This is a genomic window from Muriicola sp. SD30 (genome assembly GCF_041205185.1).
In the GTDB taxonomy this organism is placed as follows: Bacteria; Bacteroidota; Bacteroidia; order Flavobacteriales; family Flavobacteriaceae; genus Muriicola.
Genome location: NZ_JBGEWB010000001.1, coordinates 621,782 through 737,124 on the forward strand (window position 1 = coordinate 621,782; position 115,343 = coordinate 737,124).

At 42.3% G+C, this 115,343-nt stretch carries 110 protein-coding genes and 1 tRNA gene; 53 read left to right on the top strand and 58 right to left on the bottom strand.

What is annotated here, in order from left to right; genetic code table 11:
* Positions 1-45 precede the first annotated feature (45 nt).
* From AB8P51_RS02775 to AB8P51_RS02810, 8 genes are all read left to right on the top strand, one after another.
* Positions 46-10,695, top strand: coding sequence for a hypothetical protein (locus AB8P51_RS02775; RefSeq protein WP_369747237.1), 10,650 nt, complete (start codon positions 46-48; stop codon positions 10,693-10,695).
* 21 nt (positions 10,696-10,716) lie between these two features.
* A complete protein-coding gene (locus tag AB8P51_RS02780) occupies positions 10,717-12,732 on the top strand; it encodes a gliding motility-associated C-terminal domain-containing protein (protein ID WP_369747688.1) in 2,016 nt (671 codons plus the stop codon).
* A 3-nt stretch (positions 12,733-12,735) separates the two neighbouring features.
* Positions 12,736-13,704, top strand: a complete 969-nt coding sequence (locus AB8P51_RS02785) for a type IX secretion system membrane protein PorP/SprF (RefSeq protein ID WP_369747238.1) — start codon at positions 12,736-12,738, stop codon at positions 13,702-13,704.
* 80 nt (positions 13,705-13,784) lie between these two features.
* Positions 13,785-14,318 carry an isopentenyl-diphosphate Delta-isomerase gene (gene idi, locus AB8P51_RS02790; protein WP_369747239.1) on the top strand — a complete coding sequence of 178 codons (534 nt, stop codon included), beginning with the start codon at positions 13,785-13,787 and terminating at the stop codon, positions 14,316-14,318.
* Positions 14,315-14,725, top strand: a complete 411-nt coding sequence (locus AB8P51_RS02795; RefSeq protein WP_369747240.1) for a 6-pyruvoyl tetrahydropterin synthase family protein — start codon at positions 14,315-14,317, stop codon at positions 14,723-14,725. Before idi ends, AB8P51_RS02795 begins: the two co-directional genes overlap by 4 nt.
* The gene (locus tag AB8P51_RS02800; RefSeq protein ID WP_369747241.1) at positions 14,726-15,181 is read left to right on the top strand and encodes a peroxiredoxin; all 456 of its coding nucleotides are present in this window, start codon (positions 14,726-14,728) and stop codon (positions 15,179-15,181) included.
* Positions 15,178-16,149, top strand: coding sequence for a type I phosphomannose isomerase catalytic subunit (locus AB8P51_RS02805; protein WP_369747242.1), 972 nt, complete (start codon positions 15,178-15,180; stop codon positions 16,147-16,149). The genes AB8P51_RS02800 and AB8P51_RS02805 overlap by 4 nt, the downstream gene beginning before the upstream one ends.
* Before the next feature lie 65 nt (positions 16,150-16,214).
* Positions 16,215-16,484 (top strand): hypothetical protein, encoded by a 270-nt coding sequence (locus AB8P51_RS02810; RefSeq protein ID WP_369747243.1) that lies wholly within the window; start codon positions 16,215-16,217, stop codon positions 16,482-16,484.
* Positions 16,485-16,491: 7 nt separating this feature from the next.
* Here the strand turns inward: AB8P51_RS02810 and AB8P51_RS02815 are convergent, their stop codons facing one another.
* From AB8P51_RS02815 to AB8P51_RS02825, 3 genes are read right to left on the bottom strand one after another with little or no spacing between them, the layout of a single operon-like run.
* Positions 16,492-17,196, bottom strand: coding sequence for a DUF4369 domain-containing protein (locus tag AB8P51_RS02815; RefSeq protein WP_369747244.1), 705 nt, complete (start codon positions 17,194-17,196; stop codon positions 16,492-16,494).
* A gap of 43 nt (positions 17,197-17,239) precedes the next feature.
* The gene (locus AB8P51_RS02820; protein ID WP_369747245.1) at positions 17,240-18,502 is read right to left on the bottom strand and encodes a DUF819 domain-containing protein; all 1,263 of its coding nucleotides are present in this window, start codon (positions 18,500-18,502) and stop codon (positions 17,240-17,242) included.
* 58 nt (positions 18,503-18,560) lie between these two features.
* Positions 18,561-20,795 carry a DUF5916 domain-containing protein gene (locus AB8P51_RS02825; RefSeq protein WP_369747246.1) on the bottom strand — a complete coding sequence of 745 codons (2,235 nt, stop codon included), beginning with the start codon at positions 20,793-20,795 and terminating at the stop codon, positions 18,561-18,563.
* A 200-nt stretch (positions 20,796-20,995) separates the two neighbouring features.
* Between AB8P51_RS02825 and AB8P51_RS02830 the strand changes: the two genes are divergently transcribed.
* Positions 20,996-21,769 (top strand): S1/P1 nuclease, encoded by a 774-nt coding sequence (locus AB8P51_RS02830; protein ID WP_369747247.1) that lies wholly within the window; start codon positions 20,996-20,998, stop codon positions 21,767-21,769.
* Here the strand turns inward: AB8P51_RS02830 and AB8P51_RS02835 are convergent.
* From AB8P51_RS02835 to AB8P51_RS02845, 3 genes are read right to left on the bottom strand one after another with little or no spacing between them, the layout of a single operon-like run.
* On the bottom strand, positions 21,766-22,044 hold the full coding sequence (locus AB8P51_RS02835) for a TIGR03643 family protein (RefSeq protein ID WP_369747248.1): 279 nt from the start codon (positions 22,042-22,044) through the stop codon (positions 21,766-21,768). The two genes, AB8P51_RS02830 and AB8P51_RS02835, sit on opposite strands and share 4 nt — an antisense overlap.
* Before the next feature lie 31 nt (positions 22,045-22,075).
* The gene (locus AB8P51_RS02840) at positions 22,076-22,672 is read right to left on the bottom strand and encodes an alpha-ketoglutarate-dependent dioxygenase AlkB (RefSeq protein ID WP_369747249.1); all 597 of its coding nucleotides are present in this window, start codon (positions 22,670-22,672) and stop codon (positions 22,076-22,078) included.
* Positions 22,673-22,675: 3 nt separating this feature from the next.
* Entirely contained in the window at positions 22,676-23,548 is an 873-nt protein-coding gene (locus tag AB8P51_RS02845; protein WP_369747250.1) for an AraC family transcriptional regulator, read from the bottom strand.
* A gap of 211 nt (positions 23,549-23,759) precedes the next feature.
* On the opposite strand from AB8P51_RS02845, the gene AB8P51_RS02850 reads away from it, so the two are divergent.
* Positions 23,760-24,125 carry a hypothetical protein gene (locus AB8P51_RS02850; RefSeq protein ID WP_369747251.1) on the top strand — a complete coding sequence of 122 codons (366 nt, stop codon included), beginning with the start codon at positions 23,760-23,762 and terminating at the stop codon, positions 24,123-24,125.
* 28 nt (positions 24,126-24,153) lie between these two features.
* Here the strand turns inward: AB8P51_RS02850 and AB8P51_RS02855 are convergent, their stop codons facing one another.
* The 6 genes from AB8P51_RS02855 to AB8P51_RS02880 form a co-directional block, all read right to left on the bottom strand.
* A complete protein-coding gene (locus AB8P51_RS02855; protein ID WP_369747252.1) occupies positions 24,154-24,801 on the bottom strand; it encodes an MOSC domain-containing protein in 648 nt (215 codons plus the stop codon).
* Between the two features lie 83 nt (positions 24,802-24,884).
* Positions 24,885-25,358 (bottom strand): hypothetical protein, encoded by a 474-nt coding sequence (locus tag AB8P51_RS02860; protein WP_369747253.1) that lies wholly within the window; start codon positions 25,356-25,358, stop codon positions 24,885-24,887.
* Between the two features lie 259 nt (positions 25,359-25,617).
* Positions 25,618-26,751: a helix-turn-helix domain-containing protein gene (locus AB8P51_RS02865; protein ID WP_369747254.1), complete on the bottom strand. Its 1,134-nt coding sequence runs from the start codon at positions 26,749-26,751 to the stop codon at positions 25,618-25,620.
* A 193-nt stretch (positions 26,752-26,944) separates the two neighbouring features.
* Positions 26,945-27,178, bottom strand: a complete 234-nt coding sequence (locus AB8P51_RS02870) for a hypothetical protein (protein ID WP_369747255.1) — start codon at positions 27,176-27,178, stop codon at positions 26,945-26,947.
* Positions 27,179-27,345: 167 nt separating this feature from the next.
* A complete protein-coding gene (locus tag AB8P51_RS02875) occupies positions 27,346-28,470 on the bottom strand; it encodes a helix-turn-helix domain-containing protein (RefSeq protein ID WP_369747256.1) in 1,125 nt (374 codons plus the stop codon).
* Between the two features lie 119 nt (positions 28,471-28,589).
* The gene (locus tag AB8P51_RS02880) at positions 28,590-28,940 is read right to left on the bottom strand and encodes a DUF6249 domain-containing protein (RefSeq protein ID WP_369747257.1); all 351 of its coding nucleotides are present in this window, start codon (positions 28,938-28,940) and stop codon (positions 28,590-28,592) included.
* Between the two features lie 118 nt (positions 28,941-29,058).
* Between AB8P51_RS02880 and AB8P51_RS02885 the strand changes: the two genes are divergently transcribed.
* Both AB8P51_RS02885 and AB8P51_RS02890 read left to right on the top strand, forming a co-directional pair.
* Positions 29,059-29,637: an RNA polymerase sigma factor gene (locus AB8P51_RS02885; protein WP_369747258.1), complete on the top strand. Its 579-nt coding sequence runs from the start codon at positions 29,059-29,061 to the stop codon at positions 29,635-29,637.
* A 1-nt stretch (position 29,638) separates the two neighbouring features.
* Complete coding sequence (locus AB8P51_RS02890; protein WP_369747259.1) at positions 29,639-30,052, top strand: hypothetical protein; 414 nt, start codon at positions 29,639-29,641, stop codon at positions 30,050-30,052.
* Positions 30,053-30,080: 28 nt separating this feature from the next.
* On the opposite strand, the gene AB8P51_RS02895 is transcribed toward AB8P51_RS02890, so the two are convergent.
* Positions 30,081-30,434 (bottom strand): DoxX family protein, encoded by a 354-nt coding sequence (locus tag AB8P51_RS02895; protein ID WP_369747260.1) that lies wholly within the window; start codon positions 30,432-30,434, stop codon positions 30,081-30,083.
* Positions 30,435-30,492: 58 nt separating this feature from the next.
* On the bottom strand, positions 30,493-32,379 hold the full coding sequence (htpG, locus tag AB8P51_RS02900) for a molecular chaperone HtpG (RefSeq protein WP_369747261.1): 1,887 nt from the start codon (positions 32,377-32,379) through the stop codon (positions 30,493-30,495).
* Positions 32,380-32,740: 361 nt separating this feature from the next.
* Between htpG and AB8P51_RS02905 the strand changes: the two genes are divergently transcribed.
* Both AB8P51_RS02905 and AB8P51_RS02910 read left to right on the top strand, forming a co-directional pair.
* Entirely contained in the window at positions 32,741-33,403 is a 663-nt protein-coding gene (locus tag AB8P51_RS02905) for a TetR/AcrR family transcriptional regulator (protein ID WP_369747262.1), read from the top strand.
* A gap of 24 nt (positions 33,404-33,427) precedes the next feature.
* Positions 33,428-34,735 carry an ABC1 kinase family protein gene (locus AB8P51_RS02910; RefSeq protein WP_369747263.1) on the top strand — a complete coding sequence of 436 codons (1,308 nt, stop codon included), beginning with the start codon at positions 33,428-33,430 and terminating at the stop codon, positions 34,733-34,735.
* A gap of 7 nt (positions 34,736-34,742) precedes the next feature.
* On the opposite strand, the gene AB8P51_RS02915 is transcribed toward AB8P51_RS02910, so the two are convergent.
* On the bottom strand, positions 34,743-37,202 hold the full coding sequence (locus tag AB8P51_RS02915) for an alpha/beta hydrolase family protein (protein WP_369747264.1): 2,460 nt from the start codon (positions 37,200-37,202) through the stop codon (positions 34,743-34,745).
* A gap of 205 nt (positions 37,203-37,407) precedes the next feature.
* Here AB8P51_RS02915 and AB8P51_RS02920 point away from each other — a divergent pair, with 205 nt between their 5' ends.
* Positions 37,408-38,415 (top strand): 3-oxoacyl-ACP synthase III family protein, encoded by a 1,008-nt coding sequence (locus tag AB8P51_RS02920; protein ID WP_369747265.1) that lies wholly within the window; start codon positions 37,408-37,410, stop codon positions 38,413-38,415.
* A gap of 19 nt (positions 38,416-38,434) precedes the next feature.
* The gene (locus AB8P51_RS02925) at positions 38,435-38,983 is read left to right on the top strand and encodes a pyridoxamine 5'-phosphate oxidase family protein (RefSeq protein WP_369747266.1); all 549 of its coding nucleotides are present in this window, start codon (positions 38,435-38,437) and stop codon (positions 38,981-38,983) included.
* A gap of 90 nt (positions 38,984-39,073) precedes the next feature.
* On the opposite strand, the gene AB8P51_RS02930 is transcribed toward AB8P51_RS02925, so the two are convergent.
* Positions 39,074-41,521: an outer membrane beta-barrel protein gene (locus AB8P51_RS02930; RefSeq protein ID WP_369747267.1), complete on the bottom strand. Its 2,448-nt coding sequence runs from the start codon at positions 41,519-41,521 to the stop codon at positions 39,074-39,076.
* A gap of 317 nt (positions 41,522-41,838) precedes the next feature.
* Between AB8P51_RS02930 and AB8P51_RS02935 the strand changes: the two genes are divergently transcribed.
* Positions 41,839-42,201: a CoA-binding protein gene (locus tag AB8P51_RS02935; protein WP_369747268.1), complete on the top strand. Its 363-nt coding sequence runs from the start codon at positions 41,839-41,841 to the stop codon at positions 42,199-42,201.
* Between the two features lie 2 nt (positions 42,202-42,203).
* Here AB8P51_RS02935 and AB8P51_RS02940 read toward each other — a convergent pair whose 3' ends face one another.
* The gene (locus AB8P51_RS02940) at positions 42,204-43,664 is read right to left on the bottom strand and encodes a sodium:solute symporter (protein WP_369747269.1); all 1,461 of its coding nucleotides are present in this window, start codon (positions 43,662-43,664) and stop codon (positions 42,204-42,206) included.
* A 58-nt stretch (positions 43,665-43,722) separates the two neighbouring features.
* Here AB8P51_RS02940 and recR point away from each other — a divergent pair, with 58 nt between their 5' ends.
* The 13 genes from recR to rimO all read left to right on the top strand — a co-directional run bounded on the left by recR (position 43,723) and on the right by rimO (position 54,427).
* Positions 43,723-44,346: a recombination mediator RecR gene (gene recR, locus AB8P51_RS02945; protein WP_369747270.1), complete on the top strand. Its 624-nt coding sequence runs from the start codon at positions 43,723-43,725 to the stop codon at positions 44,344-44,346.
* Positions 44,347-44,429: 83 nt separating this feature from the next.
* Positions 44,430-45,788 carry a dihydrolipoamide acetyltransferase family protein gene (locus AB8P51_RS02950; protein ID WP_369747271.1) on the top strand — a complete coding sequence of 453 codons (1,359 nt, stop codon included), beginning with the start codon at positions 44,430-44,432 and terminating at the stop codon, positions 45,786-45,788.
* 48 nt (positions 45,789-45,836) lie between these two features.
* Positions 45,837-46,610 carry an exonuclease domain-containing protein gene (locus AB8P51_RS02955; RefSeq protein WP_369747272.1) on the top strand — a complete coding sequence of 258 codons (774 nt, stop codon included), beginning with the start codon at positions 45,837-45,839 and terminating at the stop codon, positions 46,608-46,610.
* Positions 46,611-46,621: 11 nt separating this feature from the next.
* Positions 46,622-47,233 carry a fumarylacetoacetate hydrolase family protein gene (locus AB8P51_RS02960; protein ID WP_369747273.1) on the top strand — a complete coding sequence of 204 codons (612 nt, stop codon included), beginning with the start codon at positions 46,622-46,624 and terminating at the stop codon, positions 47,231-47,233.
* The gene (locus AB8P51_RS02965) at positions 47,234-47,572 is read left to right on the top strand and encodes an Hpt domain-containing protein (protein WP_369747274.1); all 339 of its coding nucleotides are present in this window, start codon (positions 47,234-47,236) and stop codon (positions 47,570-47,572) included.
* A complete protein-coding gene (locus AB8P51_RS02970) occupies positions 47,572-48,819 on the top strand; it encodes a competence/damage-inducible protein A (RefSeq protein WP_369747275.1) in 1,248 nt (415 codons plus the stop codon). Before AB8P51_RS02965 ends, AB8P51_RS02970 begins: the two co-directional genes overlap by 1 nt.
* A gap of 72 nt (positions 48,820-48,891) precedes the next feature.
* The gene (gene rpmB, locus AB8P51_RS02975; RefSeq protein WP_129602756.1) at positions 48,892-49,128 is read left to right on the top strand and encodes a 50S ribosomal protein L28; all 237 of its coding nucleotides are present in this window, start codon (positions 48,892-48,894) and stop codon (positions 49,126-49,128) included.
* Positions 49,129-49,147: 19 nt separating this feature from the next.
* Positions 49,148-49,330 (top strand): 50S ribosomal protein L33, encoded by a 183-nt coding sequence (gene rpmG / locus AB8P51_RS02980; RefSeq protein WP_129602758.1) that lies wholly within the window; start codon positions 49,148-49,150, stop codon positions 49,328-49,330.
* A gap of 6 nt (positions 49,331-49,336) precedes the next feature.
* Positions 49,337-49,486: a DUF4295 domain-containing protein gene (locus AB8P51_RS02985; RefSeq protein WP_369747276.1), complete on the top strand. Its 150-nt coding sequence runs from the start codon at positions 49,337-49,339 to the stop codon at positions 49,484-49,486.
* A gap of 91 nt (positions 49,487-49,577) precedes the next feature.
* Positions 49,578-50,531 (top strand): signal recognition particle-docking protein FtsY, encoded by a 954-nt coding sequence (gene ftsY / locus AB8P51_RS02990; RefSeq protein WP_369747277.1) that lies wholly within the window; start codon positions 49,578-49,580, stop codon positions 50,529-50,531.
* The gene (locus AB8P51_RS02995) at positions 50,528-51,391 is read left to right on the top strand and encodes a DUF2911 domain-containing protein (protein WP_369747278.1); all 864 of its coding nucleotides are present in this window, start codon (positions 50,528-50,530) and stop codon (positions 51,389-51,391) included. Before ftsY ends, AB8P51_RS02995 begins: the two co-directional genes overlap by 4 nt.
* On the top strand, positions 51,367-53,058 hold the full coding sequence (locus AB8P51_RS03000) for an amidase family protein (RefSeq protein ID WP_369747279.1): 1,692 nt from the start codon (positions 51,367-51,369) through the stop codon (positions 53,056-53,058). The genes AB8P51_RS02995 and AB8P51_RS03000 overlap by 25 nt, the downstream gene beginning before the upstream one ends.
* A 61-nt stretch (positions 53,059-53,119) precedes the next feature.
* A complete protein-coding gene (gene rimO, locus AB8P51_RS03005; RefSeq protein WP_369747280.1) occupies positions 53,120-54,427 on the top strand; it encodes a 30S ribosomal protein S12 methylthiotransferase RimO in 1,308 nt (435 codons plus the stop codon).
* A gap of 25 nt (positions 54,428-54,452) precedes the next feature.
* Here rimO and AB8P51_RS03010 read toward each other — a convergent pair whose 3' ends face one another.
* Together AB8P51_RS03010 and AB8P51_RS03015 are read right to left on the bottom strand one after the other, a co-directional pair.
* Positions 54,453-55,241, bottom strand: coding sequence for an anti-sigma factor domain-containing protein (locus AB8P51_RS03010; RefSeq protein WP_369747281.1), 789 nt, complete (start codon positions 55,239-55,241; stop codon positions 54,453-54,455).
* Positions 55,234-55,791, bottom strand: a complete 558-nt coding sequence (locus AB8P51_RS03015; protein WP_369747282.1) for an RNA polymerase sigma factor — start codon at positions 55,789-55,791, stop codon at positions 55,234-55,236. Before AB8P51_RS03015 ends, AB8P51_RS03010 begins: the two co-directional genes overlap by 8 nt.
* Before the next feature lie 119 nt (positions 55,792-55,910).
* Between AB8P51_RS03015 and AB8P51_RS03020 the strand changes: the two genes are divergently transcribed.
* The gene (locus AB8P51_RS03020) at positions 55,911-56,432 is read left to right on the top strand and encodes a fasciclin domain-containing protein (RefSeq protein WP_369747283.1); all 522 of its coding nucleotides are present in this window, start codon (positions 55,911-55,913) and stop codon (positions 56,430-56,432) included.
* 63 nt (positions 56,433-56,495) lie between these two features.
* Here AB8P51_RS03020 and AB8P51_RS03025 read toward each other — a convergent pair whose 3' ends face one another.
* The 10 genes from AB8P51_RS03025 to AB8P51_RS03070 form a co-directional block, all read right to left on the bottom strand.
* Entirely contained in the window at positions 56,496-57,893 is a 1,398-nt protein-coding gene (locus AB8P51_RS03025) for a short-chain fatty acid transporter (protein ID WP_369747284.1), read from the bottom strand.
* A gap of 7 nt (positions 57,894-57,900) precedes the next feature.
* Positions 57,901-58,470, bottom strand: a complete 570-nt coding sequence (locus AB8P51_RS03030) for a cysteine hydrolase family protein (protein ID WP_369747285.1) — start codon at positions 58,468-58,470, stop codon at positions 57,901-57,903.
* Positions 58,471-58,488: 18 nt separating this feature from the next.
* On the bottom strand, positions 58,489-59,370 hold the full coding sequence (locus AB8P51_RS03035; protein WP_369747286.1) for an ABC transporter ATP-binding protein: 882 nt from the start codon (positions 59,368-59,370) through the stop codon (positions 58,489-58,491).
* Positions 59,364-60,038, bottom strand: coding sequence for a molybdate ABC transporter permease subunit (gene modB / locus AB8P51_RS03040; RefSeq protein WP_369747287.1), 675 nt, complete (start codon positions 60,036-60,038; stop codon positions 59,364-59,366). Before modB ends, AB8P51_RS03035 begins: the two co-directional genes overlap by 7 nt.
* Complete coding sequence (locus tag AB8P51_RS03045; protein WP_369747288.1) at positions 60,035-60,439, bottom strand: molybdopterin-binding protein; 405 nt, start codon at positions 60,437-60,439, stop codon at positions 60,035-60,037. Before AB8P51_RS03045 ends, modB begins: the two co-directional genes overlap by 4 nt.
* Positions 60,432-61,151: a molybdate ABC transporter substrate-binding protein gene (gene modA, locus AB8P51_RS03050; RefSeq protein WP_369747289.1), complete on the bottom strand. Its 720-nt coding sequence runs from the start codon at positions 61,149-61,151 to the stop codon at positions 60,432-60,434. Before modA ends, AB8P51_RS03045 begins: the two co-directional genes overlap by 8 nt.
* A 115-nt stretch (positions 61,152-61,266) precedes the next feature.
* Positions 61,267-61,782 carry an SRPBCC domain-containing protein gene (locus AB8P51_RS03055; RefSeq protein ID WP_369747290.1) on the bottom strand — a complete coding sequence of 172 codons (516 nt, stop codon included), beginning with the start codon at positions 61,780-61,782 and terminating at the stop codon, positions 61,267-61,269.
* Between the two features lie 6 nt (positions 61,783-61,788).
* Entirely contained in the window at positions 61,789-62,943 is a 1,155-nt protein-coding gene (locus AB8P51_RS03060) for a serine hydrolase (protein WP_369747291.1), read from the bottom strand.
* Between the two features lie 26 nt (positions 62,944-62,969).
* Positions 62,970-63,218 (bottom strand): hypothetical protein, encoded by a 249-nt coding sequence (locus AB8P51_RS03065; RefSeq protein ID WP_369747292.1) that lies wholly within the window; start codon positions 63,216-63,218, stop codon positions 62,970-62,972.
* A 17-nt stretch (positions 63,219-63,235) separates the two neighbouring features.
* The gene (locus AB8P51_RS03070) at positions 63,236-63,679 is read right to left on the bottom strand and encodes an SRPBCC family protein (RefSeq protein ID WP_369747293.1); all 444 of its coding nucleotides are present in this window, start codon (positions 63,677-63,679) and stop codon (positions 63,236-63,238) included.
* 113 nt (positions 63,680-63,792) lie between these two features.
* Here AB8P51_RS03070 and AB8P51_RS03075 point away from each other — a divergent pair, with 113 nt between their 5' ends.
* From AB8P51_RS03075 to AB8P51_RS03100, 6 genes are all read left to right on the top strand, one after another.
* Entirely contained in the window at positions 63,793-64,689 is an 897-nt protein-coding gene (locus AB8P51_RS03075) for a peptidyl-prolyl cis-trans isomerase (RefSeq protein ID WP_369747294.1), read from the top strand.
* Positions 64,670-66,115: a peptidylprolyl isomerase gene (locus AB8P51_RS03080; RefSeq protein WP_369747295.1), complete on the top strand. Its 1,446-nt coding sequence runs from the start codon at positions 64,670-64,672 to the stop codon at positions 66,113-66,115. The genes AB8P51_RS03075 and AB8P51_RS03080 overlap by 20 nt, the downstream gene beginning before the upstream one ends.
* Positions 66,116-66,118: 3 nt before the next feature.
* Positions 66,119-67,072 carry an AAA family ATPase gene (locus tag AB8P51_RS03085; RefSeq protein ID WP_369747296.1) on the top strand — a complete coding sequence of 318 codons (954 nt, stop codon included), beginning with the start codon at positions 66,119-66,121 and terminating at the stop codon, positions 67,070-67,072.
* Between the two features lie 224 nt (positions 67,073-67,296).
* Positions 67,297-69,570, top strand: coding sequence for an aconitate hydratase (locus AB8P51_RS03090; protein WP_369747297.1), 2,274 nt, complete (start codon positions 67,297-67,299; stop codon positions 69,568-69,570).
* Between the two features lie 64 nt (positions 69,571-69,634).
* Positions 69,635-70,201 carry a TlpA family protein disulfide reductase gene (locus tag AB8P51_RS03095; protein WP_369747298.1) on the top strand — a complete coding sequence of 189 codons (567 nt, stop codon included), beginning with the start codon at positions 69,635-69,637 and terminating at the stop codon, positions 70,199-70,201.
* Positions 70,198-70,917, top strand: coding sequence for a DUF3291 domain-containing protein (locus AB8P51_RS03100; protein ID WP_369747299.1), 720 nt, complete (start codon positions 70,198-70,200; stop codon positions 70,915-70,917). Before AB8P51_RS03095 ends, AB8P51_RS03100 begins: the two co-directional genes overlap by 4 nt.
* Here the strand turns inward: AB8P51_RS03100 and AB8P51_RS03105 are convergent.
* The 13 genes from AB8P51_RS03105 to AB8P51_RS03165 all read right to left on the bottom strand — a co-directional run bounded on the left by AB8P51_RS03105 (position 70,914) and on the right by AB8P51_RS03165 (position 83,096).
* On the bottom strand, positions 70,914-71,546 hold the full coding sequence (locus AB8P51_RS03105) for a carotenoid biosynthesis protein (protein WP_369747300.1): 633 nt from the start codon (positions 71,544-71,546) through the stop codon (positions 70,914-70,916). The two genes, AB8P51_RS03100 and AB8P51_RS03105, sit on opposite strands and share 4 nt — an antisense overlap.
* The gene (crtD, locus tag AB8P51_RS03110) at positions 71,539-73,026 is read right to left on the bottom strand and encodes a 1-hydroxycarotenoid 3,4-desaturase CrtD (protein WP_369747301.1); all 1,488 of its coding nucleotides are present in this window, start codon (positions 73,024-73,026) and stop codon (positions 71,539-71,541) included. The genes AB8P51_RS03105 and crtD overlap by 8 nt, the downstream gene beginning before the upstream one ends.
* 5 nt (positions 73,027-73,031) lie before the next feature.
* Positions 73,032-73,481 (bottom strand): sterol desaturase family protein, encoded by a 450-nt coding sequence (locus tag AB8P51_RS03115; RefSeq protein ID WP_369747689.1) that lies wholly within the window; start codon positions 73,479-73,481, stop codon positions 73,032-73,034.
* Between the two features lie 9 nt (positions 73,482-73,490).
* A complete protein-coding gene (locus AB8P51_RS03120; RefSeq protein ID WP_369747302.1) occupies positions 73,491-74,330 on the bottom strand; it encodes a phytoene/squalene synthase family protein in 840 nt (279 codons plus the stop codon).
* 10 nt (positions 74,331-74,340) lie between these two features.
* Positions 74,341-75,798 (bottom strand): phytoene desaturase family protein, encoded by a 1,458-nt coding sequence (locus tag AB8P51_RS03125; RefSeq protein ID WP_369747303.1) that lies wholly within the window; start codon positions 75,796-75,798, stop codon positions 74,341-74,343.
* Positions 75,799-75,830: 32 nt separating this feature from the next.
* Positions 75,831-76,730: a MerR family transcriptional regulator gene (locus AB8P51_RS03130; protein WP_369747304.1), complete on the bottom strand. Its 900-nt coding sequence runs from the start codon at positions 76,728-76,730 to the stop codon at positions 75,831-75,833.
* 124 nt (positions 76,731-76,854) lie between these two features.
* Positions 76,855-78,105 (bottom strand): NAD(P)/FAD-dependent oxidoreductase, encoded by a 1,251-nt coding sequence (locus AB8P51_RS03135; protein ID WP_369747305.1) that lies wholly within the window; start codon positions 78,103-78,105, stop codon positions 76,855-76,857.
* Positions 78,106-78,218: 113 nt separating this feature from the next.
* A tRNA-Leu gene (locus tag AB8P51_RS03140) sits at positions 78,219-78,302 on the bottom strand.
* A 92-nt stretch (positions 78,303-78,394) separates the two neighbouring features.
* Positions 78,395-79,480 (bottom strand): DUF6544 family protein, encoded by a 1,086-nt coding sequence (locus AB8P51_RS03145; RefSeq protein ID WP_369747306.1) that lies wholly within the window; start codon positions 79,478-79,480, stop codon positions 78,395-78,397.
* Between the two features lie 30 nt (positions 79,481-79,510).
* Entirely contained in the window at positions 79,511-79,960 is a 450-nt protein-coding gene (locus tag AB8P51_RS03150) for a hypothetical protein (RefSeq protein WP_369747307.1), read from the bottom strand.
* A gap of 80 nt (positions 79,961-80,040) precedes the next feature.
* The gene (locus AB8P51_RS03155; protein WP_369747308.1) at positions 80,041-80,718 is read right to left on the bottom strand and encodes an ABC transporter ATP-binding protein; all 678 of its coding nucleotides are present in this window, start codon (positions 80,716-80,718) and stop codon (positions 80,041-80,043) included.
* Positions 80,719-80,727: 9 nt separating this feature from the next.
* Positions 80,728-81,990 carry an ABC transporter permease gene (locus AB8P51_RS03160; protein ID WP_369747309.1) on the bottom strand — a complete coding sequence of 421 codons (1,263 nt, stop codon included), beginning with the start codon at positions 81,988-81,990 and terminating at the stop codon, positions 80,728-80,730.
* Entirely contained in the window at positions 81,987-83,096 is a 1,110-nt protein-coding gene (locus AB8P51_RS03165; RefSeq protein WP_369747310.1) for an efflux RND transporter periplasmic adaptor subunit, read from the bottom strand. Before AB8P51_RS03165 ends, AB8P51_RS03160 begins: the two co-directional genes overlap by 4 nt.
* Positions 83,097-83,355: 259 nt before the next feature.
* On the opposite strand from AB8P51_RS03165, the gene AB8P51_RS03170 reads away from it, so the two are divergent.
* Positions 83,356-83,655, top strand: coding sequence for an HPF/RaiA family ribosome-associated protein (locus AB8P51_RS03170; protein ID WP_369747311.1), 300 nt, complete (start codon positions 83,356-83,358; stop codon positions 83,653-83,655).
* Positions 83,656-83,759: 104 nt separating this feature from the next.
* On the opposite strand, the gene trxA is transcribed toward AB8P51_RS03170, so the two are convergent.
* Positions 83,760-84,059: a thioredoxin gene (gene trxA, locus AB8P51_RS03175; protein ID WP_369747312.1), complete on the bottom strand. Its 300-nt coding sequence runs from the start codon at positions 84,057-84,059 to the stop codon at positions 83,760-83,762.
* Between the two features lie 116 nt (positions 84,060-84,175).
* Here trxA and AB8P51_RS03180 point away from each other — a divergent pair, with 116 nt between their 5' ends.
* The 6 genes from AB8P51_RS03180 to AB8P51_RS03205 all read left to right on the top strand — a co-directional run bounded on the left by AB8P51_RS03180 (position 84,176) and on the right by AB8P51_RS03205 (position 89,416).
* Positions 84,176-85,021 carry a universal stress protein gene (locus AB8P51_RS03180; RefSeq protein WP_369747313.1) on the top strand — a complete coding sequence of 282 codons (846 nt, stop codon included), beginning with the start codon at positions 84,176-84,178 and terminating at the stop codon, positions 85,019-85,021.
* Positions 85,022-85,037: 16 nt separating this feature from the next.
* Complete coding sequence (locus tag AB8P51_RS03185; RefSeq protein WP_369747314.1) at positions 85,038-85,883, top strand: universal stress protein; 846 nt, start codon at positions 85,038-85,040, stop codon at positions 85,881-85,883.
* 35 nt (positions 85,884-85,918) lie between these two features.
* The gene (locus AB8P51_RS03190; RefSeq protein WP_369747315.1) at positions 85,919-86,761 is read left to right on the top strand and encodes an ATP cone domain-containing protein; all 843 of its coding nucleotides are present in this window, start codon (positions 85,919-85,921) and stop codon (positions 86,759-86,761) included.
* A gap of 15 nt (positions 86,762-86,776) precedes the next feature.
* Positions 86,777-88,138, top strand: coding sequence for an MBL fold metallo-hydrolase RNA specificity domain-containing protein (locus AB8P51_RS03195; RefSeq protein ID WP_369747316.1), 1,362 nt, complete (start codon positions 86,777-86,779; stop codon positions 88,136-88,138).
* 62 nt (positions 88,139-88,200) lie between these two features.
* The gene (locus tag AB8P51_RS03200; protein WP_369747317.1) at positions 88,201-88,626 is read left to right on the top strand and encodes a hypothetical protein; all 426 of its coding nucleotides are present in this window, start codon (positions 88,201-88,203) and stop codon (positions 88,624-88,626) included.
* A 154-nt stretch (positions 88,627-88,780) separates the two neighbouring features.
* Positions 88,781-89,416 (top strand): hypothetical protein, encoded by a 636-nt coding sequence (locus AB8P51_RS03205; RefSeq protein ID WP_369747318.1) that lies wholly within the window; start codon positions 88,781-88,783, stop codon positions 89,414-89,416.
* Positions 89,417-89,451: 35 nt separating this feature from the next.
* Here AB8P51_RS03205 and cls read toward each other — a convergent pair whose 3' ends face one another.
* Positions 89,452-90,858 carry a cardiolipin synthase gene (gene cls, locus AB8P51_RS03210; protein ID WP_369747319.1) on the bottom strand — a complete coding sequence of 469 codons (1,407 nt, stop codon included), beginning with the start codon at positions 90,856-90,858 and terminating at the stop codon, positions 89,452-89,454.
* Between the two features lie 230 nt (positions 90,859-91,088).
* Between cls and AB8P51_RS03215 the strand changes: the two genes are divergently transcribed.
* The 6 genes from AB8P51_RS03215 to AB8P51_RS03240 are packed head-to-tail and all read left to right on the top strand — an operon-like array spanning position 91,089 to position 98,251.
* Positions 91,089-92,150 carry a pyridoxal-phosphate dependent enzyme gene (locus AB8P51_RS03215; protein WP_369747320.1) on the top strand — a complete coding sequence of 354 codons (1,062 nt, stop codon included), beginning with the start codon at positions 91,089-91,091 and terminating at the stop codon, positions 92,148-92,150.
* Positions 92,151-92,160: 10 nt separating this feature from the next.
* Positions 92,161-93,231: a DUF1611 domain-containing protein gene (locus tag AB8P51_RS03220; RefSeq protein ID WP_369747321.1), complete on the top strand. Its 1,071-nt coding sequence runs from the start codon at positions 92,161-92,163 to the stop codon at positions 93,229-93,231.
* A gap of 55 nt (positions 93,232-93,286) precedes the next feature.
* Positions 93,287-94,825, top strand: coding sequence for a hypothetical protein (locus tag AB8P51_RS03225; protein ID WP_369747322.1), 1,539 nt, complete (start codon positions 93,287-93,289; stop codon positions 94,823-94,825).
* Complete coding sequence (locus AB8P51_RS03230) at positions 94,806-95,606, top strand: creatininase family protein (protein WP_369747323.1); 801 nt, start codon at positions 94,806-94,808, stop codon at positions 95,604-95,606. Before AB8P51_RS03225 ends, AB8P51_RS03230 begins: the two co-directional genes overlap by 20 nt.
* Positions 95,606-96,664, top strand: coding sequence for a mandelate racemase/muconate lactonizing enzyme family protein (locus AB8P51_RS03235; protein WP_369747324.1), 1,059 nt, complete (start codon positions 95,606-95,608; stop codon positions 96,662-96,664). The genes AB8P51_RS03230 and AB8P51_RS03235 overlap by 1 nt, the downstream gene beginning before the upstream one ends.
* 54 nt (positions 96,665-96,718) lie before the next feature.
* Complete coding sequence (locus AB8P51_RS03240) at positions 96,719-98,251, top strand: bifunctional GNAT family N-acetyltransferase/carbon-nitrogen hydrolase family protein (RefSeq protein WP_369747690.1); 1,533 nt, start codon at positions 96,719-96,721, stop codon at positions 98,249-98,251.
* A gap of 10 nt (positions 98,252-98,261) precedes the next feature.
* Here the strand turns inward: AB8P51_RS03240 and AB8P51_RS03245 are convergent, their stop codons facing one another.
* The 3 genes from AB8P51_RS03245 to AB8P51_RS03255 are packed head-to-tail and all read right to left on the bottom strand — an operon-like array spanning position 98,262 to position 101,079.
* A complete protein-coding gene (locus AB8P51_RS03245; RefSeq protein ID WP_369747325.1) occupies positions 98,262-99,668 on the bottom strand; it encodes an NAD(P)(+) transhydrogenase (Re/Si-specific) subunit beta in 1,407 nt (468 codons plus the stop codon).
* Entirely contained in the window at positions 99,669-99,980 is a 312-nt protein-coding gene (locus AB8P51_RS03250) for an NAD(P) transhydrogenase subunit alpha (RefSeq protein ID WP_369747326.1), read from the bottom strand.
* A gap of 22 nt (positions 99,981-100,002) precedes the next feature.
* A complete protein-coding gene (locus tag AB8P51_RS03255; protein WP_369747327.1) occupies positions 100,003-101,079 on the bottom strand; it encodes an NAD(P) transhydrogenase subunit alpha in 1,077 nt (358 codons plus the stop codon).
* 174 nt (positions 101,080-101,253) lie between these two features.
* Here AB8P51_RS03255 and AB8P51_RS03260 point away from each other — a divergent pair, with 174 nt between their 5' ends.
* Positions 101,254-102,519, top strand: coding sequence for an NAD(P)/FAD-dependent oxidoreductase (locus AB8P51_RS03260; protein ID WP_369747328.1), 1,266 nt, complete (start codon positions 101,254-101,256; stop codon positions 102,517-102,519).
* 55 nt (positions 102,520-102,574) lie between these two features.
* Here the strand turns inward: AB8P51_RS03260 and galK are convergent, their stop codons facing one another.
* From galK to AB8P51_RS03295, 7 genes are all read right to left on the bottom strand, one after another.
* Positions 102,575-103,723, bottom strand: coding sequence for a galactokinase (gene galK, locus AB8P51_RS03265; RefSeq protein WP_369747329.1), 1,149 nt, complete (start codon positions 103,721-103,723; stop codon positions 102,575-102,577).
* A 108-nt stretch (positions 103,724-103,831) separates the two neighbouring features.
* Positions 103,832-104,017 carry a DUF2892 domain-containing protein gene (locus AB8P51_RS03270; protein WP_369747330.1) on the bottom strand — a complete coding sequence of 62 codons (186 nt, stop codon included), beginning with the start codon at positions 104,015-104,017 and terminating at the stop codon, positions 103,832-103,834.
* 11 nt (positions 104,018-104,028) lie between these two features.
* Positions 104,029-104,334, bottom strand: coding sequence for a hypothetical protein (locus tag AB8P51_RS03275; protein ID WP_369747331.1), 306 nt, complete (start codon positions 104,332-104,334; stop codon positions 104,029-104,031).
* 56 nt (positions 104,335-104,390) lie between these two features.
* Positions 104,391-107,639: an efflux RND transporter permease subunit gene (locus AB8P51_RS03280; protein WP_369747332.1), complete on the bottom strand. Its 3,249-nt coding sequence runs from the start codon at positions 107,637-107,639 to the stop codon at positions 104,391-104,393.
* Between the two features lie 86 nt (positions 107,640-107,725).
* Positions 107,726-108,802, bottom strand: a complete 1,077-nt coding sequence (locus tag AB8P51_RS03285; RefSeq protein WP_369747333.1) for an efflux RND transporter periplasmic adaptor subunit — start codon at positions 108,800-108,802, stop codon at positions 107,726-107,728.
* Between the two features lie 47 nt (positions 108,803-108,849).
* Complete coding sequence (locus AB8P51_RS03290; RefSeq protein WP_369747334.1) at positions 108,850-110,151, bottom strand: TolC family protein; 1,302 nt, start codon at positions 110,149-110,151, stop codon at positions 108,850-108,852.
* A gap of 186 nt (positions 110,152-110,337) precedes the next feature.
* On the bottom strand, positions 110,338-110,562 hold the full coding sequence (locus tag AB8P51_RS03295; RefSeq protein WP_369747335.1) for a hypothetical protein: 225 nt from the start codon (positions 110,560-110,562) through the stop codon (positions 110,338-110,340).
* A 402-nt stretch (positions 110,563-110,964) separates the two neighbouring features.
* Here AB8P51_RS03295 and AB8P51_RS03300 point away from each other — a divergent pair, with 402 nt between their 5' ends.
* Complete coding sequence (locus AB8P51_RS03300; protein ID WP_369747336.1) at positions 110,965-111,528, top strand: hypothetical protein; 564 nt, start codon at positions 110,965-110,967, stop codon at positions 111,526-111,528.
* A gap of 278 nt (positions 111,529-111,806) precedes the next feature.
* Positions 111,807-112,304 carry an outer membrane beta-barrel protein gene (locus AB8P51_RS03305; protein WP_369747337.1) on the top strand — a complete coding sequence of 166 codons (498 nt, stop codon included), beginning with the start codon at positions 111,807-111,809 and terminating at the stop codon, positions 112,302-112,304.
* 102 nt (positions 112,305-112,406) lie between these two features.
* Here AB8P51_RS03305 and AB8P51_RS03310 read toward each other — a convergent pair whose 3' ends face one another.
* The 4 genes from AB8P51_RS03310 to AB8P51_RS03325 all read right to left on the bottom strand — a co-directional run bounded on the left by AB8P51_RS03310 (position 112,407) and on the right by AB8P51_RS03325 (position 115,056).
* Complete coding sequence (locus AB8P51_RS03310; RefSeq protein WP_369747338.1) at positions 112,407-112,781, bottom strand: GerW family sporulation protein; 375 nt, start codon at positions 112,779-112,781, stop codon at positions 112,407-112,409.
* An 11-nt stretch (positions 112,782-112,792) separates the two neighbouring features.
* Positions 112,793-113,299, bottom strand: a complete 507-nt coding sequence (locus AB8P51_RS03315; protein WP_369747339.1) for a hypothetical protein — start codon at positions 113,297-113,299, stop codon at positions 112,793-112,795.
* Positions 113,300-113,411: 112 nt separating this feature from the next.
* Complete coding sequence (locus AB8P51_RS03320; protein ID WP_369747340.1) at positions 113,412-114,317, bottom strand: hypothetical protein; 906 nt, start codon at positions 114,315-114,317, stop codon at positions 113,412-113,414.
* A 79-nt stretch (positions 114,318-114,396) separates the two neighbouring features.
* Positions 114,397-115,056, bottom strand: coding sequence for a DUF6799 domain-containing protein (locus tag AB8P51_RS03325; protein ID WP_369747341.1), 660 nt, complete (start codon positions 115,054-115,056; stop codon positions 114,397-114,399).
* Positions 115,057-115,343 lie beyond the last annotated feature (287 nt).

Here is a 115,343-nt window from a genome sequence, read left to right on the forward strand (position 1 = left end):
GATGTTCAGGCGGCTATTGATGAGATCAATGCAGCAGCAGGGACAGTGGCCTTGGTTGACAATGGAGACGGGACATACGATTTTACAGACGCTGCCGGAAATGTAACTACAATTACCGATACCAGCATCTCTACCCTCACAGATAATGGGGATGGGAGCTTTACATATACCGATGAAACAGGGGCAGTAACCATATTTACAGAAACACTGACAACTCTTGTCGACAATTTTGATGGTACGATTACATATACAAATGAGGATGGCGTTGCACAAATCGTTAGCAAGTCGGATATCATAGATAATTTTGATGGTACCTACGTCTTTAACAATAATGACGGAACTCCGGTTACTATTGATTCAAGGGCAGTTTCCAACCCATACGATAATACTACATCTGGATTAATTGCCACAGATGTTCAGGCAGCAATTGATGAGATCAATGCAGCAGCAGGGACAGTGGCCCTGGTAGACAATGCCGATGGGACCTATACGTTTACCGATGCGGGAGGTAATGTAACTACTATCAGTGATACTTCCATCTCCACCATGGTAGATAACCTTGATGGCACCTATACCTATACAGACGAAACAGGCGCTACTCAGCTGATTGACACCAATGCGAGCAGCAACCCATATGATAATACAGTATCCGGACTTGTGGCTACCGATGTTCAGGCGGCTATTGATGAGATCAATGCAGCAGCAGGGACTGTGGCTTTAGTAGATAACGCAGACGGTACGTATACCTTTACCGATGCCGGAGGAAATGTAACTACAATCAGTGATACTTCCATCTCTACGATGGTAGACAACCTTGATGGTACGTATACCTATACAGATGAGACAGGCGCTATTCAGCTGATTGACACCAATGCGAGCAGCAACCCATATGATAATACAGTATCCGGACTTGTAGCTACCGATGTTCAGGCAGCAATTGACGAGATCAATGCAGCAGCAGGGACTGTGGCCCTGGTAGATAACGCCGATGGCACCTATACTTTTACCGATGCCGGAGGAAATGTAACTACTATCAGTGATACTTCCATCTCTACTATGGTAGATAACCTCGATGGCACCTATACTTATACAGATGAGACAGGCGCTACTCAGGTAATCAACACCACTGCAAGTAGCAACCCTTACGATAATACAGTATCCGGACTTGTGGCTACCGATGTTCAGGCGGCTATTGATGAGATCAATGCAGCAGCAGGGACAGTGGCCTTGGTTGACAATGGAGACGGGACATACGATTTTACAGACGCTGCCGGAAATGTAACTACAATTACCGATACCAGCATCTCTACCCTCACAGATAATGGGGATGGGAGCTTTACATATACCGATGAAACAGGGGCAGTAACCATATTTACAGAAACACTGACAACTCTTGTCGACAATTTTGATGGTACGATTACATATACAAATGAGGATGGCGTTGCACAAATCGTTAGCAAGTCGGATATCATAGATAATTTTGATGGTACCTACGTCTTTAACAATAATGACGGAACTCCGGTTACTATTGATTCAAGGGCAGTTTCCAACCCATACGATAATACTACATCTGGATTAATTGCCACAGATGTTCAGGCAGCAATTGATGAGATCAATGCAGCAGCAGGGACAGTGGCCCTGGTAGACAATGCCGATGGGACCTATACGTTTACCGATGCGGGAGGTAATGTAACTACTATCAGTGATACTTCCATCTCCACCATGGTAGATAACCTTGATGGCACCTATACCTATACAGACGAAACAGGCGCTACTCAGCTGATTGACACCAATGCGAGCAGCAACCCATATGATAATACAGTATCCGGACTTGTGGCTACCGATGTTCAGGCAGCCATTGATGAGATCAATGCAGCAGCAGGGACGGTAGCTCTAGTAGATAATGCAGACGGTACTTACACCTTTACTGATGCAGGAGGAAATGTAACCACTATCAGTGATACTTCCATCTCTACGATGGTAGACAACCTTGATGGTACGTATACCTATACAGATGAGACAGGTGCTACTCAGGTAATCAACACCACTGCAAGCAGCAACCCATACGATAATACTACATCAGGATTAGTTGCTACTGATGTGCAGGCAGCTATTGACGAGATCAATGCAGCAGCTGGTACTGTGGCTTTAGTAGATAATGCGGATGGTACTTATACTTTTACCGATGCCGGAGGAAATGTAACTACTATTAGTGATACTTCGATATCCACGATGGTAGATAACCTTGATGGCACCTATACCTATACAGATGAGACAGGAGCTACTCAGGTAATCAACACCAATGCGAGCAGCAACCCATACGATAATACTACATCAGGATTAGTTGCTACTGATGTGCAGGCAGCTATTGACGAGATCAATGCAGCAGCTGGTACTGTGGCTTTAGTAGATAATGCGGATGGTACTTATACTTTTACCGATGCCGGAGGAAATGTAACTACTATTAGTGATACTTCGATATCCACGATGGTAGATAACTTTGATGGCACCTATACCTATACAGATGAGACAGGCGCTACTCAGCTAATCAACACCAATGCGAGCAGTAACCCGTATGATAATACGGTATCCGGACTTGTAGCTACCGATGTTCAGGCAGCAATTGACGAGATCAATGCATTGGCGGGAACTGTAGCCCTTGTTGATAATGCAGACGGTACCTACACCTTTACCGATGCAGCCGGGAATATTACAACGATTAGCGATACAAGTATTTCCACCCTGGTGGACAATGGTAATGCCACTTTTACCTATACAGACGAAACAGGAACCACAGTGACCATCAACATGATCAGTGCTGATGCCAATAATGACATCATCGCAGGATCCGACGGTGGCCTCTACTTAAATGTGGCTTCAGTTGCCGTTGGTGAGACGATTACAAATATCGTGGACAATGGAGATGGTACCTTTACCTATACCAATGAAAATGGTACCCCTCAAATTATAAGCAAAGCTGATGTTACTGATAATGCCGATGGGACGTACACCTTTGACAATAACGACGGTACGCCTGTAACCATAAACACAAATGCAGGGAGTAACCCTTACGACAATACGACATCGGGCTTAACTGCCACAGACGTACAGGCAGCTATTGACGAAGTTTCTGCCGGGAGCACAGACGATCAGAACATCTCTGGATCTGGATTAGCAGGAACCAACCTGACCATCGGTATTGAAAACGGTGCATCAGAAATAGTGGACTTGTCTTCTTTAGTAGGTACGGACGACCAGAATATATCCGGTTCAGGACTGGCTGGAACCAACCTGACTATAGGTATCGAAAATGGCGCCTCTGAAATAGTGGATCTCTCTTCCCTTGTTGGAACAGATGACCAGACCGCAGCCGAAGTGAATTATGACAATACAACATCCGGCCTGACTGCCGTTGATGTACAGGCAGCTATCGATGAAGTAGCCGCCGGAAGTACGGATGATCAGAATATCTCCGGATCAGGCCTGGCAGGAACTAACCTGACCATCGCGATTGAAAATGGCGCTTCTGAAGTGGTCGACCTTTCCTCTTTGGTAGGAACCGACGATCAGATTGCCAATGAAGTAAATATCACCGATGCAGGAGGAAACTTTACCGCTACGGAAGTAGAAGGAGCCCTTGCTGAACTGGCTGCAGGTAGTACAGATGATCAGAATATTTCTGGCTCAGGATTAGCAGGAACCAATCTTACTATTGGAATTGAGAACGGAGCCTCTGAAGTAGTAGATCTCTCTTCTCTTGTGGGTACTGATGATCAGACCGCAGCCGAAGTGACTTATGACAATACAACATCCGGCCTGACTGCCGTTGATGTACAGGCAGCTATCGATGAAGTAGCCGCCGGAAGTACGGATGATCAGAATATCTCCGGATCTGGCCTGGCAGGAACTAACCTGACAATTGGAATTGAGAATGGAGCCGCAGAAGTGGTTGATCTTTCTTCTTTGGTTGGGACTGACGATCAGAACCTTTCTACCGACAGTACTCCAGGAAACATCTCTATTGAAGATGGCAATACATTAACCCTAAATGTGGACGATGCGGATGCAGATGCCACCAATGAATACAATACAGGGGTTGGGATGAATGCCGGCGCTCTGGAAGTTACTGATGCCGGTGGAACATTATCTACCAGTTTGATAAGTACAGATGCTAATAACGATATCAGTTCAGGAACTGATGGGGCATTATATCTCAATGTGGCCTCTGTTACTATATCCGAAACAATTACCAATATCGTTGATAATGCCGATGGTACGTTTACCTATACCAATGAAAATGGTACTCCTCAAACTATCAGCAAAGCTGATGTTACTGATAACGCTGATGGGACTTATACCTTTGACAATAATGATGGAACTCCGGTTACCATAAACACAAATGCCGGAAGCAACCCTTATGACAACACAACGTCGGGCTTAACAGCAACAGACGTGCAGGCAGCCCTGGATGAAGTAGCTGCAGGAAGCACAGACGATCAGAATATCTCCGGATCAGGTCTGGCAGGAACTAACCTGACCATTGGAATTGAAAATGGCGCTTCTGAAGTGGTCGACCTATCCTCATTGGTAGGAACCGACGATCAGATAGCCAGTGAAGTAAACATCACCGATGCAGGCGGAAACTTTACCGCTACGGAAGTAGAAGGTGCCCTGGCTGAATTGGCCGCAGGAAGTACAGACGATCAGAATATCTCCGGATCAGGCCTTGCAGGCACTAACCTTACTATAGGAATTGAAAACGGAGCTTCAGAGGTAGTTGATCTATCTTCTTTAGTGGGAACTGATGATCAGACCGCAGCGGAAGTGACTTATGACAATACAACCTCCGGCCTTACCGCTGTAGATGTACAGGCAGCTATCGATGAGGTAGCCGCCGGAAGTTCGGATGATCAGAATATCTCCGGATCAGGCCTTGCAGGAAACATCCTGACCATAGGTATAGAAAATGGAACGAATGAAACTGTTGATCTCTCTGCCCTTGTAGGCACAGACGATCAGATTGCCAATGAAGTAAATATCACCGATGCAGGCGGAAACTTTACCGCTACGGAAGTGGAAGGCGCCCTTGCTGAACTGGCTGCAGGAAGTACGGATGATCAGAACTTAACGGGTGCCACTCTCAGTGGAGCAAACATCCTTCAGATCGATATTGAAAATGGAACATCAACCACTGTTGACCTTTCGGCTCTGGATAATTCAGGAACAGATGATCAGACCGCTGCTGAAGTGACTTATGACAATACAACATCCGGCCTTACAGCTGTTGATGTACAGGCAGCAATCGATGAGGTAGCTGCTGGAAGTACTGATGATCAGAACATCTCTGGATCAGGACTTGCAGGAACAAACCTTACAATTGGAATCGAAAATGGTGCTTCTGAGGTGGTAGACCTTTCAACCCTTGTAGGTACTGACGATCAGACCCTGTCGACAGATAGTACACCAGGAAATATTTCCATTGAAGATGGAAACACCCTTACGCTTAATGTAGATGATGCTGATGCCGATCCAACAAACGAATACAATACCGGTGTAGCAATGAATGCCGGAGCATTGGAAGTTACCGATGCCGGAGGTACATTTTCAGATAGTTTAATCAGTACGGATGCCAATAACGATATTAGTGCAGGTTCTGATGGAGCTTTGTATCTCAACGTAGCCTCTGTGACTATTTCTGAAACGATTACCAATATCGTTGATAATGCCGACGGAACTTTTACTTATACCAATGAAAATGGGGTGCCACAAACCATCAGTAAAGCTGATGTAACGGATAATGCTGATGGAACTTATACTTTCGATAATAATGACGGAAGCCCTGTAACCATAAGTACTACAGCAGGAAGCAACCCTTATGACAATACTACATCGGGCTTAACAGCAACAGACGTGCAGGCAGCCCTGGATGAAGTAGCCGCAGGAAGCACAGACGATCAGAATATCAGTGGATCAGGATTAGCAGGAACGAACCTGACCATCGGAATTGAAAATGGTACTTCTGAAGTAGTAGATCTCTCTGCCCTTGTAGGTACTGACGATCAGATCGCGAGCGAGGTGAACATAACCGATGCAAGCGGAAACTTTACTTCAACTGAAGTAGAAGGTGCCCTTGCTGAACTGGCTGCTGGAAGTACAGATGATCAAAATATCTCCGGATCTGGACTGGCTGGTACTAACTTGACTATCGGAATCGAAAACGGTACCTCTGAAGTTGTAGATCTTTCATCCCTTGTGGGAACAGACGATCAGAATATTAGTGGATCTGGCCTTGCAGGTAACATCCTGACCATAGGTATTGAGAACGGAACCAACGAAACAGTCGATCTCACTGCCCTTGTAGGTACAGATGATCAGATCGCTAATGAAGTAAACATCACTGACGCAGGCGGTAACTTTACCTCTACAGAAGTAGAAGGCGCCCTTGCTGAACTGGCCGCTGGAAGCACAGACGATCAGAATATCTCCGGATCTGGCCTGGCAGGAAACATCCTGACCATAGGTATTGAAAACGGAACTAACGAAACAGTTGATCTCTCAGCCCTTGTAGGTACAGATGATCAGATTGCCAATGAAGTAAACATCACCGATGCAGGTGGAAACTTTACCTCTACGGAAGTAGAAGGTGCTCTTGCTGAACTGGCTGCAGGAAGTACAGACGATCAGAACTTAACGGGAGCTTCCCTTAGTGGAGCAAACATCCTTCAGATCGATATCGAGAATGGAACATCAACTACTGTTGACCTTTCATCTCTGGATGATTCAGGTACAGACGATCAGACCGCTGCTGAAGTGACTTATGACAATACAACATCCGGACTTACCGCAGTAGATGTTCAGGCAGCAATTGACGAAGTAGCCGCAGGTAGTACTGACGATCAGAATATCAGTGGATCTGGCCTTGCAGGAAACATCCTGACTATAGGTATTGAAAACGGTACCGACGAAACAGTAGACTTATCTGCTCTTGTAGGTACAGATGATCAGAACTTAACGGGTGCTACTCTCAGTGGAGCAAACGTCCTTCAGATCGATATCGAGAATGGTACATCAACTACTGTTGACCTTTCGGCTCTGGATAATTCAGGAACAGATGATCAAACCGCTGCTGAGGTGACTTATGACAATACAACCTCCGGCCTTAGCGCTGTAGATGTGCAGGCAGCTATCGATGAGGTGGCCGCCGGTAGCACCGATGATCAGAATATCTCCGGATCTGGCCTTGCTGGGAACATCCTTACAATCGGAATTGAGAATGGAACCAATGAAACAGTTGATCTCTCTGCCCTTGTAGGTACTGACGATCAGATTGCTAATGAAGTAAATATCACCGATGCAGGAGGAAACTTTACCTCTACAGAAGTGGAAGGTGCCCTTGCTGAACTCGCCGCTGGAAGTACGGATGATCAGAACTTAACGGGTGCCACCCTCAGTGGAGCAAACGTCCTTCAGATCGATATTGAGAATGGAACATCAACTACTGTTGACCTTTCATCCCTGGATAATTCAGGAACTGATGATCAGACCGCTGCTGAGGTAACCTATGACAATACAACCTCCGGACTTACCGCAGTAGACGTTCAGGCAGCCCTGGATGAAGTTGCAGCAGGAAGCACAGACGATCAGAATATCAGTGGATCTGGCCTTGCTGGGAACATCCTTACAATCGGAATTGAAAACGGAACCAACGAAACAGTTGATCTATCTGCCCTTGTAGGTACTGACGATCAGATCGCCAATGAAGTAAACATCACTGATGCAGGAGGAAACTTTACCTCTACGGAAGTGGAAGGTGCCCTGGCTGAACTGGCCGCTGGAAGTACAGATGATCAGAATATCTCCGGATCAGGTCTTGCAGGAAACATCCTGACTATTGGTATTGAGAACGGAACCAATGAAACAGTTGACTTGTCTGCCCTTGTAGGTACTGACGATCAGATCGCGAGCGAGGTGAACATCACCGATGCAGGTGGAAACTTTACTTCTACGGAAGTAGAAGGAGCCCTTGCTGAACTGGCTGCTGGAAGTACGGATGATCAGAATATCAGTGGATCCGGCCTTGCTGGAAACATCCTTACAATCGGTATTGAAAACGGAACCAATGAAACAGTAGACTTATCTGCCCTTGTAGGTACGGATGATCAGAACTTAACAGGAGCATCCCTTAGTGGAGCAAATATCCTTCAGATCGATATTGAGAATGGAACATCAACAACTGTTGACCTTTCATCCCTGGATAATTCAGGAACAGATGATCAGACCGCTGCTGAGGTAACCTATGACAATACAACCTCCGGACTTACCGCAGTAGACGTGCAGGCAGCCCTGGATGAAGTAGCCGCAGGCAGCACAGACGATCAGAATATCAGTGGATCTGGCCTTGCTGGGAACATCCTTACAATCGGAATTGAGAATGGGACCAATGAAACAGTTGATCTATCTGCCCTTGTAGGAACAGACGATCAGATCGCCAATGAAGTAAATATCACCGATGCAGGTGGAAACTTTACGTCCACGGAAGTGGAAGGAGCCCTGGCTGAACTGGCCGCTGGAAGTACAGATGATCAAAATATCTCCGGATCTGGACTGGCTGGTACTAACTTGACTATCGGTATCGAAAACGGTACCTCTGAAGTTGTAGATCTTTCATCCCTTGTGGGAACAGATGATCAAAATATCTCCGGATCTGGCCTTGCAGGCAACATCCTGACCATTGGAATTGAAAACGGAACCAACGAAACAGTGGATCTCTCTGCCCTTGTTGGAACAGACGATCAGATTGCTAATGAAGTAAATATTACCGATGCAGGAGGAAATTTCGTTTCCACAGAAGTGGAAGGCGCCCTTGCTGAACTGGCTGCTGGAAGCACGGACGATCAGAACATCAGTGGATCCGGCCTTGCAGGAAACATCCTGACTATCGGAATTGAAAACGGAACCAACGAAACGGTTGATCTTTCTGCCTTAGTAGGTACGGATGATCAGAACATAGAAAGTTTAGGTGTTGATGCAGTTACCAACATCCTTACGGTAGGTATCGAAGACGGTACAAGTCAGACAGTAGACTTATCACATCTTGATGATAGTGGTACAGACGATCAGAATATCTCTGGATCTGGCCTAGCAGGAAACATCCTGACCATCGGAATTGAGAACGGAACCAATGAAACAGTGGATCTCTCTGCCCTTGTAGGTACTGACGATCAGATTGCGAATGAAGTAAATATCACCGATGCAGGTGGAAACTTTACTTCTACAGAAGTGGAAGGTGCCCTTGCTGAACTCGCCGCAGGCAGCACAGACGATCAGAATATCAGTGGATCTGGCCTTGCAGGTAACATCCTGACCATAGGTATTGAAAATGGAACTAATGAAACAGTAGACTTGTCTGCCCTTGTAGGTACTGACGATCAGATTGCGAATGAAGTAAATATCACCGATGCAGGAGGAAACTTTACTTCTACGGAAGTGGAAGGAGCCCTGGCTGAACTTGCCGCTGGAAGTACGGACGATCAGAATATCAGTGGATCCGGTCTTGCAGGAAACATCCTGACCATTGGAATTGAGAATGGAACCAACGAAACAGTTGATCTCTCTGCCCTTGTAGGTACAGATGATCAGATTGCCAGTGAAGTAAACATTACCGATGCAGGCGGAAACTTTACTTCAACTGAAGTAGAAGGAGCCCTGGCTGAACTGGCCGCAGGAAGTACTGATGATCAGAACATCAGTGGATCTGGCCTTGCAGGGAACATCCTGACCATTGGTATTGAAAACGGTACAAATGAAACTGTCGATCTCTCTGCCCTTGTAGGTACAGATGATCAGATTGCCAGTGAAGTAAACATCACCGATGCAGGTGGAAACTTTACTTCAACTGAAGTAGAAGGTGCCCTTGCTGAACTGGCTGCGGGAAGTACGGATGATCAGAATATCAGTGGATCCGGTCTTGCAGGAAACATCCTGACCATTGGAATTGAGAATGGAACCAACGAAACAGTTGATCTCTCTGCCCTTGTAGGTACAGATGATCAGAACTTAACGGGTGCCACTCTCAGTGGAGCAAACATCCTTCAGATCGATATTGAGAATGGAGCATCAACAACTGTTGACCTTTCGGCTCTGGATAATTCAGGAACAGATGATCAGACTGCTGCTGAGGTAACCTATGACAATACAACCTCCGGACTTACCGCTGTAGACGTTCAAGCTGCTATCGATGAGGTGGCTGCAGCAAGCACAGATGATCAGTATGACGATGAAGTTCCTTTGAGAACTCCGATTGACGTGGATGAAGGTGGCGTAGGTTCTCCTACAAATGAAACCAATGTACAGGAGGTAATCAATGCAATTGCACCTATTACCTCAAAAGCTGCGAGGATCTTTTATCCTCCTTCTATTGCAGTAGATGCGTCTACAAATGGCAGCTTCTCAATCGACCTTTATGCTCAGTATACTGCGCAATTTGGCACCCCAACTGTGGCCAGTGCAGGAGCTCCTGCAGCAGTACCGACATACGGAGCTACTGAATTGTATTATTACGTTACTTATGCAGATCCAACAGTATTCAACACAGCTACTATGTCTATTGACGCCAATGGTGTCCTTAGTTACGATATCATAGGTCAGCCCACAGACTACAATTCACTAATTAATGTCGTATTCGTAGTAAAATAACATAACCATTACAAAAGGGTGTTGAAGACCATAACCAAAAATAGAGTATTCATCCTCAGCAGTATTTTTATATTGCTGGGGATTCTCGCATCTAACGCCCAGTTTTTATTGCAGGCGCCAAATAGCGGGGATGAAACTAATTTTCGATGGTATGAGGCTTCAGACCCGTCTACTGTCTTATCCACAGATTTTTTCTATGAAACCTCAATCCCCGGAATTTATTACGCTACCTACGACGGGACTTTATGCGGGTCTAATGCTACCGGATATTTTATTTTAACTGATTGTGAAACCCCTGATAATCAGGTTACTCTCGACATATCAGCCAATGTTTCAGGGAGTGCTACTATTAGCTGGACTCCTGCGGTCAGCGGGGACCAGCTCAGGCCGGTTGTGACTTCGACTCCCACAGTTACAAGGTATACAGCAACCCTGACCAAAGTGGGAAATTCGATGGATTTACCATCATTTACCGTAGTTTGTCTGCAACAGGCAGCTACTTTGGTTGACGATTTTATTTCACTTGTGGAGGATACTTCAACCCTGATCCCAATCTACGACAACGACAGTGGTTTACCCTCTACCGGAACACTTACAACTACCGATCCAACCAATGGTACTCTGGTAATAGATGATAATGGCACTCCTAACGATCCATCTGATGACATTGTACAATACACGCCGTTTATAGACTACAACGGTCCGGATTCGTTTACCTATACGGTTTGTAATTCCTTTGGGGACTGTAGTACGGCAACTGTAACTATAGACGTTACACCATATATTGATACTGAGGACGACGCAGTGGCAACCATTCTTGATACACCAGTGGATATCGACATCTGGACCATGAATGACAATGACCTTCCTGCTACCGGAACGATCTCATCAACCAATCCATCCAATGGTACCCTTACCAGGGATGATAATGGTACTCCGAATGACCCAACGGATGACATATTTACCTATGTTCCGAATCCCGGCTTTCTGGGAGCTGATGATTTTATCTACACCGTTTGTGATATGTCGGGGAACTGTGATTCGGCTACTATATATGTTTATATCAACGAACCTGACGTGGATCTCGATTCTGATGATGATGGAATTGTAGATGCCTTTGAAGATCTCAATCTCGACGGAGATAATGATCCTTTTACAAATCCGACAGACACTGACGGAGACGGTATCCCGGACTATCTGGATATCGATAGTGATGACGATGGAATTCCGGATAATGTGGAAGCACAAACCACAGATGGATACATTCCTCCAAGCGGACAGGACGATAACGACAATGGCCTTGATGATGCCTATGAAAATGGGGGTGGTCTTGGATTAATTCCGATCGATACTGACGGTGACGGCCTACCGGATTATGTGGATGATGATAGTGATGATGATGGCGTACCTGATAATATTGAAGGACATGACCACGACCACGACGGAATTCCGGATGTTACTTTTATTGGTTCAGATAAGGATAACGACGGACTTGATGATGGGTATGAAGGTAGCTCTTCTATCGATACAGATGTAAACGATGAAATAGATATTCCATTCCGCGATCTGCCTAATAATGATGGTGATGATGAATCTGATTACAGGGATACTGATGATGACAATGACAGTATACCCACTGTTGACGAAGATTATAATGGAGATGGCAATTATGCCAATGATGACGAAAATAACAATGGTACACCGGATTATCTGGAACCTAACGCTATTGAAGCCGATATAGAAGTCTTTAATGTAGTCACCCCTAACGGTGATGGCATTCATGATGTACTGGCGATCAGAGGACTGGAAGATTATCCTAATAACACAATCAGAATATACAACAGATGGGGAGTTCAGGTCTACGTAACCAAAGCATATGACACTCAGGGGAACGTCTTTGACGGCACCTCCGAAGGCAGGGTAACCATCGACAAGGAGAATAAACTCCCTGTGGGAACCTATTTCTACATCCTCGATTTTGAGGACAATACCGGGGCAATGAAATCATTGACCGGCTACATTTACCTTAACCGATAAACCATGAGACCTTCACTTACCTACACCAAATTCATTAGGACCTTGTACAAGGGGGTATTCCTTTTTCTGCTTTGTTCACTAACCAACCTCAGTGCCCAACAGGATGCGCAATACACCCAGTACATGTACAATACCGTTAGTGTTAACCCAGGATATGCTGGTTCCAGAGGTCAATTGAGTGTTGCAGCACTATATCGGGCACAATGGGTAGGACTCGAAGGTGCTCCCAAAACACAAACCTTTAATTTTCATACTCCTGTTGGTTATCGTGGCGTAGGTATGGGATTGTCAATTGTCAATGACCAGATTGGCCCCACTTCGGAAACCTACTTTGATCTTGACTTCTCATATACCATACAACTTGCCGCAGAAAAAAGGCTGAGCTTCGGACTTAAAGGGAGTGTGCATTTGCTCGATATCCGATTTTCCGAATTGAATCAGGATTATACCAATCCGGGCGGACCAGATCCCACCCTGCAGCAGGATATCCAGAACAAACTATCTCCCAATATAGGGGCCGGGGTCTACTACCATACAGATAAATACTATCTGGGATTATCGGCTCCACGCTTTCTGGAAACCTCTCATTTTGACGAATCTTCCCTTTCTACTGCTGCAGAACAGATAAATTTTTACCTTATTACAGGCTATGTTTTCCAAATGAATCCGCTCTGGAAATTTAAACCAACAATCCTGGCCAAGGTTGTACAAGGTGCCCCACTGCAAGTAGACGGTTCTGTAAATTTCATGTACAATGATAAATTCATTATGGGAGCAGCATATCGATGGGATGCCGCCGTAAGTGCCATGGCCGGTTTTCAATTGTCCCCGGAATTCCTCATTGGCCTTGCATATGACAGGGAGATAACAGAATTGGGAACAGCCCGATTCAATGACGGTTCCTTTGAAGTGATCCTCAGGTACGACTTTATCAAAGTAAAAGATAATTTGAAATCTCCCCGATTCTTCTAACGCATTTTGGTCTCAGACCTGGTATAAGATTTAAGATACACTTAACCAATTAACCAGGGGAAAGGTGTTATTTTTACGCAGTGGAAGAAGAAAGAGTTATCCTGGTTAACCAGAAAGATGAAGAAATTGGGACCATGCCTAAGATGGAAGCCCATGAAAAAGCCGTCCTGCACAGGGCGTTTTCTGTTTTTGTGATGAATTCAAAAGGGGAGACCATGCTACAGCAAAGAGCAGCAAAAAAGTATCACTCTCCTTTACTCTGGACCAATACCTGCTGTAGTCACCAGCGATTGGGCGAAACCAATCTGCAGGCAGGCAAAAGACGACTTCAGGAAGAAATGGGCTTCCAGACCGAACTCAAAGAACTATTTAGTTTTATCTATAAGGCCCCATTCGACAACGGACTTACCGAACACGAGCTCGACCACGTTATGGTGGGTTACTACGAAGAGGATCCGGAGATCAATCCTCAAGAAGTTGAAGCCTGGAAATGGATGAAACCCGATGATATCCGCAACGACATACAAACCTCCCCGGAATCCTACACCGCATGGTTTAAAATTATCTTTGAGAGATTCTATGATCATCTTATTAAAAATACCCTTCAGAAATGAAAGTAAAAGTAAGTCGGAGAGCACATTTTAATGCCGCTCACAGATTATACAGACCCCAGTGGAGTGATGACAGAAATAATGAAGTTTTTGGGAAGTGCAACAACCCTAATTTTCATGGTCACAACTACGAACTCATCGTGAGTGTAACTGGGGAGATCGATCCTGTAACGGGATTTGTGATTGATGTAAAGATCCTTAAAGACCTGATCAAGGCCAAAGTAGAAGATGCCTTCGACCACAAAAACCTCAATCTGGAGGTACCCGAGTTTAAAGAACTCAATCCCACGGCAGAGAATATAGCTGTTGTCATATGGAACAAACTCAGGCCGCATATCAAAGCTTCAGATACTCTTGAAGTAGTTCTTTACGAAACCCCGAGGAATTTTGTAACCTATACAGGCGAGTAAATGGGCCTTGAAGTTGGTGATATTATCCCTGAGTTTTCCCTGAAAGATCAGCATGGAAAGACCTTTAGCAGTAACGACTATGTAGGAAAGAAACCTCTGGTGATATTTTTCTATCCCAAGGATTACACCCCCGGATGTACTAAAGAAGCCTGTTCATTCAGAGACAGTTATGAGGAATTCACCGACAGAGGAGCGGAAGTGATCGGGATCAGTGCCGATTCTGAATCTTCACATCGTAAATTTGCCTCAACGTATAAACTGCCTTTTATACTTCTCGCAGATACTAAGAACAAAGTTCGCCGACTCTTTAAGGTAGAAAAGGCAATGTTCAATCTGCTGCCAGGTAGGGAAACCTACGTTGTTGACAAAGAAGGACGTGTGATAATGTCCTTCAATAATATAGGTGCCTCCGGACATATGAAGAAGGCGTTAAAGGCATTAAAATCGATCTCATGACAAAGGTATATCCTCTAAAATTTCAACCCATCTTAAAAGAAAGATTATGGGGTGGAACTAAACTCGCAGAGCAGCTCAACAAACCCAGTATAAGTGATATTACAGGTGAAAGCTGGGAACTTTCCGGAGTACAGGGCGATGTCTCTGAAGTGGCTAATGGAGAATACAAAGGAAGCTCCCTCAATGCCCTGATTGAGCGCTGGGGTCCCGACTTATTGGGGAATTCAGTTATTGACCGTTTTGGAAAGGAATTCCCTATTCTGATAAAGTTTATAGATGCAAAACAGGATCTGTCTATCCAACTACACCCACACGATGAACTGGCCAAATCAAGACACAATTCATTTGGCAAGACCGAGATGTGGTATGTTATGGACGCCGATAAGGATGCCAATTTGATCGTTGGCTTTAATCAGCCCATGACCAGGGAAAAATACGTTGAAAGTCTTGAGAACAAGAACCTCCTGGAGTATATGAATTATGAAAAGGTTACAGCAGGCGATACTTTTTTTATCAATACGGGGAAGATCCATGCTATCGGAGCCGGGGTGCTTCTGGCTGAAATTCAGCAAACTTCTGATATTACTTACAGGGTGTACGACTTCGACCGCCGGGATAAAGAGGGAAATCTGAGGGAATTACATACTGATCTCGCCCTGGATGCCATAGATTTTGAGCAAAAGGACGATTTTAAGGTGAGTTACGACAGAACTATCGATAAGGTAAATCCCATGGTTTCCTGTCCTTACTTCAAAACCAATTTCCTTCAGCTTACAGCTGATATGAAACAGGAGGCAGGCAGCAGGGATTCCTTTACTATATATATGTGTGTTGAAGGGAAAGCAGAGATTTCTAATGAGGCAGGATCAGCTTCTATCCGAAAAGGGGAGACAATTCTTCTACCTGCGAACTCTGAAACCATCCAAATTGAGACCTCAGGGTGTAAACTTCTGGAGGTGACCCTTTAAAAGAAAAGGAGCTTTTTTGTTGAAGGACGCGCTCTAAAGGTTATTTTTGCATAAAATAATTTCAAATGGCAAATATTCGCGATTTAAAGAAAGACATCAACTACGTCCTTGGAGATATCATAGAAGCAGTTTACATTCTGGAGGAATCGAACAATACTACGGGTTCCAAAGAAGGGAGCGAGATCATCGACAAGGCAATAGCTACGTTTGATGACCTGATCGCCAAAGTAAACCAGAAAGATGTGGAGAATAGGAAAACGCATCTGAAAGCGGTACGTCAGGAACTGGAAAAGGAAGCAACCGATCTTGTCAAGAAACTAAACAAACTGGGATAAGGGAAACTTATTCTGCTTTCCTGCTTTCCAGATGAGATTTTAATGCCTTACCGTATTTGCCCTGAGCCACTTCCGGACTAAGGGAGATATACAATGAATCCAAATACTTTACATTGGCATCTGCAACTTCAGTTAGCGCAATAAAAGGAGCAATGTGAGAATTCGAATTGCTCATGGCATAATTAAGAGCGTACAGATAACTTCGCCTTAAATTCCTCTCATTAGCCTTTTGAAGTGAATCCAGGGCCACAGGATCATTAAAAAGAGTGGAATCACTGGCAGCCTGCATCTGTCCCAGGCTTTCAGCGTTAAACCGACTCATAACTTCCTGGTATTTCTCTAATTTCTTCTGGGTTTCAGATCCTTCTATGACCGCTTTGGAATCAAAAGCGTTCCAAATGGTATTAATTGTGATTTTTCCTGGTTCCCCAAAAAAAGTGATTCTGTCATTGATATCGTTGTTATCGGCTTTTTTTAGGTAGAGATAATAAATCTCCGGACTCTCCAGTGTAGTTTCAAAAGTAAAGTCACCATTCCCTCTCATTTCCAGGGAATCAAGGGTTGCCAACACGGAATCTTCCACTTTTTGCAGGTAGAGAGTACCTTTCTTAAGCCCTTTTACCGTACCAGAAACTTCCATCTTATTCTCATCATGACTATCGCAGGAGATTATTAGAAGTCCGGTAATCAGGAAAAAGTAGAGGTATTTCATGCCTTGTTATTTTGGTGCTAATATCCGCAATCTTTATGGAATTCTAAACTTTGGAAGCAACTTCCATCAATAGGCCGCAAATATAAGCACCGGCGGTACCTACTACATATCCAAGTACGGCCAGAAGAATGCCTACAGAGGTAAGGGAAGGATGAAATTCTGCTGCAACTACCGGGGCAGAAGCGGCTCCCCCAACATTAGCCTGACTCCCAACGGCCAGGAAAAAAAATGGCGCTTTAATGAGTTTTGCAACCAGGATCAGCAAGCCGGCATGTATGGAGATCCAAATAAGACCAATTAGTATTAGACCAGGGTTCTCAAGTACTTTACCAAGGTCCATTTTCATTCCAATGGTAGCCACCAGAATATATATAAACAGGCCACCTATTTTACTGGCGCCGGCTCCTTCGTAAAGTTTAGCCTTGGTAAAAGACAACAGAATACCCACGGTGGTAGCGAATACAACCATCCAAAGAAACTCGGATCCCAGTGATGACAGGGCTTTTTCCTTATTGCGGATAATCTCAAAATTTGATTGAAGAAAATCTGTAAAATGAAACCCCAGAAAATGGGCAATTCCCACACCCGTAAAGGCCAGACTAGTGAGAATTATGTAGTCTTTTAATGTTGGAATTCTTGCAATTTTAGCGGTATATGCCGTCACCTTGGCCCGAAGATTATCTATAGAGCTCGTATCGGCTTTTAACCATCGGTCTATGCGTTCTGTTTTACCTACTCCCAGCAGTATAATAGCCATCCAGATATTTGCTACCACGATATCGATAAGGATCATTCCACCGAAATTAGCCGGGTTGTACTGAAAGACTTCCAGCATGGCAGCCTGGTTGGCACCACCGCCAATCCAGCTTCCCGCAATCGTTGCCAGCCCCCGCCATACGGCATCAAATCCAGCTCCGCCTACAGTTTCTGGGGAGAAAATGGAGACGATAAGAATAGCAATCGGCCCGCCTATCACAATTCCAATTGTGCCGGTAAAAAACATGATCAATGCTTTAGAACCCAGATTCATTATGGCCTTGAGATCTATACTGAGAGTCATTAGGATAAGAGCAGCCGGAAGCAGGTAACGACTTGCGATATAATACAGGTTGGACGACTCTTCCGAAATCAGTCCGAAACTCGTTAAAACTGCCGGCAGCATATAGCACATCAGCAGAGTAGGCACTACTTTATAAAATTTACTCCAAAAACCGGATTTGAAAGATGAGGTATAAAAAACAAATCCCAGGCAAAGGCAGAGCAGGCCCAGGATAACCGTATCATCTGTTAGAGGTAGGTGATCCATAAAAGTCAGATTTCTCGGCTAAATATAGAAATAATTATACGGGTGATTGTCTAATCCATCAGATATTGAGCCAGTAGGTGATTTTAAGGTTGATGGATCTGAGCTTGGGAGCAAATTCGTTGACGAAGTAATTGTCATTATATACCAAAAACAGGTCGGATAAGGGGGCAAAGCGCCATTGTAATCTCGAATTGATCCCCAGATTATCACGCTGATTGCTGTACTGAATAAGTGTAGACCAGAAAATGGATTTACTGAAGGTAACGTCAATTTTCGGACTGATGAGCCAGATATTGGCCGAAGGATAGGGATCTGGAAGGCTGATCTGGTCATAATTGACCAGTATAGATAAAAGGGCTTTGGGTTGAAATCTCAGGGACATTCTTCCCTGAACACTGAACTGGTTTCCATTGTAAAAACGTCCTATTGTAGGTTCAATTGAATAGGAAAAGATCTTTCTACGGTCTGAACGATATTCAAACTTCAGACTGTTGTAATGATAACCGAGATTTCCCGGAATAGGGATTCCCCCATCCGTATTTGTGGGGTCAAAATCGTCAAAAAGATAGGTGTACTGATTTGAAAGTTCCAATTGTACCTGAGACTGATCCTGAAAACGGGCGTTCCATCGGCTCATTAGATTGTAATCGGTATTCTGAAAATCATTTTCGGGACTCCAGATCACAATGGGGAAAAATTCAAAACTATGGCTATTGATAAAACTGTCGCTGGGCCAGTAGACCCGTTCTATACTTGCGGCACCTTTAACAATGTCATTACGCCTAACAAAACCCAGATCAGACCGGAAATCATCCCCCACATAAACCCAGTCGGTAAAAAATTTAAATTTGCGAGAGTTAAACCCGATATTGGCGCCTGAGGAATAATCTTTGTCACCTTCTTCAGGGGCAAATGATTTATGAGCATAAAATTTACCACTCCAAATATTGTCTTCAGAAATGAGATTGTAATCAAACCCTAATACCCGGTTATACTGGTCTTCTTCGGCTACGAAATCATAATCCTTTAAAGATTCCCTGTTGATAAAAAAGAAGCCGATGTTGGATCTTGAAAAGACTTTCTGCTGTAGCGCCAGCATTGTATTGTTGTTAGACGGGATCTCGTTGACTACATCTTCTTCGGTCTGAATAGAGAAAAACCCCAGCCTGAGATCCTTGGTCAGTTTTCCACTCAGTCGTGCTCCGGCAATAATTTTGTTTTCTATGGTATTTCCGGCGGTATCTTCTGCAATTCCGATCCTACGTGAAAAAAATGGATTGGCGTCCCGGCCGCCGCCAAAGGAAGAAAATAGATCACTGTTGTCAATAAAGAACTGTCTTTTTTCGGGTAAGGAAACTTCAAAACGGGTTAAATTGGTGACCTGGTCATCAACTTCAACCTGTGAGAAATCAGGATTTACAGTGATGTCCAGATTCATACTATTTCCAATAGATACTTTGGCATCCCCGCCTACTTTCACCAGAGAACCGTTTTCATCATTTTCATAGTCTCTGAAGGCATTGGTGGTAAAGTAGGGAATAAGGGCAAGGGGTGTTCTCGACTTTCCAAGTGGTTTTTCAAAAACCATATTTCCCATAAAGGTAAGTCCGTATATATTCTGATTCTGGGGAATTTGCATCCAGGTACTTGTCTCGTTGGATTGGGTATCAAAGCGATAACTGTTAAATCGCCATTTGGTTTCCCCTTCCTTAAACTTAAAGGAGGTAAGGGGAATGATGAGTTCAGAAGTATAATAGTTCTCGTAGATTTTGGATTCTCCTCTCCATTTTACATCCCAGGAAATACTGAAACCCCGGAGATCGAGTCCGCCTCCTGAAACGAGCCCTTCGCGCCTAACCCCATAAGGGTTTGTTCCAAACAGGAAGGCATTGTTTCCGTCATTGAAGGTGTCAAATAGTAAAGTGATATTATCGCTGTTTCCGGCCCTGAAATCGCGTTTCAGGGACTCTATGGCATATTCTTTACCTTTGGTGTAGACCTTAATCCCGATGTAAAGATTTTTATCATCGTAGAGCATTTTTATATCGGTTTGCTCTCTGGCCAGGATGGAATCTACAGGAAAGTACTCCCAAAAATCATTAGCGCTTTCGGCTTCCTCCCATATCGGTTCATCGAGGATACCATCTAGTTTGATAAAATCCTGAATATATTTTACTTTGAATTCCCGTTGTTTGCTGCTGAAATCATTCTGAGCATGAGTCGTCAGTATAGCTAACAACAAAAAGGAGGCCATCAAGACCATCCTATATTTTATGCCGGTAGTGTTTAACATTCTGGCAAATTTAACAGTTTTAAGCGTTAAAGAAATCCCAAAATTAAATGTACAATATCTGGTGGGTTATCGCAGGTTCATTGTAAAAAGATTAAGGAGATTTTTTAAATTCTGAGCAAGTCTTTTATTTTGAAGTTACAGAAAGTAAGATTTAACACTGCCTTTAATTCCCATTCTCTATTTTTACAAAAAATGTATACATGAAGAAATTATTACTTGTCTTAATTGTATTCGCACATTTTTCATACGCTAACCCTCCTGTATGGGGAAAGACAGGTCACAGAGTAGTGGGGGAGGTAGCCGAAAAACACCTTAGCAGGAAAGCGAGGAAGCAGGTCCAAATGATTCTTAATGGTCATTCTCTGGCGGCAGTGTCCAATTATGCGGACGATATCAAATCAGACACCTTGTACCGAAAATACTATCCCTGGCACTATGTAAATTATGCCGCTGGAAAATCCTATGGCGATGATGCTGTAAGTGGGGAAGGAGATATAGTCATGGCTATACAGACCTGTATTGAAAAGCTAAAGAATAAACTAACCCCAAAAGACGAAAGGACATTTTTCCTTAAGATGCTGGTCCATTTCGTAGGGGATCTTCACCAACCCCTACATGCTGGATGGGCTGAAAACCGGGGAGGGAATGATATTAAAGTCGAGTGGTTTGGACAAGAGAGTAATCTGCATCGGGTGTGGGACTCGGATTTGATCGACAATTTTGGTATGAGTTATACCGAACTTGCAGACAACCTGCCGGATATTTCAAAAAAACAGCGAAAAACGATGCAGGAAGGTGATGTATTTACCTGGGTAGAGGAATCACATTTGCTGGCCAATGCTATATATGCTACCGTTGAAACAGGCGATAGACTGGGCTACAGGTATAACTATTTGTATTGGGCTACCGTGGAAGAACAACTGTTAAAAGGAGGAGTAAGACTTGCAGCTGTCTTAAACGAACTCTTTGATTAGCGTTTTGCTATTTTATTTCCGGAAATGTTACGCTGACGACTACTCTTAAATCTTTTAGTATCATCTGAGCGGAGCTTGGCATGTTTCGTGGATCGTCCCTGAACCCTTTTCCTCCACATCCTGAAACTACTCGGCTTCATTTCCCGTCTCATGATCTCAATGGTGTCCTGTTCGGATATCCCGAATTGAAATTCTATCGCTTCAAATGGCGTGCGGTCTTCCCAGGCCATTTCTATTATCCGGTCTAGCTCTCTTTCTGTAAATTCTTTTTTCATAGCACGGCAAAGATAAGGGGAAATTCTGAGCTTATTTTATTACCCTGAAGGTGAGGTTGATACGTTCTCCGATATTCCTGCTGGTTTTTGGAAGCTGATGAAGCCAGTGATGTTGAGTGCTTCCTTTCATAATAAGGAGGCTGCCGTTTTCGAGTATCATTTTATGCTTCCATTCAGGATTTTCCTTGTGTTTTAAGTGAAACACGCGTTCTTCTCCAAGCGAGACAGAAGCAATCACAGGGTTTCTTCCCAGGGAGGGTTCGTTATCGGCATGCCAGCCATTACTGTCTTTCCCGTTACGGTATAGATTGAGCAGGCAGCTGGTGAACTGAGTAGGGGGGATTAGTTGTTCAATCTGTGCTTTTAATTCCTTTAGTTCCTGTGTAAACGCCAAAGGGTACATGGTGATGTTGGAGTAAGAATAAGACCGACCGTTATTGCCGTAAAGTGCAGTTAACCTGGGTTGAGGATAGGTTTTTCCAAAAACCCGGATGTCATCCTGCTGCCAGGCTACAGAAGCACGTAGGCTCTCCATAAGTTCACAAGCCTGGTCTCCAGAGAGGAAATTTCGGAAGTAGACAATATCACTCTGGGGCAGGTCTATATTAAGAGGACTTCCCTTCTCCACCTTTTAGGTCATGATATTTTTCAACTGATTCCTGTATTCTGAGGGATTTTGTCCTGTGAATGCCTTAAAAGACTTATTAAAGTGGGAAAAGTTATTAAAGCCACTCTCAAAACACACTTCAGTGATACTCATAGGTTGTTCTGCCAGCAATTTGGAGGCATGTACGAGTCGGCATTCATTGACAAATTGCACGAAGGTCTTGTTGGTGATTTTCTTGAAATACCGGCAAAAAGACGGAACCGTCATGCTTACCATGTCGGCAATTTCATCCAGGGAAATATCTTCCTTGAAATTTTGCTTTACATGGTTAAAGACCACATTGATCCTGTCATTGTCTTTTACCTCAGTTTTCAGGGAAAATCCGGCTGCATTCAGCACTTTGTAATCCTGTGACCCTGCAAGTTCATTGAGGATATTAAGTATGGATAGCAGCCTTTGGAAATCGGTTTGATATTCCAGTACTTCCATTTTCTCTCCAATTTTTCGCTTGGTCTTACCTGAAAATGCTATTCCCCCGGCCGCAAGGTCGAAAAGCGACTGGATCTTTTTCATTTCCGGGATATTAAAAAAGTCGTTCCCCAGAAAATCTTGTTTCATTTGAATTACCGTTTCTTTTTTGTTACCGGTAAGTTTATCGGTTAGTCCACAATGTGGGAGATTGCTGCCAATCAGTATGAGATCTCCATTAGTATAATATGAGACATGACTTCCAATCTGCCGCTTTCCTGCACCTCCGTTCACGTAGACTAGTTCTATCTCGGGGTGGTAGTGCCAGACGTTGTTCTTGTTCAGCCTGTCTTCGTCAAATTTTTGGTAAGTAAAGGAATTACCAAAATTGGGTTCTATGGCTTCAAAATTGGGTTTCTGCTTTATCATAATCATCCTATATACGAACAAAGTTAGGTCCGTGGTTTTGCAAAAGACTATGCAAAATTAACTTAAATATGTGCAATATTACCATTTAACGATTTATTAACGCTCATAGGAGTTAAAATAGAACACATAATGGAAAATTGTGCTGTAGTGAGAGGGAAATACCCGGGGTATGTTTGCAGTGAGATTAATTAATAAACTAAAAAAAGAAATTATGAAAACATTAAAAAGTATTTCCGCAATTGCCTTGTTATTTGCAACGGCCAGTACCTATGCCAACAATTTCACTCCTGCAACATCAGTTGAGGGAAGTGGAGTGGTTATATCCTCTTTAGAGAAGAATGAACCTTATTTCAGAAAAGCAGGAGACAAATTGTACCTGAACTTTTTCAACAAGGAAATGAGTGATATCCAAATAAGGGTAGTAGATAGTGAAAACAGAATTGTTTACAGCGAGACCTTAAAATCCAGGTTGGTTGTTGAAAAAGCATTCAATTTTGAAAATGCCGAAAAAGACAGCTATAAAGTGGTTCTTAAAGACGGAAAAGATACGTATGCTGAGTATTACGTAGTGAAGTAAGTTTAGTTTAATTCAGCGAAGAAGGGGCCTATACAGGCCTCTTTTTTTGTTTTCTAGATAACTTTTTACGTGTTCGTTCAGGAAGGTATTCGCAACTGAGTCCTATGTTGAGAATGTCCTGCCTGGGTTCTTTGGCATAGAGCAGGGTATACAAATCGGCAATACTGATTGAGTTACTTACCTCTTCAATTATGGAGAATCTGTCGCCTTTTTTCACCTCTCCTTCTTTTAAGACCCTGACATAGGTGCCCGGATGGCCATGAGCGATAAACAGGTCTATTATTTTTTGATCGTTAAAACGTATTCCAAGTTTATAACAGGGTTCCCTGGGAATGGTGATCTGTACCACCGCATTTCCCAATTGGTATTTAGAGCCTATGTTGAGTTCTGATTCTGACATCCCCTCAAGGGTGATATTTTCTCCAAACATCCCCCAGTTCCAGGATAAGTGTGGATACAATTCTTGCCAATACTTGTAGTTATCTGAAGAAAATAGGTAGCAGGCTTTATAAATCCCTCCGTGATGTTTCCGATCTGAAACCGTATCGTTACTAACCTGAGAAGCTTCCAGCCAAATGGGACCCTCTACGGGATGTTTATAGATCCCGGTTTGTTCGTCCTTTTGTTGCCAGTGTATAGTTGTAGGAGTACCAATATTGGTCGCGATGACTTTCATACCTTAAAGATAGGAAACCATGATGCAGCATCAGAATCAACCAAGCAAATAATATTGATTATAAAACAGTGAAAAAGAAAAAATCAGTTGTCTCCTGGGGAGTTCCTGTTGATAGTTTCCTGAATTCTTTCTTTAACGAAGATTTCTTCCCCTTTGAATTCGGTAAGCTGGAAAAAGAGAATGTCATCACCAATATTTTCCATATCGTAAATGCCGTAGTTATTCTCGTGCAGTAAAAATTCAGAATCTCCTTTTTCCAAATGCATCAATACTATTTTTCCATCAGAAAATCTCGAGATCACCATGCCTTCAGAACCGGCTACCCAGTAGTAGTCGAATTCAATTTTTCGAAATGGAAGACGTTCCTTGGGCAATAAGACTACCTCCCAAATCCGGAGATATTCATTTTCAAAGAGAACCCGTTGCCCGAGATCAGTGCTAAATTCTTTTCGTTTTAATTCCTCGATATGTGCAGGATTCCACGTATTGAAGTTACCGGCATCATTGATCGCAACATACTTGAGGATTTTAGCCTTTTGATTTTCTTTTGTAGTCATAGCACTTTTAATTGAAACTGTTTTTAAGATATGGGATATCTGTTATTCCCTTTCTCAATACTTTGCTAACTCTAAGTTTTGTTAAATATTTCTCGGGAGCAAGTCAAAACCACAGGGAAGGTGTATGGATTTCAGAAATCCGTACAAATAAGGCATTTTATCGTATTAATTAGTCTGAAATCAGGAATCAGTACACCCGGATTTCGCTTTTTCCCAGCTTGATATCCAACGGTTTAATAGAATGCATTGAAGAGCTTTATTAACCTGAGATACTCTCTTTGTAGTTTTTTGGGGTTGTTCCGGTGACACGCTTAAAGGCTGCGTAAAAAGCACTTTTACTATGAAATCCAACTTCTTTTCCTACCCCTTCAATACTGAGATAATCCGTAGATCTTTTTGAAAGAAGGTATTCTGCTTTCTTTATGCGAAGGTAATTTACGTACGTATTAAAATTTTGTTTGAAGATAGTATTGATACTTGCTGAAATTTTTTTTGGATGTATTTTCAACTGATCTGCGAGGTCAATAATAGTGAGTTCACTCATTAAAAAAACTTCGGTATCCTTCATGTATGTGTCGATCTTCGCCATGACGGATTTTAAATTGTCATCATCCTCCTTTTCCATCACCCTATTTTTATTTTCTAAGAAAATAGTTGCTGGGAAATTTTTTTTATCATTTATAAGAGATAGGACATTTTGTTGAATGATCCCATTGACACTTAGCCAGTATATAGCAATCAGGTCGAAAATGGAAAACATAATTTTGAAATAGTAATTTTCCGGCGATACATAAAATAGAATATGCACCAAAACAGAAGTAATAAGTAGGTAAATCAGAAAAATTCGTGCCCACCCCAACACCTTGTTTTCCAGATCTGAAAACGTATTTTCAACTTCCTTTCGGTGCTGATTGATCAACCTTAAATTCCAGATTCCAATCACCCATGAATAAAAAATACCCAGGATTGTAAACAAGAATTCATGCCAGAAACTCTGGGCTATTTCCAATTTGGTATCATACGGGAGAAAATAGATAATAGCCTGTAAAACAAAGGAGATAATTCCCGGATACAACACCCAGTATTTTATTTTCTGATCCGAGAATATGGATATCTTCTGGGTGTAGACAAAAAAGATGGGAAAAAGAAGCCAGGAAAAATCGAAGGGTAAAAGAAATAATTCAGGATGCTCTTGATCAATATTTAATCCAGCAGGGATAAACACCAATAATTTTAATGAAAACAGCACTAAAAAAATACCGAGTAAATACGTATTTCTGAAATGTCTGTAATTCAATAGCAGGAGCAGAATTCCGAATGAGATTCCTTGTATAAGACCCAGGACATCCATCAGTGATTGAAGGTTGTAGCTAATATCAATAATTGCTTTCAATAGGTCTGCCTGGAATTTAAGGAGTCAATTTAGAAAGGAATACTTTAAATAAAAAGTTTCTTTGAAATAATATTAAAGAAATAAGTAAGAATATTCAGAAAATGTAGGGAAGTAGCCGGCTACAGCAGGCATTTTTATAAGATGTTCGTCGTAGGGGAGCTGTCTTTATGAAGACGATAAGATAAAACTCGATCTAAATTTCCTGATTGGGATCGGTATCCCCGGAATCATCAAAATTGTGATTTCGAATTAAAAAGTAGACGGCATATCCTGTGAGGATGATTAAAAAAGGAAGCAGGAGAAGATCCAGGCGAATGTAAGTATTGGGCAACGTTTGTTCTGCGGCTTGTGCATCCATTTCCCAGGCGGCAAATACAAACCATAGGAATAAAATAAATAGAATTAAACTCTTGCTTTTTGGGTACATCCTTCCCTTTTTTTCTAAAAGTGCATATAAATTATGTGGTTTCTAAATTTACGGACCAGATTTTAGTTCTGATTTCTGAATTTAGAACTGTTATTTTAAGGTTTAAAGGAATTTGAGTGTGTCAGTGAATTATGTACCTGGATTTTAAGGAAAGTTTACAGTCCTTTTCAGGTTCCTGTATTTTTAAATTGAGTTGGAGTGGAACCGGTGAATTTTTTAAATGCGGAATAAAAGGCACTCTTGCTTTTAAAACCCACCTCTATACCAATACCTTCCATGCTCCAGTTGAGTTTATCCCCCTTATCAAGTAAGACTAACGCTTTCTCAATGCGATATTGATTAATAAATGAATTAAAATTAAGTTTTTCTATAGTATTAATCGCCTCTGAAACACGTTTGGGATGTTCGCCTATTCCATCAGCAAGGTCCATAATTGTCATATCGGGATTCATATATATTTCCGAATCATTCATGTATCTGGCTATAGCCAGCATGACTTCCTCCAGTCTTTCAGGGATTAAATCAGGGGTATATTTCTTTTCAGCAGACGAATCTTCTGAATTCTTCCCGGGCTGAATATTTGTGATCAGGGAGCGTACATTTCGCTGAGTGATTCCGAAGTATGAGACCCAGTAGATAGCGATCAGATCCATAACAGAAAAAATGGTGTTGTCTTCTACAATTGTTGGGAATCCGTAGGCGATAATATGCCCGAATACGGAAGTGATCAATAGGTAAATCAGGAAGTAACGAGCCCATATCAACTCCTTGAAAGAGATATATGAATATGTATTAAGGACTTCAACCCGATGCTTGTAAAGTAGGCGTAAATTCCAGATCCCTACAATCCACGAATAGTAGTTGCCCAACACCCAGAAAATAACCGTATGCCATAAACTGTCCCTAATTTCACCCTTGGTTTCGAAAGGGAGCCAGAAAATAACTATTTGAGCTAGAACTGTAATAATACCCGGAAAGAGCAGCCAGTATTTGATCTTTTTATTTGAAAAGACAGAAACCTGCTGCGTATAGATATAAAATAATGGAAATAGAATCCATGAAAAATTAAAAGGCAGGAGAAATAAATCGGGATATATGTCTGAGATTTTGCTATTTACTGAAATCCAGGTAGCTAATTCTAAAGCATACAAAAGCAGGAAAAGTCCCAGAAAAAAGGTATTTCTGAATTTACGCAGGCCCATGACCATGAGTAAAATCCCTATACTTACCCCCTGAACCAGCCCTATAGCATCTAAAAGGACTTGAAAATTAATATTTAGATTGTCTATCATAAAGAAAGGATAGGCATTTGATCTGTTATTCACAGAATGCCGTAAAGGGAAGGAAAAAAACAAAAAAAACCAAGGATAGAACCCTGGTTTTTCAATATAAAATTAGTGCTGTATTCTGGTTACTCTTCTTTGTCGAGTTTCTTGGTAAGGGTAAAGCCGATATACAAGCCTAAGCCCGCCATTAAGAAGATCGTGCCCGGATAAGCAACATCCTCGTCTAATCCCATTTCCACCATCAATGAGGCGATAAAGATGGCCAGTCCGATACCCATCAACAACAGTGAAATATTTAATAAAAGTATTTTCCAGAAAGGGGCGGTCGCTTCCCTCTTTCCTTTGACAAAAATACTCGCTTCTGCGCCTTTTTCGATCAGGGCTAGTCTTTCCTTGTTTCGGGTTGTTAAATAAAGATAGCTGATGCCAAAGACCATCAGGAAAATGCTGATAAAAATTATTACTTCTCCTCCCATGTTAATTGTGATTTGTTAAACATTGTTTTTAGGTAAGACGGACTATTTCTTGGCCGGGTTACGAAAAAGACGTATTTTTTTTAGTCTGATGTAACCACCAACCCTTGCAGGCCGTCTAATGGAACATAGGCTATTACCGGAGGATAAGGAATTAATAAGCCGATCGCTCGCTGGCGACCATGTGGCCTACGGTGTGCTGGTAGACAGGTATAAGTATCTGATTTTTACCCTGGCTTGCAGACTCCTTAAAAACAAAGAAGATGCAGAGGAAATAGCTCAGGATACTTTTGTTAAGGCCTTTGAGGCCCTGGAAACCTATAAGGGAGATGCAAAATTCTCCAGTTGGTTGTATAGAATAGCATATCGCAAAAGCCTCGACAGGATTAAACAAAACAAGCGACAGCCTTTATTAAACTCTATTGACGATGATGGGGTGAGGGAATTAAAGGCTTCAGGGAGTATCCTGGAGGCAATAGACAGGAAAGAACGCAAGGAGTTGTTAAAAGCGACCATAAACCGACTGCCTGAAATTGACGCTGCTTTGGTCACACTGTATTATTACGAGCAGCTGACGATTCGTGAAATTTCCGAGATCATGGATATGAGTCAAAATGCCATAAAAGTGAGATTATTTCGAAGTCGGAAACAATTGGAAGACCTTCTGGTAGGTGATATTAAAACAATTAATAGCAACTGAAATGCACAACAAGGAAAAACAGATTGACGAACGGCTGAGGGAATTATTCTCAGAGTTACCCTTGGAGCAACCCTCAGATGGATTTACCGGGGGAGTATTGAAACAACTTGAGACTTCACCTTCTCAGGTCGGTCCGAATTACGCGCCTTTGTTTTCGAGGACGGGTTGGATTTTGGTTATATCCCTTGTTGTTACATTGCTTGTTTCAGGATACCTTTCAGAAGGATCGGGTTCATATATGCCCGAATCAGTTGTTTCAGAATTCATGGAGGTATTCACCTTAGCAGAGTCATATCTGCCACAAATTGGCAATTCGGAGATCCTGGTGTACTCTTTCTTAGCCCTGATCTTATGTTTTACGTTTCAGGTACTATGGTTTAAAAACAGCTGGTTTAAAAGAAGGATGGCAATCTAAAAAGTCCTTACATAAAGAGATTCCGGAACTAGAGGTACCAAAATGCCCAATACATGAGTCCAAACTGTAGTGGAATCCTAAGGAGGAGTATCCACCTGGGAATACCTGCACCTTCTTTTTCCCCTCTCAGCATATAAAAATGTACAAGTAGGAAGACAATCAGCATGAGGATAATTCCTGCAATGGCGAGTGCTTTTGTCTCCGGGATGCAAAGAGTAATGGCCAGGGCGATTTCCGCTGCACCGCTGAGGTAAACCAATTCCCTGTGGTAGGGCAGGTAAGACGGCATGATCCGCATATAAGCCTTTGGTTTTACAAAATGCATAAGTCCGGCCACAAAATACATAGCGGCCATTGCGTAGAGGTGCCAGGGTTCGTCCATACTGTAAAAATAAAAAGACCGCTGATTAAAGCGGTCTTTTTTATTTAATAGCTGTCAATTATTTTACCATTTCATAGCTGCGTTTGATGAAATTGGTGAGGGCTTCCCCTTTCAGCAATCCTTTGGATAGTCTCGCCAGATCAAGGGACTGATTGATAAGTCGGGCCCTTTTCTTGGCTGTTTTCGTATTTAAAATCTCTGAAACCAGTTCGTGATTGGTATTTACGACCAGATTGAACATATCGGGCATATTTCCCATTCCGAACATTCCGCCTCCTCCTGTTTGCTGCATTTCCTTCATACGGCGCATAAATTCGGGTTCCGTGATGATGAAAGGCGCGGCCTTACTGTCCATGGTCTCGAGTTGAACGGTATATCCTTTTTCCCCGAGTACTTCTTCTATCTGCGTTTTTAGTTTTTCCTTTTCCTCCTCTGAGAGTTTACTGATTTTGGTATCTTCTTTTTTGATCAGATTATCGAGGTGGTCTGCATCCACTCTGGCAAAGGAGAGGTTTTCTTTAGAGGTCTCCAGTTTTTGAAGCAGATGTCCAACGATTGGGGAATCGAGCAGGAGAACTTCGTATCCCTGTTCCCTGGCAGCTTCTATATAGCTGTGCTGAGCTTCTTTGTCGGAAGCGTAAAGCACTACTAGTTTACCATCCTTGTCGGTATGTGCCGGAGAAAGTTTCTCTTTTAGTTCTTCAAAAGTGTAATATGAGCCGTCAACAGTTGGGTATAAGGCAAAAGCATCGGCTTTTTCAAAGAATTTCTCTTCTGAAAGCATTCCGTATTCAATGACAATCTTGATATCATTCCATTTGGCCTCAAAGTCCTCCCGGCTATCTTTAAACAGGGAATTGAGCTTGTCTGCTACTTTCCTTGAGATATAGGAAGCTATCTTTTTAACGGCGCCATCGGCTTGCAGATAGGAACGCGAGACGTTCAGAGGAATATCAGGGGAATCGATTACCCCTCGTAGCATAGTGAGAAATTCAGGGACTATTCCTTCAACATTATCCGTTACAAAGACCTGATTCTGATATAATTGAATACGATCTTTCTGAATATTAAGATCATTGGTCAGTTTTGGGAAGTAAAGGATTCCTGTCAGGTTAAAAGGATAATCCACATTGAGGTGAATGTTGAACAAGGGTTCCTCAAACTGCATGGGATAAAGTTCCCGGTAGAATGATTTGTAGTCTTCATCTTTCAGGTCTGCCGGTTTTTTAGTCCAGGCAGGGTTGGGATTATTTATTATATCATCTACTTCCCGGGTAGGTGCTTCATCTTCTTCTTTTGCCCCTTCGGGTTTTGGCAATGTCTCGGTACGAGTGCCAAATTTGATAGGGATTGGCATGAATTTGTTGTACTTGGTCAACAATTCCCTGATACGTGCCTCTTCCAGAAATTCTTCGGAGTCATCAGCAAGATGAAGGATAATTTCGGTTCCTCTAGAATCCTTTTTCCCTTTTTTAAGGGTAAATTCAGGGGTTCCATCACAGCTCCAATGTGCAGCGGGTTCGTCCTTATAACTCTTTGTCAGGATTTCCACCTTTTTGGCGACCATAAAGGAGGAGTAAAATCCAAGTCCGAAATGCCCTATAATGCCTGCATCTTTATCGGCATCTTTGTATTTATCTAAAAACTCCTCGGCGCCGGAGAAGGCAACCTCATTGATATACTTTTTTACTTCTTCCTGGGTCATTCCTATCCCCTGATCAATAATGTGAAGCTTTTTTGCTTTTTTATCGATTTTCACTTCGATCATCGGATTACCGTACTCCACCTTGGCTTCTCCTATGGATGTGAGATGTTTAAGTTTTAGGGTTGCATCCGTTGCATTTGATATCAGTTCTCTAAGGAAGATCTCATGATCACTGTAAAGGAACTTTTTAATAAGTGGAAAAATATTCTCTACAGAAACATTGATTTTACCTGTTGCCATCTTTATTGATTTTTAATTCCCGTTGCAAAGAACAAAAAAAGTACCATTGCCGCCAGAGGTGACAAACTGACATTTAATTCTTTCTTTTCCATCGTTGCTAAAACTTTAACAAATATTTTTGTTTAAAAAATATGAATATAAGATAAACATTATTTATATTTGACTATGATTACATGGAAATCGTTGCTATGAAAAAGTAAAATTGATTTTAGTAATCAGTTTGTTTATTAATTGGTTAGGTTGTTAGAAAGCGTGTCTTTTCAAAAAGGCACGCTTTCTTAGTTATTTACAATATTCTTAAATTCTTAACAATATTAATGTTTAAAAAAGAGTAAATTTGCTTTAACAAAATAATCGATATATGCCTTCAAAAAAATCGAATAAATCCGACACTCGTAAAAAGGTCGTTTCAGCCTATATGACATATGTGCTGGAACAAGAGAAAAGGCCGGCCTCCGTCTATAAGTTTTGTAAGTCGATCGAAGTAAGTGAAGAATCGTTCTACGAGCACTTCGGCTCTTTAAAAAACCTTCAGATGGGCATCTGGAATACTTTTTATGACAACACTATGGAGGTGTTGAATAAGAATAAAGAATTTGAACAGTACAGCAACAAGGACAAAATGCTGTCTTTTTTCTTTACCATTTTTGAAGTATTCACCCTCAACAGGAGTTATATACTGTTTTCTTTGAATGAGAATGGATTTATGCTCAGGAATATGGAACAATTGAAAGGCTTGAGAACCAGAATAAAGGAATTTGCAAAAGACCTGATCGAAGACGGAAATGCAGAAAAATCCTCTAAATTTTCCAGGCATAATCCTGCCTTGTTCTCCGAAGGTGCATGGCTGCAGTTTTTATTCCTTCTGAAATTCTGGAGTGAGGATTCCTCCCCGGGCTTTGAGAAAACCGATGTTGCCATTGAAAAGTCGGTTCAAACAGTATTTGATGTTTTTGACAACACCCCTTTGGATAGTATAGTCGACTTTGGAAAATTCCTCTACAAAGAAAATATGACCCACTAGGCTTCTAGCCTTTAAAACCCCATTATGAAAACACTTGACAAAATTCCTACGGGAAAAATAGAAAGAGCCGGCAAACTGGTTAAAACCGGGGTAAAAGTAGGGGGCAACTACGTAAAATACTACAGTAAAAAATTAGTTCATGGGGATGTATCAAAGGAGGAACTCAATGAGGATAATGCCTCTGATATATACGATGGTTTAAAAAGCCTGAAGGGGAGCGCATTAAAAGTTGCGCAAATGCTCAGTATGGAGAAAAATCTCCTTCCCAGAGCTTATGTGGAGCGATTTTCATTGTCACAGTTTTCCGTGCCCCCCTTATCTGCCCCCCTGGTAAGAAAAACATTTAAGAAGTATCTGGGGAATTACCCCGAAGAAATATTTGATTCCTTTGAGCCTGAATCTATCAATGCCGCCAGCATAGGGCAGGTTCACAGGGCAGTAAAGGATGGAACACAATTGGCTGTAAAGATTCAATACCCCGGAGTTGCCCAAAGTATCTCATCAGACCTTGCCCTGGTAAAGCCCATAGCAACACGTATGTTCAACCTGCAGGGTAAAGATTCCGAAAAATACTTCAGGGAAGTTGAAGATAAATTACTGGAAGAGACCAATTATGTACTTGAACTAAGTCAGAGTAAGGAAATATCAAAGGCCTGCCATCACCTTCCTAACCTGGATTTCCCCCAGTATTACGAAAGTTTATCAAGTGAAAGAATCCTTACCATGGATTGGATGGAGGGAACTCATATCAGTGATTTTGCTAAAACCTCTTTCTCTGAGAAAACCGGAAATGAATTAGGGCAAACTTTATGGGATTTTTACATGTACCAGATGCACGGACTGAGGAAAGTCCATGCCGATCCCCATCCCGGGAATTTTCTGGTCAGTGAGGATCATCGCCTGATAGCTATTGATTTTGGCTGTATCAAAGAGGTTCCGGACGAGTTTTATATTCCCTATTTTGAACTTGCACAACGGGAAGTCATTGAAGATGACCAACTTTTTGAGCAAAAACTCGAAGCCCTGGAAATCCTCACCCCTGCTGATAGCCCGGAAGAAAGAAAATTTTTTAAGGCCCTTTTTAAAGAATTACTGACCCTTTTCACAATGCCCTTCCACGAAGACTATTTCGATTTTGGATCAGATGAATTCTGGGAACGCATTGCAGACCTTAGTCAGCGCTACTCCAAAGACGAACACCTCCGTAAGATGAACGGCAACAGGGGGTCGAGACATTTTCTCTATATAAACAGGACCTTTTTTGGCCTTTACAACCTCTTACATGACCTCAGGGCCAGGGTAGAGGTAAATAACTACAAGAGATATATCTAATCAGAAATCACTTGGTCCCAGTCTCACTATCGGTTTTACGATTCTTTACGTATTTTTCTAACCACTGATCCTGTTCCCACAAAAGATGCATAATACTTTCCTTCGCCCTGTAGCCGTGACTTTCCTTAGGCAACATCACAAGACGTACAGTAGCACCAAGCCCCTTTAGTGCATTAAAATAGCGCTCACTCTGCATGGGATAGGTTCCCGAATTGTTGTCTGCCACTCCGTGAACCATCAGCAGGGGAGTTTTCATTTTATCGGCATGCATAAACGGGGACATCGTATAATATACTTCGGGTGCTTCCCAATAATTGCGTTCTTCACTTTGAAAGCCAAAGGGAGTAAGTGTTCTGTTGTATGCCCCGCTTCGCGCTATCCCGGCAGCAAACAGATCTGAATGCGAAAGCAGGTTGGCCACCATAAATGCGCCATAACTATGGCCGCCAACAGCTACCCTGTTCGGGTCTATATACCCCATGGCGTCAACCGCATCTATAGCTGCTTTGGCGTTTGCTACTAATTGCGTTCTGAAAGAATCGTTAGGCTGCTCATCTCCTTCTCCAATAATGGGGAAGGCTGCATCATCGAGGACAACATAGCCTTTGGTGACCCAATAGACCGGAGAACCCCAATAGGGATAGGTAAATTCATTTGGGTTCTGGGTATTTTGAGAAGCACTGTTTCTGTCTTTGTATTCCCGTGGGTAAGCCCAGAGAATCATGGGCATCTTCTCACCCGAATCCTTTTTGTATCCAACCGGCAAATACAGTGTTCCGCTGAGTTCCAGCCCATCTTCCCGCGTATACGTGATCACTTCCTTATGCACGTCCTGTATGCTCTTGAAGGGGTTTTCAAAGAAAGTAAGCTGAGTAGGTGCCTTTTTTTTCTTCAGGTGTTTGTAATAGTAGTTTGGATATATGTTTTTTGATTCAATCCTGACAAGCAATTCATCTTCCGCTACATTGTAATCTAGAATATCTTCTTTCTTATCTTCAAGCCTTGATTCATAGCGCCTCTCCTTCTTCAGGGTGTTCAAATTGATCTGATCTACGAAAGGAAACTGCCCTTTGTCGGTATAACCATCTCCCAGCAGAAAAGCATTGTTTTCAGAGTCGAGGCTCAATACCATATTCCCGTTTTTGTTTCGTTTCATAACAAATGAGCCGGGATCACTGTAGACGTCCTGATAATTCCTGTCGACCATGATGGTTGGTTCCTCTTTCGGATCGGAAGGGTTAAAGACATACAATTTGGTATTTCTGGTATTCCACCAATAATCTCTTGCTACGGCAATTTCATCATTACCCCAGCTTATGTAATTAAACCTGTTAATAGTCTTTAAAACAAGAGAACCTTTTCCATTAAACGGGGCTTCCAACATATATACCGCATCCCTGAAAGGAACTTCAATTTCAGGGTCCCCTTCGTCCAGGGCTTCCACATAAATCAGGGTGGCATCCCTGTCTGCCCGCCAGCTAAGGTCGCGCATCCCTTTGCGTTCCGCCATAAATCCCTTTGGCAGATCTTCAATCAAGGGTACCTCAAGTAATGTATTTACGAGGTCCCCATCATTAGTATAGATAGTCGTTGTAGATGGAAAGCGATAATACGGAACGAGATAGGAAAAAGGTTGTTCCACAGTGACCACCATTACATATTCTCCATTGGGGGAAAAGCTGATATTGCGATACATAGCTGCAGGTTTCCAGAGCGACTTGCTGCCGTCCAGGGAAACTTTGTAAAGCTCAGATTGTGCCAGTTGCTGGAAGTTGAACTCGTCATTGGGATTTGTAAGCAAGTCCTGGTAGGTGCGATTCTGAGCCTTTTTTCCATCATTGGTTGAGATCGTCGGGCCTTCAGGGACCGCCTGGACCTGATCGATCAATTCCTTTCTTGAATCGGGCAGCATTTTAATTAAAAGCGATGAACTGTCTTTAAACCAATTGATTACATCACCGAGATTGGCATTCACTCTGGCCTCTGTTATCTTCTTAACCTCAGCTTTTGCGAGATCGAGCACCCAGACCTCCACACCCTGGGGGGTTGTATTAGTTACCGCAACCATCGACTCATCGGGGGAGAAACTGAAGTTGGCAAGCCTTGGATTTTCCGGTAAGCCCTCTACCTGCCTGGCATCTCTTTCGGAAGGCGATTTGACCATAATATTGTTGTAGTAATTGGTCCTGCTGCCAATATTGGTCACCGGGTTGATCCTCAATCCGGCCAGTCGCATTTCCGGCTCAGAAAGCTCTGCAATACTCTTGTAGGCATCCCTGTAAAGTAGCAGCATATGCTTGCCGTTATCTGTCATGCTCACCCTGGGCGCCAGGGGGGCATCCACCAGTTCCAGTATTTCCTGTGGGGGCTGCTGATAGGTCAATTTTTCCTGTAAGTGACCCACACTAGGTATTAAAAGTGTGAGAAAGAAAACAATAAAGCCTGAAGAAATTATCCTGAGTTTCATAATGTATGTTTTGTGGAAGGGTAAGTTAGCACAAAGAGAGGGATAATTGCAAGTTAAAAACATATCAAATGCTGTTAGTGGCAACCTACATTCATAATCTTTTTCACATTCTTTAGGCCAGATTTAGGAGAATCGGTATTTTAGGACATCTAAACTAAACTAAGGACAGGACTGCTGATCCTTGTCACTGCTAAACGCTTCCTATATGTACAATTCTAGAATATCGGGTCTGGGCTTCTATGTACCCGATCACGTAGTAACCAATGACGATCTTTCCAAGCTTATGGATACCAATGATGCCTGGATCCAGGAACGTACCGGAATAAAAGAAAGAAGGCATGTGATCAGGGGAAAGGATACCACTACTTCCATGGGCGTTAAAGCAGCCAAAATTGCTATTGAAAGAGCGGGAATCGATAAGGATGAAATCGATTTTATAGTTTTTGCAACTCTAAGTCCCGACTACTATTTTCCAGGACCTGGTGTGCTGGTGCAGCGCGACCTTGATATAAAAACAGTAGGGGCTTTGGATGTGAGAAATCAATGCTCCGGGTTTGTCTATGCTATTTCCGTTGCAGACCAATACATCAAAAGCGGGATGTATAAAAATATCCTGGTGATCGGTTCAGAATTGCATTCGGGTGGACTCGATTTTACTACCAGAGGCCGTGGTGTTTCTGTCATTTTTGGTGATGGTGCCGGTGCGGCAATTCTAACGAGGGAAGAGGACCCAAAAAAGGGTATTCTTTCTACTCACCTTCACTCTGAAGGACAACACGCCGAAGAGCTCTCATTACTAGCACCGGGAATTGGACATCGGTGGGTAACTGATATCCTGGAAGACAATGATCCTGATGATGTTTCTTATTATCCCTATATGAACGGACAGTTTGTCTTTAAAAATGCTGTTGTTCGCTTTTCAGAGGTGATCAAGGAAGGTTTAAAAAAGAATAATCTGAAGGTAGATGAAATAGATATGCTTATCCCTCACCAGGCCAATCTTCGTATCTCACAGTTTATCCAGAAGAAGTTCGGTCTCTCAGATGATCAGGTGTATAATAACATCATGAAATACGGTAATACAACAGCTGCATCTATTCCTATTGCGCTTACGGAGGCCTGGGAAAAAGGGAAGATCAAAGAAGGTGATCTTGTAGTTCTCGCAGCCTTTGGCAGTGGCTTTACATGGGGAAGTGTTATCATCAGATGGTAGTCTGAAATTCCATTAAGCCATGGGGAGACAATTTAAATCTATAAGCTCCGCTCAACGTGAATTTATCGCGTCACAGGCAGTATTCTTCGTGTCTACTGCACCCAGGGATGGTCATATCAATCTGTCCCCAAAGGGGATTGATACTTTCAGGATACTCAGTGAAAATAAAGTCGTATGGCTGAATCTCACGGGGAGTGGCAATGAAACTGCTGCGCATGTGATGGAATCAAATAGGATGACCATTATGTTTTGCGCTTTCCAGGGCGCGCCTAAAATTCTCCGCTTATACGGCAAAGCTTCAGTCTTTCATCCCGGGGATTCTCAGTTTGATAAGATGAAAGAATTATTTCCCGACATCCCCGGATCAAGACAAATCTTTGAAATGGACGTAGAACTTGTTCAGTCCTCCTGCGGGATGGGAGTGCCTTTAATGGAATGCAAAGGTCAGCGGGAGGAGTTGCTCGACTGGGCAAAAGATCTCGGAGAGCAGGGATTACAGGAATACAAAAAAAAGAAAAATACTTTTAGTTTAGACGGTAGACCAACTGGTTTGCCAGATCATAATTAAATAAGCCCGACAATAATGTCGGGCTTATCCTCAGATTCTGAAGTTGGGACGAATCAACCCGGCGCCCAACATACAGAATGTCAGGTTTCCTTAAAGAATTCCCCCACTGCCTTGTTTTGTATTGTTGTCTCTCTGCTTTCTTTTTGATGCGCTGTTTTTACCACTTCCAAAGCGGTAGGAAATTCCGGCATAAACATTCTGACTCTCCCAATTAAAAGCACCATTTTGTAGAAAAGGTCTTTCCCCGTCGAATGCAAAGCGCATAGTATTAAATATGTCATTGAAATTAAGGCTCAGCGTACCTTTCCCCTGGGCAAATCCGTATCGCGCTCCAAAATTCACAAAGTACATAGGTTTAACCGTGAACTGTATATTTTGGTTCTGGCCTCGATAAAATCCAAAAAGCTGGAGTGTGAGTTGTTTTGTAAGCGTAAAACTATTATTAAATCTCAGGTTCCAGGCCACATTTTCAACTTCCACATTTTCGGTGATAATATCATTGAGAGTGGCTTCGGAATTCGACTCCAGAAGACTTTCTGTTATACCGCGCTGTGTCTGTGAATACAAGTCAAAACTACCATTTATATTCCACCATTTTACCGGTTTATAATTTGAAGAAACTTCCAGGCCGTAGGCTGAAGTATTATCGAAATTATCGAAAGTGAGAATTAATTTGTTCAGATCGAGCCGGTCTACATAAACCGCCCTGTTTATTTCGTCTTTGATAGTCCTGTAAAAAATGCCTGAGGTAATACTGCCATTTTTTAATCTTCTGGTATAATTTAGTTCCAGGGAGGAAGTGAATTGTGGTACAAGACTTGGATTACCAAAAGAAGAAATTAAGGGAGTTGCCCATTCCCGGATGGGATTGACCTGTGTTAGTCCGGGTCGGTCTACCCGCCTGCTGCTGCTCAATTGAAGCTGATCTTTTTCATTAGGCGTATAAGTAAGGAATACTGAAGGGTAGAGCTGTGTATATTTATCCTCGAAGGCTCTTAAATTATTGGTGTCAGCCTTTACGGTTACATCCTCAACTCTGAGCCCTGCCTGATAAGACCATTTATTGTAATTCTGCCCAAAGGTGGCATAAGCTGAATAAATATCCATCCCGTATACAAAATCTGTTGAAGGGGTTGGTCTTAAATCCCCACTGGCATTGAAAGTAAGGCCTGTGGAGCTGTAATCTACCTGGGTTTCAAAATTACGGGATTCAAGGCCTGCTTCAATTTTAGTAATGGAATCAAGAGGATTTACGTAATCCAGGTTTACGATCGTTTGTGTTCTGCGGGTATCAACAAAGTCCATATAGTTTGGAATGGAAGAATTGCCACTGATTATAAAGTCTGATTCCTCATCATCCTCAAATCGATTGTGGTCGATTTCAAGCTCAATATTATGCCCTTCTTTTTCGAAATCAAGCTTGTAATCAAAATTGTATTGTTCACTTAGATTGTCGTTGTACGGGGCAAAGACCTGACTGTTATTTAGGTTTGGATTATCGTAGTAAATAACATTAGTGAGTCCTCTTCCTTGGCCGTTAAAGATATTCTGGTTAGTAAAAAATGACAGGGTGTTCTTCTCATTGAGATAGAAGTCTACTCCCACCTTAAACAAATACGACTTGTTGTTGTTAGTAAAATCAAAGAATTGTTCTGAATTTTCTACTACGCGGAAGACATGTCCGTCATTCACATACTTGGCAATGTTCGTACCGGCATTGGCATAAAGGTTAAACTTCCCATTTCGATAATTCAGGTCGAGAGAGGAATTAAATTTGGCCTCAATGCCTACAGTGAGGCCGGTGTTGAGATTGCCATTGAACCCGATATTCGCATTTTTATGAAGGATAATATTGATTATACCACTCATACCTTCAGGATTATACTTGGCTGATGGGTTGGTAATGAGTTCAATCGACTTGATAGAGGAGGATGGGATTTGTCTCAGGAGTTGTGCAACTGGAACATTAGACAATTTTCCGTCTACCATGACCCTTACATTCGAGTTTCCCCTGAGGCTCAGCTCACCCGTTTGCTGATCAATGTTTACAGAGGGGATATTATTCATAATATCGGAAGCCGTTGCACCGGCGGTAGTCAGGTCTTTTCCTACATTTACAACTTTTCTGTCAATTCGTTGCTCAATAGTAGTCCTGTCAGCTACAACTTCTACCTCAGAAAGGTTTTCTGCTTCTTCAGCAATGGCGATCGTTCCCAGTTCAAGCTTTCGGTGTCCTTTGTCTAAGATTATTTTCTGGATGTGAGTTTTATATCCGATGAACTGTACCTCTATGATGAATTCACCATCGGGTAATTTTTCAATTTGAAAAGTTCCGTCTTCGGATGTAATTCCCCCTTTTACTGTTGTATGATCAAGGGTTTTAACAATGATGGTGGCATAAGCAACTGGTTGTTGCAAGTCCTGATCCACTACTTTTCCCAGAATGGATCCTTCCTTTAAATCAGATAGATGGTTGTCACTATAGGCCAAATGGATTGTACAGACCATCACGGCCAGAAACACGCGTAATTTTCTCATGACTATTTTTTTGATTGATTGATTGATTGATTGATGATGATTACTTAAAAGACGCCAGTAATACAATAATGTTACCGGGAAAAAATGTTTTAACACTATTATTTTTAGCTTTGGATGATTATTGGTGATGAAATCGTCGGGATATGAAAAACAAAACCCCGGTTTGGACACCGGGGTTTCTATCATTGTTATGCTGCACTAAACACTAACCATTAACTTTAAAAATACAGCGTCGCAATGAATTTTGTTTATGTAAAAGACGAGAGCCTTATCGATACGTTACACTTCTTAACACACTTTAACACCAGGCCCATCAGATGAAGAAAACCTTGGTATTCGGCGCATCACTAAAACCATATCGCTACAGCCATGTAGCCATAAAAAGGCTGGTGGAGGCTTCGCAAGAAGTGCTGGGCTTTGGCTTAAGGGAAGGGACAGTAGCAGGGGTTCAAATCAGGACGTCTTGTGATGGTTTTAAGGAAGTAGACACCGTTACTCTTTATATGAACCCCAAAAGGCAGCGGCAGTTTTATCAGACTATTATCGACCTGAATCCCAGGCGTGTCATCTTTAATCCGGGAACAGAAAACCCGGAGTTTTACCAACTTCTCAGAGAAGCGGGTATAGAGGTGGAAGTAGCATGTACCCTTGTACTATTGTCCATGGGGCAATACAACTAAGGTTAGATTCGTTTGCGGATCAACCATAAACCTAGGAATGTAATAAGGCCGTTAAATGGAAGGAGTTCGTAACCAATTTCATATCCGCCAAGATACTCCGCTGGAAGGTAGGAAAGACCCATAACTATTAAGACGCAGGAAAGAGCAACAACCCAAACCAGTCTGTCCATAATTTGGTATTTTGTAAAAATGCCGAATGCAAACAGGCCCAGCAAAGGGCCGTAAGTAAAAGTGGCTACCGTGAGGAGTCCGTCTATAACATTCCGATCAAGTACATATTTAAAACTGATCACGACCAGAATTAAAAGCACACTCATTCCCACATGCACTTTTTTACGAAGTCGTTTTTGCTGGGAAACTTCCCTTTTCTCAATTCCCAGAAAATCTACACAAAAAGATGTGGTCAGAGAGGTTAGCGCACTATCGGCACTGCTATAGGCGGCAGCGATAAGTCCCAGAATAAAGGTGGTGGCTACCACCATCCCCAATCCGCTATTAAGGGCGATCTCGGGAAAAAGAAGGTCAGATTTTGGTTCTCCGTCCATCAGGGGAAGAGCAACATCAAATCGTTCAGCGTAAATAAATAGCAAGGCACCCAGGAGAAGAAAAACAAGGTTTACAACGATAAGGATCAGGCTAAAGGAAACCATATTTTTCTGTGCATCACCGAGATTTTTACAAGTGAGGTTTTTTTGCATCATATCCTGGTCCAGGCCTGTCATGCAAATAGTAATAAACATCCCACCGAGGAATGATTTTACAAAATGATTTTTCTGAAAGAAGTCGTCTGTAAAGAAAACCCTACTGTATTCTTTTAACTCCTCCGACTCTAAAAATTCAACAAAACCCCAGCCTAGTTTCTCATTGATGAAATAGATTGACAGGCCCACGGATAAGAGCATGAAAAGTGTTTGAAGGGTATCGGTCCAAACGATGGTCTTGATTCCACCCCGGAAGGTATAGATCCAGATTAATAAAATAGAAAGGACTACCGTAAGTTCAAAAGGTACATTCCAGGCGTCAAAGACAAATTGTTGTAATACAATAGCAACCAGAAAAAGTCGGAAGGAAGCACCCAACACCCTTGAGATAAAGAAAGAAATGGCACCAACCTTGTAGCTTACGATACCAAAACGACCTTGCAGATACTCGTAAATAGAGGTTACGTTGAGGCGATAGTAAATAGGCAGGAGGATATATGCAATGACAAAATAGCCCACCAGGTAACCAAAGACCACCTGCATATAGCTGAATTCTGATGACGCCACCCAGCCCGGAACCGAGATAAATGTAACGCCTGAGAGTGAAGCCCCTATCATGCCAAAGGCAACTACAAACCAGGGAGATTTCTTGCCGGCTTTGAAAAAATCGGCATTGGAATCATTGCGTCCGGTAAGGTAGGAAATCAGGATCAGGACCAGGAAATAAGCCCCGATCAGCAGCAGAATATAGGTGGCTGTCATTCAAATTAATTTCCCGTGCAAAGTACAAAAAGTAAAAATAGTACGTAATTTTGCCGGTATGGAATTTTCTTCTAAACTTCTTGAAAATGCCGTTTATGAAATGTCTCAATTGCCGGGTGTTGGAAAGCGTACGGCACTGCGACTGGTTTTGCACCTGTTGAAACAACCCAAGGGACAGACTGAGCGATTGGCCAAAGCCCTGGAAAACCTTCGGAAGGAAATTAATTTTTGTAGTAACTGCCATAATATATCCGATGTGGCTCTTTGCGAAATTTGCGCCAACCCAAAAAGAGATCAGAGTCTTGTTTGTGTAGTGGAAGATATCCGGGACGTGATGGCGATTGAAAATACGAGTCAGTATAACGGATTATACCACGTACTAGGAGGCAAGATCTCCCCTATGGAAGGAATAGGCCCCCAGGATCTTAGTATTCAATCCCTGGTAGAAAAAGTAAAAAGCGGAGTGGTGCGTGAGCTGGTTTTTGCCATGAGCTCAACGATGGAAGGAGACACCACTAACTTTTATATTTACAAACAAATACAGGACCAGGAGCTTACAACCTCCACCATCGCAAGGGGAATTGCCGTAGGAGATGAATTAGAATTTGCTGATGAAATTACTCTGGGCAGAAGTATTGTGCAACGAATCCCATTCGAAACTTCCTTGAAGGCGAATGGCTAAGGAATATCGAAAACTTAATAAATAGAGCAAAATTTTAGTATTTTTGCAAAAATATTATACTAAACAAGTCCCTTTATAAGAATATGTCAAAATTCGAATTAAAACTTCCACAAATGGGGGAAAGTGTAGCGGAAGCTACTCTTACTACATGGCTCAAAGAGGTTGGCGACACCATAGAAATGGATGAGGCCGTATTTGAAATCGCTACAGATAAGGTAGACTCTGAGGTTCCCAGCGAGGTGGAAGGAGTACTGACGGAAAAGCTGTTTGAGGTAGACGACGTTATAAAAGTAGGGCAGACCGTTGCTATTATTGAAACCGAGGGTGATTCTGCACCGGAATCCTCCCCGGAAATAGAAGTAAAAGAAGAGGAAGAAGCTGTGCCCGAAGAAGTGACTGCAGCCGTTGAACAACCGTTGATACAGGCTAAAGAAACGGTGACTGCGCCAGCAGCAGACTATTCTTCTTCAGAGCGATTCTATTCCCCCCTTGTAAAGAATATTGCCAAACAGGAATCCATCTCCCTTGAGGAGCTCGATTCCATAGAGGGTTCCGGCCTTGAAGGACGAGTAACAAAAAACGATATCCTCGCATATATTGAAGAGAGGAAAAATGGGGATGAGGGGAAAACCAGGGTTGTTGAACAACCCATAGAACCTAAAGCCGAGGCTAAAATTGAAGCGCCCAAAAAGACCGATGTACCTCATAAGGTTAGTACGGCCCAGGCCAGTGGAGCTGATGAAGTTATTCCTATGACACGCATGGGTAAACTCATCGCCCAGCATATGACCGACAGTATTTCAACTTCCGCTCATGTTCAAAGCTTTATTGAGGTTGATGTTACCAAAGTGGTAAACTGGCGTAACAAAGTAAAAGAGTCTTTTGAGAAACGTGAAGGGGAGAAATTAACCTTTACCCCGATATTTATGGAAGCCGTGGCCAAAGCCCTTAAAAAGTTTCCCATGGTCAATATATCGGTTAGCGGGGATAACGTGATCAAAAAGAAAAACATCAATATTGGAATGGCGGCCGCCCTTCCCGATGGAAACCTTATTGTTCCGGTTATAAAAAATGCCGATCAGCTCAACCTGGTTGGTATGGCCAAGGTAGTGAACGATCTTGCCCACAGATCCAGAACGAATAATCTAAAACCCGACGAGATCAAAGACGGGACCTATACCGTGACCAATGTGGGAACTTTTGGCAGTGTCTTCGGTACCCCCATTATTAATCAGCCCCAGGTAGGCATACTGGCCTTAGGAGCTATCCGAAAAGTTCCTTCGGTTATTGAGACATCGGAAGGCGACTTTATTGGTATCAGAAGTAAAATGTTCCTCTCCCACAGCTATGATCACAGGGTGGTGAACGGGGCACTGGGAGGTATGTTTGTCAAAGCCGTGGCAGATTATCTGGAAGATTGGGATACTGAACGGGAAATCTGATTTTTCCCGTAAAGGGAATATAAATCTTCAATACGCAAAATCAAGGAAATGGAATTAAACCTCAGCAAGCCTATCTGCTTTTTTGACCTCGAAACCACGGGAACCAATGTAGCTAAGGACAGAATTGTAGAAATATCCATCCTCAAAGTCTTGCCAACGGGGGAAAAAGAACAGCGTACCTGGCTGGTGAATCCGGAATGTGAAATTCCTGAAAACGTGGTCGCCATTCATGGTATTTCTAATGAAATGGTGGCGAACGAGCCAACTTTTGCCGAGTTATCCAAGGAAATCTATCAGTTTATAAAGGACAGTGATTTGGCTGGATTTAATTCAGATCGCTTTGATATTCCACTGCTGGCAGAGGAGATGTTACGGGCCGGTGTTGATTTTGACATGAAGAACATGGTCTCAGTTGATGTTCAAACGATATTTCACAAAATGGAACAGCGTACGCTTTCTGCCGCCTATAAATTCTATTGTGACAAGGAACTGATAGGAGCACATGGGGCAAAGGCCGATACCGAGGCTACCTATGAGGTTCTCCTGGCTCAGTTAGACCGCTACCCCGATCTGGAAAATAATATTAAAAAACTGGCAGATTTTTCGACCTACCGCCAGAATGCAGATTTTGCAGGATTTATTGGATTTGACGAGGATGAAGAGGAAATTTTCACCTTTGGAAAACACAAGGGAAAGAAGGTGAGTGTGGTACTGGAAGAAGAGCCTGGTTACTTTGGTTGGATCCTCAACGCAGATTTTCCCCTCTATACCAAAAAGGTACTTACTCAGATCAAACTAAGGAAGCTTAATAATAAACTTTAGTAGTCAGAAAGATGAAGCTTATTTGCATCGGTCGAAATTATGCTGATCACATTAAAGAATTGTCTAATGATCGTCCGGCTGATCCGGTGGTTTTCATAAAGCCCGACTCGGCTGTATTACCTAAAGAACAGGCATTTTATATCCCGGAATTTACCAGGGAGGTTCACTATGAAGTTGAGGTCCTGGTGAAAATCAAAAAAGTAGGAAAACATATTGACACCCGATTTGCCCATAAATACTACGACGAGATCGGTCTGGGGATCGATTTTACTGCCCGTGATCTGCAGGCAGAGCTCAAAGAAAAAGGCCTGCCCTGGGAAAAAGCAAAGGGCTTTGATGGTGCTGCTGTCATTGGAAAGTGGTTGCCTAAAAACCAGTTTGAGGATCTGGAACAGCTGAATTTCGACCTGTCAAAAAACGGGGAAGTGGTGCAGCAGGGAAATACGTCGGATATGTTGTGGTCGGTTGATGAACTCATAAGTTATACTTCTCATTATTTTACATTAAAAAAGGGCGATATTATCTTCACAGGCACACCTGCAGGTGTTGGCAAAGTAAGTCCAAATGATTACCTTTCCGGCAAATTGGAGGGCACGGAATTGTTTCGTATAAATATAAAGTAGATGATCTATAGTCTGGATAAATTAAATGAGATGGCAGATGGGGACAATGATTTTGTCCTGTCTGTAATTACGGTTTTCCTCGAAGAGGTGCCTCAGGATCTGGAGGATCTGGAAAATGCCATAGATAAAGGAGACTATGAGAATGTCTATCAGTTAGCCCATAAAATAAAACCCAATGTGGACATACTTGGTATGGAGCAAACCCGGGCCATAGCTCTGGAAATTGAAACCCTTGGAAAGGATGAGAAGAATAAAGTTCTCATTGAAGAAAAATTCCCTGCTTTAAAGAAAGATATTCATCAGGTTATAGGCGAGTTGCGCAAAGATTTTGAGGTATAATGCTTGCTGAAATAATTACCATTGGCGATGAAATCCTGATCGGCCAGATCGTAGACACTAATTCTGCTTACATTGCTACCGAGTTTAATAAATTCGGTATTTCAGTCTACCAAATCACTTCTGTACAAGACGAAAAAAAACATATCCTTAAGGCCCTTGAGGAAGCTTCGGGCAGGGCCCAGCTCATAATCTTAACCGGGGGTCTCGGCCCTACAAAAGATGACATAACCAAGCTCACCCTATGTGAATACTTTAATGATACTATGGTCCTCAATGAGGAAGTACTGCAACATATAGAGTATTTGTTTAAAACATATATATCTACCCCCATTTCTGAGGTAAACCGGAAACAGGCATATGTTCCCTCCCGTGCGGAGGTGCTGCAAAACAGATACGGTACAGCGCCGGGGATGTGGATAGAAGATAAGGACAAGATTTTCGTATCCCTACCCGGAGTGCCTTATGAAATGAAAGAACTGATGTCGAAATATGTTCTGCCCAGAATCGCGGAAAAATACAATACCCCGTTTATTCTGCATAAGACCCTGATGACCTACGGTTTGGGGGAAAGCGCAATCGCTGAACGTATTGCTGATATTGAAGACAGTTTACCTCCTTACATAAAACTGGCATATTTACCCAATTTGGGAAAAGTGCGCCTTCGTCTTACCGCCAAAGGACCTGATAAAAAAGTGCTGGAAGAAGGAGTTAAGGAAGTTACCGCGAGGATCTATGATACCATAGGGGAACTTATTTCAGGTGAAGAAGAGGAAGGCGTCCTGGAGGCTGTGGTGGGGAAATTACTGCTATCAAAAAATAAGACCATAGCAACCGCCGAGAGTTTTACCGGAGGGAAGATTGCTGAACAGATCACTGCCGTTCCCGGCGCATCGGGATATTTTGTAGGGGGTGTTGTAAGCTACGCGACCAGAACAAAGATCGATATACTCAAGGTGCCAGAGGAACTTATAGAAAAGCATTCTGTCGTAAGTGCAGAAGTGGCTTCAGTGATGGCTGAGAACATTCGTTCCCTTATGAATTCAGATATCGGAATTGCTACAACAGGAAATGCCGGACCTACCAAAGGCGATTCAGATGCTCCTATTGGTGCAGTATACATCGCCATATCCAGTGATAAGGGTACACGGGTGGAACATTTTTCAATGGGAAACCACCGCGTGAGGATCGTACAGAAAGGGGTTCATAAAGCCCTGGAAATGTTACGGGAAGAAATTTTAAAATTCTGAAAAAGATTTTTGCTCTTCCGTGAAAATGACGTAAATTTGCATCCTGTTTTAAACAATGTAAAGTAGAGCACCATGTCTAAAGTTTGCGAAATTACCGGGAAGAGGGCGATGTTCGGAAATAATGTATCGTTTTCGATCAATAAAACCAGAAGGAGATTTGACGTAAATCTTTCCAAGAAGAGATTCTATATTCCTGAAGAAGATCGCTGGATCACCTTAAAAGTATCGGCAAGAGCTCTTAAAAGCATTCACAAAAAAGGAATATCTGCCGTTTTGAAAGAAGCGCGTCAGAATGGAATATTAAAGTAAGCCAATAAATTAGCATACCATGGCAAAAAAAGGAAATAGGGTTCAGGTGATCCTGGAATGTACAGAGCATAAAGAATCCGGGATGCCCGGAACTTCCAGGTATATCACTACCAAGAATAAGAAGAATACTCCGGACCGCCTGGAGATCAAGAAATTCAACCCCATTCTGAAAAGAATGACAGTTCATAAAGAGATAAAGTAAGAAGACATGGCAAAGAAGACCGTAGCAACCCTTCAGGGAAAATCAAAAAGATTGACCAAAGCGATAAAAATGGTGAAGTCGCCTAAAAGTGGCGCTTATACCTTCGTTGAGTCTGTAATGCCGCCAGAGATGGTCAACGAATGGCTGGCTAAATAATAGTAAGCTCTTATAAACGAAATAAGCCGCTCTCTCAGGATAGCGGCTTTTTTATTTCTTATATTTGGAACCGCCATAGAAGAGCCGTCGTATGAGTATTTTTAAAAAAATATTTTCTTCCGAGAAAAAGGAAAGTCTCGACAAAGGACTGGAAAAAACCAAAACCAGTTTCTTTTCCAAATTGGGGAAAGCCGTTGCCGGGAAGTCGAAAGTTGATGATGAAGTTCTCGATAACCTGGAAGAGGTACTGGTTACTTCTGATGTCGGAGTAACTACCACACTTAAGATTATTGAAAGAATTGAAGAACGGGTTGCAGCCGACAAGTATCTGGGGACTGAAGAGCTGAACTTAATTCTAAGGGAAGAAATCGCCGGCCTACTCTCCGAAACCCATACAGGCGAGGATACTGATTTTCTACTGCCGGCTGATAAGAAGCCCTATGTGATTATGGTAGTTGGAGTAAACGGAGTAGGAAAGACTACTACAATTGGGAAGCTTGCCTATCAATTTAAGAAAAAGGGGTTTTCAGTGGTTCTGGGTGCGGCAGATACCTTCAGGGCAGCTGCCATAGATCAGCTTCAGGTTTGGGCCGATCGGGTCGAAGTTCCAATAGTCAAGCAAAAAATGGGAAGTGACCCTGCGTCAGTGGCTTTTGATACCCTGAATGCTGCCAAAGCTAAAGAGGCTGATGTAGTACTTATTGATACTGCCGGACGCCTTCACAACAAGGTGAACCTGATGAACGAACTAAACAAGGTAAAGCGCGTGATGCAGAAGGTGGTGCCCGATGCACCCCACGAGGTATTACTCGTCCTGGACGGATCAACAGGGCAAAATGCCTTTGAACAGGCAAAGCAGTTCACCAAAGCCACGGAGGTTAGTTCCCTGGCCGTAACAAAACTCGATGGTACTGCTAAAGGCGGAGTGGTAATCGGAATCTCAGACCAGTTTCAAATCCCGGTGAAATACATCGGGGTTGGAGAAAGGATTGAAGATCTGCAGGTATTCAATAAATTCGAATTTGTAGACTCATTCTTCAGTTGAAAATATTTGCCAGCACAGGAATCCTCTTTTTACTTCTCTGGTCATTCCCGGCGGGGGCCCAAATAAATCATCCCAAAGCAAGTCCGTTTACCACAGTCAGGCAGGATATTGGCTTGTCGACACTTACCGTAGAATATTCAAGATCGGCCGTTAAGGGACGTGAACTTTTCGGAGGGCTGGTGCCCTACGGGCGAATCTGGCGCGTGGGAGCCAATGAATCTACCAAATTCACAACAACTTCTGAACTTGGGATACTTGGCAATATTTTAGCAAAGGGGACCTATGCCCTTTATGCGTTTCCTGAGGAAGATGCCTGGGAGGTAGTCTTTCATAAGAACACCACGCACTGGGGAGATGGACGAACAGCTTACAATCCTGATGAAGATGCATTCAGGATTAAGGTTACACCTGAGATTACAGACACCTGGCAGGAAAATTTTCTGATCTCTTTTGATTCCATCAGTCATAATGGAGCCCTTATGCAATGGAAATGGGGATATACTACCATTGCTATTCCCATCACTGTAAATACACGGGAAATAATGCTTGAGGCTATAGAAGAGCAACTCAGACAATCTCCATCTGCTCAGACCTATTATGAGGCTGCACGTTACCTGCAGGAAGAGGGTATTGAATATCCCAGAGCCCTTAAGTATTTGGATAAAGCAATTGCACTTGGAGGAGATACCTATTATTTTTATCGTGTCAGGTCGCTCGTCCTGGCAGCACTGGAAGATTACAAAGGTGCTACACAGTCGGCACAGCGTTCACTCTTCCTGGCTGAAAAAGAAGGGAAAGATGAATTTGTTCGGATGAATCAGGAAAATATTACAAAATGGAAGAAACTTATAAAAGAATAAAAGGAATGCGCCTTCTTGCGCTGGCAGTATTGGCCATGAGCTTCTGGAGTTGCAAACAGCAAGCATCTTCCGAAAGTGATGTAGTCCTTTGGACTCCATATAACGATTCTACTGAAGTTGCCGCAAATCAGGATCATGAGAATTCTCGTATGCGCTACAAACTCATACAGTCGAAAGTCCTTGATAAGAATGATGTTTTCCGGCCCCTTTATGAGGAAGTTTCAGCAGTTACAAATGAAGATTATGAAAAGCTTAAATCCCTGATCCTGAAGCAGGATATTTTAGGTCTGCAGGCTGCTGTGGCCAGTGGAAATTTGACCTATGAGGAAATTGTCTTGTTCTACCTCAAGAGGATTTATTCCTATGAACTTGATAATTCAACGACCTTAAACACTGTTATTGCCCTGAATGAAAAGGTGGTAGAGGAAGCCCGTTTACGGGATAAAGAACGCCGGGAAGGGAATCACCCCATTTACGGGATGCCCGTATTACTCAAGGACAACATAGGGACAGAAGGAATGAATACCACTGCAGGAGCATTGATCTTTCAGGAGAATAGTGCCCCTGATGCTTTTATTGTCAGGCAACTGAAGGCCAGAGGTGCCCTTATCCTTGGGAAGGTAAACCTGAGTGAATGGGCCTACTATCTCTGTGACGGTTGCCCTGTGGGATACAGTGCCTATGGAGGTCAGACCTTAAATCCATACGGGAGAAGAGTTTTTGAAACAGGAGGTTCAAGCTCTGGCAGTGGGACATCCATGGCTGCCCATTACGCTGTTGCAGCTGTGGGCACGGAAACATCAGGATCTATTCTTTCGCCTTCCAGTCAGAATTCTGTAGTGGGCCTGAAACCTACCATTGGGCTGTTGAGCAGATCGGGTATTGTTCCTATATCCAGTACACTGGATACACCCGGCCCAATGACGCGCAATATTACAGACAACGCCATTTTACTGGATGCGATGATGGGGAAAGACCCTGAAGATAAAAGCTCGGTGGGAAAGGATTTTGGCAAGGAATGGTATAAAGGACTTTCATATAATGAACTCAAAGGGAAACGATTCGGGGTTTTTTCTAATCTGATGGAAGGAGATAGTATTTACCGTCAGACGGTGGAAATGATACGCAGAGAAGGCAGTGAGATCATAGTTATTGACCCTCCCCGAGTGCCTCTTGATGGGTTTTTAAGCATTCTCAACCTGGATATGAAGGAAGATCTTCCGGCATATATTGCACAGAATATAAATAATAAAGAGGCCATAAGGGTGAAGACCGTTGCAGATATCATGAAATACAACCTGCAGGACAGCCTTACGCGAATTCCCTATGGCCAGGGGAGGTTCGAAGCTGTCGTCTCAGACAGTACATCAGCAGAAGAACTTCAGACAATCAAAAAGAAGCTAGAAGAAGATACAAGGGCCTTTTTTAATACTGCTATGGATACACATGATCTCCATGCAATCCTGTCTATCAACAACTACCACGCAGCATATGCAGCTGCAGCCAAGTACCCGGCATTAACAGTGCCCATGGGCTATAAGTTGAGCGGTGAACCTATCAGCCTTACTTTTATTGGTAAACAGTTCGAAGAGCCGAAACTCCTTCGCCTCGGCGCCGCCTATGAGAAGGTCAGTAAAGTGAGGAAGACTCCTGAGAATTATAAATAAAGCTTCTCTCAGGTAACAGGAATCCTGTGCTATATTGTATTTTTGCAGCTCATTTGACAAAATGCGTACTAAAACTCTTAAAAGAAACAGGATCAACGTAGTAACCCTGGGCTGTTCCAAGAATGTATACGATTCTGAGGTACTAATGGGGCAGTTGCGTGCGAACGATAAGGAAGTGGTCCATGAAGAAGATGGGAATATTGTTGTGATCAACACCTGTGGCTTTATTGCAAATGCCAAAGAGGAGAGTGTAAATACCATTTTAGACTTTGTCCGGCAAAAAGAGGAGGGAAGAGTTGAAAAGGTATTCGTAACTGGTTGTCTCAGTGAGCGATATAAACCAGATCTCGAGAAAGAGATTCCTGACGTGGATGCCTATTTCGGTACAACCGACCTGCCAAACCTGCTCAAAGCGCTGGGAGCCGACTATAAACATGAATTGCTGGGTGAGCGACTTACGACAACTCCTAAAAATTACGCATATCTGAAGATTGCGGAAGGATGTGACCGGCCGTGTTCGTTTTGCGCTATCCCCCTGATGAGAGGAAAGCACCGTAGCACTCCGATAGAAAGCCTGGTAAATGAAGCAACGATTTTAGCGGCAAAAGGGGTTAAAGAACTTATTCTGATTGCGCAGGATCTTACCTATTACGGCCTTGACCTATACAAAAAACGAAATCTGGCAGAATTGCTCAGGGCGCTGGCCGGGGTGGAAGGGATAGAATGGATACGCCTGCACTACGCTTTCCCAACCGGTTTTCCAATGGATGTGTTGGATGTGATGAAGGAAGAGCCCAAAATATGTAACTATATCGACATCCCACTCCAGCATATCTCCGATCGCATTTTAAAGAGTATGCGCAGGGGAACAACTCAGGAAAAAACGACTCGCCTTCTCAGAGAATTTAGGGAGGCCGTACCGGGGATGGCGATCAGAACTACACTTATTGTAGGGTATCCCGGAGAAACGGAGTCTGATTTCGAAACCCTGAAGGCATGGGTGAAGGAGATGCGTTTCGAACGACTAGGATGCTTTACCTATAGCCATGAAGAGAATACTCATGCCTATTCCCTGGAAGACGACGTTCCTGAAGAGGTCAAACAGCAAAGGGCTAATGAGATCATGGAACTGCAGGCGCAGATATCCTGGGAACTCAATCAGGAAAAGATCGGAAAGACTTTTAGGTGTATCATTGACCGAAAGGAAGGGAATTACTTTGTGGGCCGAACAGAATTCGATTCCCCTGATGTAGACAATGAGGTACTTATCGACGCCTCAAAATACTACCTCAAACAAGGTGATTTCGCCCGAATAACGATTACCGAGGCTTCCGATTTCGACCTTTACGGCATCCCGGCAGAGAAATAGTAGTGGCACTACATTCTCATAAACTCTACAAATAGATATTAGAAATAAGTCGTTCTACCGTTGGATGATCATTCCCGCCTTTTGGTTCAATGGTGATATTTAAGGATTCAGCATTATCAATATAGGTCAGTGCGACAAGATCCTTATCTGTAGGAAGAAGGCCCATACTGATCATTTCGCCATCCACATCGGCCCACATCTGATAAGTTTCTTCTTCAGACAAGGCAGGCAAGGCTTTCGGATTCACCACCACAGATTTACTTTTGTGATTGACAAAGGCAACAGCCCTGGCTTCAGGAGCAAGCGTATTCCCTTTAAGGAGAAGTGGAATAACATCCTTATCATTGAGCTGGGCATACATTGCATTTACCTCCTGCATCTCCTCGGATAATTTTTGAAGGGATTCCTGCAGTTGCTCCTTTTCTTCCCTGGCTATTCTGATATTTTCTTCAGCCGTCTGCCATTGATTGTAAAACCAGAAGGAAGTAAGGGCAAAGATAGCCGCCAGACTCGCTGCTACAAGTAATCTGGCTGGATTAAAGGCACCTGAGCTACTCAGTGACTTAACAGGAGTATAATTATTGTCCTTGTCTCTATTTAACGTCTTCTCAAGTGATCTTTTTATCCGCTGAGGCGGAGCTATAGCATTTTCCAGCGCTATACCTTCAAAATCGGATTCGAGTTTTTGGTATTCCTGTCGCAGGACTTTGTCTTGCTGTAATGCGCTCTCGATCAATTCTTCATCTTTCGCGTTGAGCTCACCCAATAGATAATTGAGCAATAATCCTTTTTCTAATATTGTTTTCCTATCCATGATCAATTACATCTAAACATATTGATAAAAAGAAAAGAGTCAGGGGGTAATTTCCCCGGAGCTGAACCAGGGCCTGGCGTACATAAGATTTAAATGTGCCCAGAGGAACACCCATCAGCTTGTGTGCCTCACGATGGGTATATCCTTTAAAATATACCAGCTCAATCACTTTCTGATGATGGGCCTCCAATTTTTTTATCACCCCATTCAGGGCTTCGTAATTATGACCCGACTCTTCCTGTTCTATATCATTATATACACCCATATCCTCCTTTTGGATGAGGGGATCTGTTTTTCTTAAAGCATTCAGGGTTTTGTTCCTGGCAATTCTATACGCCCATGTATAAAATTTACCCTTGTCAGGATCAAATTGGTCTATTTTTTCCCAGATGGTGACAAATATTTCCTGAAGCAGATCTTCCGATAATTCTTTGTCACGACACATCCTCAATACTACGCCGTAGAGTGCTCCCGAATATTTGTCATAAAGGGCATAGAGGGCATTCTTGTCGCCGTTCTTAAGGCGGTTTATCTGACTTGAATCATCCATAGCAAGTGTTAAAGATATGATAAAAATCTGCTTTGCTCATCCATCCGTCAGCTGCCTGTGTAATTAATAGTGAAGAGTGCACTAAAACTTTAATTATCACTAAAACTAAAAAACAAATCATGAAAAAAGTAATTTTTATTCTTTCGACTGTTGCCTTACTGTTAGGTTCAACTAATGCAAATGCACAAAACAATTCACAAGACATCGTAGATATCGCTGTATCTGTTGATGATTTTTCAACCCTGGTTACTGCCCTTAAAGCGGCAGACCTGGTAGGCGCCTTACAGGGAGACGGACCTTTTACCGTTTTTGCTCCTGTAAATTCAGGATTCGCAAAAATCGACGCGGATGCTTTGAATTCCCTTTTAAAACCCGAAAACAAAGAAAAATTGGCTGCTATTCTTACCTATCATGTAGTATCGGGAAAAATTACTGCATCTGATGTAGTAAATGCCCTGAATAAGGGTAATGGGAAAGCAGAACTCACCACTTTAAACGGAGGGAAGTTAACTGCTGTAAAAAAAGACAAAGGGATCTACCTTATGGATGCCAATGGAAATTACAGCATGATTACTAAAACGGATGTAATAGCTTCTAACGGAGTAATACATATCATCGAAGATGTGGTTATGCCACAATAGTTGGTTGGTTGGTTGTTAGGAAAAGCATCGCTTCTCGGCGGTGCTTTTTCATTTTATACCTGTTTACATGGGCCAAAAACTTACCAGGGCGGCAAATATCGTAAAGAACAGAATGAATGGGATAACCAAATACCCCATAATATCCCGGGCTTGTATTTTAATTCCTGCCCCCATGATGGGGATAACTAAGAGAAGAAAGAAAGGTTGCATCAAATTAGTAAGGCTTTCACCATAGGCGACAGACATGGCTGTCCTGGATAAGAGTGCTTCCATTTCTTCCGGGGATAGTGCTGCACCGATTTCCTGAACTGCTGTGATGATACTTGGACCAATAACCGCAAATTCTCCCCCTGCAGATGGGATGGCAAAATTTACAACTGCTCCTGTGAGGAATGCAAAGAAGGGTATACTATCCAAAGTTGCTACAGAAGCCATCCATAATGCAAGTTTTTCACCTAAACCGGTGTAAATCATAATTCCCATAATCCCTGCGTAAAAAGGATATTGAAAGAGAATTCCGGAAATATTCCCACTTGCCCTTTTCATGGCGATAACATATCGCATGGGTGTACCGTGTAAGAGCAGTCCAAGCATCAGGAAGAAAAAAATCATGATGTTCAGATTGAGATCCAGCCCTTTGGAACTAAAATGTAAAAACAAATAGATCAGGCCCGGGATCGCAATGAGATATTGTAAAAGTCGGCTATTATTCAGAAAGTCAGAAAAAGCCTTGTAAGGTAATTTCATGAGTCGGGCTTCCTCATGAATAGTCACCGATTTTTGATCTGTTTCCGATTCCATCATGCCTTCGAGAGTTGGATAATTTCCTGTTTTAGGGAGTAGAAGGCGCATAAGTAAAGGAGCAATAAAAAGAAATACTAACAATACCACCAGATTAAGCGACGACCCCAGAGTTGCACTGGTTGAGATAGTGTCGTCAAGTACACCGGCTTTTATCAGGAAATTCTCCTGGGTATTCAATAGTAAAGGGATAGAGCTGGAAAGGCCACTTACCCAAATGATACCGGAGAAATACACACAGGCAATCAGAAAAGGGTAGTGGATCCCTTTGATCCTGAGGGCAAGTTCCCTGCCCAAAACAGCAGTTATAACTACCCAACCCCAACTTATTAAACTAAATAGTGCGCCTAAAATCACAATCAGAAAGTATACCTGTTGAGGTTTCTTGATCTTGCTGGCCAATAGGTCGATACCCCTGTGTACTATAGGAGAAAGAGCAATGGAATAACCTGTAATGACCAATAACACCATCTGCATCCCGAATTCGAGCAAGATCCAGAATCCGTCGTACCAGGAATTGATTACCTGAACAGGTGTAGCCCCTACCCATAATAGAGCAATTACAGATGTAATTAAAGTAAGGATAAGGGCAAATACAAAGGCATCGGGCATAAACCTCTGGAAGATATCTGAAAATTTCTGTCCTATTTTCTGGATCATTTTTCTTTTAATATTTGCTCATTAATTCCAGTATATCTTTCGTATTGAGTACAGTGGCAAATTCTTTATGAAGGTTTGCCAGGGTGATTTTATGAACAAGGGAGGCCTCAAATTGTTCTTCCTCCGGACCCAAAGTATCAAATGTAGCGGTAGCGTCGGATATAACAAAGGTGTTGTATCCAAAATTTCCTGCCATACGGGCTGTGGATGAAACACAATGAGAAGTAGTAAGACCCACCAGTACCAGATCGGATATTTGAATATCCTTCAGCATCTTGTCTAGGGGGGTATTTATAAAGGCACTATTACTACTTTTTTCAAGAATAATTTCTCCTTTTATTGGTTTTGTAATCTCTTTAAACTCGTTTCCCGGCCTTCCTTTAGTAAGGGGGGAAGGAGGCGTTCCGTTGTGTTTGATATGGAATACAGGGTAGTTTTGGTCTCTCCAGTAGGCAAGGAGGATGGATGCCTTTTCCTCGGCATCCGGGTTATTTCTGGCCCCCCCGTAATAATCGAGTTCCTCTAGACCTTTTTGTATGTCGATCAGTATCAGGGCCGGCGGTTGCTTGGTTTCCATCTCTCCTTATTCAGATATTTAATTACCCGAAATCTTGTAGATCACCGGATTAAATGCTTTTGATGCCACCACCACTTTATCACCGGGGAGTATACCTTTTATTTCGGAAGGGTGGGCCACCACTTTTACAATATTATTTCCTATCAAAACGCTTATAATATAGATAACATCCTGTTGAATAAGATGCAAAACTGTGCCTGTAAACTGAAATTTACCGCTAATATGTTTTTCCATAAACAATTCTCCCGGCGGCCCCAACTGAGTAATACGTCCTTCCTTCAGGATGGCAGTTGTATCAGAAAGTTTCATGATTTCGCCCAGATCGTGACTAACCATGATGGTGGTCAACCCCAGTTTATTATGGGCATCCAGAATATGATCCTGCAGACTTAGCCGCATATCCGTATCAAGAGCAGCGAGGGGTTCATCTAACAATAAAACATCAGGTTGCTGCACCAGGGCCCTGGCAAGGGCAACTCGTTGTTTCTGTCCTCCTGATAGCGTATCTGGTTTTCGGTTCGCCAGGGCTGAAAGATCCATGACTTCCAAAAGATCAGGGATGATATTATCAGGAGCCGACTTGCTTTTTGCGAATTTCAGATTCTCAATGACCGTCATATTGGGAAACAGGGCATAATCCTGAAAAACATAACCGATATTTCTTTTTTGCGGGGGGAGATTGATTTTTTTCTCCAAGTCGAACCAGGTCCTGCCATTAAAAGCAATATATCCCTTATCAGGAGGCAGTAAACCTGCTATACCTCTCAGCAGGGAAGTTTTACCTGATCCTGAAGGACCATAAAGCGTTAGCAGTGAGCCTTCTGCTATGGTAAGATCAGTATTCAAGGTGAATTCAGCTGTTCCGGCTCCCAGTTTTTTATGGATTCTTACTTCTACCATTTCCAGAATCTTTTTAAATATCCTCCATTGAGAAGGTATACAAGTAGAAGTAAGGCAAATGTCAAGGCAAATAAAATTAAAGAATAGCTGTTTGCAGCCACATAATTGAGGGATTCCACTTCATCGTATATAGCGATTGAAGCCACTCTTGTCTCCCCTGGAATATTACCCCCAATCATTAGTACGACTCCAAATTCACCAACTGTATGCGCAAAAGCCAGAACAATTCCCGTTAAAAGTGATTTTCGGATATTGGGAAGCAATACCCTGAAAAGTTGTGTCACTCCCGATTTTCCCATAGTGGCAGCAGCTTCCGAAAGAGAAGGTGGCAGGGATGTCAAACCCGCCTGTATGGGTTGCACCATAAAGGGCAGGCTATATATCACAGACGCCACAACAAGTCCGCCAAAGGAAAAAACGAGTTGTATTCCCAACCACTCATTGATCCATGAACCAAACGCATTATTAGGGCTGAATGCCAGGAGAAAATAAAAGCCTAATACCGTAGGGGGAAGCACAAGAGGCATGCTTACCAGAGTTTCTATTACAGGTTTTATACGGGAGGTAGTTTTGCTGAGCCAGAATGCAAGGGGAACAGAAACAACCAACAGGACCAAGGTTGTGGTCAATGCCAGTTCAAATGTTAATCGCAAGGGCTCCCAGTTCATTTCGGCGATAGCATTACTTCATTAAGTTTGATCATGGCAAGTACTTTTTTACCCGACTCTATACCCATTTCTAAAAGGGCTTCCGTGCTCACTATAGCCTGGATGTTCCCGGGAGCACATTCTAAATCAACCCCGCTTAACAAAATACCTCTTTGCAGGGCCTGTACTTTACAGTCGATTTTATTCGTAAGACTAATTCCATTCGTCTTTTCCAGACCAATCACCACCTCAGTTTCCTTAAAAAGGATATTTACTTCCTGGTTTAATGCCAGATATTCAGCCGATTCAGGAGTATCGATCAAAATAGTTTTCATTTCCAGATCCCCTACAAGTAACAAGGTAACCAGGGTGATCTGCCCCTCAACCTGAAGGTTTTTGATATGTCCTGTTAGTCTATTCACGTACCGAATATCCAAATTTTTTGAGGATAGCCTGTCCTTCCTCACTAAAAAGATATTCAAAAAATGTCCTGCTGCCTTCTTTAGAGGAATTTTGGTGGTTTATTAATGCGATTACATGTGGCAGTTTATCGTAAGCATCAGCATCTATCATTATCCATTGACCGACCTTACTTAATTCCTGACTTTTAACAATGGCGAGAGAGGTAAAACCCATCTCGGCAGCACCAGAGAGAATAAACTGGTTAGTCTGGGAAACACTTTCCCCGTAAACCAACTTAGATGAAACCTTGTCATAAATCCCATAGTGATTCATTACCTGCAGGGCTGCTGCTCCATAAGGAGCAATTTTCGGATTGGGCAAAGCAAGGTGCTGAATTCGCTCATTTTGCAGCATATCAATAGATGGCTTGATTGCTGGATTCGCCGTCCACAGCACCAGTGAACCATAGGCGAAAACTTCAGGCAGATCAAGAGTTTTTCCTTCTCTTGAGAGGGATTCGGGGTATTTCATATCGGCCGACAAAAACAAATCGTATGGTGCACCTTCTATAATTTGGGCGTATAACTTCCCTGAAGATCCCAGGATCACCTCGCAGGAAATTCCGTGTTTACGCTCAAAATTTTCTACGATGGGTTTAATGGCGTAGTGGAGATTTGAAGCAACAGCAATTCTAATTGTATCTCTCTCTTTTGTTCCTTTACACCCGAGCATAAAGACCAGAATCACCAAAAAAAGAATCGGCTTAAAAGGACGAAATCTTATTTTAAAACAACTATTCATACTCAGTTTTAGACTAGATTGATCTGATAGGAGGAAGGGTAAGGCCTCATATATTTACAAACTGAAAAGTAGCCAGAGGAACATTCCGGAGGTCCTTTTTAGTTTCATGTAATAGTATACCGTGTTCCAGATAGGCTTTGAGGTTGGCCAGCCAGAATGTCCATCCATTACTGCAACCGACATGAATATTCATTTTGTTCTTTTCATCCGTGGGGATATTGGTCTGAGTGAGGGTTACCAAAACCTGATTTCCTTCGGACTTTAATTCAACCGTCACCCGACAGAATTCGGCAAAAGTAAATTCTATTAAATCCCTACCATTTGCCCTTAGGATTTCTCCTTTTTCTTCCCCGTCCCAGTTATACCACCGCCAGGTATACAGGTCACCCTGTTCTATATGTTGATCTGCTTCTCTTGGTATTCCCGTTTTAGTATTGTAAACAGCTTCTCGTAAAAACCAGGAACATATTCCCTCTTGGGTTGCCCAACACCAGTATAATTCTTCCCGACTCGCAGTGATATAAATTTTCTTTGTAAAACATACAAATCCTAAAGAAGACATGTTTATTTATCTTTTTAATTCCAACTGATATAATTCACTCCCCAGAGCAGACAGAAATGGAATACCTATCTCCTCGTATTCATATTCGTTGTCGTTAAAAACCCCATCAGCATTCACCAGTATGGTGGCCGTTATCATAAATTCCACCCCGTTTTTGTCATCTTTGATATAAGCGCAATCGGTTAGAGTTCCATATGCATACCCCACTTTATTATAAATGCTCATGTGAGCTGGGATAGGTTCTTTGCTATCTCCGTAAATAAAAAACTTCCCATAGCTGTCGTAATAATCTTCAGCTGAATATCCTGCCTCCCGGGGAACTGCTTTCATGGCATTTAACAGAAAGCTGCGCTGTGCCGGACTCAGATCAAAGCGCTCTTCTTCGGGATACATGTCAGGAAAAATAATTCGTTTAAGCACTCCGTGTTGTGTAGTTACAGGATAATAATTCTTCCTGCTGAAATCAAAACTCCCCTGTATCAGCGAATCTCCCTCATAGTATCCCTTACCTTTCTTTATGCCGCCCAAATTCAGCGGCTTGGGTGTACTGTTTACGCTATTCGGTAAAAGGGTAGTAGTGCTGTCATTTAAATAGATAACAAGAGGACGGGTAGTAACTTCATCTGCTTCCGGGACGGAGAGTCGATGTGAAATCCTGGCTGGTCCGATGTTTTTTTTTCTGAAACCCGCATTAATAGCATCCTGCCCGAGAAATTCCAGTAAACGATTATTAGCATCATTGTCGCTTATGGCAAATATTTTGGTGATTTCCCTTCCGAAAGTGGTTTCCACTGAATCCCCTTCCACATAAAAGCGGGTGTCTAAATTTAAGTACTTATTGCGGTTAATTTTTTCCATGGCCAATACGGCGATTGGAAATTTCACTGTGCTTGCCGGATAGAAGTATTGCAGTGAATCAACTCCGAAATCGTAATCCTCAAAACGGACAGAATCATTATCCCTGATAATTCGCGTAAAGCGGATCTGAACTTCATGGAGTGAGGGATCGTCCATTACATTCCGGATACGAATGTCATTGGAAGAGAGTACTTGTTTTAAGGGATCAGTTTCCTGAGAGGTACTGGCACATCCCGACAACAACCCGATCAAAACAAAAGAGTATAATAGGATTTTTTGGACTTTTTCTAAGGTGGTTCTCATCAGATCGGAATGATTTCTGCTTTATTTTATCCTGGATTCTCTTCGTAAACTTCTCCCCGGTGGGGAAGGAGGGCGTCGCGAATCTGGATCATCATAGATTCATCAACCACCATATAGGCAACGGCATGCATCTTAGTAATGGTTTCATGTCCGCTTAATTGCAGAGATAAATTCTCCCTTTTGATAAACTCACTCAGGTGCAGGGCGTGATGCCTGGCTGTCTCTCCGGAGTCGGGTCCCCGAAAATCCCACAATAATTTTATTTTCCTGTTCAACTTGACATATTTTAAATTCAGGTGGAGCTTTTCTCGGCAAAGGCTTTGAAGTCCTTCAAATATTTTAATGACTGCTTCTTGAATGCACCCGGCATTAGAAAGCCCATAACCTTCATAAATAGGCCATTGAATTGAAATTCAGTTTCTGAAATCCATTTGGTCTTATTTTCATCAATGGCTTTAAAGTAGTTCTTCTGCACATTGTGAACACCTTTGGCATCATATGTAGCGTGAAATTCGTGAGGGAGATTACGTTTTAAGATGGTTTCTATCATCACGATCTCTCTTTTACCCATTTTGTAGGTAAGCTCCATTTGTGCTCCTCCTTTCCCCTGAATTCCACTTAGTACCTTATATGAAATCAGGTCTTTTTGCCAGAATTTCATATTTTCCGGGTTGTCGAATTTTCGGATAAATTCAGCCAGGGGAACATTGATTACTATTTCAGTAATATATTTCATGGATGGTGAAACTTTAAACCCTAAGTTAGTAAATTATGAGAAGTAGGAAATAAAAATCTGTTAATGAGAGGCCTTATACTTGTTCAGGAAAATCGAATGCTTAATTTTGCGGAATGCATTTCACACTGAGAAACGTTATTCGTAGAGTTCCGATCCTTGTACCTCTTTGTCTGATATTTGTACTGTGCTCGTGTGAAGGCATTTTTAAATCGGAACCGGAAAGCACTCCCCTGGCCAGAGTAGGGGATGAATACCTCTACAGGGAAGACATTGAATCTTTACTAAACTCTCAGTTAAACGAGCAGGATAGTACCTCTCTTGTTACCAATTACATCAATAACTGGGCGGTAAAACAATTACTCTTTTCCAAGGCTCAGATCAACCTCACAGAAGAACAGATAGCTTCTTTTGAGCGACTCGTGGCTAATTACCGTATCGACCTGTTTACCAGAGCCTATAAGGAGGCCCTCGTTCTACGGGGCGAGGATACTACTGTCACCGATGGACAGCTAAGGCAATTTTATGAACAGGAAAAAGAGAATTTTGTCCTGAAAGAGAAAATCCTCCAACTTCGATTTGTTGAGTTGCCAAAACAATTTTTAAACAAGGATGAGGTAATCAAACGGCTCAATAATTTCAATGACGAGGATCAGGTGTTTTTGGATTCAATTGGGGTTCAATTCACCAAACTCAATTTTAACGATTCTCTCTGGATTCCGCTTACGAGAATCATACAGGAAATACCTCCTCTGACCTATGAAAATGAGGAACGATACCTAAAAAAATCACAATTTTTTGAATTGGAGGACTCTCTGGGGGTATATTTGGGGAAGATAAGCGATATTCGGGAAATTAATGAGATCGCTCCCTTAAGCTATATCAAACCGACACTCCGACAGGTTGTGCTAAACAGGAGAAAACTCGACTTTTTACGTCGACTCGAAACTGAGCTCCTTGATGAAGCTGTAAAACAAAATGAATTTGAAATTTATGAAAAAGAGAAAGAATAAGTTTTTACTGTTCACTTTTGCCACCTTCACTCTTGTGGGAATGGCACAGGAGGAACCAGTAAGTGAAACTACAGCAGATCCCGGACAGCAATTGTCCGAATCAACTACCTCCGTAAAAGACACGGTTAATTCCTTTGAGAAGATAAAACTTGATGGGATTGCTGCCGTAGTTGGCGACTATGTGATACTCGACTCAGATATAGAGAAAACACTCATTGATTTGAGGAGTCAGGGAGCCTCAACTGAAGATATTACACATTGTAGTCTGTTGGGGAAACTAATGGAGGACAGGCTCTATGCGCATCAGGCAGTTCAGGACAGTATTCTGGTTTCCGACGATGAGGTAAATGCAACCAGTGACCGGCAGATCCAGCAGTTGGTTCAGCAGGTGGGTTCAATGGATAAGGTACTTCAGTTTTACAAAAAGGAAACTGTTGAGGATTTCAGGGAAGAACTTTATAATATCAACAAATTGAGGATGTTGTCTGAAAAAATGCAACAGAAGATTGTTGGTGAGATTCAGGTTACTCCTGAGGAGGTGAGGCAATTCTTTAAGAATATTCCTGAAGATGAAAAACCAGTCTTTGGCGCCGAACTCGAAATTTCTCAGATCGTAAAGACCCCTGTAATTCCTGAGGAAGAGAAGCAGAAAGTGATCGACAAGTTACGTGAGATAAAAGCGGATGTAGAGGATAATGACGCCAGTTTTAGTGTAAAGGCCATCCTCTATTCTCAGGATCCCGGATCCAAATCTAAAGGTGGATTTTACAGTATGACACGTCAAACACCTTTCGTGAAGGAATTTAAAGATGTGGCGTTTAGCTTGCAGGAAGGCGAAATTTCAGAACCCTTTGAGACAACATTCGGCTATCATATTATTTTTGTCGAAAAGATACGGGGACAGGAGTTAGACCTGCGGCATATCCTTATCCAGCCCGAAATTCCTCAGGCAGCAGTAGAGGCAGCGAAGATTGAATTGGATACTATTCGCAAACACATTATGGAAGGGAAATACACATTTGCCGAAGCCGCGCTGAATTTTTCAGATGAAAAGGAAACCAAATTCGATGGGGGCCTGCTGAGAAATCCAATCAATTTCGATTCTCGATTTGAGTTGACAAAAATGGATCCTACCCTTTATAATCAGGTGCGAAATCTAAAAGATGAAGAGATATCCTACCCACTGCTGGAAACCGATCCCAGAGGTGGACCGCCAAAATACAAGATTCTGAAAGTAACCAACAGATACGATGAACATGAAGCCGATTTTGCCAAAGACTATTTAAAAATTCAGGAACTGGCACTGAGGGAAAAGCAATACAAGGCCATCAAAGAATGGATGGACGAACATATTGATGATACCTACGTAAGTGTTAATGTGGCTAACAGGTCTTGTGAATTCGCAAACAACTGGGTGAAGGAATAGACTATGTCAGATGTAAAGGCCATTGAGGAATTAGGTAAAAAACACCTGTCCCTGAAAAGGGAAATTGCCAAGGTTATTGTAGGACAGGATGAGGTTATTGATCTTATACTGTTGTCAATCTACACAGGAGGACACTCCCTGCTAATTGGTGTTCCAGGTCTGGCTAAAACACTGATGGTTAATACGATAGCACAGACGCTCGGTCTCGATTTTAAACGTATACAGTTTACACCCGATCTTATGCCCAGTGATATTCTGGGCAGTGAAGTGTTAGATCAAAGCAGGACCTTTAAGTTTATAAAAGGTCCGGTATTTGCCAACATCATCCTTGCAGATGAAATCAACCGAACACCTCCTAAAACGCAGGCAGCTCTGCTCGAGGCTATGCAGGAAAAAGCCGTGACAATTGCCGGAGAAAGACATAAATTGGAAGCGCCATATTTTGTTCTGGCCACACAGAATCCGATTGAACAGGAAGGGACCTATCCACTACCCGAAGCACAGTTAGACCGGTTTATGTTTGCGATCGAATTAAAGTATCCTTCTCTGGCCGAAGAAATACAGATTGTGAAGGAAACCACCGATGACGAAGAAGCAAGTATAAATGCTTTGTTCAATGCAGCCGAAATTCTGGCCGTTCAACATCTTGTGAGAAGGATACCAGTCCCAAATAATGTAGTTGAATATGCTGTTAAACTTGTAAACAGTACACGCCCGGGAACTCCTTCATCTTCAGATTATATCAATCAATACCTCGACTGGGGTGCCGGGCCAAGAGCATCGCAGAATCTGGTACTCGGAGCCAAGGCACATGCTGCCGTAAATGGTAAGTTTTCTCCGGATATTGAAGATGTGCAAGCCGTAGCATTCGGAATCCTGAGACACCGGATCATAAAAAACTACAAAGCAGAGGCAGAGGGAATCAGCGAGGAAGATATCATCCGCCATTTAATGTAGAAGTATTTTATTCCCGGAATTATTTTAATACCGGAACGGGACTCAAAAAATTAAGTCCGTTATTTTCAATTCCCTTATTCTCATTCATTTTTTTTCAGCTGTAGGTAATGGGAGGGGGCCTATTTTGCTGACTTCATAATACTCTGCTAGGGATTGAAAAAGTTTCAATAACCCCTTTTAATTTTCTATCTTTGGGGGATTAACAATTGATAAACCAACGTACAATGGCATTTGATATCGACATGATTAAAGGCGTTTACGCCAGGATGGGAGAACGGGTGGATAAAGCTCGTGAGCTGGTAGGAAAACCACTAACTCTATCTGAGAAAATTCTTTACTCTCACCTTTGGGAAGGTATTCCTTCAACTATTTTCAGAAGGGGAAAGGATTACGTCGATTTTGCCCCAGACCGGGTTGCCTGTCAAGATGCTACGGCACAAATGGCGCTTTTGCAATTTATGCATGCAGGCAAACCCAAAGTTGCAGTTCCAACCACGGTACACTGCGACCACCTGATACAAGCAAAAGTAGGTGCTGAAGCTGATCTCAAAAGAGCAAATAAAACCAGTAACGAAGTATTTGATTTTCTCGAATCTGTTTCCAATAAGTACGGGATTGGTTTCTGGAAACCAGGTGCGGGGATTATCCACCAGGTAGTACTTGAAAACTACGCTTTTCCGGGAGGGATGATGATCGGTACCGATTCACATACCGTAAATGCTGGCGGACTGGGAATGGTAGCTATAGGTGTGGGTGGTGCTGATGCTGTTGATGTGATGGCCGGTATGGCATGGGAGCTGAAATTCCCTAAACTTATAGGCGTAAAATTAAAAGGTAAATTAAGCGGATGGACTGCACCTAAGGATGTGATTCTTAAAGTGGCAGACATTCTCACCGTAAAAGGTGGGACGGGCGCTATCATAGAATATTTTGGCGAAGGTGCTACCTCCATGTCATGTACAGGAAAAGGTACTATTTGTAATATGGGAGCTGAAGTGGGAGCCACAACTTCAACCTTTGGGTATGATGATTCCATGGATCGCTATCTGAGAGGGACAGACAGGGCTGATGTGGCAGACGAAGCTAAAAAAGTAGCGGAGTACCTTACCGCAGACCCCGAAGTATACCAGGAGCCGGAAAAGTATTTTGACCAGGTGATAGAAATCGATCTTTCTACCCTTGAGCCTCATCTTAACGGTCCATTTACGCCGGATCTTTCCACACCAATTTCCAAAATGAGCGAGGCTGCAAAAGCCAATGACTGGCCATTGAATGTAGAAGTAGGCCTGATCGGGTCATGTACGAATTCGTCCTATGAAGATATTTCCAGGGCAGCTTCGCTGGCCAGACAGGTTTCAGAAAAAAAATTAAAAACAAAATCGAAGTTCACAATAACACCTGGTTCTGAATTGGTGAGATACACCATTGAACGCGATGGCTTTATCAAGACATTTAATAATATCGGAGCTACAGTATTTGCCAATGCCTGTGGGCCGTGTATCGGGATGTGGGATCGCTATGGTGATAAGGCCGCCAACGGCCCCCGAAATACGATTGTACACTCTTTTAACCGGAATTTTGCCAAAAGGGCCGATGGAAATCCAAACACTCTGGCATTTGTAGGTTCACCAGAACTGGTTACCGCAATTGCAATCGCCGGAAGGTTAGACTTTAATCCGGTTACAGATACCCTGATCAACGAAGAAGGGCAGGAAGTAAAACTCGATGAACCTCGCGGATACGAATTACCTCCGGAAGGTTTCGCAGTGGAAGATGCAGGATACGTTGCCCCAAGAGAAGACGGAAGTTCAGTAGACGTTAAAGTGGCGTCAGATTCTGAAAGGCTACAACTCCTCGCACCATTTACACCTATCACCAATGAAAGCCTGCAAGGCATGAAATTGTTGATTAAGGCGTTCGGAAAATGTACCACCGACCATATTTCCATGGCTGGCCCATGGTTGCGATACCGGGGACATCTTGATAATATTGCCAATAACACTCTTATTGGAGCTATCAATGCCTTTAATAAGAAAACCAATTTTGTCAAAAATCAGCTCACCGGCGAATACGGTGGTGTGCCCGACACTCAAAGAGCTTACAAGGCCAAAGGGATTAAGACTATCGTTGTTGGAGATCATAATTACGGGGAGGGTTCTTCAAGGGAACATGCTGCCATGCAACCAAGACACCTTGGGGTAGCCGCCGTACTGGTTAAATCCTTTGCCAGGATACACGAAACCAACCTGAAAAAACAAGGGATGCTGGCGCTTACCTTTGCCAATGAAAATGATTATGATAAAATTCAGGAGGATGATACCTTCAACTTTGTCGATATTCAGGATTTCGCCCCGGATGTTCCTCTTACCATTGAAGTAGTGCACAAGGACGGCTCCAAAGACATGATCAAGACCAATCATACTTATAATGCGCCGCAGATTGCCTGGTTCAGGGAAGGATCGGCCCTTAATGTTATCAAAAAGGAAAATGCAGCCTGATCCGTCTTATTTGATTGTACTGGACAACCCAGAAGACGTAATTTATTAAATAAGACAGCTTTACATGGCCATTAAAAAAAAGACGGTTCTCAACATTCTTCTGATTGTATTTATTCTGTCTTTTTTTGTTACCCCATTGGGTTATCATAGTAAGATCATGTTAAACAGGTTGTTTGCCGGGTCAGCAGACGTGATTCCCGCAGATCAGCGAATTCGGATTGAAGACTACAACTGGCGGTTAAAGAATGAGAATTGGGAGTTTTTCAATTTTGAAAAATCTGAAGGTAAGGTCGTCTTTATAAATTTCTGGGCCTCATGGCGACTTCCAAGTGCAGCCGAATTAAAAAGCATACAGAACCTTTATAATACCTACAAAGGCAAAGTCGATTTCTATATCATAACCGACGAAGAACAAGAACCGGTAATTGAGTTTATGGAGGAAAATAATTTTGATTTTCCTGTTACATACCTCATTATCGGAGACAGATCGCCAATTCCGGCCCTGGAACCACCAGGGACTTATATTTTGGATAAAAAAGGCAGAATTGTAGTTAAGAAAGAAGGAATAGCCGACTGGGATAATGAAAGGATCATGAGTTTAATGGAAGACCTATTGAAGGCCCGAACTTGACAACACAGATTACTACCCTGACATTCTTCAAATACCGAAGCCTGTATGCCAAATTCTGGGCTTTCGGGATGATGCAATTTGCTCATTATACCTTGCGAAAAATCGATGGGCTCTCTTTTTACAAGCTATTGGGCACGGGGAAGGAAGGATTTAATCCCAGCCCTGACTGGACCGTCTACGCCCTCCTGCAAGTCTGGGAAACTGAGGAAAAGGCCGATGACTTTTTCCGGCATTCTTCCCTGATGAAGAAATACAGGAAGTACAGCTCTGAACACTGGACTCTTTTTATGAGGAATAGAATGGCAAGGGGAAAATGGGATGGAAATAACCCCTTTGCCATACACCCAGCTCTTACTGAAGACATCCCATACATCGCTGTTATCACCAGGGCTACTATTAAAGTGAAGTATTTGCGCAGATTCTGGAAGAGCGTTCCTGCTTCTCAAAGACCTCTGAAAAAGAATACCGGACTCATTTACACAAAAGGAGTAGGGGAGGTTCCCTATATGCAAATGGCGACCTTTAGTCTTTGGGAAAACCAGAAAGCCCTGGACGATTTTGCCTACAGGAGCAAAGAGCACATAAAGATCATAGGGGATACACGAACTATTGGCTGGTACAAGGAGGAGCTATTTTCCCGCTTTCAACCCTACCGTTCCCTGGGGAGCTGGAATGGAATAAATCCATTGAGCTTTACAACCTCTGAACTAGATTAAAACCAAAGAAAAAAGTACAGGAAAAAAACCAGTTGTGCTGTGTACAAATGCGCGGAAAACTTTACATCGCCTGTGATCTTTGTGCGATGGATTATATATTGAAAAATCAGGGCAACTGCAAGCCAGCAGATATAATTAGAGAGGGGAACAAGACCCTGATCGAACTCCCAGAAATCAAAGCGGGGAGCACTTTGCTCCATAAAGAAATCCAGAACCAGCATCAATAAAGCGGCAAAGATCAATTGTAGGACCCACTTTTTAAACAAGTATTGCGCGAGGCGTGCGGTAATAAAGCTAAGCAGTGCCCAGTTAACACCTATCAGATAGGGAACACCGTCTAATTTAGGCCCTAGATTGGCTCCGTACTCATAAGAGCCAAAGAGGATCCCGTATTTTACCCCCACCCATTCGGCCAACATCCCCAGAATCCACAATAAGGCAAATACCGCCGTTTTCTTACGGGTATCAATCGGGAAAACCAGGAAGAGCAAAATAGAAGAAATAATGAGGTTTACAGGTGTTTTTGCTACAAACCACGCTTCAAATCCAAGGCTGATTCCTATAAGGGCTGAAATATGAAATATCCAGATTACCCAGAGGGCCCAGTTACCGTTTTTTACCTCAGGCATATTCTTGGTTTGAATTCATATCTGGAACGAGATCTCCTACGATTTTTGCGGAAAGAAGGCAAAGCGGGATTCCTCCACCCGGATGGACAGATCCCCCACAAAAATAAAGGTTTTGAACCTTTCGGGTAAAATTGGGATGTCTTAGAAAAGCGGCAAATCTTGAATTGCTGGCTGCACCATAGAGGGCACCACGGTAAGAGCTCGTATTTTCCTGTATGCCTACGGGATCTAAAACGTGTTCAGTAACTATCAGGGGTTCAACAGCTCTCTTGAGACAGGCTGATAATTTCTCGAGAATAAGTCTGCGTGCCTTTTCTTTTAATGCTTTCCAGTCCTGGCCGTAGTCCCCCGGAGCATTAATCATAACAAACCAGTTTTCGCATCCCTCAGGAGCATCACCGGGAACATACTTTGCTGTGATGTTAACATACACCGTTGGATCGTCTGAAAGTGTTTTATCCCGGAAAATCGCTTTGAATTCTTCTTCGTAATCATCGCTGAAAAAGATATTGTGAAGATCGAGTTCTTTAAATGTTCCTTTAATTCCCCAATAAAAGATCAGTGCCGAACTGGATCGTTCCTGTTCTAGCGTTTTAGTAGGCGCTTTAAGTCCCGGCAACAGATGTTTATAGGTAGGGTATATATCCATATTGGAAACTACAATATCTGCCGAATAGCTCGTTTTTAAAGTGTTGATTCCCTTTGCTTTACGATCTTCCACGACGATTTCATCTACCTTTTCATTAAAATGAAAGCATATGCCCTGATCTTTGGCCAGTTCGAAAAGGCTCATACTGATACGGTGCATCCCCCCTTTGGGAATAAAGGTGCCGTAATGCATTTCCAGATGGGGAATAAGGGACATAATTCCCGGTGTCTGGTAAGGAGAAGACCCATTATAAGTGGCATAACGATTAAAAAGTTGTACGATTTTCGGATTCCTGAAATTCTTTGTGTTTAAGTCATTCAGCGATTGCATGAGATCCAGCGAATGGAGTTGCAGCATCGCTTTAATCGTTTCCACACTGAGGTAGGTTTTCAGTTTGTGCAATGAGTTTTCGAGAAAAATACCGGCAGTAAGTTCGTATTTTTTCCTATTGCGTTGTAGATAAGCCTGGATGTTGGTCTCACTTTCGTCAAAAAAATCGGCAGCTTCCTTTACGAATAAATCCTGATCCGCATTGACAGAAAAACGGCTCCCGTCTGTCCAGAAATAATTGCAGACTGTATCTTTTCTTGAATATTGGAAATATAAGGTAGGATCGAGCTTAAAAAGATGATAAATTTCCTCGACAAATTGAGGCATGGTAAACAACGAAGGACCCAGATCGAAGCGATAACCATCCTGTGAAATGGCGTGAAGTTTACCTCCGGGATAAGAATTTTTTTCGAAGACATCTACCTCATACCCCAGTTTGCGGATTCTGAGCGCTGAAGCTAAACCCGCAATACCCGAGCCAATCACTATGGCTTTTGGCATGGATCTTATTTCTTAAAGTATTTAAAGGGAACCCATAGCATTCCAAAACATTCTCCTTCTTCCTTTCCGAGATGCTTGTGATGGATCTTATGGGCACGCCGTACACCTCTTGCATACCAGTTGTTGGCGTTTCTGAAAATTTTAAACCGCTGATGGATAAATATATCATGGACCAGGAAATAGGTCGCGCCATAAGCCATGATGCCAAATCCGATAGGGTAGCCATACCAGAATTCACTATTCCCCGCCAGAAGAATAAAACTCATGCTCACAACAGCATAAAAGATAAAGAAGGTATCATTTCGTTCAAACCAGGAGTCGTGGTCTTTCCTGTGGTGGTCCTTGTGCAGGCTCCAGAGAAATCCATGCATCACATATTTATGGGTAAACCAGGCCATAAATTCCATAATGCAGAATGTGATAAAGAAAATTAAGATCCAGAGTGCTATTTCCATCATTGCTGATTATACCAGTTTTAATTTATAATTTACGTATGAAGTGGCCAATAATCCAAATTTTTGATAATTCGGAACCCTGATCCGCGCATTTTTAATTTCGAGGGACGGGGTCCGCTGGAGTTTTCTCAAAAGCTGATAATAGTATTTATACGCCGTATAGACGCCAAATTTAGCATCATTTGGCAGTTTTGCTATTCCCTCATATCCCTTTCTGAAATCTTCCTTAATTTCCTCAACAATGCGGGTTTTGGAATCCTCGTCAAGTTGAAGCAGATTAGTGTTGGGGAAATACGACCTTTCCAGGAGTTCGTAATCGGCTTTTAGATCCCTTAGAAAATTAACTTTCTGGAAGGCCGAACCCAGAGCCATTGCAGAATCCTTCAGGGCTTCGTATTGCTGATCATCTCCATTGACAAATACCCTTAGGCACATCAGGCCTACCACGTCTGCCGACCCATAGATATATTCCTTAAACTCTTCGTGAGTTGCATATACTTTTTTATCAATATCCATTCTCATGCTCTTCATGAAGGAATCTACCAGGTGACGGGGAATTCCATATTGATGAAAAGTATGCTGAAATGAGTTCAGGATGGGATTAAGGCTGATTTTATTCTTCAAACTGTTATCCAGTTCTTTTTCAAAAGCCTTAAAAAGTTCTTCTTTGTTGTAGTCGTGGAAGGAATCTACAATTTCATCGGCAAAGCGAACAAATCCATAAATATTATAAATGTCCTTCCTGATAGATGGAGCAAGCATCTTGGTCGCAAGGGCAAAGGAAGTACTGTAAGACTGGGTAACAATCTTACTGCACTCAAATGATACGGTGTCGAAAATTGACTTCATGAATTGATAATTACTTTTGTTGACATATGAGTTCGGAAACCAATTTACCCGAAATCAGCGACGGTGGCACCCCCGGCCCCGGAACGGTTAATTGTCCGGTGAAATAGAGATCTTTTACTTTATTACTTTTAAGACCCGGTCTCAGAAAAGCAGTTTGCAGAAGGGTGTTGGCCATCCCGTATGCGTTGCCCTTATAGGAATTATACTGCTCCTTAAAGTCGTTGACACAAAAGGACTCTTTAAATATAATATTATTTTTTAGCTGTTGACCGGTGCGCTCCTCCAGCCTGCTTATGATAACATCGAAGTACTGTTCCCTCAATTCATCGTTATCTTCCAGATCAGGCGCAATGGGAACGAGAAAAAAACCGGTTTCATATCCTTCAGGTGCCATGGAGGCATCGGTTACAGAGGGAAAGTTTACATAAAAAAGAGGCTCAGTAGGCCATTTAGGATCGTCATAAATCTCCTCCGCATGTCGCTCAAAATCAGTATCGAAAAACAGATTGTGGTGTTCTATGTTTTTTAGTTTCTTATCAAAGCCAACGTAAAATAGCAGGGAAGATGGGGCAAAGGTTTTTTTTTCCCAATAGGCTTCAGAGTACTGACGGTACTGCGGATCTAATAGCGTTTCCGAGTGGTGGTAGTCTGCTCCGGTTAGAACAAAATCGGCCCTAACGATCTGCCGGTTAACCTCAATGCCTTCAACCTTGCCTTTGGTAACCCTGATTTTTTCAACCGGATATCCTGTATGGATCTGCACGCCGAGCTCTTCCGCCAGGGCCTTCATCCCCTCAATAATTTTATACATCCCCCCTTTGGGATGCCAGGTGCCAAGGCCAAAATCGGCGAAATTCATAAAACTGTAAAAAGAAGGAGTTTTACTGGGTTTTGCCCCGAGGAAAAGTACCGGAAATTCCAGAGTAGCTATCAGTTTGGGATTTTTAAACTGTTTCCGAACCTGCCCGCTTATAGTCTTAAAAAATTGGTCAACTCTTAAAGCTGTCTCCTTGGTCACTAATTCAAAGGGTGACAGACCGGGGCGATAGACTATTTTATTGATGGCGATATTGTAATTCTTCTGAGCTTTAGCGATGAATTTTCGCAGATGTACCGAACTACCGGGTTCAATACGTTCAAATTCCTCACAAATTTTGTCCATACTGTCCCCGATGGTAATCACATCGTCTGAGAAAAAGATTTTATAGGCCGGACTCAACTTATCGAGCTGATAATAATCTGAGGTGCTCTTGCCAAAATCGTTGAAAAAGCGTTCAAAAATGTCGGGCATCCAGTACCAGCTGGGGCCAATATCAAAAGTGAAACCATCTCTAACAAGTTGTCTCGCTCTTCCACCGACGGTTTTATTTTTCTCGTAAACATCCACCTCAAATCCTGCCTTTGCCAGATAGCAGGCGGCGGAAAGAGAGGAAAAACCTGACCCTATGATTGCAACTTTCTTACTCATGATAATCAAAACGTACCATTATTGAAACATTATTACAGGGCAGCGGCCAGGTGTTCAACAGATTCAAATGCCCTGATGTGACCAGGAAGTTTATCCTTGGTAAGGAACTGTGTTTGTCTGCCAAGTATCCATAACCTGGAGGCTCCATCCGGACTGAGAATTTCATTGAAATCGTCTATATATTGGTCCAAACCATCTTTAGTTGGGATTACGGTAAAATAGGATAGGAAATGGAGATTATTGTAGTATTTCTGAAGGTCAGTCAGACTTTCAAGAGGCATGGTCTGCCCCAGATAAATAGTCTTATATCCGCGGAGTAAAAGTTCATAATTTACGAAGAGCAATCCAATTTCATGGATTTCATTTTCAGGAAGGAACAAGACAAATACTTTATCTTCCCTACTGGGTTCAACCGCCTGTATTTTCTCCGTACTGGTGTAAATTTTTTGTTTAATCAGATTAGTGATAAAATGTTCATGGGAAGGGCTGATGGTGTCCGTTTGCCAGAGTAGGCCCAATTCATTGAGAAGGGGAATAAAAACTTCCCAGAAAATTTCCCGGAAAGAACGCTCTGCTACCAGACTATTATAGGTCTTTTGAAAAAGAGGGAGATCAAAATTGATCATGGATAACTTGAAAGCATTGATAGCATGGCTTTTAGTACTGTTGTTCGCTACCAGTTCCCTTACCACTATTGGCAACTCATCCTCGGAGATCTTGGCGATCTTGGAAATCTTATATCCGCTGTTGTACAACAGGGTTATGTTTAACAGCTTTTGTAAACTTGCTAAACTGTAAGTGCGGATATTTGTCGCTGTGCGCTCCGGACTTAAAAGGTTATACCTTTTTTCCCAGATACGAATAGTATGGGCTTTAATACCGGACAGATTTTCCAGGTCCCTGATACTAAAGAATTTTTTTACGTTGTTCATTGTATATCACTAAAAGTTAAACAAAGTTACAATTTTTGATAGTGTTACTTCTAAGAGGAACGTTAAAATTTTGTAGAAACAGGTGATTTTTTGTTCGGACGTTACGAAAATAGAAGTCGGGATGCTAAAAAGTACGATCGGGATGAAAGGAGTCCAGTGGCATGGACAAAGGTTGCTCTGAAATAAGTTCTGAAACGAGTTTACCTGTAGCCGGACCCAGGCTCCATCCCATCATGGCATGACCTGTGGCCACCGTCAGGTTGGTAAAGCCCGAAGTTCTCCCAATATAAGGAAGTCCGTCCGGACTCACAGGCCTTAGACCGCATTGTGCTGCTCCTCTCTCTTCCTCTGTTATTCTAATGGTGGGATAATATTCTTCCGCTGCCCTGGCTATGGCGTTCACTCTTTCTTTCCGGATAAAGCTGTTGATTCCTGAGAATTCCATGGTTCCTGCAAATCGGGTAAAATGCGTCATGGGGGTCACCGCTACTTTGGCTTCCATGAGGATGGCCGGAAGGAGAACTCCTATATCCCTCTTCACATTGATCCTGTATCCTTTTCCAGGCTGAAGCAGCATCCTGATCCCGAGATTTTTAAGCAGAGCTGAAGTCCAGGATCCGCCCGCCATTACCACTTCATCTGTGGTATAGGATGCTTTGTCTGTGATTGTTTTAGTAATTTGTTTGGCACTCTGACTAAAACCGATTACTCTTTCATTTGATTTGATCACTACCCCTTGCACCCTCAGGTACATTTTGAGGCGGTCCATGATCTCGTTGGGTGAAGTATGTGCATCGCACAAATAATGTACAGCCCCATCGATGTCAGGACTGAGGTTGGGCTGTAACTTATCCAGTTCAGGGCGTGTAAGTTCTGCAACTTCCAGGCCTTCGTCGGCTGCCCTCCTGGCGACCTCTTTTTCATGCAGGCATTCCTTCCGGGTTTTGTACAACATCAACAAGCCCTTTTTCTCAAGTTGGAAGGCTCCCATTTCTCCGGATTCATGCATGGCTGTATACAATTCCTTGCTCAGTAAATTAATATCCTTGATCAAAGGAATGGCTTTCTCAACATGGGCGCGGGTAGATGACTTATTAAAAGCCCAGGCCCATCGGATAAAATCAGAATTTAGTCTGGGTTTCATATAAAACGGACTGCTGCTATTGAACATCCATTTAATTCCTTTCGCCATCATGCCGGGAGAGGCAAGGGGTATGATATGACTGGGAGTAAGGTAACCGGCATTGACATAGGAAGCACCGCCATCCATATTCGATTTGTCAATTACGGTGACTTCATGCCCTTTCTTTTGCAAAAAATACGCACAGCTCAGACCAATAATACCGCCACCTACAATCAGAATGCTTTTGCTCATCGTTTACAGCTGAAACTTTTTTGTATTAAAAGTGTCACTAAAATAGGGAATTGATAAAATCGGAATCAAAAAAACCGCCATTCTTTTTATAATAAAAGAAAAGCGGTTAAAAGTGCCCACGACTGGAGTCGAACCAGCACGTCCTTGCGAACACTACCCCCTCAAGGTAGCGTGTCTACCAATTCCACCACGTGGGCAAATAGGAATTTTTGGTGGGCAAAGATAGAAACCTATTTGGTATCCTCCAATTTAATAAGGAATGAATTAAAAGCATTTTTTTATCCGGTCCTTAATCATATTGAATTTCTGATATCTCAAGTGTCAACCAATGATATTCGCCCTCTTTCAGATCCCAGAGGATTTCCGACTTATCGGGAATCCTAATTCCATTGACGATTCTAAAAGATAGATTTTTGATCACCCATTTCTCCAATTTGGCGTTTTTCCCTGTTTCCATATAGCGCATGGCTTCAAAAGCGATGGGTTCCGCCTTATCATTAAAGGAAAAAACACCCGATACACTTTGGTCTCCATAGGTAAAAACAGCTCTCGCCTTATGCGTTCCGATTGATTCCCAGCTAATGTAGGGTTCATTCGCAGCGGAAGGAAACCATATCATTTCTGCGAGGAATCTGGTCATACTTGCCTCGTTTATTCCCCTGTCGTTGTCGGCCCTAACTACCGGTATAAGGGAGAGTAGTGAAATATCCATTTGTCCCTTCCCTCCGATAAGTTTATCCCGACCGCTCAGAAAAACAGGACCGAGCATCTGAACCCTGGTTTTCCATATAAATCCGGGATCCTTTATAGAAAACCACTGGTCGGCCTGAAAGGACATCCATTTTCCATCTGGGCTGGTCCTCATCTCACCCTTTTGGGTTAAGTATACTTTTGACATAGAATTTGATGAACCAATTCCTGCGTTTTTTAACCAGTCGGCCACAACAGGCGGAAGTGCTTTTTCTGGTTTGGAAACTACCGATTTTTCTATACTTACCTCCCGAAGGTTATTTAAAAGTTTTACTTCCCTATCTACTTTTTTATTAAAGAAGAATTCCCCCATACCCGGAATAACGACTAACAGCAGCAAAAGGTTGACCCATGTACCGTATTTGGCATCAGCCCAGGAAATTGCAATCAGGATTTGTGAGATTATGATAGCCAGAAGGCCCAGCCATGGCCATAGCTTATGATTAAAATACATAGTGAAGGCTGTGATGAAGAAGAGTAAGAAGGACAAGAGCCAGATAAGACCATGTACACGGCCAAGCTGCCCACTTAACATAGGATAATGACCAATTCCAAAGGCTTTCAGGAATCCGAGTAGGTGGATAAGACCGTGAACCAGCAACAGTATGGCCAGCAATAGTTTCACCTTTTATTTATTACTTAATTATGATGAGTGTCAGCTATCCAGAATATTCTGTAATTCTTCACTGTCCATCACGTATTCAGTTACTTTAAATACTTCTTTTCTGCTTTCGCGGAAATCCTTTACAAAAGCAGACAAGCTTGTTTCAAGTTTCCCATGCCGGCTAAGGAATTCACTTTCCGAAATACTTCCTTTTCCTTCCAGGAAATCAGCGATTACACCTAAATGATCAGTTGTATTTTGGTGGAATTCATCACAGCTAATGGCGAGGTCGTGTTCTTTTTTTCGAATTCCGGCCACGCGATCCAGGTTTTCTTTTTTAGTGATCCAGATCAGGTATTTTTCAATGAGTTGCTGTAGAAAACGGATATCATCCTTATAAAATTCCAGATCTGATCTCCAGTGTTTTACCAGAATATACAATTCCTGCCAATTCGTTTTTCTTTCTTCGCTGGTGTTTGAAGTAAGGCCTGAGTTACCCATTGTCGTCCTTTTTAATATTTACCTTAAAGATATCTATGTCAGGGAGTATTTATTATGATTTATGTCATATTTGAAATGCCCTATGCTTTGATAATCCTCCCGTCTTCCATCTCTATGATTCGGTCTGTACTTTTGGCAAAATCAAGGTCGTGTGTTACCACCAGCAGTGAAAGTCCCTGTTCTTCTTTTAACCTTTTGAATATCTTTAGCACATTATCAGCGTTGTAACTATCCAGGTTTCCCGTGGGCTCATCTCCCATCAGGAGAGTGGGATTGTTAATCAGGGCCCTGGCAATGGCAACCCGTTGTTTTTCTCCTCCTGAGATCCTCGAGGCCCTTTTGGATGCCAGATTACCGATATTGAGCATTTCGAGTTTTTCCATGGCATCCCTTTTAATTTCATGGTGTGATTTAACTGCCAGTTTTTTTGCAGGGAGCATAACGTTTTCCAGTACTGAGAATTCTGAGAGGAGATAATGAAATTGGAAGACAAAGCCGATATGTTGATTCCTGATCCTGGAAAGCTTCTGGTGTGATTTTCCGGTGATGAGTTCATTATTGAGGTACAATTCTCCTGTATAGTCTGTATCCATAGTGGAGAGGATATACAAAAGTGTGGATTTTCCCGATCCTGATTTTCCCATAATTGAGGCGAACTCTCCTTCCTCCACCTTAAAGCTGATATCTTTCAACACATGAAAATCTACCGGTTTCCGAAAAATTTTATTGATTAGCCTTGCTTCCAGTACATGTTTCATGAGCCTGTCTTAATTTCCCCGGATGATTCTTACCGGATCTATTTTTCTTGCTTTGTTCGAAGGGAGATAGCCTGCCACAAAAGTGGACAATAGAGCAAAAACAATTCCTATCACGTAATAGCTGAACTGCATATTTACAGGAAAGGTCGTGATGGTAGGAAGGGCCTCCGTATCGAAAGGCAATTGGTCTATAAAAACCGAAAGTCCAAATCCTACTATCAGTCCGAGTATTCCCCCGAGCAGGCCGATAATCATAGCCTGACTCATAAAAATCAGCTGAACATCACTCCCCGAGAATCCGGTAGCCTTGAGGATGGCAATATCATTCATTTTTTCGTAAATAAGCATATTCAGGATGTTGTATATTCCGAAACCGGCAACAATCAACAGGGTTATGGAGACGGCATAAGTTATGAGGTTTCTTATGTCTGAGCCGGTCTCAAACTGAGCATTGGCCGTGTTGATGTCTGTTGCCTTGATGTCGAATTGTTTTTCAAGTTTTTTTGACATTGGAAGTGCCTCAGCAAGGTCGTGGAGTTTAACGTTGATATCAGTGATATAATTCTGGGCTTCCCCGCTGATTCGCTGCACCGTACTGAGGTTGGCATAACTTTGAATGTTGTCTATCTCAGCAATACCACTTTGGTATATGCCCACAATCTTTAGTGGGAAAACCGATCCTTTTACAGTGCTTACCTGAACCCTGTCGCCAACACCCAGGGACATCTTTTTTGCGAGTCCGGCACCCAGAAGTATACCGTTTTCAAGGTTTCGCAGGGCTTCCGGACTTCCATCGATGATATAGTCCCTGAAATTTGACAGCCTCACTTCTTCCATAATGTCTATTCCTGTAAGGTTTCCTCCCAACTCAATAGAGCCTGACAAATAAAAGATCTGCACCCTCATCTGTGGTGTAGCTCCCCTTACTCCTTTATCCTTTTTAAGGTAATCTAATATGGGTAGTGCATTGTGAATTTTCAGCTGACTCTGCTTTGGTTTTACAGAGTGCACCACATTGAGGGAGTTTTCAAAATCCTTGTATAGGGAAACAGGTTGCTTTTCCGAAGGTTCAATCTCATTGTATAGATGGATGTGAGGTGTTTGATTCAGAATAAGGTCGTCCAGCATCTGGTTAAGTCCGGTCATAAAGCTCACCAGGGTTATATATGCCCCGATCCCAAAGGTTACCCCCAGGGATGCCGTAACGGTCGACTTCATCTTGGTAAGAAGATGGGTTTTGGCAATATTCAGTATGACTTTCCAATTCGTCATTGAGAAGGTTTACTCAAATAGGTATTCTCGTCAATTCCCGAAATGATTTCTACTCGTTCGAGATCCTGGATCCCGATTTCCACGGACACCATCCCGTTATCAGTTTCAACCAGGCTGTCATTGATCAGATATTCCTTGGGAATCACCAGGGCATTTTTTCTCTGATCGATTATTATATTCCCCTCCCCGGACAAACCAGGATAAAGAGTAGCGGGAGGATTATCAAAAAGGGCCTCCACTTTAAACGTTTGAGATCGTTCGTCTTTTTTTGGATAGATCTTACTGACAACTGCTTTAAAAACTTTTGAGGGATATGCATCTAAACTTATCACGACGCGCTGTCCTGTGCTTAGTTTTACAATATCCACCTCATCGACTAACATCTCGATAATAAAATTTGATGAGCTTCCAACGGAAGCAACGGGTTCCATTGTAGTTACTATCTCACCCGGATTTTTATAAAGAGCGTAAACGGTGCCGTTGATTTTACTTTCGATCCTGAAATCACTGGCGGCGATACTTGAGGTTCTGTAATTATTTTTTGCCTGTCTGTATCTGGTTTCCAATTCGTTTTTTGTTTGTGCATATGCACTGGTTTTAAGACTGAGGTTGTTACGGGAAAGCTCATAAGATAATTTTCGGTTGTCGTATTCTGCCCGGGCTCCAATACCTTGTTCCCAAAGTTTTTTCTGCCTGAAAAAGTTAAGGGAATCATTCGCGAACTGCAGGGATGCAGCTTCAATCTGTTCCCTGAGGCTTTCAAGTACAGCGTTGTTCCCCAGGTAGTTTTGTTCGGCTAATTCGAGCGATAATCGGGCATTCTCCATATTTAGTTTTGGAGTGTTATTAATGATTTGTGCTATCGCTTCACCTCTTTGGATGGTGTCACCTTCTTCCACCAGGTTTTTGTCGAGGATTCCACCTACGGCCGCATAGGCAAGATACAGACTGTCTGGCTGGATGGTAACAGAAGAGTATACAGACTCTGTGATGGAGGTCTTTTCCGGTTTTATTTTATCACGTGAATCGCCACAGTTTGCAATAAAAATAATCCCAAGGGAAAGCACGCCCAATTTAAAAATCGAAGTTGCTAGTCGTCGGTTCATCGAATGTGTTTTAACAAAAATAAGCCTGTATTTAACCTGAGACCTATGATATTTATCAGATTAACCTAAAGTGGCAATTCCTTAAGAAAAATAATTGTATTTTTAAGTAGGACAATTACATGATACATCCCTGTTATTTTAGTTTCGAATTTTATCAGTATATGACAGGAATGTTAGATTAAAACTCGGGAGCCTGATAATTGTCATAGAAATGATCAGGACTCCTTTCTATCTTGAACCTATAAAATAAATTCATTGTATGACTATCAATATTCAATACCTGCACATGCCTACCAGTGAGGCCATGAATGAATTATTAACCCACAAACTTGAGAAGCTCAGCGTCAAATACGATTGGATCATCAGCACGGATGTTTATTTCAAACTCGCAAATGACCCGAGGGGAAAGAATAAGGTTTGCGAAATGAAGATGGAGGTGCCCGGTCCCAGGATTTTTGCTACTTCCACAGAGGATAACTTTGAAAAGGCTGCGGCCCAGACCCTCAAGGATATAGAGCGTCAACTAAAGAAACGCAAGGCTATTTATTCAAAACACTGAGATTCTTACATACAGTATTCTCAATATTTGTCCTTAAGAGGAAATATTTCTCCTGGGTAGCTGTCTACAGGGTGAAAATAACTTTCAACCCACTATTTGTAATTCTACAGGTATGATTCCAGTATCCCGACGATATCTTTTTTCTGTAAAACCCCGGACTGTCGCCACATGGGTTTGCCTTCTTTGAAGATGATCATGGTGGGAACTCCCCGCACCTGGTATTTAGCAGCAAGGGAAGGATTTTTGTCCACATCAATTTTGATGATTTTGACAGAATCACCCATTGATTCCTTTACTTCCTTCAGGATAGGCGCAAGTACTTTACAGGGGCCACACCAGTCTGCATAGAAGTCTACCAGGACAGGTGTCGCAGAGGATACGATCTTTTTAAAGTTACTTTTCATTATTTACAATTGTAGCGCAAAACTATTCAAAAAAATATGAGGGCGAACTGATTAATATCATACTTCGAGTCTGACAAAAACTATACCTTTAAGGGACATAATAAATTAGAGTCTACATGAGAAAGATAGTGGTGCCAACTGATTTTTCAGATAATGCCTACAACGCATTGGTGTATGCCTGTGAGATCTTTAAATACGAACGAAGTGAAATTTACATACTCCACGCCTATGCCGATGAGGTATATCAATTAGGAAATATCACGGACCGCAAAGTACTCGAAACGAAAAAAGCAGAAATTGAACAAAGGTCAGCTCAATCCCTGAAGGAGGTACTTGAGAAAATCAAAGCGTATTCTCCAAATCCAAGACATTCTGTATCTACCATCCCGGCTTTCGGCTCTTTAATAGATGAAGTGAATGATTTGGTGAACCGGGAAAATATTGATATTGTCGTTATGGGAACAAGAGGTGCGGCTAATGACCGCAGCATTACTTTTGGAAGTAATACCCTGATGGTGATGAAGTATATACAATGTCCGGTCCTGGCGATTCCAGAAAACTATGAATATCATCCTCCCCGCGAATTATTATTTCCTACGAATTACCTGATCCCGTATAAAAGGAGAGAGCTGAAATTGCTTTGTGAACTAACAGGTTCATTCCGCTCAAACATACATATGTTGTATATCGATCCGATGAAAAAACCCTCCCTGAGGCAGGAAGACAATAAGGAATTTCTCAAAAAGGAATTACGCAAGGCCAATTTAACGTTTGAGACTACCGAAGAAAAAGACAAAACGATGGCTATATCCAAATATATAGTTCATCAGAATATAGACATGCTGGTTATGGTCAATACCCGGCACTCTCATCTTGAGGATATGTTGATGCCTTCTACGGTAAACACCCTCGGACTGCATATCAAAATCCCATTTTTGATACTACAGAATATCCCCCGTTAACATTAAAAAGACTAAGATGAAAACGATTATTCTCCCTACTGATTTTTCAAAGAATGCGTATAATGCAGTTTCCTATGCTCTTGAATTTTTCAAGAAGGAAGAATGCAGGTTTATTCTTCTTAACACTTATACTCCGGCCATTTATCAATCGGAGTATATACTGCACAGTCCCGGGCAGATTGGGTTGGGGGATGTTTATCAATCCTTTTCCATGGAACATCTGGATGAACTCAAGAAAAAGCTGGAACGCCGATTTAAAAATCCGAAACACAGCTTTATCACCCATTCCGTTTTTAACCTCCTGGTGGATGAGATTATTGACCTGGCTAAAAAAGAAGAGGTAGACATGGTTGTCATGGGCACACAGGGAGCCACCGGGGCTAAAGAAATATTTCTGGGTTCTCATACCGTACATGTGATAAAAAAAGCACCATGTCCGGTTATGGCAATTCCTGCCAATTACAAATATGAAAAGCCAAAAGCTATTCTGTTTCCAACTGATTATGAGATCGATTATGAGCATACAAAGTTGTCGGTTTTGATGGATCTTGTCAGCCGGCATCAGGCGAAAATTAATATTCTTCATGTTTCAACTGGTTTTGAGCTTAACGAGAAGCAGGAAAAGAATAAAAATAGTTTGTCTGAAATGTTCCGTGATCTCAACCATGAGTTTCACGATGTCCCCAGTCAGGAAATTATTGAAGGGATCAACGGATTTAAAGCGAAATCCAGGGTAGACCTCCTGGCAATGATCCAGAACAAACACACCTTTTTGGAACGATTATTCATTGAGCCCGTTATTAAAAAGATAGGTTTTCATGTGACCATCCCTTTCCTAGTATTGCCACATCCTAATGAATAAGGGAATTTTGATCCGCTACAAGTACATTTTGGATTATGGAAGAGAATACAATAGAGATCAGGAAGTCTTCAGGAGAACGGGTACCCTTTTCTTCCCTTAAACTCGCGGATTCACTTCACAATAGTGGGGCAGATAAAAATACAGTCAAAAACATCATTGAGAAAGTTAAGGAGGAGCTTTATCCTGGAATCAGTACCCGTGAAATCTACAACAGGGCTTATGCCATGTTAAAGAAGAAACGACCTGTTTATGCCTCCAAATACAAATTAAAGAGGGCCATTTATGAACTTGGCCCCACCGGATTTCCTTTCGAGAAATTTATCAGCACTTTATTACAGTTTTCGGGTTATGACACCCAAATAGGGGAAATAGTAAAAGGCCATTGTGTATCCCACGAGATCGATGTCCTGGCAAAGAAAAATGGCCGGACATTTCTGATAGAATGCAAATTCCATGGGGAAGAGGGACGCAAATGTAATGTAAAAGTACCCTTGTATATAAACTCCAGGTTTAAGGATGTTAAGGCGGGGAATAGTAAAAAAATTCCCGGGTTGAAGAAACCGGATGAGGGATGGGTGGTCACGAATACGCGTTTTACGAAAGACGCAGTAGACTACGGAACATGTGCCGGACTTTATTTATTGAGCTGGGACTATCCCAGGGATGACGGGTTAAAAAACAGAATAGACCGACTTGCTTTATATCCGATAACTGTTTCCACCCTGCTTTCAAAAAGAGAGAAACAATTTCTTCTAAGTAGGGATATAGTGCTGTTCAGACAACTCTTAAAGGACACTTTCTATCTGGATCATTTAGGGGTTTCCGATACCCGTAAAGCTCGGATTTTAAAAGAGGTTGAGCAACTATGTCATGTTTAAAAAAAACCCGTTACGATGGTAAGGATCAAGTTTTTAGGGGCTGCTCAAACCGTAACAGGTTCAAAATTTCATTTGTCTTACAATGAGCTCGATATTCTGATCGATTGCGGGATGTTCCAGGGCCTTAAAGAACTGAGAGAACTGAATTGGCAACCATTAGAGGTAGATATACCATCGGTAAAATATGTTTTGCTAACACATGGACATTTAGACCATACTGGTTATTTGCCCCGACTCCTGAAACAAGGTTTTAAAGGTAAAATACTGGGAACAGCACCAACCTTGGCTATCACCGAAATAATTCTCAGGGATAGCGCTAAAATTCATGAAGAAGAAGCCGAAAAGGCCAATAAAGAAAGCTATTCGAGACACCACCCTGCTCTGCCCTTCTACACGCTTGAGGAAGCAGAGGAGATCATCAGCCGCTTTAGCAGTGTACCACTAGATCAATGGCAGGACCTTGGACATGAGGTTAAAGTGAAGTACACCCATAATGGGCATATTCTCGGAGCTACTTATATCACAGTAAATGCAGGAGGGAAGGACTTTCTTTTTTCAGGTGATATTGGACGGCCAGACGATCTGCTTCTGAGGGATCCCGTAATACCGCAATGGGCCGACTATCTGTTTCTCGAAAGTACCTATGGAGACAGACAACACCCTGACGAGGACGTTGAAAGCCTGCTGGTTGATCTTGTCCAAAAGACAATAAGAGATGGAGGTATCCTGCTGATTCCTTCATTTGCCGTTGAAAGATTGCAACTACTCATGTTCATTCTGTGGAGGTTGTATCAGAATAATCGTATTCCGGGCATTCCCATTTTTATTGATAGTCCCATGGGCTCTGATGTCTTAAATGTCTTCAGGGAATATCCTGCATGGCATAAGCTTTCAAATCCCGATTTTAAGGCAATGTGCAAACACATGACGGTAGTGAGCAGCTACAGAGATACCTGGAATACCATAGATGACCCACGACCTAAAATTGTGATAGCCGGGAGTGGGATGCTTACCGGTGGGCGTATCCTGACCTACCTGACAAAAAAACTTGAGAAAAATAACACCACCATTCTCCTGGTAGGATACCAGGCAGAAGGAACCCGGGGAAGAAAGTTGTTGGAAGGGGAGAAGGAGCTGAAAATCTATGGGAAATTCTACCAGGTTGAAGCCTCTATTGTCCATTTGGAGAGTCTTTCAGCTCATGCAGATCAGGGTGAACTCATATCCTGGCTCAAAGATATCCGTAATATCCCGGAACAGGTTTTTTTAATACATGGCGAAATGAACGCCATGCAGGGGTTTAAGGAAAAAATTGAATCGGCCTATGGTTGGTCGGTGCGCATCCCGGAATTGTACGAGTCTGTGACTTTATGGTAATGAGGTATTATTATTTCGATTTAAAAAAATATACAATTTACAATAACATAAAATCAGAAAATATGGAAGAAGGAGAAGTAGTATATGACGACATTGGTTTAGACGCATTGCACCAGGAGTCCAGAAAGTGGATTTCGCAACTCGACTTTACTTCAGATGAGATAGATTTTTTTCATCATCTATTGCATTCTTATGTTTTTGAACCTGATACGCCTGCCTTATTTGAAACTCTGCAGGGACAGCAGAAGGAAATGGTGGTTTCAAGGAAGAAGTGTAAGGTTTTAAGGCAAGCTTTACAGGAACACGAGAACAAATTGGGTGGATTATTGGAAATTTCAAGTGAAACGCTCGACGCTGCCTATAAAAAGCAGCACCTTGGCCTAAAACATCAGATGGAGGGCTGTATGGCCCATTTCCAAAATTTAAAAGCGAATATATTTTCCTACGGTCAAAAGGTCCTGAAGAAAAGGCACAGGAAGGATCGCTAGTTCACGTGTATGATATTTATCATATGAAAAATTAGTCAATCCGTGTAATTTGCAGAGGTGAAGTAAATCTGTAGCCCCTGAATTCCAGGGAACATCTAATTTCTAGGGAGACTTAATCATGTTCCGGCGGGTTTGGGGTTTTAAAAATGAAGTCATGAAAAAAATGTATTGGGTATTTTTTGTATTGATCATGGCATGTTCGGATGCCGAGATTGTCAGCACTTGGAAAAATCCGGATATAGTTATTTTTGATGCCAATAAGGTATTGATTGTAGGGATGACCCCAAACGAGGATTCCCGAATTGAATTCGAAACTGAGATGCTGGAGAAGTTTACCGATCAAGGTATTGAGGCAATGAGGAGTATTGATCTGTTCGATGTGGATTTTACAAACTCGGTAAGGACAGAATCAGAACTTGACGATGTAGAACAAAGGTTACTCGACAAGGATTTTGATGCTATTCTCTTCACAAAGATCTTAGGTTCTGAGAGCAGACAGACTCTTTCCAGAAAATTATCGGATCTCGATCGCAATAATGCAAGGTTCAAAGAAGATTATCTAGGCCACCAGAATATTTACTACGAGGATGAGTATTACCAGCGGTTTACGGTCTATTTTGTGGAAACTTCCCTCTATTGTATTTGTGTTGATAAGGAAAGGGAATTGATCTGGCGGGGTGTCCTTGAGGTTCCGGACCCGATTGAAGCTGAGAAGACAATCAGAGAATACACCGAAATCGTAGTCTCAGCCATGGAGATGGAAGATCTTATATTTAGGAAAGAGAATTAAAACATTAAGAACCCAAATCAACCGATTTCTGACCGCTATAGAAGCGGGGCAAAAATTCGGGCCAATCCTTCTTTGATTTTGTGGAACAGAGGTCTTTCGTAATATTCTTCAGCTATCAGTTCCCTGCTCTCACCACAATCTTTAATAAAATTTTCCTTCAACGTTTTGGCAATTCGGGAATCGTAAAGCATGGCGTTGACCTCATAATTGTGTTCAAAACTCCGAACATCGATATTTGCTGTTCCTACCGACGCCACATCATCGTCACTTATCAGAATTTTCGAATGGAGAAAGCCGTGGGGGAAAAGAAAAATCCGTATGCCTGCCTTTAGAAATGAATCGAAATAAGATCGCACTGTCCAGTCTACAAGCTTACTATCGCTTTGCTCCGATATAAGCAGTCGAACATCCACTCCACTCAAAGCGGCGATCTGAAGAGCCTTCAGGATCTCACCACTAGGGATGATGTAAGGATTGACGATATAAAGGTATTTCCGCGCCTCATTGATGATCGCCAGGTAGGATTGCTCAATATTAGGGAAAACATCATCAGGGCCGCTGGGTACCACCTGTACTAAAGTATTTTCCTTCCCATCGTGTGCTTCCGCCGAACAGATTTCAATGTCATCTTTTTTCTCTGTGACCATAAACCAGTCAGACGCAAAAATGTGCTCCATATAGGCTACGGCCGGTCCTTTGATCGCCAGATGCATGTCGTGCCATCTGCCCAGATCGGGGTCTCCCTTAAAATATCGGTCAGAGATGTTGATACCTCCGGTAAAGGCAATTTTTCCATCAATTATGGTAACCTTTCGATGATTTCTGTAATTCAGTGATGATAGGAACCGGCCAAATCGAAATGGTAGAAATGGGTAAACTTCTACCCCTATCGCTTTTAATTTTTTAATATAGGATCTGCTTAGCGTATAACTCCCAACCCCGTCATAAATCAATTTCACGGTTACCCCTTCTTTTACTTTTTTCTCTAAAAGCCAAATCAGTTTTGTGGTTAGCTCTCCCTCCTCAAAAATATAGTACTGTAGATAAATATAATTTTCAGCCATTTCCATGGCCTTGAAAATGTTGTGAAAAGTAAGTTTGCCATCTTCCAGAAGCGTCACGGCGTTCTTATCGGTAGGAGCGTAATCACTCACAGACTCAATGAGCGTCATCAATTTCCTGTACTTAGGACTGGAGGTATTTTGCAAAATGGAATTCGGAAAAGAAGGTATTTGCAGAGCATCTTTTCTAAGACGTGAAAGTCTTTTCTTTCGCCGGTTGCGTCCTAGCATAATGTAAAGCAGGATTCCCCCCACAGGGATGGTAAAAATGGTCAGGAGCCAGGCCAGGGTTTTGGAAGGTTTCACCCCGTTAATCAGTAGACCAATCACCAGAACAAGGGCGATTAAGATGTAAAGTGTAACCAGGGCAAATTCAAGCATAGTGCCGGGGAAATTTATTAAGTGTGCTCCCTGCTGCTTAAAAGTAATACAGATAATTGACAAATAGAGTAAGGATCTCAATGAATTCATACTAATAAGCAATCAAAATAGTGTGTAAAGTACTGATAACCAGTTAAAAAAAATTGAGAATCGAAATCGAAATAAACACTAATATTGCTTCGTGATATAAGAACGATTTAGTATACTATAGGTTTAAACAGAAGTGGGCTATGAATCTACGCGATGGCGTTAAGACGGCAGAAAATAAAGTGTCCTCTGAAACCAGGAAATTGAGTGAATTTGTTAGGGATAAGAGTAAATCCATAACAGACCGACTGGAGAGTTTTGAAGACATTCTCAATCTTGAGGTGGGTGACACTGCACTGAACAGGGCAAAGGCCCTGGAACGGGAATTTAACATCCGCCAACTTTACATTAAGTACGAAGGTGACAACCCTACCGGAACCCAGAAAGACCGCATCGCCTTTGCACAGGTGTACGATGCGCTGCGCCGTAACTTTGATGTAGTAAGTCTGGCCACTTGTGGCAATTACGGAGTGGCAGTAGCCCTGGCAGCAAATCTGGCCGGGATCCACTGTAAGATTTATATCCCGGAGACATACCATACAGAACGGGTTGAAGAAATGCGCTCCCTGAATGCCGAGATCATCAGGTTGCCGGGAAGTTATGAAGACGTGGTGTCTGAAAGCAGCAAGCTGGCCACCCAGAACGAATGGTACGATGCCAATCCCGGCGGGGCAAATACACCCTTGCAGATATCTTCCTATGCCCAGATTGCAAATGAGATCTTTGAGGACCTGGGGGATGCCCCAAAATACTGTGCAGTTCCGGTTTCCAACGGAACATTAATGGCCGGAATCTACAGGGGATTTGTGAGTTTGTACAAGAGGGGTAAGACCTCAAGAATTCCGAAAATGATTGCCGCTTCCTCCTCTTATAAAAACCCTATTGTGCAGTCGTTTAAAAAAGGATTAGATTTCTGCAAAGACCTTGAACCAGCTAATATCAGAGAAACAAAATACAATGAACCCTTGATCAACTGGCATAGCTTTGACGGGGAAGAGGCCCTTTATGCTTTGAGAGAATCAGGCGGAGAAGCTGTTAATGTGAGTGATAAGAAGCTAAAGGAAATGAGCAGTTTACTGCAAAAGAAGGAGGGATTCAGGATATTACCGGCTTCAACGGCCGGACTAATAGCCTTGCTGGAGATCCATGAAAGAGAACAGATGGAACCAGACAGATATGTGGCTGTACTCACAGCCAAAAATTAAAATCAATAAAATGAAAAAATCCATAGATGGAAATGCCCTGGTGTATTGTGAAGGGGCTTTCAATACCCCCAATGGGAAAACGGCCCACGGTCTTGTAAGATTTACAGAAAGATACAATGTGGTTGGAGTCCTTGATAGTAGATATGCAGGAAAAGATGCCGGGGAAGTGCTCGATCGTAAAAAAAACGGCATTCCCGTCTTTAGTGATATACATAGTGCTGAAAAGGCACTGGAAGAAAGTGAAAATTTTCCAAAAAGCCTTGTAATCGGTCTGGCGCCGGATGGGGGCCGCTTGCCTGTAGAGGCTAAGAAGACGATAACGGCAGCCCTGAATCTGGGCTGGAATTTGGACAGTGGGTTGCACGACTTCCTGACCAACGATGAAGCCCTTATGAAGATTGCCAGGGAAAAAGGATGCCGGGTAAGGGATGTGAGAAAAACGCCCGACAGGGATAAGCTGCATTTCTTTACCGGAGAAATTGAGAAGGTACCCTGTTTAAAACTCGCTGTACTTGGGACAGACTCAGCCATTGGGAAAAGGACCACTGCATGGATTCTGGTGCACGCCTTTCGCAAGGCGGGGCTTAAAGCTGAAATGATAGGAACCGGGCAGACCGGTTGGATGCAGGGCGCAAAGTACAGCATGATCATGGATAGTTGTATCAACGATTTTGTCTCAGGAGAGATCGAACATGCCGTGGTTAGCGCATGGAAAAATGAAAAACCCGATGTGATCGTGATTGAAGGGCAGGGTAGCCTGATGAATCCGGCTTATCCCGGAGGGTTTGAGATCCTGGCGGCAGGCCGTCCGGATTATGTAATCCTGCAACACGCCCCAAAAAGAAAAGAATACGATGGATTTCCCGGGTATCCTTTGCACTCCCTCCCCGAGCAGATCCACGCCCTGGAAGTGATCTCAGGGAAGAAGGTTATCGCCATAACGATAAACCACGAAGATATGGAACCGGAGGAGATCGAGCCAGCTTGTAAAGCGATTACCGCAGAAACCGGAATTCCGGCTTATGATGTACTGGCATTTGGGGCAGAACCATTGGTAGAACTGCTCAGAAGCAAAATCTGAATAAAATATAAACAACTCACATATCCTTCCAAATTATAGGGATTGAATATAAGTATTGGTAAATAACAAGTCTAATATAAACGATTTAGTAGTATTTCAACAATTGCTGGTTCATGAAGTCACAGTTGAGCCTAAAAGGGTTAAGGCGACCTATACGGTGATTCACAGAGACGGGAGCAGAGCTAGTAATCAGTTGATATACACCTATAATTCTATATATTTTGACAAAACCAGGCCCAGAGACGTGAACATGGCTTCCATGATGCTAGCTCAGGTTGCGCTTAATTACGGCTTGTTTTGCGAGGAAATAGTGTTTGATGGTTTGTATGATGAGGTGGATCAAAGGTTCCTGAAGGATATGATGGAAAATACTTCGAGGGAGATTCTGGTTTTGAAGTTTTATATTAAAAACGAATTTCTTAAACCACCTTTCGATAATCTTGAACATGAAAAACGACCTGCATATACTACCGCGAAGGTAACATTCAGAAATACAGCCTACCAAACACTCGCGATAGAGAAAGCAAATCTCAGCCCATCGGAAAATGAATATGTCATTCTCAGTAGTGGTGGAAAGGATAGTCTGCTCACTTATGGAATTATAAAAGAGCTGGGAATCCCTCATCCGGTATTTATTAATGAAGCAGGTAGACATTGGTTCACGGCCGTAAATGCCCACCAATACTATCAGAAAATTGAACCAAATACCGTTAAACCCTGGTGCAATAGTGACCGGATCTTTAACTGGATGGTAAAGCAGATGCCATTTATTAAAGAGAATTTCCAGCAGATCAGGGCCGATATTTACCCCATCAGGCTATGGACCGTAGCCGTATTCCTGTTTGGAACACTACCTGTTGCAATGAAACGGAAAGCCGGAAATATTCTTATAGGTAATGAATACGATACAACCGTAAAAGGTAATTATAAGGGAATTACGCATTATCATGGCCTCTATGATCAGAGCAAGTACTTTGACAATGCTCTCACACGTTACTTCAGCAAAAAAGGATGGAATTTTAAGCAATATTCCATCCTGAGATCACTCTCTGAATTACTGATTTTAAAAGTACTGGTAAAACGGTATCCCGAATTACAACAACAGCAGGTATCCTGTCATGCAGCCCATGAACAAAATGGCCGAATGCTGCCCTGCGGAGCCTGCGAGAAATGCAGGAGGATCATCGGCATGCTGATGGCCCTGGACGAGGATCCGAAAAGATGTGGCTATACAGACCAGCAGATCCAAAAGGGATTGGATGCCCTTGAGAAAAAAGGGGTAAAACAGCTGGGAAGCGATGCGGCGCATTTGTACTATCTGCTGCTGTCTAAAGGTCATTTAAAAGAGACAGAACACAGTAAAAAACTGGCCAGGGAATATCCTGAAATCGTTTCCCTTAGATTCGATCTTGAACGCAGCAATAGTGCAGATCTTCCGCCTTATATCAGGGAACCCCTGTATAAAATTTTGGCAAAATATTCAGAAGGCAGCGTTGTACAACGCAAGGGCAAATGGTATACATTTACACCCGATAAGGACTACCTTAATCAGCCTTATTTATTAAGAAAAAAAGATGAGTACAAAACAACATAAGTCCACTTTTATGTGGGAAGAAATGACATGGCCGGAGATAGAAGAATATCTGAAAAAGGTCGATACTGCAATTTTACCATGCGGGGCTATAGAACAACACGGGCCTCATTTGCCAGTTGACATAGATTATTACGATGCCAAATATATGGCATACAAGGTTGCAGAAGCCTGCAGTGATCCGAAGCCTTTTGTATTGCCCCCTATTCCATACGGAGTGTCTTACCACCACGAAGATTTTAAAGGCACATTAAGTGTAACTAATGATGCTCTTTCACGATTCGTATACGACATAGGGATGAACCTTGCCCGGAATGGGATTAAAAAGATTATTATCCTAAACGGACACGGAGATAATGCTCCTACGCTTCATTATGCTGCCCAGATGATTAACAGAGACGCCAAGATATTTGTTTGCGTAGATACAGGTGAAACCAGTGATGTAGCCTTATACAAACTCATAGATACCCCAAACGATATTCATGCCGGGGAAATAGAAACCAGTACCACCCTGGCAATCAGGCCCGAAATGGTGCAAATGGACAAAGCCGTTAACCAAACACTGGAATTTGGAAGTAAATTTCTCGATTTTGACAATGATCAGGGGGTAAACTGGTACGTTCGTACCAACAAGATATCCGAGAGCGGGGTGATGGGAGATGCAACAAAAGCATCAGCTGAAAAAGGAAAGAAAATGTGGGAACTTATGATACACCATATGGTGAACTTTGTGGAATCCATAAAAAGTTCTACACTGGATGATCTTTACCAAAAACGCTATTGATGAAAATTACCCGGGTCTCCTACGAAAGGTTAGATCTTTCTTTATCAGTTCCGTACACCATTGCGTACGAAACGGTTACTCATGCCAGTAATTTTATCCTGAAACTGGAGACAGATACTTCCCTGGTAGGTTACGGCTGTGCAGCACCCGACCTGGAAGTAACCGGGGAATCGGCTGAAATGGTTGAGAAGTCGATTCAACGACATGTTTTACCCCTGTTAAAGGGCCATAGTCCTTATATGTATCCTAAGATACTGGAAGAGTTGCTACTTCTTTGTCCAGAACAATCTTCTTTATTGGCAATGGTGGATATGGCTCTGCTCGATATTATGGCTAAGAAGACCGATGTCCCACTCTACCAATTTCTTGGAGGTTACAGAAATTCAATCGCTACGAGTATAACCATCGGGATTATGGATATTACCAGGACCCTGGCCATGGCAAAAGAGTATGTTGGCAGGGACTTTGGTATCCTCAAAATAAAAGGGGGTCTGAATTTGGAAGAGGACATCGCAAAAATGATAAAATTGAGGGAAAAATATCCCGGGATTGGTTTGAGGTTCGATGGGAATCAGGGGTACAGTGTTGAAGAATCAATCGCTTTTGTCAAAGCTACAGAACATATTGGCATTCAGATCTTTGAACAACCTACCAAAACCAAGGGCGATCAGCAATTGGGAGCGGTTACTCATGCAGTAGGAATACCCGTAATGGCTGATGAAAGCCTAAAAACCCTCGACGATGCTTTCAGGTTGGCACAGAATGAACAGATTGATATGATTAATATCAAACTGATGAAAGTTGGTGGTATTCTGGAAGGGATGCATATTAACTCGGTGGCTAAATCAGCCGGACTTGAAGCCATGGTAGGATGTTTGGATGAATGCGCTCTGGGGATCTCGGCCGGACTCCATTTTGCCCTCTCCAGACCAAATATTCATTTCGCGGATCTCGATGGCCATCTCGACCTCCAGAATGATCCCTTTCAGGGACTTTTTGAACTTAAAAAAGGAATTTTCTACCCTTCAGAGGCTCCCGGACTTGGATATATCGGATAGTATCTTCTTAATGGAGGGGAATAAGCATTATTTTTATAACACCTAATTAATAAAATTGTGATTGATATAGAGAATATCGAATTGGAATACCTGAGGATGGAAGACTATCAGAAGCTAAAAGACGCGATGATAGAAGCCTATTCATCAATGCCTGATGCCTACTGGAGGGAACACCACATTCAAAAACTGATAGATATATTCCCCGAAGGACAGGTGGTCATTAAGATCAATGGAGAATTGGCAGGAACGGCCCTTTCCATTATCGTGGATTACAGTGATTTCGATGTGGATCACACCTATAAAGATATTACCGGGGATTATACTTTTAAAACCCATACCGCTGATGGAGATATACTCTATGGCATTGATGTTTTTATCAAACCGGAATACCGCGGCCTTCGCCTGGGAAGACGACTTTACGATTATCGAAAGGATTTATGTGAGCGCCTGAACTTAAAAGGCGTTGCCTTTGGTGGACGTATGCCAAATTATCATAAGTACTCTGATACGATTTCCCCAAAAGAGTACATTCAGAAGGTACGAAGAAAGGAGATCCAGGATCCCGTTTTGAATTTTCAGATCTCCAATGATTTTCATCCGGCAAGGATCATCAAAGGATACCTTGAAGGTGATGAAGCCTCCAATGAATTTGCTGTCCTGATGGAATGGGATAATATCTACTACGAGAAACCTAATAAAAAGGCGTCGAGCAAAAAAAAGACGATCAGACTAGGGCTGATTCAATGGCAGATGAGACCGTACAAAGATCTGGACGAGTTGCTGCAGCAAGCTGAGTATTTTATTGATGCTGTTGCAGGCTATCGTTCCGATTTTGCACTTTTTCCTGAGTTTTTCAATGCCCCTTTGATGGCTGAGAACAACCATATGCCGGAGTCAGAGGCCATCAGGGAACTCGCCAAACACACGGATGATATTGTAAAGAAATTTTCTGAATTTTCGATTTCCTATAATATCAATATTATTACAGGCAGCATGCCCGAGTTAAAAGATGGAAAACTGGTCAATGCCGGTTATCTGTGCAGAAGAGACGGGAGTATGGAAAGGTACGAAAAGATTCATGTCACTCCTGATGAGGCCAAGGTCTGGGGTATGCAGGGTGGAAATGAACTCAGAACCTTTGATACGGATTGTGGGAAAATAGGCGTACTGATCTGCTACGATTCTGAATTTCCTGAATTGAGCAGGTTACTGGCCGATGAAGGCATGGATATACTGTTTATTCCCTTTCTCACCGACACTCAGAATGGTTTTTCAAGAGTTCGACATTGTGCCCAGGCACGGGCCATAGAAAATGAATGTTACGTGGCCATTGCAGGAAGTGTTGGAAACCTGCCGAATGTTCACAATATGGATATTCAATTTGCCCAATCGATGGTATTCACTCCCTGTGATTTTTCCTTCCCCACCAATGGGATCAAGGCTGAGGCGACACCGAATACTGAAATGATCCTCATTGCCGATGTAGACATCGACCTGTTGAGGGAACTCAACCAGTTTGGGGCCGTAAGAAATCTAAGAGACAGAAGGAAGGATGTCTTTGAATTGAAACGCAAGGGAAACGACTAAACTATTTGTATTAGCTTTCCAGAGTTTTTAATTCATCATTGAGCTGATCTAGGGTGTTCTTTGCATCTCCAAAGAGCATTTTGGTCTTGTGGTGGAAGAATAATTGATTTTGAATTCCGGCATAGCCCGGACTCATACTTCGTTTCATCACCACAACATTTTTTGCTTCCCATACGTTGATCACAGGCATACCGTATACCGGACTCGCAGGATCATCGTAAGCGGCAGGGTTAACTACGTCGTTGGCCCCGATGACAATAACCATATCGGTATTTGCCATTGCCTCATTGGCATCCTCCATATCGAGAAGTTTTGGGTAAGGTACATCGGCTTCTGCCAATAGTACGTTCATATGTCCCGGCATCCGACCTGCAACAGGGTGTATTGCGTATTTAACATCAACACCATTTGCAGACAACAGATTATCCATCCTCTTCACTACTTTCTGGGCCTGGGCCACCGCAAGACCATATCCCGGCACAACCAGCACTGAATTGGAATAAAACAATTGTACAGAGAGATCTGAACAGGTAATTTCTTTGGCCAGTTGAGCTTCACCTTCTTGTTTTTTGCCTTCATGGTTCTCGCCAAATCCACCGATCAGGACATTGAAGAGAGATCGGTTCATCGCCTTGCACATAACTATAGTGAGGATGATCCCTGCCGACCCTACTAAAATCCCACCAACGAGCATAATGTTATTATCGTAGATCAGGCCAGCGGCAGCGGCAGATAGTCCGGTAAAGGCATTTAGCAGGGAAATAACAACAGGCATATCTGCACCCCCAATAGGAGCTACAAAAGAAAATCCATATAGAAGGGCAATCACCAGGATAGATGAGATCCAGAATAAGCTGGGCTGACTCCCGTTAGAAATAACATAAACACAGAGAACTAAAAGGATCACCAGGATAGCAATGTTAAGTATATTGTGCTTTGGCAGGGTCACGTTGCGGTCATCTACAAGACCCTGAAGTTTCCCATATGCCAGCATACTCCCGGTAAAAGCAACCGCACCGATTAGCAGCGTAAGGAATAAAATCAGAAGTTGGGCTAAAGTGGCTTCTATTCTGCCGTCGGCAATCTGCACCAGTTCAGTAAAGGCAAGTACAACTGCACAAGCTCCCCCCAGACCATTAAAGACCGAAACCATTTGCGGCATTGCCGTCATTTCAATCCTGATCGCACTGATATAGCCAATGATGCCCCCAATCGTCATAGCCCCAAAGATCCAGATGTAGTTATTGTCTGCTCCGCTGATAGGCAGGAAGAGCGTTGCCAGAATGGCAATCGCCATACCGATTGTGGCCAGTAGATTTCCTTTCCTTGCAGTATCGGGGGTGCTCATTTGACGAAGGCCAATCACAAAAGCAGTCGCTCCGAGCAGATATGAAAGATTAACAGCGGTAATTAGCATCTATTTTTTCTTTTTATTGAACATCTTGAGCATTCTGTTGGTTACCGCAAAACCACCAACTACATTGACGGTTCCAAGAATAACACCAAGGGCTCCCAGGCTTAGGGTTAGATAATCTGATGGATCAGCATTACGGATGAGCAGGATGGCACCAATGATGACTACACCGCTAATGGCATTAGCGCCGGACATGAGTGGTGTATGTAGAATTGTGGGAACGTTAGAGATCAATTCAAACCCGAGGATAATGGTAAAGATCAACAGGTAGATCAATAAGAGGTTATTATCTAGAAAGAGTAATATATTTTCCATAGGCAGAGAAATTGAATCTGTCTTAGCTTTTTATCAATATGGTTTTTTCTATTATTTCATTATTGAGATCGAGATGTAGTTCCCCTTCTTTTATGAGCAACTTCAGATAGCTAGCCACATTATTACTGTAAAAAAAACTGGCGTCCCTGGGCATCTCTGATGCAAGATTTGAATTACCGATAATTTTTACACCCTTGTGGATAACGGTTTTACCAGGCTCACTAAGTTCACAATTACCTCCCGATGAGGCTGCCAGATCAATTACGATAGTTCCTGGTTTCATCTGGTCTACGGTTTCCTTTGTAAGGAGAACCGGTGCTTTTTTGCCCAGGATCTGAGCTGTGGTTATTATAACGTCGGATGAAGCAGCCCGTTTTTGCACTTCCTGCTGCTGTCTTTCTATAAACTCAGCGGTTTGCTCAACAGCATAACCACCTGCATCCCGTTTGTCTATAGCTCCCGGTACTTCTACAAACTTGGCCCCCAGGCTTTCTACCTCCTCCTGAGCCGCCGCCCTCACATCGAATGCTTCTACGATGGCCCCAAGCCTGCGGGCAGTGGCGATGGCCTGCAGACCGGCAACTCCCGCTCCCAGAACCAGCACTTTAGAGGGTTTAATACTCCCGGCTGCAGTAATCATCATCGGAAAGAATCCCGGTGATTCCATGGCAGCAAGTAAAACAGCCCTATAGCCCGCGATGGATGCCATGGAAGACAAAATATCCATTGTCTGGGCAATCGTTGTTCTCGGAATCATATCCAGACTAGATGCCTGCAGTCCTGATTCTTTTATTTTTGTAATTAATTCGGAATTGTTGAAGGGAGAAAAAATGGCTACTAAAAGGGCTCCTTTTTTAATTAATTTTAGTTCCTTTTCCGGTATCGGATTGATGGTTACTAAAATATCTGACTGCTTCAGTAGAGCTTCCCGGTCTGTGACCGTTGCATACTTCTCGTATTTCTCGTCTGGATAACTCGCCAGTGAACCGGCGCCTTTTTCGATCCGGAATTCGGTTTGTTCAACATTGAATTTCTTAAGCGTTTTAGGGACAAGAGCAACTCGGTTATCAGCTTGTTCCTTCAGAATTCCTATGATCATTGGATGTACAACTTGTAAGCTTCCTCAATGTAATTATAATATCGGAAATAGAAAAATAGAAATCATGCTTCTATCAAGCGATATTATATGAGAATAGGCATATCATTTAATTTTCTTTTCGAACATATGGAAATAATAATACCTTTAAAAGGCTGAGATATATGCAGTTAAACTATGGAAAAAAGACCCAGGGTAGTGATTATAGGTGCCGGATTTGGTGGTATAGAGTTTGCCAAAATAATGAGAAACAAAAAGATTGATGTACTCCTTATAGATAAACACAATTACCACAATTTTCAGCCCCTGATGTATCAGGTGGCCACCGGGGGATTAGAGCCGGGGAGTATTGCCTACCCGGTGAGAAGAATTTTCAGGAATAATAATAATATCACCTTCAGGATGGCCGAAGTACTTGAGGTTTTAGCCGAAGAAAAACGATTGATGACAAGTATAGGCGAAATTTCTTATGACTATCTGGTCATCGCCACGGGGAGCCAGAATAACTACTTTAATTTCGAAGCTAAAAAAGACCAGTTACTTACTCTGAAGTCGATTCCGGAAGCCCTGAACCTGAGGAGCTTTATTTTTCAAAATCTCGAGAAAGCCCTGGCGAATGTAGCTAATGAACCCCTTGAAGAGATCATGAATATTGCCATAGTAGGAGGAGGACCCGCTGGAATTGAATTGGCAGGGGCTCTGGCTGAAATGAAACGCTATGTCTTACCTAAGGACTTTCCTGATCTCGATCTATCCAGAATGAGTATCAATTTATACGAAGCCTCTCCCGCATTGTTATCGGCAATGTCTGAGGAAGCTTCCAAAAAGAGCCTTGAATATCTCCATCAACTGGGTATTAATGTATTTCTCAATGCCAGGGTACAGGATTACGATGGTTCGGAGATCACCCTGGCAGATAAGAGTACCTTCAGGACCGATACGGTAATCTGGACCGCAGGGGTTAAAGGAGCGCCCATCTCCGGATTGCCGGATAAAGCCATAATTAGCGGGAACCGGATCGCAGTTAATGAATACAATTTGGTTGCAGGGACGAGAAATATTTATGCAATAGGCGATGTAGCTGCCCATATCACCAGGGAAAACCCCAACGGACTGCCCATGTTAGCGCCCGTCGCCCAGCAGCAGGGTAAAACCCTGGCAAAAAATATTCTGCGAAAAGAAGCAGGAAAGCCTATGAATGTTTTTAATTATAAAGATAAAGGGGTGATGGCCACCATTGGAAGGCGGAAGGCTGTGGTCGACTTAAAAATCTGGAAGTTTCAGGGAACCTTCGCCTGGCTGGTCTGGATGTTCGTACATATTATGTCGTTAGTAGGTTTCCGGAATAAGGCAGTGGCATTTTTCGACTGGATGATCAACTACTTTACTTATGACAGGCCGCTGGGGCTGATCATCAGGCCGTATAAAAGAAAAGAAAACTAATGCAGCTCAATTATAATCGGAGAATATGTCCTGCAAGAATAGATCAGCATTGGTTCTAAAGGATAAGTTTGCATCCTTCACTAAGGCTGACTATAAAGGAGGTAATTGCTTTTCCGAACCGTTTTTGATAATCGTTAGAGGCAGTTTTTAGAAAAGAGTCGCAATCGTCTTTTTTTACCAGATTTATGGTACAACCTCCAAATCCTCCGCCCATCATTCTGGATCCCAGTATGCAATCCTGATCGCGGGCTATCTCTACCAGGAAATCGAGTTCCTCACAACTTACCTCATACTGCATTTGTAGACCCTGGTGAGACTCGTACATCAATCTTCCCAATGATTTAAAATCGGATTTTCTTATGGCTTCTACCGCCTTAATGACCCGTTCGTTCTCTTCTAAAACAAATAGGGCCTTTTGAAAGTCTTTCCCCGGAATTCGTGTTCTGTTTTGCGCCAGTTTCTCCCTTGTTACATCTCTTAGTGAATCAGCTCCTAATGCACGGGCAACAACCTCACAACTTCTACGTCTCTGATTGTAGGCACTGTCTGCAAGACTGTGCTTTACCCCGGTGTTGATAAGTAACCATTCGTATTCATGCTGATTTAATGGGATCAGTTCCGACTTCAATGAGCGGCAATCGAGGAAAATGGCATGATTTTCTTTCCCGAACATACTGGCAAACTGATCCATTATCCCGCATTGAACCCCAGTAAAATTATTCTCGGCAGCCTGTGAAATCTGAATCATTTCGATTTTACTCAGACCCAGATTAAATATTGTATGTAAACCTATAACAACGGCATTGGCAAGGGCTGCGGATGAAGAGAAGCCGGCCCCAACCGGGATATCACCTCCAAAAACCAGATTAAAATTATTGATCTTATAGCCTCTTTGCTCAATTTCGTGTACCACGCCCATTACATAGTTACGCCATCCGCCGGCATCTAATGATTTAAGATCGTCTAGATGAAAACTATGGGTATCTTCCAGATCTAAAGCTATGGCAGTACATCCCGGAGTTTTACTTTCCTGAATCGCCATACAGATTCCTTTGTCTATGGCCCCGGGAAGTACATAGCCCAGGTTGTAATCTGTATGTTCTCCAATTAAATTGACACGGCCTGGAGAGAAGACCATAATAGGAGAGGTCCGGAAGTATTCCAGAAAATGATCCCTGACGGTACCTATAAGTAGTTGATCCATTAAGTTCTAAGCACTGTAGTATCAAAAATGCATAAAAAACCCGGAATAAGAAGAATCTGATTTTTAAGGTAGGGCAGGAGTCACCCTAAAAGAGAACCCTTAATTTGGTTACTCTTTTATTCCTATTTTATTGAGTATATCATCCATCAAACACCATTTTGTAATGGAAGACTGTAAGAGATTAACCCCTACAAAAGCAGTAAACCACAACCAATTAATGTTTACGTAGATAGCCAATAAAAGGCTGATCAGGATAAAGGAACCGGCAATGGCCCGTACAATTCTGTTTTTCATCACTGTATTAATTAAATGAATTTTTCTATAGGAACCACAACAGCCTTTATTGGGTTGTTGGTTTCCATTTTTTGATTGAATTCCTCAATGAGCTTAAACAGTAGCTCAATATTGGCTCCTTCAGTAAAGGAGAAAAACAAACTGGATTCCACGCCACCCGAATCACTTGGAAACCAGCTTGCAGTGCGCAACATGGTGGTAGGATTTTTAAATCCGCTAATATCCGACTCGCTGAAATTTTCAATATTCGCCTTCTTAAAGAGTTTGGGGATATCCTTTTCAAACTGTTCTACGGCGGTTACTATTAGTAGTTTCATGATATTTTGCTCTTTAATTGTTTGTTATCAACATTTTGGGCTATTATTTTAAATTATCACTCTTGATTTTCTAATGTATTTTGAACGGTTGCCTCCGGATAATTTTTGCGTTCTATCATATAATATACAAGTGGTACCACCAACAGAGTTAGGACGGTGGAGACTATGGTTCCTCCCATTAGCGAAATTGCCAATCCCTGAAAAATTGGATCGAACAAAATAACAAACGCCCCAATAACTACCGTACCCGCAGTCAGTAATATAGGTGTAGTCCTTACGGCACCTGCCTCTATAACGGCTTGTTTTATGGGTATTCCCTCAGCAAGTCTCAGGTTCACAAAATCGATCAGCAACACAGAGTTTCGCACCATAATACCGGCCAAGGCAATCATTCCAATAAAGGAGGTGGCCGTAAAAAATGCACCCATCAGCCAATGCCCTAATACAATACCTACCAGAGATAGTGGAATGGCAACCATCATGACAACAGGCGCCTTAAAATTTTGAAACCAGCCCACTATCAGGATATAAATGATGACGATGACCCCCAGGAAGGCAATTCCCAGATCGCGGAAAACCTCTAAGGTGATCTGCCATTCTCCATCCCATTTTACGGTGTAATCGTCTTCAAAATCTGGTTGTTTAATATAGAGTTCTTCAATATCATAACCTGCAGGTAAATTCAATCCCTTCAACTTATCGGTCATTCCCAAAATCGCATACACCGGACTCTCTAATTCCCCAGCCATATCGGCCATCACATATACCACCCTTTTTTGATTCTTTCTATAAATGGTCTTGGCGCTTATGGTCTCCTGTATGTCTGTTAGGTCGCCAATGGTGATCATATTCCCCTGGTTCGATCTTACTTTCAGTTGCGCAATATCACTAATGGTAGACTTTTCCTTTTCATCCAGGGCCAGCAATAATCCTACCTGCTTAGAGGCGTCCTCATCGTATAAGTTTGTTATTTCTCTTTCTGAAAGAGCCATATTCATAGTATAGGCAATTTGCTGAGGAGCCACCCCATATAGCATAGCCTTTTCTTTATCGATAATAAATTGGTATTCGCGCTGATCATCCTCTACCATCCAATCTACATCCACCACATCATCTGTGTTCTTAAGAATATTCTGAACCTGGTCAGCAATCTCCATTTGTCTGTCATAATCAGGACCGTAGATCTCCCCAACAATGGTGGAAAGTACCGGTGGTCCAGGCGGTACTTCAACTATTTTAATATTGGCATGGTACTTTTCGCCAATCCGTTGTATTTCCGGACGATAACTACTTGCAATACTATGACTTTGTGCACTGCGTTCGCCCTTATCAACCAAATTGACCTGAATATCGGCCATATTACTGCCACCCCGCAGATCGTAATGCCTTACCAACCCATTAAAAGTAATTGGAGCCGAGGTGCCTACATAGCTTTGGTAGTTTACGACCTCCGGTCTTGTGCGTAGGTATTGAGCAACTTCCTGAGTAACTGCACCGGTTCGCTCCAGGGTAGTCCCTTCAGGCATGTCAATGACCACCTGGAATTCGTTCTTGTTGTCAAAGGGCAACATTTTAACGGCTACTGACTTTGTAAAGAACAATGCCACCGAACCCATGAGTAGCAAGAAGGTTACTCCAAGGAACATCCATCGGTATTTTTTATTCTCTATCAAAGGACGTTCAAACCTGGCGTAGATTTTATATATAAAAGTCTCCTCCAGGGTTTTTTCTTGTTTTTCCTCAGTTTTCCCGGTTTTTCCACGGGAAGATTTCTCTTTTTCCCTAAGAAATATGTATCCCAGATAGGGTGTAATGGTAAGGGCTACAAAGAGTGACAGTAACATGGCAATTGATGCCCCTATGGGCATAGGGGACATGTAAGGCCCCATCAAACCAGATACAAAGGCCATTGGCAAGACCGATGCAATGACAGTAAACGTTGCCAGAATAGTAGGGTTTCCTACTTCATTAATGGCGTATAAGGCAGCCTGTTTAAAGGGTAGCTTTTTCATCTTAAAATGCCGGTGCATGTTCTCAGCAATGATGATGGAGTCGTCCACAACAATACCTGTTACAAATACCAAGGCGAACAGTGTGATTCTATTCAGGGTATAATCCAGCATATAGTAGCTCAACAAGGTAAGTGCGAAGGTGATGGGTACAGATAAGAATACTACTAATCCACCGCGCCAGCCCATTGCGAGCATCACCACAAAAGTTACGGCAATGATGGCACCAATTAAGTGCATAAGCAGTTCAGACACTTTGTGGGAGGCTGTTTCCCCGTAATTTCTGGTAACTTCTACATGTACATCATCCGGGATCAAATTCTTTTTGAGATGGTCTACCTTCTCCAAAATGATGTCCGATATTTTCATGGCATCGGCACCTTTTCTTTTGGCAATGGAAATGGTGACCGCAGGATATTCTGATCGGTAAGTGTCTGCCATTTCACTAGTCTGTCCATAGCCATGTGTTACATAGTTCTTAGGAAGCTCAGGACCATCTTGAATACTTGCGATCTGTTTCAGGTAAACAGGTCGATTTTGTTGTACACCAACCACGAGGTTCTCTACATCAGTTACGGTCTCTAAGAAATTCCCGGTAGTGACCAGAAATTCCATATCGTTCTTGTTAAAAGTACCACTGCTCAATTGTTGGTTGTTTGCCCTGATCATCTCAGCGACCGACAGAAAATCGAGTCCGCTGGCAGCCATTTTATCTTTGTCTAAAACCACACGTAATTGCCTATCACGGCCACCGATCTTTTGAGTAGCTGAAACATCAGTTATTTTTTCGATCTCGCCGGTCAATTCCTGAGCGATCAGCTTTAAGCGATAATCGTCATAATTTTCACTCCACAATGTTAGCCCCAACATAGGCACATCATCTATGGCACGGGTCTTCACAAGGGGAAAGCTTACTCCCTGGGGCATAATATCCATATGCTTATTGATCTCGTTGTAGAGTTTTACGAACGAGCGTTCAATATCTTCACCCACATAAAATTGTACGATGACCATTCCCTGTTCTTTCATCGATGTGGAGTAAACGTATTCAACACCGTTGATATTAGAGATCAGCTTTTCCAGGGGCTTTGCTACTCTGCTTTCAACCTCGGTTGGACTTGCACCCGGATAGCTCACAAAAATATCGGCCATAGGTACGTCTATCTGAGGTTCTTCCTCACGCGGGATCAGGAACGAGCTATATACTCCAATGATCATGAATACGATCATCAAAAGCACCGTTAGTTTACTGCCAATGAACATTTTGGCGATCTTACCTGCTAAACCTTCTTTCATTTTTCTTTACGTTTTTGGTATTCGAACCTACTTTTTGCTTTCATCTTAGATTAACATCTGTAGTATGATCACCCAATATCCTTTTATTATTGAACTGAGATCTTAACCCCGTTAAATAACTTTCCATCTGCCGAAACGATGTATTCTTCATCTGCAGAGAGACCTGCGAGTACTTCTACCTTCTCCCCAAAGGTTCGGCCAAGACGTAACCATCGCAACAGGGCTGTATTATTTTGGCTAACCGTATAAATGCCCGTCAATTGTCCATTATGGACTAAGGCGTCATTTGGCACCATGATCGTTTGAGAGGATTCTTGTGCGACAGGAAATTGAACCGTAGCGTACATGCCAGATAAGATATTGGCATCTGACGTATCCAAAAGTACTTTTACCATATATTGTCCGCCGGTGTTCCTGGCTGAGGTACTAACCTCGGTTATTTTACCACTTACGATCTTATCTAGCGTTTTTAATTGTACATCCACTTTGGTATCTTTCTGAATATCGAGAATTTCCGATTCCGGAACCATTGCCAACACCTGGTATGTGCCGGGGGCTTCTACTTCCAATAGCGGCATTCCTGGATTGGCCATATCGCCTGTATTTATAAACTTGTTGGTCACCACACCATTAAATGGTGCGCGTATATTGGCATACGACAATTGAGCATTCACTTCATTTTTTATTTGTCTGGCGGCTTCTAAACGGGCCCTGGCCATTTCGAAGCGGGCGCTTATATCGTCGAACTCTTTTTGTGATGCACTGTTCTCTTTAAATAAGGCAGTATAGCGGGTATAATCCTTTTCAGCATTATTGAAAGCAGCTTGGGCCTCTGTGATCCCGGCATTGACCTGGGCTAATTTTGCAGAGATATCGGCATTATTGACACTCATTAATAATTGCCCACTACGCACTTTATCGCCCACCTTAACATATATGTTGTCAACATATCCCATCATTCGGGTACTAAGGTTGGTACTTTTAGCAGCTTCTACTTTGCCGCTAGCCGTTACAAATGAATTGCTATTGTCCTGGTAAACCGAACTCACCCGTACGGTCACTACCTGATCATTATTGGCTATTGTCTTTTTGTCTTCAGTACCGCAACCAAAGGCCAAGAACGTTAGTGCGAAAAGTCCGATTATATAGTTTCTATGCTTCATGTCTTTTTTAATTGAGTACAACTTATTTGTAATATTAAGATCTGTGATTATTCCTTTGTCAAAAATTCTACATACGCCTGGGCGTAATTATGTTGGAAGATTGTTGTGTAATATTCCAGTTGTTTCTGTGAATATTGCGTTTCAGCTAAAAGCAGATCGGTTGTCTTTTCCAAACCTTGCTCGAAACGATTAGTTCGGATGCGCAAAGATTCTTTGGATTGTTGCAAGGCTAGCGCTGTTAGTTTCAATTTGTTCCGGGCATCTTCCAGACTTCTTTTGGCCTTGTTCAGTTCTAATTGACTTTCTGATTTGTACTGTGCTAATTGTAATTTAGATTTGTCATATTCAGCCTTGCTTTTTTGAGATTTACCGATGCGTTTGCTCCCCTCGAACAAATTCCATTTAAGTTCTGCGCCAAACAGATAGCCATTGGCATTGCTCTGAAAAACATCATCATCGTGTAACTCGTATGTTCCAAAAGCATTCAATCTTGGAAGAAATGCCATTTGATCCGCCTTGTGCATTTGGCGATAGGCCTCAGTAGCGGAATTCATGGCCATGATATCTTTCCGGTTTTCCAAGAGATTCTCCTCAGAAAAGGTCTGATTAACTATAACCAGTGAATCTGCAGGTTTTAATATCTGATCACTGTTGGCATTCATCAGTACAGATATATAGTTACTGTTATTTAGAATATTGCTCTTGGCGTATTGTAATTGATTGTCTATTTCAGTAACCCGAACCTCTACCGCCAACACATCCGATTTTTGCAAATACCCCTGTTTAAAACTATTATCGGCGATTCGTTTGTTTTCCATGGCGGTTTCTTTAGCTTTCTTCAATACCTCTGCAGTTTTGTAGGCCAGTTGCAATTGCATATAAGCCTTTTCTATTTCGAGGGCGATGAATTCTTCTGTGCGTTCAGATTGAAATTCAGTTGCGATCCACTCGGACCTGGCTGCTTTGCGTTGAAAGATCCCATCGAAATTTAGGAGGGGTTGCTGAATTTCAACTCGTGTAGCGAAATCCTTTATCTGATTAGGGTCGTTTAACAGATCTGGATTAAAATCGGCTGAAGTCAGGATCTCCTGGTTGAGTTTGGAGCCAAATGCCATAAGAGGATTAGTGGTGGCGATCCCTGTATGTGAAACGCTGATATTAGGTAATAATATGGCATTCGTCTGATTAAAATCGCCCTTAGCGGCCAACACATCTTGCTCGGCCATTTTAAGGGTATTATTGCTTTCCTTTACTTTAGCAATAACCTCTTCCTTGGTAATAAGCGTTGTAACCTGGGCAATACCAATATTAATGGTAAAAAGTAAAAACCATGCTAATCTGTACTTCATAGTAATTATTTATTTATTACAAAATTAGAATAGAAAAACGTTATAGATAGTGACCAAAGTTACCAACTGAATGAAGTGTTTATTTTTAATGGTAATGGAGGCATTCTAAATAGCAAAAGACACTCCTGGTGCGGAAGTGTCTTTTTTCAACCAACCAATAACAACAATCTCAAACCTGTTTGTTGTTTACTTTTTAGGAGATTTAGTAAAAGTATTGAATAACAATCCACCCATAAATCCTCCGTATAAGCTGCTATTTAGTGGATCGGAAGTAATTGCACAACTTCCGCTATTACAGCCTATTTCAAGGTAATAGAGATACCCTGCTATAACGCCTGTAACAACCCCTGCTATCGTAATTAGTATTGTTTTTTTTGTCATACGTTGTTTGTCTTTTTCATAACCAGACATCTTAATTTTTCCTTTGTAATAAATGCCCTTAAATCTGGTGCCTGATTTTCTTTGCCGGGTATTGATTAAAATGGATGCTGAACTAGATGATCAATCATTTTGTATCCCATTTAAATATCACCGTTTTCGGTATGATAAAGTTATGTTCTGTAAATGGTCTTTTTTGTAACTCAGATCACAGAGCAACATCAAGGCTAAAAAAGATAAGTTAACGGGGCTTTACTAATGAAATTAGAACTCTGTATGATGATTTATAAAAGGGTAAAGTTAATTATATTACCTCAAAAGGTCTTAAAATTATCTTAACGAGGGTAAAATAACACAGATATTGGAAAATATTCTTGTTTTAAGGTCACTAAAGCCTTCGCACCTTTGTACTGTTAAATTTTAATATTGACAATTATGAAAACAATCACATATTATCCAACAATGTTCCATACGAATCCATTTGCTCACAAGTGGAGCGATATATATTCTCTTTCCGAAAACAACGCCAAAGACGTAGTATTACAAAACGCCATGGTAGGGGAAAAAGGTATATCTGAGATGGTCGTAAATATCACTGCTTTTACTGCTATTGATGAAAATGGCAAAGAGCACCGAATCAAGGATTTTCCTCAGGGGAACCTTGTAAACCTAAAAGGGACGCACTCTGGATTATTTATTAAGACCAATAGTGCCCCAGAGCTCAATCCAGGTACCTATACCACTTTCAGGTTTTATCTTGGAAGATCAGCGAATACTTTTATCTTTAAAGACCGCAGTGAAATGGAGGTTTCGGGGCTTGAGTACATTGATTTTGAGATCCAAAACGGTTTGTATATCGATGGGGGAGATAAAAAACCGGTCATTATGAGGTTCGATTTTGAACCTTTTACCCTGGCAAGCTACTTTAACCCGATCAGAAATCTGTTTAAAAAGCAAAAGTCGGCGAGCAGGAATCTGACCGAGTGTCTGAGTAGTTAAACAAAAATCAAAGAGTTTAGAACAAAAAGGCATCCATTTGGATGCCTTTTTAATGGAATCAAATTAAGGTTGGCTAATGGACCTAAAAATCGATCAATTTTGTTTAACGCGGCTTACCGGAAAAGTACTCATCAGTGAGGTGGGGCATAGAGTTCTTACGATTTACTCCTTTACCACAAATTCTCTGTTCTATACTACCTTTATAAAGCGTTTTACAACTTATTAGTGTCAAAATAATAAGTGGGACATACATTTGCCCCTCACAAAAAAATAAACCCATGAAAAAATTATTATTTACAGCATTTTTAATTGTAGCCGGTTTGAGTCTTCAGGCTCAGACGGGTCCTAGTGTTGGTATCAATGCAGGAATTCCCACCGGCGATGCCAGTGATGTTTCAGGATTTAGTCTTGGAATCGACTTTACCTACCTTTGGTCCGTATCGGATAAGTTCGATGCAGGGGCAGCTGTGGGATTCTCAAATGCCTTTGGCAAAGAAATAGATACAGGTCTGGGATCCTTTGAAATTGAGGATATCCAGTTTCTTCCTGTAGCTGTCGCTGGCCGTGCCCATCTCACCGAGGATTTTAATGCCGGTGTTGATCTGGGGTACGCCGTGGGAATAAACGATGGAAATGACGGGGGATTTTATTACCGTCCCATGGTAGGGTACTCCCTGAGTGAAAAGCTGGGACTCAGTCTTTCCTATACAGGGATCAGCCTTGATGGAGATTTTAACTGGAATACAATCAACCTGGGATTGATGTTGGCCCTTTAGGCAAAACAGGCAACTCACAGGAAAAAGCGAAGGAGAAATCCTTCGCTTTTTTTTGGTAGATGCAGCACTGGTTTGGTACTTAGGCTGTCTCATAGCATGTACTTATGCCATTTCCGCTTCTCTGGTTTTCCTACGGTTTTCCGCAAGATGTTCTATTAGTTCGGGAACTTTTTCAAAGGCTGCAGAGAGTCCGTGTGATTTAACTGCTTCCAGGAAGCTTATTTCATCACCCTTAGTGACTAAAAATCCGATGGGTTCTATCCCCATTCCTGCTCCTGCTCCCATACCTTGTCCTTTGCCTTTTTTAGCTTCGGTGCCTTCAGCGCCTCCGGAACCAAATCCTAGGCCTACTTTAATGACAGGTACACAGGTAAATTCCCCTAATTTAAACTGTTCCCCAACTACGGTTTCAGTTTTTGCTTCTGACTTAATGAAGTCGGTAATTTTTCCTAGTAATTCTTCAAAATGTAAATCCATGATGTAAAGATTTAAAAGTTAATAAATGATTTGATTATGTAAACAGGTCTGTTCCGCAACAAGAGAAGCACCTCATTCCTTCCTTCAAAATTGATATGCATTCCTTCAAAGTGATAATTCATAAAACCGAAAAGGGGATACAGTTTGGCATTGGTGATACAATCCCCCGTATCCAGATCGATTTCCCATTTTTTTATCTTAAAGGACCTTATCAATCTCAGAATGGTTTTGGGTGTAAACCTGTTCCCATGAGTATTCTTTTTCTTTATTTTTTTGTTCTTATCTGCTTTTTTTGGAGAACTGAGAGCTTTTAATGGATAGTAGTAATATTCTTTGAATGGGATCTTTATCCTGATCCTGATAAATTCCATTTTATCGGCCTCAATACTTGCCCTGGCCAGGCCTTTGAGTTCAGCATAATATTCTTTCCGTTTGGTATCGATGTATATATCTAAGGGGACAAACAGCAACCCAATTAATAATAGAAGGATGATCAGTATAATGATTGTAGGGACCATAACTTATTTTTGCAAAGGAAGAAATTGTACAGGGCAGATCAAATGATGTGGATCATACGGACAAGATTTTTATGATGAAATTTGTTTATTACCCCTTCGCTCCCGGGTGCATTTAATTTTGCTTCTTTTTAGATGGGAACCAATAACTTATCCCTGCCGAAAAATAGAAGGTGCTTTCTAGTTCTTCTGTTATTACCTCGTCTTCAGTGGTAATCGTAGCACTGCTTTGTGGAAAAGCTAAAACAGGGGTAAAGGAGAAAATGAAGTGTTTATGTTGATATTGCATCGGGAGTCCTAACTCTATATTTAATACCTGAAACTTTGAAGCTTCTTTAATTTCCACCAAATTGGTAACCAGAGGTTGGCTATTACCGCTACCTGAGCCTTGTCCTTTACGGTTACCCAACCTGCTTGTATTATAGTATTCTTCGTAAAAATATTGCGATCCCGCGTACATTGCCAGGGTAGGGTCTATGACAAAGGAATGGTCTCTGCTGTAAATGGGTTTATCCAGCATCAAGCCGGTAAATATGTCCGCCGAACTGCCATTGTTAAAGAAAGTGCTGGCAAGTAGTGATACGTCCATAATACTAAGGTCATACGTCAGAAAGCCGGAGAGGTCCCCAACAGTCTCTGACCGTACATTATAGCTATCTTCACTGTAAAAGTAGGCAGTTCCTGAAATGCCTGCATGCCATTTTTTCCATTCAAATAGGAATCCCGTGCTTAGCAAAAACAAATCGATACGATTCTCATCGGAATTAATAAGGTATGAGAAGGAAGCATCTGCAAAAAAGCCCGATTTATCAAAGTAACTAAAAGAGGGGTAAATATAAGGTGCAGAAATCGAATCTTTTCTTCCCATAAATACAGCATCATTTATAAAACTGACATCCGCTATAAAGAAGGATTCACTATTGGCATCTATCCCTGATAACGAGCTCTTATTGCTCTGTGCACTGAGATTTATTTGCAGCATTAAAAGCAAAAGAAGCCCAAAAGTTAATTTGATATACATTGAAGAGAAAATTGAGAAAGTAGGGCAGGTGAAGAGGGAACCAATCATATTAAATTTTCTCACCTACCCGTTACAATTATTAGCTACTTTTTTTTCCTATTGCTTTTTTAACGCCTTTTTTCATCATCGTTTTCTTTCCCATCATCTTTTTCTGGGAAATCATTTTGCGGTGTTGATAGGTGTTTTTAAACATGGCGCCATCCATATTAATGCATTCACCATCTTTCAGCTGCAATTGCTTACGTTCCTGGTTTTGGTAGCTGCCATCAGGGTTCACAATGATACCATCACCCAGGCTTACTTGATCCTGGATTCGGTTTTGGTCCCGGTTCATGATTTGAAAGGCTTCTCCTTCTATCATCATGATCTGGTACCTGTTTTGGTTCCGTTCCTGAATTTGAGCCTGAGCAAGGCCTTTATTTTCTTGTTGAACTTTGTACCTGTACTGGTATTCGTTACGATATTTAATACCGTCACTGTCCAGACATTCTCCATCCTGCAAACGTAGCCTGTCGTGATCCCTGGTCATATAAGTGCCATCCGGATTCACAATAGTGCCATCATTTAATGTGATGGGTTCCTGTAAACGTATTTGGTCACGATCCCTTATCTGAAGGACATCACCATCTACCATCATTAATCGGTCCTGATCCCGGTCCTGGATTCTATCCTGGTCCTGGGCGGTAACTGCAGTAGTTCCTAGAACTAGACATGCCGCTAATAAGAATGCTTTTTTCATGGTAAAATAATTTATAATGAATATTGGTATAAAATTAAAAGCATGTGTGGCTATTGTAAATGACTTAGGTCAATCAAAGTCAATAAATATGGGGTTTTAGTGTAACTATTGTTACACAATACCTGGAAGGATTATTGAATAAAGCCAACTTTTTCTTTATTCATTGAACTTCAAACTCAACTTTGGTTTGGAGTTTAAAATACCTGATTTCTTGGTGCTTGTATTTTGTGATTTGGAATTTACATAGGTGGCTGTGGTCAACACACCCTGCCTCCGCTTAGGCTCCG

What these genes read in the sequence shown, in the direction of transcription:
- AB8P51_RS03090 (WP_369747297.1), top strand. Translation starts at nt 67,297, where the DNA reads ATGGCATTTGATATCGACATGATTAAAGGCGTTTACGCCAGGATGGGA.
- rimO (WP_369747280.1), top strand. Translation starts at nt 53,120, where the DNA reads ATGCGTACTAAAACTCTTAAAAGAAACAGGATCAACGTAGTAACCCTG.
- AB8P51_RS02890 (WP_369747259.1), top strand. Translation starts at nt 29,639, where the DNA reads ATGCACAACAAGGAAAAACAGATTGACGAACGGCTGAGGGAATTATTC.
- AB8P51_RS03010 (WP_369747281.1), bottom strand. Translation starts at nt 55,241, where the DNA reads ATGGATAGGAAAACAATATTAGAAAAAGGATTATTGCTCAATTATCTA.
- AB8P51_RS03300 (WP_369747336.1), top strand. Translation starts at nt 110,965, where the DNA reads ATGAAAACAATCACATATTATCCAACAATGTTCCATACGAATCCATTT.
- AB8P51_RS02895 (WP_369747260.1), bottom strand. Translation starts at nt 30,434, where the DNA reads ATGGACGAACCCTGGCACCTCTACGCAATGGCCGCTATGTATTTTGTG.
- ftsY (WP_369747277.1), top strand. Translation starts at nt 49,578, where the DNA reads ATGAGTATTTTTAAAAAAATATTTTCTTCCGAGAAAAAGGAAAGTCTC.
- AB8P51_RS02845 (WP_369747250.1), bottom strand. Translation starts at nt 23,548, where the DNA reads ATGATAAAGCAGAAACCCAATTTTGAAGCCATAGAACCCAATTTTGGT.
- AB8P51_RS03170 (WP_369747311.1), top strand. Translation starts at nt 83,356, where the DNA reads ATGACTATCAATATTCAATACCTGCACATGCCTACCAGTGAGGCCATG.
- AB8P51_RS02950 (WP_369747271.1), top strand. Translation starts at nt 44,430, where the DNA reads ATGTCAAAATTCGAATTAAAACTTCCACAAATGGGGGAAAGTGTAGCG.
- AB8P51_RS02915 (WP_369747264.1), bottom strand. Translation starts at nt 37,202, where the DNA reads ATGAAACTCAGGATAATTTCTTCAGGCTTTATTGTTTTCTTTCTCACA.
- AB8P51_RS03160 (WP_369747309.1), bottom strand. Translation starts at nt 81,990, where the DNA reads ATGACGAATTGGAAAGTCATACTGAATATTGCCAAAACCCATCTTCTT.
- AB8P51_RS02920 (WP_369747265.1), top strand. Translation starts at nt 37,408, where the DNA reads ATGTACAATTCTAGAATATCGGGTCTGGGCTTCTATGTACCCGATCAC.
- trxA (WP_369747312.1), bottom strand. Translation starts at nt 84,059, where the DNA reads ATGAAAAGTAACTTTAAAAAGATCGTATCCTCTGCGACACCTGTCCTG.
- AB8P51_RS03180 (WP_369747313.1), top strand. Translation starts at nt 84,176, where the DNA reads ATGAGAAAGATAGTGGTGCCAACTGATTTTTCAGATAATGCCTACAAC.
- AB8P51_RS03290 (WP_369747334.1), bottom strand. Translation starts at nt 110,151, where the DNA reads ATGAAGTACAGATTAGCATGGTTTTTACTTTTTACCATTAATATTGGT.
- AB8P51_RS03185 (WP_369747314.1), top strand. Translation starts at nt 85,038, where the DNA reads ATGAAAACGATTATTCTCCCTACTGATTTTTCAAAGAATGCGTATAAT.
- AB8P51_RS03015 (WP_369747282.1), bottom strand. Translation starts at nt 55,791, where the DNA reads ATGGATGATTCAAGTCAGATAAACCGCCTTAAGAACGGCGACAAGAAT.
- AB8P51_RS02960 (WP_369747273.1), top strand. Translation starts at nt 46,622, where the DNA reads ATGAAGCTTATTTGCATCGGTCGAAATTATGCTGATCACATTAAAGAA.
- AB8P51_RS03030 (WP_369747285.1), bottom strand. Translation starts at nt 58,470, where the DNA reads ATGGAAACCAAGCAACCGCCGGCCCTGATACTGATCGACATACAAAAA.
- AB8P51_RS02860 (WP_369747253.1), bottom strand. Translation starts at nt 25,358, where the DNA reads ATGACTACAAAAGAAAATCAAAAGGCTAAAATCCTCAAGTATGTTGCG.
- AB8P51_RS02870 (WP_369747255.1), bottom strand. Translation starts at nt 27,178, where the DNA reads ATGTACCCAAAAAGCAAGAGTTTAATTCTATTTATTTTATTCCTATGG.
- AB8P51_RS03320 (WP_369747340.1), bottom strand. Translation starts at nt 114,317, where the DNA reads ATGTATATCAAATTAACTTTTGGGCTTCTTTTGCTTTTAATGCTGCAA.
- AB8P51_RS02800 (WP_369747241.1), top strand. Translation starts at nt 14,726, where the DNA reads ATGGGCCTTGAAGTTGGTGATATTATCCCTGAGTTTTCCCTGAAAGAT.
- AB8P51_RS02830 (WP_369747247.1), top strand. Translation starts at nt 20,996, where the DNA reads ATGAAGAAATTATTACTTGTCTTAATTGTATTCGCACATTTTTCATAC.
- AB8P51_RS03205 (WP_369747318.1), top strand. Translation starts at nt 88,781, where the DNA reads ATGAAAAAAATGTATTGGGTATTTTTTGTATTGATCATGGCATGTTCG.
- AB8P51_RS02940 (WP_369747269.1), bottom strand. Translation starts at nt 43,664, where the DNA reads ATGACAGCCACCTATATTCTGCTGCTGATCGGGGCTTATTTCCTGGTC.
- AB8P51_RS03165 (WP_369747310.1), bottom strand. Translation starts at nt 83,096, where the DNA reads ATGAACCGACGACTAGCAACTTCGATTTTTAAATTGGGCGTGCTTTCC.
- AB8P51_RS02965 (WP_369747274.1), top strand. Translation starts at nt 47,234, where the DNA reads ATGATCTATAGTCTGGATAAATTAAATGAGATGGCAGATGGGGACAAT.
- AB8P51_RS03125 (WP_369747303.1), bottom strand. Translation starts at nt 75,798, where the DNA reads ATGAGTAAGAAAGTTGCAATCATAGGGTCAGGTTTTTCCTCTCTTTCC.
- AB8P51_RS02925 (WP_369747266.1), top strand. Translation starts at nt 38,435, where the DNA reads ATGGGGAGACAATTTAAATCTATAAGCTCCGCTCAACGTGAATTTATC.
- AB8P51_RS02810 (WP_369747243.1), top strand. Translation starts at nt 16,215, where the DNA reads ATGGCAAATATTCGCGATTTAAAGAAAGACATCAACTACGTCCTTGGA.
- AB8P51_RS02880 (WP_369747257.1), bottom strand. Translation starts at nt 28,940, where the DNA reads ATGGGAGGAGAAGTAATAATTTTTATCAGCATTTTCCTGATGGTCTTT.
- AB8P51_RS02785 (WP_369747238.1), top strand. Translation starts at nt 12,736, where the DNA reads ATGAGACCTTCACTTACCTACACCAAATTCATTAGGACCTTGTACAAG.
- AB8P51_RS03025 (WP_369747284.1), bottom strand. Translation starts at nt 57,893, where the DNA reads ATGATCCAGAAAATAGGACAGAAATTTTCAGATATCTTCCAGAGGTTT.
- AB8P51_RS03135 (WP_369747305.1), bottom strand. Translation starts at nt 78,105, where the DNA reads ATGAGCAAAAGCATTCTGATTGTAGGTGGCGGTATTATTGGTCTGAGC.
- AB8P51_RS02970 (WP_369747275.1), top strand. Translation starts at nt 47,572, where the DNA reads ATGCTTGCTGAAATAATTACCATTGGCGATGAAATCCTGATCGGCCAG.
- AB8P51_RS02905 (WP_369747262.1), top strand. Translation starts at nt 32,741, where the DNA reads ATGCCTTCAAAAAAATCGAATAAATCCGACACTCGTAAAAAGGTCGTT.
- AB8P51_RS03060 (WP_369747291.1), bottom strand. Translation starts at nt 62,943, where the DNA reads ATGAGAACCACCTTAGAAAAAGTCCAAAAAATCCTATTATACTCTTTT.
- AB8P51_RS02835 (WP_369747248.1), bottom strand. Translation starts at nt 22,044, where the DNA reads ATGAAAAAAGAATTTACAGAAAGAGAGCTAGACCGGATAATAGAAATG.
- cls (WP_369747319.1), bottom strand. Translation starts at nt 90,858, where the DNA reads ATGCTTGAATTTGCCCTGGTTACACTTTACATCTTAATCGCCCTTGTT.
- AB8P51_RS03155 (WP_369747308.1), bottom strand. Translation starts at nt 80,718, where the DNA reads ATGAAACATGTACTGGAAGCAAGGCTAATCAATAAAATTTTTCGGAAA.
- AB8P51_RS03295 (WP_369747335.1), bottom strand. Translation starts at nt 110,562, where the DNA reads ATGTCTGGTTATGAAAAAGACAAACAACGTATGACAAAAAAAACAATA.
- AB8P51_RS02910 (WP_369747263.1), top strand. Translation starts at nt 33,428, where the DNA reads ATGAAAACACTTGACAAAATTCCTACGGGAAAAATAGAAAGAGCCGGC.
- rpmB (WP_129602756.1), top strand. Translation starts at nt 48,892, where the DNA reads ATGTCTAAAGTTTGCGAAATTACCGGGAAGAGGGCGATGTTCGGAAAT.
- AB8P51_RS03215 (WP_369747320.1), top strand. Translation starts at nt 91,089, where the DNA reads ATGAATCTACGCGATGGCGTTAAGACGGCAGAAAATAAAGTGTCCTCT.
- AB8P51_RS02985 (WP_369747276.1), top strand. Translation starts at nt 49,337, where the DNA reads ATGGCAAAGAAGACCGTAGCAACCCTTCAGGGAAAATCAAAAAGATTG.
- AB8P51_RS02885 (WP_369747258.1), top strand. Translation starts at nt 29,059, where the DNA reads ATGGAACATAGGCTATTACCGGAGGATAAGGAATTAATAAGCCGATCG.
- AB8P51_RS02795 (WP_369747240.1), top strand. Translation starts at nt 14,315, where the DNA reads ATGAAAGTAAAAGTAAGTCGGAGAGCACATTTTAATGCCGCTCACAGA.
- AB8P51_RS03200 (WP_369747317.1), top strand. Translation starts at nt 88,201, where the DNA reads ATGGAAGAAGGAGAAGTAGTATATGACGACATTGGTTTAGACGCATTG.
- AB8P51_RS03095 (WP_369747298.1), top strand. Translation starts at nt 69,635, where the DNA reads ATGGCCATTAAAAAAAAGACGGTTCTCAACATTCTTCTGATTGTATTT.
- AB8P51_RS03190 (WP_369747315.1), top strand. Translation starts at nt 85,919, where the DNA reads ATGGAAGAGAATACAATAGAGATCAGGAAGTCTTCAGGAGAACGGGTA.
- AB8P51_RS03250 (WP_369747326.1), bottom strand. Translation starts at nt 99,980, where the DNA reads ATGGAAAATATATTACTCTTTCTAGATAATAACCTCTTATTGATCTAC.
- AB8P51_RS02875 (WP_369747256.1), bottom strand. Translation starts at nt 28,470, where the DNA reads ATGATAGACAATCTAAATATTAATTTTCAAGTCCTTTTAGATGCTATA.
- AB8P51_RS03285 (WP_369747333.1), bottom strand. Translation starts at nt 108,802, where the DNA reads ATGAAGCATAGAAACTATATAATCGGACTTTTCGCACTAACGTTCTTG.
- AB8P51_RS02850 (WP_369747251.1), top strand. Translation starts at nt 23,760, where the DNA reads ATGAAAACATTAAAAAGTATTTCCGCAATTGCCTTGTTATTTGCAACG.
- AB8P51_RS03075 (WP_369747294.1), top strand. Translation starts at nt 63,793, where the DNA reads ATGCATTTCACACTGAGAAACGTTATTCGTAGAGTTCCGATCCTTGTA.
- AB8P51_RS03245 (WP_369747325.1), bottom strand. Translation starts at nt 99,668, where the DNA reads ATGCTAATTACCGCTGTTAATCTTTCATATCTGCTCGGAGCGACTGCT.
- AB8P51_RS02805 (WP_369747242.1), top strand. Translation starts at nt 15,178, where the DNA reads ATGACAAAGGTATATCCTCTAAAATTTCAACCCATCTTAAAAGAAAGA.
- AB8P51_RS03260 (WP_369747328.1), top strand. Translation starts at nt 101,254, where the DNA reads ATGGAAAAAAGACCCAGGGTAGTGATTATAGGTGCCGGATTTGGTGGT.
- AB8P51_RS03055 (WP_369747290.1), bottom strand. Translation starts at nt 61,782, where the DNA reads ATGTCTTCTTTAGGATTTGTATGTTTTACAAAGAAAATTTATATCACT.
- AB8P51_RS03255 (WP_369747327.1), bottom strand. Translation starts at nt 101,079, where the DNA reads ATGATCATAGGAATTCTGAAGGAACAAGCTGATAACCGAGTTGCTCTT.
- AB8P51_RS03130 (WP_369747304.1), bottom strand. Translation starts at nt 76,730, where the DNA reads ATGAACAACGTAAAAAAATTCTTTAGTATCAGGGACCTGGAAAATCTG.
- AB8P51_RS02820 (WP_369747245.1), bottom strand. Translation starts at nt 18,502, where the DNA reads ATGGATCACCTACCTCTAACAGATGATACGGTTATCCTGGGCCTGCTC.
- rpmG (WP_129602758.1), top strand. Translation starts at nt 49,148, where the DNA reads ATGGCAAAAAAAGGAAATAGGGTTCAGGTGATCCTGGAATGTACAGAG.
- galK (WP_369747329.1), bottom strand. Translation starts at nt 103,723, where the DNA reads ATGGATCAACTACTTATAGGTACCGTCAGGGATCATTTTCTGGAATAC.
- AB8P51_RS02815 (WP_369747244.1), bottom strand. Translation starts at nt 17,196, where the DNA reads ATGAAATACCTCTACTTTTTCCTGATTACCGGACTTCTAATAATCTCC.
- AB8P51_RS02935 (WP_369747268.1), top strand. Translation starts at nt 41,839, where the DNA reads ATGAAGAAAACCTTGGTATTCGGCGCATCACTAAAACCATATCGCTAC.
- AB8P51_RS03325 (WP_369747341.1), bottom strand. Translation starts at nt 115,056, where the DNA reads ATGAAAAAAGCATTCTTATTAGCGGCATGTCTAGTTCTAGGAACTACT.
- crtD (WP_369747301.1), bottom strand. Translation starts at nt 73,026, where the DNA reads ATGCCAAAAGCCATAGTGATTGGCTCGGGTATTGCGGGTTTAGCTTCA.
- AB8P51_RS02930 (WP_369747267.1), bottom strand. Translation starts at nt 41,521, where the DNA reads ATGAGAAAATTACGCGTGTTTCTGGCCGTGATGGTCTGTACAATCCAT.
- AB8P51_RS03315 (WP_369747339.1), bottom strand. Translation starts at nt 113,299, where the DNA reads ATGGTCCCTACAATCATTATACTGATCATCCTTCTATTATTAATTGGG.
- AB8P51_RS02855 (WP_369747252.1), bottom strand. Translation starts at nt 24,801, where the DNA reads ATGAAAGTCATCGCGACCAATATTGGTACTCCTACAACTATACACTGG.
- AB8P51_RS03195 (WP_369747316.1), top strand. Translation starts at nt 86,777, where the DNA reads ATGGTAAGGATCAAGTTTTTAGGGGCTGCTCAAACCGTAACAGGTTCA.
- AB8P51_RS03120 (WP_369747302.1), bottom strand. Translation starts at nt 74,330, where the DNA reads ATGAAGTCAATTTTCGACACCGTATCATTTGAGTGCAGTAAGATTGTT.
- AB8P51_RS03105 (WP_369747300.1), bottom strand. Translation starts at nt 71,546, where the DNA reads ATGCCTGAGGTAAAAAACGGTAACTGGGCCCTCTGGGTAATCTGGATA.
- AB8P51_RS03000 (WP_369747279.1), top strand. Translation starts at nt 51,367, where the DNA reads ATGGAAGAAACTTATAAAAGAATAAAAGGAATGCGCCTTCTTGCGCTG.
- modB (WP_369747287.1), bottom strand. Translation starts at nt 60,038, where the DNA reads ATGAACTGGGAGCCCTTGCGATTAACATTTGAACTGGCATTGACCACA.
- AB8P51_RS03070 (WP_369747293.1), bottom strand. Translation starts at nt 63,679, where the DNA reads ATGAAATATATTACTGAAATAGTAATCAATGTTCCCCTGGCTGAATTT.
- AB8P51_RS02825 (WP_369747246.1), bottom strand. Translation starts at nt 20,795, where the DNA reads ATGTTAAACACTACCGGCATAAAATATAGGATGGTCTTGATGGCCTCC.
- AB8P51_RS03275 (WP_369747331.1), bottom strand. Translation starts at nt 104,334, where the DNA reads ATGAAACTACTAATAGTAACCGCCGTAGAACAGTTTGAAAAGGATATC.
- AB8P51_RS03280 (WP_369747332.1), bottom strand. Translation starts at nt 107,639, where the DNA reads ATGAAAGAAGGTTTAGCAGGTAAGATCGCCAAAATGTTCATTGGCAGT.
- AB8P51_RS03305 (WP_369747337.1), top strand. Translation starts at nt 111,807, where the DNA reads ATGAAAAAATTATTATTTACAGCATTTTTAATTGTAGCCGGTTTGAGT.
- AB8P51_RS03310 (WP_369747338.1), bottom strand. Translation starts at nt 112,781, where the DNA reads ATGGATTTACATTTTGAAGAATTACTAGGAAAAATTACCGACTTCATT.
- AB8P51_RS03115 (WP_369747689.1), bottom strand. Translation starts at nt 73,481, where the DNA reads ATGGAAATAGCACTCTGGATCTTAATTTTCTTTATCACATTCTGCATT.
- AB8P51_RS03020 (WP_369747283.1), top strand. Translation starts at nt 55,911, where the DNA reads ATGAAAAAAGTAATTTTTATTCTTTCGACTGTTGCCTTACTGTTAGGT.
- AB8P51_RS03230 (WP_369747323.1), top strand. Translation starts at nt 94,806, where the DNA reads ATGAGTACAAAACAACATAAGTCCACTTTTATGTGGGAAGAAATGACA.
- AB8P51_RS03235 (WP_369747324.1), top strand. Translation starts at nt 95,606, where the DNA reads ATGAAAATTACCCGGGTCTCCTACGAAAGGTTAGATCTTTCTTTATCA.
- AB8P51_RS03080 (WP_369747295.1), top strand. Translation starts at nt 64,670, where the DNA reads ATGAAAAAGAGAAAGAATAAGTTTTTACTGTTCACTTTTGCCACCTTC.
- recR (WP_369747270.1), top strand. Translation starts at nt 43,723, where the DNA reads ATGGAATTTTCTTCTAAACTTCTTGAAAATGCCGTTTATGAAATGTCT.
- AB8P51_RS03150 (WP_369747307.1), bottom strand. Translation starts at nt 79,960, where the DNA reads ATGGGTAACTCAGGCCTTACTTCAAACACCAGCGAAGAAAGAAAAACG.
- AB8P51_RS03085 (WP_369747296.1), top strand. Translation starts at nt 66,119, where the DNA reads ATGTCAGATGTAAAGGCCATTGAGGAATTAGGTAAAAAACACCTGTCC.
- AB8P51_RS03035 (WP_369747286.1), bottom strand. Translation starts at nt 59,370, where the DNA reads ATGGTAGAAGTAAGAATCCATAAAAAACTGGGAGCCGGAACAGCTGAA.
- AB8P51_RS03220 (WP_369747321.1), top strand. Translation starts at nt 92,161, where the DNA reads ATGAAAAAATCCATAGATGGAAATGCCCTGGTGTATTGTGAAGGGGCT.
- htpG (WP_369747261.1), bottom strand. Translation starts at nt 32,379, where the DNA reads ATGGCAACAGGTAAAATCAATGTTTCTGTAGAGAATATTTTTCCACTT.
- modA (WP_369747289.1), bottom strand. Translation starts at nt 61,151, where the DNA reads ATGCTCGGGTGTAAAGGAACAAAAGAGAGAGATACAATTAGAATTGCT.
- AB8P51_RS03270 (WP_369747330.1), bottom strand. Translation starts at nt 104,017, where the DNA reads ATGAAAAACAGAATTGTACGGGCCATTGCCGGTTCCTTTATCCTGATC.
- AB8P51_RS02955 (WP_369747272.1), top strand. Translation starts at nt 45,837, where the DNA reads ATGGAATTAAACCTCAGCAAGCCTATCTGCTTTTTTGACCTCGAAACC.